Origin of the sequence: Thalassobacterium sedimentorum, assembly GCF_031127905.1 — a bacterium.
Classification (GTDB): Bacteria; Verrucomicrobiota; Verrucomicrobiia; order Opitutales; family Coraliomargaritaceae; genus Thalassobacterium; species Thalassobacterium sedimentorum.
The window spans coordinates 1-115,343 of the sequence record NZ_JARXIC010000009.1 but is presented as its reverse complement, the minus strand read 5'-3'; the positions used below and the strand labels follow the sequence as shown (position 1 = coordinate 115,343).

Annotated in this window: 101 protein-coding genes (1 of these 101 running past the window's edge); 58 read left to right on the top strand and 43 right to left on the bottom strand. The window is 49.5% G+C overall.

Going from position 1 to position 115,343, the window contains the following annotated elements; all coding sequences use genetic code 11:
- The 3 genes from QEH59_RS07400 to QEH59_RS07390 form a co-directional block, all read right to left on the bottom strand.
- Nucleotides 1-1,905 carry the 5' portion of an FAD-binding and (Fe-S)-binding domain-containing protein gene (locus QEH59_RS07400; RefSeq protein ID WP_308984728.1) on the bottom strand. 1,014 nt of this gene lie to the left of the window's left edge, so only the first 1,905 of its 2,919 coding nucleotides appear in the window; its start codon is at nt 1,903-1,905; its stop codon lies beyond the left edge, outside the window.
- Nucleotides 1,906-2,121: 216 nt separating this feature from the next.
- A complete protein-coding gene (locus QEH59_RS07395; RefSeq protein ID WP_308984727.1) occupies nt 2,122-2,604 on the bottom strand; it encodes an AP2 domain-containing protein in 483 nt (160 codons plus the stop codon).
- A 185-nt stretch (nt 2,605-2,789) separates the two neighbouring features.
- Entirely contained in the window at nt 2,790-5,120 is a 2,331-nt protein-coding gene (locus QEH59_RS07390) for an ATP-dependent DNA helicase (RefSeq protein WP_308984726.1), read from the bottom strand.
- 173 nt (nt 5,121-5,293) lie between these two features.
- Between QEH59_RS07390 and QEH59_RS07385 the strand changes: the two genes are divergently transcribed.
- The 8 genes from QEH59_RS07385 to QEH59_RS07350 all read left to right on the top strand — a co-directional run bounded on the left by QEH59_RS07385 (nt 5,294) and on the right by QEH59_RS07350 (nt 11,758).
- Entirely contained in the window at nt 5,294-6,229 is a 936-nt protein-coding gene (locus QEH59_RS07385; protein ID WP_308984725.1) for a UDP-glucuronic acid decarboxylase family protein, read from the top strand.
- 103 nt (nt 6,230-6,332) lie between these two features.
- The gene (gene rpmG / locus QEH59_RS07380; protein WP_154000792.1) at nt 6,333-6,503 is read left to right on the top strand and encodes a 50S ribosomal protein L33; all 171 of its coding nucleotides are present in this window, start codon (nt 6,333-6,335) and stop codon (nt 6,501-6,503) included.
- 191 nt (nt 6,504-6,694) lie between these two features.
- Nucleotides 6,695-7,165, top strand: a complete 471-nt coding sequence (locus QEH59_RS07375; protein WP_308984724.1) for a hypothetical protein — start codon at nt 6,695-6,697, stop codon at nt 7,163-7,165.
- A 24-nt stretch (nt 7,166-7,189) separates the two neighbouring features.
- Nucleotides 7,190-7,540, top strand: a complete 351-nt coding sequence (locus tag QEH59_RS07370) for an arsenate reductase family protein (protein ID WP_308984723.1) — start codon at nt 7,190-7,192, stop codon at nt 7,538-7,540.
- A 34-nt stretch (nt 7,541-7,574) separates the two neighbouring features.
- Nucleotides 7,575-8,228, top strand: a complete 654-nt coding sequence (locus QEH59_RS07365; RefSeq protein ID WP_308984722.1) for a MazG family protein — start codon at nt 7,575-7,577, stop codon at nt 8,226-8,228.
- Nucleotides 8,229-8,252: 24 nt separating this feature from the next.
- A complete protein-coding gene (locus QEH59_RS07360) occupies nt 8,253-8,963 on the top strand; it encodes a M48 family metallopeptidase (protein WP_308984721.1) in 711 nt (236 codons plus the stop codon).
- Between the two features lie 99 nt (nt 8,964-9,062).
- Entirely contained in the window at nt 9,063-9,884 is an 822-nt protein-coding gene (locus tag QEH59_RS07355; protein ID WP_308984720.1) for a hypothetical protein, read from the top strand.
- The gene (locus QEH59_RS07350; protein ID WP_308984719.1) at nt 9,881-11,758 is read left to right on the top strand and encodes an ATP-binding protein; all 1,878 of its coding nucleotides are present in this window, start codon (nt 9,881-9,883) and stop codon (nt 11,756-11,758) included. Before QEH59_RS07355 ends, QEH59_RS07350 begins: the two co-directional genes overlap by 4 nt.
- A gap of 37 nt (nt 11,759-11,795) precedes the next feature.
- Here QEH59_RS07350 and QEH59_RS07345 read toward each other — a convergent pair whose 3' ends face one another.
- The 4 genes from QEH59_RS07345 to QEH59_RS07330 all read right to left on the bottom strand — a co-directional run bounded on the left by QEH59_RS07345 (nt 11,796) and on the right by QEH59_RS07330 (nt 15,574).
- The gene (locus QEH59_RS07345) at nt 11,796-12,860 is read right to left on the bottom strand and encodes a tRNA dihydrouridine synthase (protein WP_308984718.1); all 1,065 of its coding nucleotides are present in this window, start codon (nt 12,858-12,860) and stop codon (nt 11,796-11,798) included.
- 7 nt (nt 12,861-12,867) lie between these two features.
- The gene (locus QEH59_RS07340; protein WP_308984717.1) at nt 12,868-13,311 is read right to left on the bottom strand and encodes a bifunctional nuclease family protein; all 444 of its coding nucleotides are present in this window, start codon (nt 13,309-13,311) and stop codon (nt 12,868-12,870) included.
- A 6-nt stretch (nt 13,312-13,317) separates the two neighbouring features.
- Nucleotides 13,318-14,682, bottom strand: coding sequence for a signal recognition particle protein (gene ffh, locus QEH59_RS07335; RefSeq protein WP_308984716.1), 1,365 nt, complete (start codon nt 14,680-14,682; stop codon nt 13,318-13,320).
- 142 nt (nt 14,683-14,824) lie between these two features.
- Nucleotides 14,825-15,574 (bottom strand): hypothetical protein, encoded by a 750-nt coding sequence (locus QEH59_RS07330; protein WP_308984715.1) that lies wholly within the window; start codon nt 15,572-15,574, stop codon nt 14,825-14,827.
- 191 nt (nt 15,575-15,765) lie between these two features.
- On the opposite strand from QEH59_RS07330, the gene QEH59_RS07325 reads away from it, so the two are divergent.
- On the top strand, nt 15,766-16,830 hold the full coding sequence (locus tag QEH59_RS07325; RefSeq protein ID WP_308984714.1) for a quinone-dependent dihydroorotate dehydrogenase: 1,065 nt from the start codon (nt 15,766-15,768) through the stop codon (nt 16,828-16,830).
- Nucleotides 16,831-16,873: 43 nt separating this feature from the next.
- Entirely contained in the window at nt 16,874-17,398 is a 525-nt protein-coding gene (locus QEH59_RS07320; protein WP_308984713.1) for an ecotin family protein, read from the top strand.
- Between the two features lie 122 nt (nt 17,399-17,520).
- On the opposite strand, the gene lpdA is transcribed toward QEH59_RS07320, so the two are convergent.
- The 5 genes from lpdA to QEH59_RS07295 form a co-directional block, all read right to left on the bottom strand.
- Entirely contained in the window at nt 17,521-18,927 is a 1,407-nt protein-coding gene (lpdA, locus tag QEH59_RS07315) for a dihydrolipoyl dehydrogenase (RefSeq protein ID WP_308984712.1), read from the bottom strand.
- 111 nt (nt 18,928-19,038) lie between these two features.
- The gene (gene odhB, locus QEH59_RS07310; RefSeq protein ID WP_308984711.1) at nt 19,039-20,304 is read right to left on the bottom strand and encodes a 2-oxoglutarate dehydrogenase complex dihydrolipoyllysine-residue succinyltransferase; all 1,266 of its coding nucleotides are present in this window, start codon (nt 20,302-20,304) and stop codon (nt 19,039-19,041) included.
- Nucleotides 20,305-20,363: 59 nt separating this feature from the next.
- Nucleotides 20,364-23,111, bottom strand: a complete 2,748-nt coding sequence (locus tag QEH59_RS07305; protein ID WP_308984710.1) for a 2-oxoglutarate dehydrogenase E1 component — start codon at nt 23,109-23,111, stop codon at nt 20,364-20,366.
- 157 nt (nt 23,112-23,268) lie between these two features.
- A complete protein-coding gene (locus tag QEH59_RS07300) occupies nt 23,269-23,625 on the bottom strand; it encodes a hypothetical protein (protein ID WP_308984709.1) in 357 nt (118 codons plus the stop codon).
- Nucleotides 23,626-23,653: 28 nt separating this feature from the next.
- Nucleotides 23,654-24,535, bottom strand: coding sequence for an amidohydrolase family protein (locus QEH59_RS07295; protein WP_308984708.1), 882 nt, complete (start codon nt 24,533-24,535; stop codon nt 23,654-23,656).
- 209 nt (nt 24,536-24,744) lie between these two features.
- On the opposite strand from QEH59_RS07295, the gene rpsU reads away from it, so the two are divergent.
- The 5 genes from rpsU to QEH59_RS07270 all read left to right on the top strand — a co-directional run bounded on the left by rpsU (nt 24,745) and on the right by QEH59_RS07270 (nt 29,312).
- A complete protein-coding gene (rpsU, locus tag QEH59_RS07290) occupies nt 24,745-24,945 on the top strand; it encodes a 30S ribosomal protein S21 (protein WP_155418485.1) in 201 nt (66 codons plus the stop codon).
- Between the two features lie 81 nt (nt 24,946-25,026).
- A complete protein-coding gene (locus tag QEH59_RS07285) occupies nt 25,027-25,980 on the top strand; it encodes a sugar phosphate isomerase/epimerase family protein (RefSeq protein ID WP_308984707.1) in 954 nt (317 codons plus the stop codon).
- A 217-nt stretch (nt 25,981-26,197) separates the two neighbouring features.
- On the top strand, nt 26,198-28,240 hold the full coding sequence (gene murQ, locus QEH59_RS07280) for an N-acetylmuramic acid 6-phosphate etherase (RefSeq protein WP_308984706.1): 2,043 nt from the start codon (nt 26,198-26,200) through the stop codon (nt 28,238-28,240).
- A gap of 235 nt (nt 28,241-28,475) precedes the next feature.
- The gene (locus QEH59_RS07275) at nt 28,476-28,907 is read left to right on the top strand and encodes an Hsp20/alpha crystallin family protein (RefSeq protein WP_308984705.1); all 432 of its coding nucleotides are present in this window, start codon (nt 28,476-28,478) and stop codon (nt 28,905-28,907) included.
- Between the two features lie 27 nt (nt 28,908-28,934).
- Nucleotides 28,935-29,312, top strand: coding sequence for an Hsp20/alpha crystallin family protein (locus QEH59_RS07270; protein WP_308984704.1), 378 nt, complete (start codon nt 28,935-28,937; stop codon nt 29,310-29,312).
- A gap of 90 nt (nt 29,313-29,402) precedes the next feature.
- On the opposite strand, the gene QEH59_RS07265 is transcribed toward QEH59_RS07270, so the two are convergent.
- The 4 genes from QEH59_RS07265 to QEH59_RS07250 all read right to left on the bottom strand — a co-directional run bounded on the left by QEH59_RS07265 (nt 29,403) and on the right by QEH59_RS07250 (nt 33,350).
- Nucleotides 29,403-30,218 (bottom strand): rhomboid family intramembrane serine protease, encoded by an 816-nt coding sequence (locus tag QEH59_RS07265; protein WP_308984703.1) that lies wholly within the window; start codon nt 30,216-30,218, stop codon nt 29,403-29,405.
- Nucleotides 30,219-30,230: 12 nt separating this feature from the next.
- Entirely contained in the window at nt 30,231-31,142 is a 912-nt protein-coding gene (locus tag QEH59_RS07260) for a C39 family peptidase (protein WP_308984702.1), read from the bottom strand.
- Nucleotides 31,143-31,242: 100 nt separating this feature from the next.
- The gene (locus QEH59_RS07255; RefSeq protein WP_308984701.1) at nt 31,243-32,145 is read right to left on the bottom strand and encodes a tetratricopeptide repeat protein; all 903 of its coding nucleotides are present in this window, start codon (nt 32,143-32,145) and stop codon (nt 31,243-31,245) included.
- Between the two features lie 77 nt (nt 32,146-32,222).
- Entirely contained in the window at nt 32,223-33,350 is a 1,128-nt protein-coding gene (locus QEH59_RS07250; RefSeq protein WP_308984700.1) for a glycosyltransferase family 4 protein, read from the bottom strand.
- A gap of 28 nt (nt 33,351-33,378) precedes the next feature.
- Between QEH59_RS07250 and QEH59_RS07245 the strand changes: the two genes are divergently transcribed.
- From QEH59_RS07245 to ispF, 5 genes are all read left to right on the top strand, one after another.
- Nucleotides 33,379-34,101, top strand: a complete 723-nt coding sequence (locus QEH59_RS07245; RefSeq protein WP_308984699.1) for an MBL fold metallo-hydrolase — start codon at nt 33,379-33,381, stop codon at nt 34,099-34,101.
- A complete protein-coding gene (ribD, locus tag QEH59_RS07240) occupies nt 34,101-35,219 on the top strand; it encodes a bifunctional diaminohydroxyphosphoribosylaminopyrimidine deaminase/5-amino-6-(5-phosphoribosylamino)uracil reductase RibD (RefSeq protein WP_308984698.1) in 1,119 nt (372 codons plus the stop codon). Before QEH59_RS07245 ends, ribD begins: the two co-directional genes overlap by 1 nt.
- Nucleotides 35,216-35,809 (top strand): RdgB/HAM1 family non-canonical purine NTP pyrophosphatase, encoded by a 594-nt coding sequence (rdgB, locus tag QEH59_RS07235; RefSeq protein WP_308984697.1) that lies wholly within the window; start codon nt 35,216-35,218, stop codon nt 35,807-35,809. Before ribD ends, rdgB begins: the two co-directional genes overlap by 4 nt.
- Nucleotides 35,810-35,930: 121 nt before the next feature.
- A complete protein-coding gene (ndk, locus tag QEH59_RS07230) occupies nt 35,931-36,335 on the top strand; it encodes a nucleoside-diphosphate kinase (protein ID WP_308950691.1) in 405 nt (134 codons plus the stop codon).
- Between the two features lie 3 nt (nt 36,336-36,338).
- Nucleotides 36,339-36,857, top strand: coding sequence for a 2-C-methyl-D-erythritol 2,4-cyclodiphosphate synthase (gene ispF, locus QEH59_RS07225; RefSeq protein WP_308984696.1), 519 nt, complete (start codon nt 36,339-36,341; stop codon nt 36,855-36,857).
- On the opposite strand, the gene QEH59_RS07220 is transcribed toward ispF, so the two are convergent.
- The 6 genes from QEH59_RS07220 to leuB all read right to left on the bottom strand — a co-directional run bounded on the left by QEH59_RS07220 (nt 36,854) and on the right by leuB (nt 43,101).
- Nucleotides 36,854-37,321, bottom strand: coding sequence for a superoxide dismutase [Ni] (locus QEH59_RS07220; RefSeq protein ID WP_308984695.1), 468 nt, complete (start codon nt 37,319-37,321; stop codon nt 36,854-36,856). The genes ispF and QEH59_RS07220 overlap by 4 nt on opposite strands.
- A 75-nt stretch (nt 37,322-37,396) precedes the next feature.
- Nucleotides 37,397-37,963 carry a cob(I)yrinic acid a,c-diamide adenosyltransferase gene (locus QEH59_RS07215; protein ID WP_308984694.1) on the bottom strand — a complete coding sequence of 189 codons (567 nt, stop codon included), beginning with the start codon at nt 37,961-37,963 and terminating at the stop codon, nt 37,397-37,399.
- A 200-nt stretch (nt 37,964-38,163) separates the two neighbouring features.
- Nucleotides 38,164-38,649, bottom strand: coding sequence for a GNAT family N-acetyltransferase (locus QEH59_RS07210; RefSeq protein ID WP_308984693.1), 486 nt, complete (start codon nt 38,647-38,649; stop codon nt 38,164-38,166).
- Between the two features lie 51 nt (nt 38,650-38,700).
- On the bottom strand, nt 38,701-41,517 hold the full coding sequence (gene alaS, locus QEH59_RS07205; RefSeq protein WP_308984692.1) for an alanine--tRNA ligase: 2,817 nt from the start codon (nt 41,515-41,517) through the stop codon (nt 38,701-38,703).
- 51 nt (nt 41,518-41,568) lie between these two features.
- A complete protein-coding gene (locus QEH59_RS07200; RefSeq protein ID WP_308984691.1) occupies nt 41,569-41,955 on the bottom strand; it encodes a GxxExxY protein in 387 nt (128 codons plus the stop codon).
- A gap of 45 nt (nt 41,956-42,000) precedes the next feature.
- On the bottom strand, nt 42,001-43,101 hold the full coding sequence (leuB, locus tag QEH59_RS07195) for a 3-isopropylmalate dehydrogenase (protein WP_308984690.1): 1,101 nt from the start codon (nt 43,099-43,101) through the stop codon (nt 42,001-42,003).
- 222 nt (nt 43,102-43,323) lie between these two features.
- Between leuB and QEH59_RS18975 the strand changes: the two genes are divergently transcribed.
- The 19 genes from QEH59_RS18975 to QEH59_RS07105 all read left to right on the top strand — a co-directional run bounded on the left by QEH59_RS18975 (nt 43,324) and on the right by QEH59_RS07105 (nt 62,352).
- Nucleotides 43,324-43,524 (top strand): hypothetical protein, encoded by a 201-nt coding sequence (locus tag QEH59_RS18975; RefSeq protein WP_425609236.1) that lies wholly within the window; start codon nt 43,324-43,326, stop codon nt 43,522-43,524.
- A gap of 102 nt (nt 43,525-43,626) precedes the next feature.
- The gene (locus tag QEH59_RS07190) at nt 43,627-43,965 is read left to right on the top strand and encodes a P-II family nitrogen regulator (protein WP_308984689.1); all 339 of its coding nucleotides are present in this window, start codon (nt 43,627-43,629) and stop codon (nt 43,963-43,965) included.
- A gap of 150 nt (nt 43,966-44,115) precedes the next feature.
- Nucleotides 44,116-45,219 carry a M20/M25/M40 family metallo-hydrolase gene (locus tag QEH59_RS07185; protein ID WP_308984688.1) on the top strand — a complete coding sequence of 368 codons (1,104 nt, stop codon included), beginning with the start codon at nt 44,116-44,118 and terminating at the stop codon, nt 45,217-45,219.
- 98 nt (nt 45,220-45,317) lie between these two features.
- Nucleotides 45,318-45,776 carry an ATP-dependent zinc protease family protein gene (locus QEH59_RS07180; RefSeq protein WP_308984687.1) on the top strand — a complete coding sequence of 153 codons (459 nt, stop codon included), beginning with the start codon at nt 45,318-45,320 and terminating at the stop codon, nt 45,774-45,776.
- A 94-nt stretch (nt 45,777-45,870) separates the two neighbouring features.
- Complete coding sequence (locus QEH59_RS07175; protein ID WP_308984686.1) at nt 45,871-47,064, top strand: RimK family alpha-L-glutamate ligase; 1,194 nt, start codon at nt 45,871-45,873, stop codon at nt 47,062-47,064.
- On the top strand, nt 47,065-48,123 hold the full coding sequence (locus QEH59_RS07170; RefSeq protein ID WP_308984685.1) for a succinylglutamate desuccinylase/aspartoacylase family protein: 1,059 nt from the start codon (nt 47,065-47,067) through the stop codon (nt 48,121-48,123).
- 118 nt (nt 48,124-48,241) lie between these two features.
- Nucleotides 48,242-50,239 carry a heavy metal translocating P-type ATPase gene (locus QEH59_RS07165; RefSeq protein ID WP_308984684.1) on the top strand — a complete coding sequence of 666 codons (1,998 nt, stop codon included), beginning with the start codon at nt 48,242-48,244 and terminating at the stop codon, nt 50,237-50,239.
- A 294-nt stretch (nt 50,240-50,533) separates the two neighbouring features.
- Complete coding sequence (locus QEH59_RS07160) at nt 50,534-50,761, top strand: hypothetical protein (protein ID WP_308984683.1); 228 nt, start codon at nt 50,534-50,536, stop codon at nt 50,759-50,761.
- A gap of 51 nt (nt 50,762-50,812) precedes the next feature.
- Complete coding sequence (locus QEH59_RS07155) at nt 50,813-51,466, top strand: cytochrome c3 family protein (protein WP_308984682.1); 654 nt, start codon at nt 50,813-50,815, stop codon at nt 51,464-51,466.
- A gap of 17 nt (nt 51,467-51,483) precedes the next feature.
- Entirely contained in the window at nt 51,484-54,873 is a 3,390-nt protein-coding gene (locus QEH59_RS07150; protein ID WP_308984681.1) for a TAT-variant-translocated molybdopterin oxidoreductase, read from the top strand.
- A 26-nt stretch (nt 54,874-54,899) separates the two neighbouring features.
- A complete protein-coding gene (gene nrfD, locus QEH59_RS07145; protein ID WP_308984680.1) occupies nt 54,900-56,399 on the top strand; it encodes an NrfD/PsrC family molybdoenzyme membrane anchor subunit in 1,500 nt (499 codons plus the stop codon).
- Nucleotides 56,399-56,929 carry a DUF3341 domain-containing protein gene (locus QEH59_RS07140; RefSeq protein ID WP_308984679.1) on the top strand — a complete coding sequence of 177 codons (531 nt, stop codon included), beginning with the start codon at nt 56,399-56,401 and terminating at the stop codon, nt 56,927-56,929. The genes nrfD and QEH59_RS07140 overlap by 1 nt, the downstream gene beginning before the upstream one ends.
- Before the next feature lie 9 nt (nt 56,930-56,938).
- Nucleotides 56,939-57,592 carry a c-type cytochrome gene (locus QEH59_RS07135; protein ID WP_308984678.1) on the top strand — a complete coding sequence of 218 codons (654 nt, stop codon included), beginning with the start codon at nt 56,939-56,941 and terminating at the stop codon, nt 57,590-57,592.
- A gap of 4 nt (nt 57,593-57,596) precedes the next feature.
- Nucleotides 57,597-58,868, top strand: coding sequence for a hypothetical protein (locus tag QEH59_RS07130; protein ID WP_308984677.1), 1,272 nt, complete (start codon nt 57,597-57,599; stop codon nt 58,866-58,868).
- A gap of 5 nt (nt 58,869-58,873) precedes the next feature.
- Nucleotides 58,874-59,161: a hypothetical protein gene (locus QEH59_RS07125; protein ID WP_308984676.1), complete on the top strand. Its 288-nt coding sequence runs from the start codon at nt 58,874-58,876 to the stop codon at nt 59,159-59,161.
- A gap of 9 nt (nt 59,162-59,170) precedes the next feature.
- Complete coding sequence (gene ccoS / locus QEH59_RS07120; protein ID WP_308984675.1) at nt 59,171-59,380, top strand: cbb3-type cytochrome oxidase assembly protein CcoS; 210 nt, start codon at nt 59,171-59,173, stop codon at nt 59,378-59,380.
- Nucleotides 59,381-59,480: 100 nt separating this feature from the next.
- Nucleotides 59,481-60,959 carry a cbb3-type cytochrome c oxidase subunit I gene (locus tag QEH59_RS07115; protein WP_308984674.1) on the top strand — a complete coding sequence of 493 codons (1,479 nt, stop codon included), beginning with the start codon at nt 59,481-59,483 and terminating at the stop codon, nt 60,957-60,959.
- Nucleotides 60,959-61,636, top strand: a complete 678-nt coding sequence (locus QEH59_RS07110; protein WP_308984673.1) for a cbb3-type cytochrome c oxidase subunit II — start codon at nt 60,959-60,961, stop codon at nt 61,634-61,636. The genes QEH59_RS07115 and QEH59_RS07110 overlap by 1 nt, the downstream gene beginning before the upstream one ends.
- A gap of 50 nt (nt 61,637-61,686) precedes the next feature.
- Entirely contained in the window at nt 61,687-62,352 is a 666-nt protein-coding gene (locus QEH59_RS07105) for a c-type cytochrome (RefSeq protein ID WP_308984672.1), read from the top strand.
- Nucleotides 62,353-62,414: 62 nt separating this feature from the next.
- On the opposite strand, the gene QEH59_RS07100 is transcribed toward QEH59_RS07105, so the two are convergent.
- The gene (locus QEH59_RS07100) at nt 62,415-64,589 is read right to left on the bottom strand and encodes a PAS domain-containing hybrid sensor histidine kinase/response regulator (protein ID WP_308984671.1); all 2,175 of its coding nucleotides are present in this window, start codon (nt 64,587-64,589) and stop codon (nt 62,415-62,417) included.
- 207 nt (nt 64,590-64,796) lie between these two features.
- On the opposite strand from QEH59_RS07100, the gene menD reads away from it, so the two are divergent.
- Nucleotides 64,797-66,569 (top strand): 2-succinyl-5-enolpyruvyl-6-hydroxy-3-cyclohexene-1-carboxylic-acid synthase, encoded by a 1,773-nt coding sequence (gene menD / locus QEH59_RS07095; protein WP_308984670.1) that lies wholly within the window; start codon nt 64,797-64,799, stop codon nt 66,567-66,569.
- 262 nt (nt 66,570-66,831) lie between these two features.
- Here menD and QEH59_RS07090 read toward each other — a convergent pair whose 3' ends face one another.
- The 7 genes from QEH59_RS07090 to QEH59_RS07060 form a co-directional block, all read right to left on the bottom strand.
- On the bottom strand, nt 66,832-67,548 hold the full coding sequence (locus QEH59_RS07090; RefSeq protein ID WP_308984669.1) for a hypothetical protein: 717 nt from the start codon (nt 67,546-67,548) through the stop codon (nt 66,832-66,834).
- Nucleotides 67,549-68,034: 486 nt separating this feature from the next.
- Entirely contained in the window at nt 68,035-68,502 is a 468-nt protein-coding gene (locus QEH59_RS07085; protein WP_308984668.1) for a hypothetical protein, read from the bottom strand.
- Between the two features lie 168 nt (nt 68,503-68,670).
- Complete coding sequence (locus QEH59_RS07080; protein ID WP_308984667.1) at nt 68,671-69,453, bottom strand: 3-ketoacyl-ACP reductase; 783 nt, start codon at nt 69,451-69,453, stop codon at nt 68,671-68,673.
- A 92-nt stretch (nt 69,454-69,545) separates the two neighbouring features.
- Nucleotides 69,546-70,697 carry a Gfo/Idh/MocA family protein gene (locus tag QEH59_RS07075; RefSeq protein WP_308984666.1) on the bottom strand — a complete coding sequence of 384 codons (1,152 nt, stop codon included), beginning with the start codon at nt 70,695-70,697 and terminating at the stop codon, nt 69,546-69,548.
- 61 nt (nt 70,698-70,758) lie between these two features.
- A complete protein-coding gene (locus QEH59_RS07070) occupies nt 70,759-71,574 on the bottom strand; it encodes a sugar phosphate isomerase/epimerase family protein (RefSeq protein WP_308984665.1) in 816 nt (271 codons plus the stop codon).
- A gap of 16 nt (nt 71,575-71,590) precedes the next feature.
- Nucleotides 71,591-72,361 (bottom strand): sugar phosphate isomerase/epimerase family protein, encoded by a 771-nt coding sequence (locus QEH59_RS07065; RefSeq protein ID WP_308984664.1) that lies wholly within the window; start codon nt 72,359-72,361, stop codon nt 71,591-71,593.
- A gap of 2 nt (nt 72,362-72,363) precedes the next feature.
- Complete coding sequence (locus QEH59_RS07060; protein WP_308984663.1) at nt 72,364-72,900, bottom strand: helix-turn-helix domain-containing protein; 537 nt, start codon at nt 72,898-72,900, stop codon at nt 72,364-72,366.
- Between the two features lie 129 nt (nt 72,901-73,029).
- On the opposite strand from QEH59_RS07060, the gene QEH59_RS07055 reads away from it, so the two are divergent.
- Together QEH59_RS07055 and QEH59_RS07050 are read left to right on the top strand one after the other, a co-directional pair.
- Entirely contained in the window at nt 73,030-74,046 is a 1,017-nt protein-coding gene (locus QEH59_RS07055; RefSeq protein ID WP_308984662.1) for a hydroxyacid dehydrogenase, read from the top strand.
- A 34-nt stretch (nt 74,047-74,080) separates the two neighbouring features.
- Nucleotides 74,081-76,186, top strand: coding sequence for an FAD-binding protein (locus tag QEH59_RS07050; RefSeq protein ID WP_308984661.1), 2,106 nt, complete (start codon nt 74,081-74,083; stop codon nt 76,184-76,186).
- Between the two features lie 5 nt (nt 76,187-76,191).
- Here the strand turns inward: QEH59_RS07050 and QEH59_RS07045 are convergent, their stop codons facing one another.
- Nucleotides 76,192-76,362, bottom strand: coding sequence for a hypothetical protein (locus QEH59_RS07045; RefSeq protein ID WP_308984660.1), 171 nt, complete (start codon nt 76,360-76,362; stop codon nt 76,192-76,194).
- A gap of 119 nt (nt 76,363-76,481) precedes the next feature.
- On the opposite strand from QEH59_RS07045, the gene QEH59_RS07040 reads away from it, so the two are divergent.
- The 6 genes from QEH59_RS07040 to bshA all read left to right on the top strand — a co-directional run bounded on the left by QEH59_RS07040 (nt 76,482) and on the right by bshA (nt 84,322).
- A complete protein-coding gene (locus QEH59_RS07040; RefSeq protein WP_308984659.1) occupies nt 76,482-77,336 on the top strand; it encodes a DUF2911 domain-containing protein in 855 nt (284 codons plus the stop codon).
- A gap of 98 nt (nt 77,337-77,434) precedes the next feature.
- On the top strand, nt 77,435-79,888 hold the full coding sequence (locus tag QEH59_RS07035; protein ID WP_308984658.1) for a PIG-L family deacetylase: 2,454 nt from the start codon (nt 77,435-77,437) through the stop codon (nt 79,886-79,888).
- A 109-nt stretch (nt 79,889-79,997) separates the two neighbouring features.
- Entirely contained in the window at nt 79,998-81,695 is a 1,698-nt protein-coding gene (locus tag QEH59_RS07030) for a sodium:solute symporter family protein (protein ID WP_308984657.1), read from the top strand.
- On the top strand, nt 81,692-82,462 hold the full coding sequence (locus QEH59_RS07025; RefSeq protein WP_308984656.1) for a hypothetical protein: 771 nt from the start codon (nt 81,692-81,694) through the stop codon (nt 82,460-82,462). The genes QEH59_RS07030 and QEH59_RS07025 overlap by 4 nt, the downstream gene beginning before the upstream one ends.
- Nucleotides 82,459-83,184: a PIG-L deacetylase family protein gene (locus QEH59_RS07020; RefSeq protein WP_308984655.1), complete on the top strand. Its 726-nt coding sequence runs from the start codon at nt 82,459-82,461 to the stop codon at nt 83,182-83,184. The genes QEH59_RS07025 and QEH59_RS07020 overlap by 4 nt, the downstream gene beginning before the upstream one ends.
- Nucleotide 83,185: 1 nt before the next feature.
- Nucleotides 83,186-84,322 (top strand): N-acetyl-alpha-D-glucosaminyl L-malate synthase BshA, encoded by a 1,137-nt coding sequence (gene bshA, locus QEH59_RS07015; RefSeq protein WP_308984654.1) that lies wholly within the window; start codon nt 83,186-83,188, stop codon nt 84,320-84,322.
- Nucleotides 84,323-85,067: 745 nt separating this feature from the next.
- On the opposite strand, the gene QEH59_RS07010 is transcribed toward bshA, so the two are convergent.
- The 3 genes from QEH59_RS07010 to QEH59_RS07000 form a co-directional block, all read right to left on the bottom strand.
- Nucleotides 85,068-85,301 carry a hypothetical protein gene (locus tag QEH59_RS07010; protein WP_308984653.1) on the bottom strand — a complete coding sequence of 78 codons (234 nt, stop codon included), beginning with the start codon at nt 85,299-85,301 and terminating at the stop codon, nt 85,068-85,070.
- Between the two features lie 64 nt (nt 85,302-85,365).
- Nucleotides 85,366-86,721 (bottom strand): sulfatase family protein, encoded by a 1,356-nt coding sequence (locus QEH59_RS07005; protein WP_308984652.1) that lies wholly within the window; start codon nt 86,719-86,721, stop codon nt 85,366-85,368.
- Nucleotides 86,722-86,752: 31 nt separating this feature from the next.
- The gene (locus tag QEH59_RS07000) at nt 86,753-88,456 is read right to left on the bottom strand and encodes an arylsulfatase (protein ID WP_308984651.1); all 1,704 of its coding nucleotides are present in this window, start codon (nt 88,454-88,456) and stop codon (nt 86,753-86,755) included.
- 101 nt (nt 88,457-88,557) lie between these two features.
- On the opposite strand from QEH59_RS07000, the gene QEH59_RS06995 reads away from it, so the two are divergent.
- The 9 genes from QEH59_RS06995 to QEH59_RS06955 all read left to right on the top strand — a co-directional run bounded on the left by QEH59_RS06995 (nt 88,558) and on the right by QEH59_RS06955 (nt 104,480).
- Complete coding sequence (locus QEH59_RS06995; RefSeq protein WP_308984650.1) at nt 88,558-89,610, top strand: LacI family DNA-binding transcriptional regulator; 1,053 nt, start codon at nt 88,558-88,560, stop codon at nt 89,608-89,610.
- Nucleotides 89,611-89,815: 205 nt separating this feature from the next.
- The gene (locus QEH59_RS06990) at nt 89,816-91,243 is read left to right on the top strand and encodes an MFS transporter (protein ID WP_308984649.1); all 1,428 of its coding nucleotides are present in this window, start codon (nt 89,816-89,818) and stop codon (nt 91,241-91,243) included.
- Nucleotides 91,244-91,261: 18 nt separating this feature from the next.
- Entirely contained in the window at nt 91,262-92,395 is a 1,134-nt protein-coding gene (locus QEH59_RS06985; RefSeq protein WP_308984648.1) for a Gfo/Idh/MocA family protein, read from the top strand.
- A 21-nt stretch (nt 92,396-92,416) separates the two neighbouring features.
- On the top strand, nt 92,417-95,935 hold the full coding sequence (locus tag QEH59_RS06980) for a hypothetical protein (RefSeq protein ID WP_308984647.1): 3,519 nt from the start codon (nt 92,417-92,419) through the stop codon (nt 95,933-95,935).
- A gap of 12 nt (nt 95,936-95,947) precedes the next feature.
- Nucleotides 95,948-96,784 carry a hypothetical protein gene (locus tag QEH59_RS06975; protein WP_308984646.1) on the top strand — a complete coding sequence of 279 codons (837 nt, stop codon included), beginning with the start codon at nt 95,948-95,950 and terminating at the stop codon, nt 96,782-96,784.
- Between the two features lie 38 nt (nt 96,785-96,822).
- A complete protein-coding gene (locus QEH59_RS06970) occupies nt 96,823-99,372 on the top strand; it encodes a hypothetical protein (protein WP_308984645.1) in 2,550 nt (849 codons plus the stop codon).
- 34 nt (nt 99,373-99,406) lie between these two features.
- A complete protein-coding gene (locus tag QEH59_RS06965; protein WP_308984644.1) occupies nt 99,407-100,861 on the top strand; it encodes a sulfatase family protein in 1,455 nt (484 codons plus the stop codon).
- A 261-nt stretch (nt 100,862-101,122) separates the two neighbouring features.
- Entirely contained in the window at nt 101,123-101,890 is a 768-nt protein-coding gene (locus QEH59_RS06960; RefSeq protein WP_308984643.1) for a hypothetical protein, read from the top strand.
- Nucleotides 101,891-102,053: 163 nt separating this feature from the next.
- Nucleotides 102,054-104,480, top strand: a complete 2,427-nt coding sequence (locus tag QEH59_RS06955) for a hypothetical protein (RefSeq protein WP_308984642.1) — start codon at nt 102,054-102,056, stop codon at nt 104,478-104,480.
- Nucleotides 104,481-104,488: 8 nt separating this feature from the next.
- Here the strand turns inward: QEH59_RS06955 and QEH59_RS06950 are convergent, their stop codons facing one another.
- From QEH59_RS06950 to QEH59_RS06940, 3 genes are all read right to left on the bottom strand, one after another.
- Complete coding sequence (locus tag QEH59_RS06950; RefSeq protein WP_308984641.1) at nt 104,489-106,276, bottom strand: right-handed parallel beta-helix repeat-containing protein; 1,788 nt, start codon at nt 106,274-106,276, stop codon at nt 104,489-104,491.
- Between the two features lie 5 nt (nt 106,277-106,281).
- Nucleotides 106,282-108,360, bottom strand: coding sequence for a hypothetical protein (locus QEH59_RS06945; protein ID WP_308984640.1), 2,079 nt, complete (start codon nt 108,358-108,360; stop codon nt 106,282-106,284).
- Between the two features lie 113 nt (nt 108,361-108,473).
- Entirely contained in the window at nt 108,474-110,693 is a 2,220-nt protein-coding gene (locus QEH59_RS06940) for a right-handed parallel beta-helix repeat-containing protein (protein WP_308984639.1), read from the bottom strand.
- Nucleotides 110,694-111,010: 317 nt separating this feature from the next.
- Between QEH59_RS06940 and QEH59_RS06935 the strand changes: the two genes are divergently transcribed.
- Nucleotides 111,011-111,778 carry a hypothetical protein gene (locus QEH59_RS06935; protein WP_308984638.1) on the top strand — a complete coding sequence of 256 codons (768 nt, stop codon included), beginning with the start codon at nt 111,011-111,013 and terminating at the stop codon, nt 111,776-111,778.
- 212 nt (nt 111,779-111,990) lie between these two features.
- Here the strand turns inward: QEH59_RS06935 and QEH59_RS06930 are convergent, their stop codons facing one another.
- From QEH59_RS06930 to QEH59_RS06905, 6 genes are all read right to left on the bottom strand, one after another.
- The gene (locus QEH59_RS06930) at nt 111,991-112,656 is read right to left on the bottom strand and encodes a prepilin-type N-terminal cleavage/methylation domain-containing protein (RefSeq protein ID WP_308984637.1); all 666 of its coding nucleotides are present in this window, start codon (nt 112,654-112,656) and stop codon (nt 111,991-111,993) included.
- Nucleotides 112,657-113,225: 569 nt separating this feature from the next.
- Nucleotides 113,226-113,465 carry a hypothetical protein gene (locus QEH59_RS06925; protein ID WP_308984636.1) on the bottom strand — a complete coding sequence of 80 codons (240 nt, stop codon included), beginning with the start codon at nt 113,463-113,465 and terminating at the stop codon, nt 113,226-113,228.
- A complete protein-coding gene (locus QEH59_RS06920; protein ID WP_308984635.1) occupies nt 113,462-113,785 on the bottom strand; it encodes a hypothetical protein in 324 nt (107 codons plus the stop codon). The genes QEH59_RS06925 and QEH59_RS06920 overlap by 4 nt, the downstream gene beginning before the upstream one ends.
- Before the next feature lie 299 nt (nt 113,786-114,084).
- Nucleotides 114,085-114,561 (bottom strand): hypothetical protein, encoded by a 477-nt coding sequence (locus tag QEH59_RS06915; RefSeq protein WP_308984634.1) that lies wholly within the window; start codon nt 114,559-114,561, stop codon nt 114,085-114,087.
- Nucleotides 114,562-114,634: 73 nt separating this feature from the next.
- Nucleotides 114,635-114,901 (bottom strand): Txe/YoeB family addiction module toxin, encoded by a 267-nt coding sequence (locus tag QEH59_RS06910; RefSeq protein ID WP_308984633.1) that lies wholly within the window; start codon nt 114,899-114,901, stop codon nt 114,635-114,637.
- Nucleotides 114,898-115,140, bottom strand: a complete 243-nt coding sequence (locus QEH59_RS06905; protein WP_308984632.1) for a type II toxin-antitoxin system Phd/YefM family antitoxin — start codon at nt 115,138-115,140, stop codon at nt 114,898-114,900. The genes QEH59_RS06910 and QEH59_RS06905 overlap by 4 nt, the downstream gene beginning before the upstream one ends.
- Nucleotides 115,141-115,343: the final 203 nt, after the last annotated feature.

Here is a 115,343-nt window from a genome sequence, read left to right as displayed (position 1 = left end):
ATTGGAGGGGCACTCCGACTTACAGCCTTTGCACGAAAGGCAGAGATCGAGCACCTCTTTGGCGGCGGCATTATCAAATGGTTTGAGCGGGTTGTCCGGATGTGTCAGTGCATGTCGCAGTATATTGGCACGGGCGCGGGTGGTTTCTTTTTCGTTGCCGGTGGCCATGTAGCTGGGGCACATCGTGCCACCAGCGAGAAAGCCTTTACGGCAGTCTCCGGAGCCATTGCAGTTTTCGGCTGCGCGCAAGACGCCCTGACTACTGGAAAAATCGAATATGGTTTCGTATTCCGGATTTGGCTTGTCCGGGCCATAGCGCAGGTCGACATCCATTGGCTTGGCATCGACGATTTTGCCAGGATTGAAGATATTATCAGGGTCGAAGGTGGCCTTGATCTCTTTCATCATCGCGTAGCATTCTTGGCCAACCATGAAGGGGATAAATTCGCCGCGCAGGCGCCCGTCACCGTGCTCACCGCTGAGTGAGCCTTGATACTTCTTGACCAGTGCGGCGACGTCTTCGGCGACGCTGCGGAAGGTTTTCAAGCCCTCGGTTGTTTTTAAATTGAAGAGTGGACGTGTGTGTAATTCGCCCGAACCCGCGTGCGCGTAGTAAACGCAGTCGCGGCCATGCTTCGTTTTCATCAATGTGTCGAACTCTGCGATGTAATCTGCCAGTTGAGATACATCGACGGCGGTATCTTCACAAACTTCGCGTGGTTTGGCGTCGCCGGGGATGTTACTGACGAGGCCCTGACCTGCCCGGCGCAGCTCCCAGACCTTGGCCTCATCGGCACCAGTGAGCACCGGAAATGCATAGCCCTTGCCTGTGGCTTTAATGTCGGCGATGACCTGTGCGACCACCAGATCCAGTTCGGCGGCGCTTTCACGGCGGAGGTCGACGACCAAAATCGCCCCCGGGTCGCCTTCCACGAAGAAGCGGTTCTTGAGCTGTTCTCGATTGCGCTTGGTGGCTTCGAGGATGTGACGATCGATTAATTCGACGCCGAAAGGTGTGTGGTTGAGCGCGGGCATGACGGAGCGCAGCGCTTGGTCGACATTCTCGAAATGAGCGCAAATGAGCGCACTGTGTTTGGGGGGCAGGGGATTGCAGTCGATTAAAAATTCGGTTCCGAAGAAGAGCGTGCCTTCCGAGCCGGCGATTAGTTTGCAGAGGTTGAAAGGCTTGTCGGAGCTTGGATCGAAGACATCGGCGTCCATTAGCAAGTCCAGTGCGTAGCCAGTGTTGCGACGTGGGATGCTGCGTTTGGGGAAATTTTCTGTAATTTGCGCACGTCGTTGCGGGACGCTGAGTAGATCGCGGCATTTGCGGTAAATGGAGGCTTCCAAGCTATCGCCTTGGCATTTGCTTTCAAATGTGGCGCGATCAATAGCTTTGAAGGTCACCCAGGAGCCATCGCTAAGATAGCCACTGGCGGCGAGCAAGTGTTCACGCGTCGAGCCGTAAGCCAGCGAGTTCGAGCCGCAGGAATTATTGCCCACCATGCCACCGATCATGGCACGATTGGCGGTGGAGGTTTCTGGTCCGAATAGCAGGCCGTGTGGCAGTAAGGCGTGGTTGAGCTCATTGCGCACAACGCCTGGTTGCACCCGTGCGGTGCGGGCAACCGGGTCGATTTCAAGGATTGCGTTTAAGTGTTTGCCTGCGTCTACGACAATGCCGGAGCCGACTACTTGGCCTGCCAGTGAGGTACCTGCAGTGCGCGGTATCAAGCTAAGCTTATTCTTGCGTGCGTATTGAATTAGCTGACGTATGTGTTCGCCTGTTTCAGGGAAGGCGACCGCATGGGGCAATTCTTGGTATTCGGATGCGTCTGTCGAAAATAGTGTACGTAAAATGTGATCCGTATGGTATCCGAAGGTAAAATGTTCAGTTGATTTCATATTCTATGCAGACGTTACACATGAATATTTAGTAATAATCCATACTCAAACATGATAAAATTTTGCTAGCTGCACTGTTGCGAATAGATCAAATCCAGGGTATTGCACAGGTGCGTGAAGCTGAGCCTTGATTATTCGCTTGTTTGTTCTGCAAAAAAAAAAGCGCAACCTATGTAGGTTGCGCTGAATTAAAATCAAGCGTTTGCGTGAGCTAATCTACGCTTGTTTACGCTTGCTCAATTGACGGTAGAAATTTGGACCGTGGATTTCACGCATCATGTTACGACGGTGCTCGACGGCGAGTTTGAAGGCTTTCTTTTCGCCGTATTTCTTGATTGAAAAAGAGGTGCATTTTTGAACACCTGGTTCCGGGCGCCAGCTAACGGAGTAGCATTCGTGTTTAGTGCCGTTGGGCCCGACCTTCGTCGTGCGCGAAACGCCTAGTTCACCAGTGGTGTTGCGTGAATCGGAGACCACGATGCGGCGTTGACGTGGCTTTTTGGGAATCGATTCTAACTCTTCATTGAGTTCATCACGATAGGTCTTTGCCAGTTTCTGAGCCTTGCCTTTGCCACCGCATTTGCGATCACTGAACAGTTTTGAGTAAGTTTTTCCGTTGCGGTATCCGCGAACGAACCAACCATGAGTGGAACCAGAGTCGATACGACTGATTCCTTTGTTTGCTTTTGAACGTGCCATTATATTTATTTTATGTGTGTGTGTGTGTGTAAGAAAACTAAACCAACTGTCGATGGAATGGTTTCCAACGGTTTAATTTACTTAGTGAATTCACAATTACAAACAAATTCACTTTTTGCAAATCACTGTTTGCAGTTTTACCAGAGAGTTAGTTCTTCGCGCTTAAATTAGGCTTATTGCCTAATTTAGGATTCTAACCATTTCAAGAGGGCTTCATCGCTCTTTATCATGTGTTCACTATGATATTCTGGGGCCAATTCATTCAAATAAGCAGTTTCTGCAAAACGTTTACAGTGCAGTAATACACGGGCAGATTGGCCTGGAGCGCGAACAATGCGGCCTAGTGCCTGATGAATGCGGCGCATGGCAGGGCGTATGTATATGTCGCGAAAGGCATCCTCCCGCGAGTACCCTTCATAGTGTTCGATACGGGTTTTCTGAATGAGGTTCACCTCTGGTAGAGCAGGGCCGACTATCATAATTTGACGCACACGCCCGCCGAGTTGATCGATTCCTTCTGCGAAGCTGCTGCCTAAAATCAGAAATAAGGCGTCGGCGGTTAATAGGCACTCGTCTATAAATGTGGATTGTTGCGAAAGGTCGCCACCGCGTGGTTGTCGCTGTGCACGCAACTCTGGTGCCAGTGCTTCGAGATAGGCTTGTACATTGATGGCGTACTGGTAGGAGGCGAAGAATACGACTATGGCTTCTCCTGCATGATGATGGCATAGTTGCGCAATGGTGCGAGCGGTGGTTTCGTAATAGCGTTCACGCGTGCGTAGGCGAGTATCCACGCGGCAGTCGATTGCGACATCATAGGCGCCGTCACGCCAGGGGGCATCTGCCTGAGCGATTGTCACTGATGCGGTTGCTAAGCCACAGCTTAAGCGAAAGTGATCGAAAGGAGCAAGCGTGGCTGACATCATTACAGTGCCTCCAAAAGGGCGAAGGCACTCAGCGATCCAGTCGCTGGCATTTAGGCAGGTGGCACACAAGGTGGCTGCTCGTGGGGCCCAATGAAGAAATTGATTGCCGGGAGTTGTGAAACTGTCGGCCAGCTTGGGGATCGACCAGATCAGTTGAATGGCAAATGACGCGGTGGCTTGGTAGTCGAAACTACTTAGCTTGAGCTGTTGGGTGAAGTCCTCGCAGAGGTCCTGCCCCATGTAAAGCTGATTGCCGGAGAGTGCTTGTTGCGGGTTTAAGCTGTCGAGCCAGCGACAGAGTTCATTTGCAGTGGCGATTAGGCGTCGTGGCGCGCCGTGTGCTCGAAGTTCCTCAATGGCAAACAATAGGTCGGCGCTACTGAGTTCGATACTGAGACTGTCTGCAGTGCGATCAGGGAGATTATGGGCTTCATCGACGATTAATAGAGTGCGCGCTGGATCGAAACTCAATGTCTGTAGGAACACAGACTGGCTCTTGGGGGAAAATACATAATTGCTGTCACCGATCCAAATTTCAGCGAAGGGGAGACAGGCTTTAGTTAATGTGTAGGGACAGATACCTGTCTCAGAGCCAATTTCTTTAGCGCGTGCTAGTGTGAGCGTGCCATCTTGAAATAACTCTGCGAAATTGATTTCGGCATCCTGCCAGATTGTGTCTATTTCGGCATTGCAAGGCTCGTCACCGGAGCAACGATGTCGTTCGCTATCGATCTGATGCTCACTACGATTACGCATTTGAATGAAACGTATTCCATGGCCGATCATTTGTTTTAGCTGTCGAATCGTTTCTAGTTGCCCTGTGGATTTGCTGCTTAAGTAGATGCAACGATCATAGAGGCCATCCTGCATGTGTTGGAGGGCATGTTGTAAGATTATTCCGGTTTTGCCAAAGCCAGTGGGAGCCTGAGTCAGTACCACACGTGCTTGTAGTGCGGCCTCATGCAGGGTGGTAAAAAGTTTCGCTTGCCCCGGACGCAGTGTGGTAAACGCAGATGTGATTTGTGAATTTCGCAGGCGCTGAAGACTGCTACGGCGTTCGTCTAAAAAGGGCAGTATTTGTTCTAACTGGTGAACGAATAGTCGATTCTCTTGGGCCTGTAATGGAACTGACTGTTGCGCTCCATTTTCAATATTGATGAATTGAACCTCGGCTGTGATTGCTTGTTCGCTGTAATCGGGCAGTACTTGCAGCATGGCTAAATAAATAGCGGCTTGAGCAAAATACTCTGGATAGTTTTTAATCAGTTGCTCATCGGAGGCTGGTAGGGCACTGCGGATCGTTTTGACTTCTCTGATGTGCCAGCCATCGGCCGTGGGGATCAGTTGGTCGATGCGACCAGTGAGCTGGAAGAGCCAATCGCGTTGTCGCCAGTCAGCGCTGACTGTGACTTCGAAGCGTGCCTTTGCATTGTCCGCATGTGTGAGTGCCTCTGCGCTTTTGTGCCATTGTTGCCCGACCGTTGCGCGCCAAGGGCTGTGGCCATGTCCACGTGATTCCGGTTGATTGCGAAATACGGCTAATTCACGCACGCTCAATCGCACGCTCCGTTGCATTGGATCGATCTGCATTAATTGCTTGAGTTGGGTTGTTTGTAGTTGCGGTGACTGTATTTGCCGTTGTGGAGAGTAGGAGCAACCACAGTAAAGTGCAGGACTTTACACTGAGTTGACTTTGGGGTTTTCATATTGCGGCTTTGGACTACTGTCGCTTTTTTTATAAATCACAACCTGTTTTAAATTTTATGCGTATACTCATTACCGGCGGTGCCGGATTCCTTGGTAGTCATTTATCGCAGCGCCTACTGAATGAAGGCCACGAAGTTATTTGTATGGATAATTTCTTTACCGGACGTAAGCGCAATATACTTCCTTTAATGGATCATTCAGATTTCGAGCTGATTCGTCATGATGTGACCGATCCCTTTAAGGTCGAGTGTGATCAAATTTATAATTTGGCCTGTCCGGCTTCGCCCGTTCATTATCAGTATAATGCGATTAAGACGATCAAGACCTCTGTGATGGGGGCCATAAACTGTCTGGGCTTGGGCAAGCGTGTTAATGCGCGTGTCTTTCAGGCATCGACTTCTGAAGTCTATGGCGACCCCTCTGTACATCCTCAAACCGAAGGCTACTGGGGGAATGTTAACCCCATCGGTATCCGTTCCTGTTATGACGAGGGCAAGCGTTGCGCAGAAACGCTCTTTATGGATTACCATCGTCAGAATGGGGTGGATGTCCGTATTGTTCGTATCTTTAACACTTATGGGCCCAATATGTGTCCCGACGATGGTCGGGTGGTCTCGAATTTTATCGTGCAAGCTTTGCAGGGGCGTGACATTACAGTATATGGAGCTGGTCAGCAGACGCGCTCATTTTGTTACTGTGATGATCTGATTGATGGTTTTGTGAAACTGATGAACCAGGACGAGGCAATTGGCCCGATCAATATGGGAAACCCCGGGGAGTTCACTATCCTGGAACTTGCTGAGAAGGTGATTCAAATGACTGGAAGTCAGTCTAAAATTATCCACGAAGCGCTGCCATCGGACGACCCAAAACAGCGACAGCCAGATATTACGCAGGCTCGCAAAGTGCTGGGCTGGGAGCCGAAGTATTCGCTTGAGGATGGCCTCAAACCGACTATCGAATACTTTGATCAACTACTCTCAGCAGAGTAGCGGCTGATTATTTGCGTGAAATAGCTGGAAAAAAGGGTTGCTTCGTGGAGAGAAGCACCTACTTTCCGCTGCTTTTTCCAAAACCATCAACAAAAGTTTAGCCATGCCCAGAGAGCACATCATCTTAGAATGCACCGAAGCCCGCGCCGAGGGGAAACCTGTTTCACGCTATATGTCCACACGTGACAAGAAGCAGCAGCCTGACCGTGTCGAAAAGAAGAAGTATAATAAGTTTCTTCGTCGCCACACTTTGCACCGCGAAATTAAAGGGTAATTCAATTACTTTTTATGGGGGCGTATCACATGCCTTGAATACAACCCGCCTGTAAAGGCGGGTTTTTTTGTGTGCGCCCGGCGACTTGGGAGCTGGGAGCTGAATGGAAAATTAGCCTAGCGATATTCGGATTGAATAGAATTGTTTATTGTGGCTGAATCTCAAGGCTGCTGTACCCGTTTCCTCTACCCATGAATAAAGCTAAATTTTTTCAATGTCTGCTCGCTACGCTTCGCGAAGAAGCGCTTCACGCTGTCAATGCTTCTAAAGATGCAGCCGAGTATGCGACGAATGAAGAATCACGTGCTGAGTCACAGTGGGATACGCAGGGGCTAGAGGCATCGTATCTGGCCGCTGGCCAGGCTTCGCAGGCGCGTCAGTGGGCAGATGCGATTGAGGAACTCCAGTCCGAGCGGGAGGATCTCCTGAAGCCAAATACTCAAATTGCCTTTGGCGCACTCTTTAGCTGTGATCTGGGAGAGTCTGTTGAGCACTTCTTCTTTGCAGGCACTGCGGGGGGGCAAACGATTTCGATGGATTCGTATGAGGTGACCGTGATTACCGCGCAGTCTCCTTTGGCTGGACGCTTACTGGGGCGCAAGGCGGGGGATACTTTTCGTTTGCCAAATGGTTCAGTCGGGCAGGTCTTGACGGTGGAGTGATTCTGTATCCATCCTCTGGGTGCTATGAAAATTTACACATATAAAAACTGTGGCACTTGCAAAAAAGCGATTCAGTGGTTGAAGGCTCAAGAGATTGCTTGCGAAGAATTGCCGATACGTGAGACGCCGCCCACTCGGGCAGAACTGGAGCAAATGCTAGGGTATCAAGCCGATGATTTACGTAAATTATTCAACACTGCGGGAGGTGATTATCGCGAGTTGAATATGAAGGATAAACTGCCTACAATGGCGACGGCTGAGGCAATTGAGATTCTTAGTCAGCGTGGCAATCTAGTGAAGCGCCCATTTCTTATCGGTGAGGGCTATGGTTTAGTCGGTTTTAAGGAGGCAGTTTGGGCTGATACGCTGCTCTAGCGTGGTTTGTTGCGAATTATATAAATTAAAGATGATGAGTGCCATAGAAGATTTAATTAAAACGGTCGCTGCCTTGCGTGAGCCCGAAACCGGGTGTCCGTGGGATATTGAGCAAGACCATCAATCCATTGCTGAATGTTTGATTGATGAGTGCTGTGAGTTGTTGCAGACGATTGATCGTTTGGATATGGACCACATGGAAGAAGAGTTGGGCGATGTTTTACTGCAGGTGGTGATGCACGCTCAAATGGCTCAAGAGGCTGGGCATTTTGATTTTGAGAGTGTTTGCCGTGAAGTGGATGCTAAATTAGTGCGACGTCACCCGCATGTGTTTGGCCAGGGAGATTTGAATTCCTCTGAAGCGGTTTTGGTGCAATGGGATCAAATTAAAGCGGGTGAGCGTAAGCGTGGGCCGGCTCAGCAGGGGAAATTTAAAGATCTGCCCCAGCAGCTGCCAGCATTGATGTTTGCAAAGGATGTGTACAAGCAGATTCAGAAACAAGCGATGCCGGCTGGCGGGGTCATTGATGAAGTGGCTATCGCACGCACAGCCGAAGATTTGGATGCAGCTCAGCTTGGGAAGCAATTATTTGAAATTGCGGCCGCCTGCCGTGGACGTGGGATTGACCCAGAGTCAGCCCTGCGTCGCTATACGCAAGAGGTGGTGGACACATTAGAGCAGATTTAGAGCTCGGAAGGTTTGTGATTCACTATGAATTTTGTGAATGCGAGTGGCCATTGTGTGCCGGTTGAAATACGTCGTCGTAAGGGGACGCGTCGCTTGCGACTGAGTTTAGGGCAGCAAAACCAGGTCGTGGCCTCCGTGCCCTGGCATGTCAGTCAGCGGGCAGTGGTTCAATTCATTGAGCAGCACAGAACTTGGCTGGATGCACAGTTGGCTCAGTTGCCGGCTTTGTGCTCGTTGAGCAGTTGGTTTCAGCGACATCCGCGGATTTCGGCCAGTGGAGATGTCTTCGCCCTGCGTATTGAAGATCGTGAGTGTAGGCAGCCAAATTATTGTTTTGAGCAGCAGGGGGCGGTCTTAGTTCTGCGTCTGCCGGTGATTCATGAGACTGCAATACGACAGTTGATACGTCGTTTCGCCAAAGATGCACTGACCTGTCGAGTCGCGTATCATGCCAAGCGGCTTGGACTGAACTACACTACGTTGTCTGTGCGGGATCAAGCCAGCCGTTGGGGGTCTTGCTCGGCCCGCCGGGGGATATCGCTTAACTGGCGGCTGATACTTTTAACACCGTCCTTACAAGACTATGTAATTCTGCATGAGTTGGCGCATCTTAGTGAAATGAATCACGGTCCGAATTTCTGGGCTTTGTTAGATCTGTATGATCCGCAACGAGTTCGACATGAAGCGGAGCTAGATGCCTGTGCCGCTGAATTGATGCGGGTCGCGCGCGCTTAAGGATGGTCCCATTTTTTTTGAAACTGTCACTTTACCTTGCACCATATCGGCTAGACCCTAGTTTCTGTGAATTGTACCAGCAGGCGTAAGCTTAATTACATGAATCCGACCGACTCCCAACGATTGTCATTTAGTGCGTTCATTATCGCATTCACTACTGGCGTCTTTGCATTTCTAGCGATAGCGACGGTTTTAATCGTCCTTGGGGTGTCGCATATGGAAGCCTATGTTTTTTCTGGGCTGGGTGGTTTCACCATTTCTTGTTTTGTGTGGATCGAACGTAGCTTGATTGCACAGGTAAAAGAGAAAGATCGCTTGTTGTCGCTCCAAATGGTATCGAATCTGGAAACTCAGAATCGATTGTATTCGCGATCTCTGGCTTGTTTTGTGCGTTTTGATGCAGGCACTTTAATTATAGATCAAGCCAGCCCCGGTTTTATCAAGATGTTGCGCATGCCGACGGATTCTGTGCTACGTGGCTTGCGCTTGGAAGAGGTGCTGGGGGTGAATCCGCTTAAGTTGGAATCCGTCGTGGATGCGATTAAACTGGGGGATTCCTCCGTCAAGCAGCCTAAAGTCGAGATGAAGAGTGCTGATGGTTTCTCAACACTGGCATTGATTAGCGGCGAGTATTTTCCTCAGGAGCATATTGTTGAAGCGGCATTTTTTGTGCCGCCGGTTAAAAATGCCGAGCGAGTCGCAGATCTGGAGGCGACACAAAAAGACCTGGATCGTTTCCGCAAAGGCATGTTCCGGCGAGAAACGCGTATTCTAGAATTAAAGGAAGAGGTTAATGTGATTTGTCGTGAAGCTGGAATGCCGCTGCGCTATCAAATCGATCACTCTTCCGATGATAGTGAACTCAAACTGCCAGTCTCTCAATACGATTTTTCCGGTTCTAGAAAGGGGGCAATTTCTTGAGTAAGCGTACACGTAGTATTTCTAGAATGGTCTATTTATACGCCGCCTTGCCCATTATTGCGGTAGTTATTGTGCTGGTGGGCTGGATGGCTTCGGATCGATTCACCAGTTATGTCGAGGAGCGTGGTCAGTTGATGGAAGAACTGAATGTCATGGTTTCCAATGTTAAATTCAATCCGATCGAGCACATCGATGAGATTGAGTTTATGCGTCAGGAAAGAAGCATTACGCATCAACAGGAGTTTTTCCGTAGCATGGCTCTTGCGCTGGCTATTTTGTTGTTTGGTGTCACGGTGCCGCTGCTGGCGACTCGTTATTTTGTGCAGCGTTTACAGGCAAATCTGGATTTGTTGAATGATCGACTGGCGAGTATTGGTACTGGGGCCTCGGCACTGATGCCTCAGACATTCGATTTTTTGGAGTTTGATCGACTTTCGGACACCTTGCGTCGAATTACACGTAACCATGGGGAGACGGAGCAACGCTGGAAACGAGCAGAGAAGGAGTTGATTTCTGCAAATTCGGATCTGATTGAGCAAGCTAATGAATTGAAGAAGGGGCGTAAAATTGCGCTTAGCATGATGGAGGATGCCGACAGCGCCAGAAAAGAGTTGGAGATGGCGAATCAGCGTTTGAATCAGGTTATTGAGCAGGCCAAGCAGTCGGCCCATGAGGCAGATAGTGCAAACCGCGCAAAGAGTGATTTCCTGGCAACGATGAGTCATGAGATTAGAACTCCGCTCAACGGTATTATTGGTTTTGTTGAAATGTTAAACGAAACTGAGCTGAACGAAGAGCAAGAGGATTATTTGGCTACTATAAAAAGTAGCAGTGAAGCGTTGATGTCCTTAATCAACGATGTGTTGGATTTCTCGAAAGTCGAGTCCGGCAACCTGGTACTTGAATCCAGAGATTTTGCAATTTTGCCTGTTATACGCGAATTGAGTTCGATGTTTTTTTCGCAAGCAACCGAAAAAGGCTTAAGCTTGGTCATCAATGTAGATGAGGATGTGCCACGTAAGATTCGTGGAGATGAGACACGTTTGCGGCAGATCTTAATTAATTTTCTATCAAACGCGATTAAGTTTACTGAGAAAGGCGAAGTGTCGCTCAGTATTTATACCCATAATATCGATTTCACGACGAATCGAGTGGATCTTGAGTTTGAGATACGTGATACGGGGATCGGTATGTCGCGCGATCAGATCGGCCAGTTGTTTAAGCCTTTTTCACAGGGTGATAGCTCTACGACTCGTAAATACGGTGGCACGGGTTTAGGCTTGGCCATTTGTAAGCGTCTGAGTGAGGCGATGGGAGGCAAGGTGTGGGCGACCAGTTTACCTGATGAAGGTTCTTGTTTTTTTAGTCGTGTGCAGTTTGAAATTGTATCATTGAAAGAGACACGTCCGCCGATACCGAATGTAAGTCAAGAACCAGTTGCACAGCCTGAGTCAGCCTCCGAGACGGTCAATATAATGGCTGAGCGTTTACCACTACGAATTGCAGTCGCAGAAGATAATCTGGCCAATCAACGTGTTATCATGATTATGCTCCGTCGTTTGGGCTGGGAGGCTGATTTCGTGGAGAATGGGGAGGAGCTGCTGGACTTACTACGCCAGCAGGACTATGATCTCATATTTATGGATTTACAAATGCCTAAGATGGATGGTTTAGAGGCCACCCGTTTCTTGCGTTTGGGAGAGGCTGGTGAGGCCGGGCGCACTATTAAGATTGTGGCATTGACGGCGAATGCGCTCTCTGGGGATGAGGCTCGTTGTCTCGAGAACGGCATGGATGCATATTTGAGCAAGCCTCTGCGCTTAAATACACTCAAGCAAACTATCGCGCGTCTTTTTGACTTACAAGAGGTCTAATAATGTTTAATAAGGTCTAATAGGTTGTGAGGCGCACTTAGAGTGTGCAGCCGCGCGAAGTTTCGCAATTGGGCCGAGCCACTAAGCCTTTGATCGGTTCGTCAGGAAATAGTTGTTCGCCGCGTCCGTTGTGAATCAAGTGTTTGTCGCAAATCGCGTCTAGCTCCGATTTGGTTCTTGCGCGTCGCATATCGTGAAGGAATTGACCATCTGTATCCACGCCCAGTCCCACGAAATTCAAGAACTTTTTCATGTGGTTAATATGGTGTGTACCTTCAAGATTTGGCAGGCTGGTGGCAACGATCAAGTCCTCAATATATTCTCGTACATCCTGCAGGGTGGGTTGAAAGATCGGTTGGCCGGCAAAGTGCTCACGGTGTTGGCGAAAGATCCAAGGGTTTCGAATGCATGAGCGGCCGATCATCACTCCGGCGCTACCTGTGTGATCAAGCACCCATTGGCCTTTGCTTACAGAGGTAATGTTTCCATTCGCGAGCACCGGACATGGTACACGTTCGACGGCGCGTTGAATGTATTCGTAGTGGACTTCACTGCGGTAGGCCTCCTTAACCGTGCGTGCGTGTAAGCTGAGTAGGTCAACATTATGCTTTTGGATCAGATCAAGGATTGTTTCAAAGTGTTGGTCGCTATCGAAACCGATGCGCATTTTCACTGTGAAGCGGCCGTTAATGGCAGCTCGCAAGCAACTGAGAACTTCGTCCACCTTGGAGGGCTCTCGTAATAGACCACCACCGACGTTTTTTTTGTAAACCTTAGGTGCAGGGCATCCCATATTCAAGTCAATGCCAGCTACAGGAAGCTGAGAGCTTTCAATTGCTGCGACGGTGCGTTGTAAGTCGGGTAAGCTTTCACCGATGAGCTGAGCGAAGACCGGCCGTCCTGTTTGATGATGGCAAATCGCATCAACAATGTGTGACTCCAGTGTGGAATGTCCATGTACGCGAAAATACTCTGTAAAGAGTAGGTCGGGCACTCCATATTTACCTAGAAGGCGCATGAAGGGAAGTGTCGTCACATCCTGCATGGGGGCAAGGGCTGTCCATGGCTGGCCTGGGACGAGAGCTGCGGGCAGTGGCGTCATGAGTGCGCTAAGAGTCTTGCTCTAGGATCTTTGCCAGTATCTCTGTCATATCATCCACGGAATCCATGACTGTGTGGGCTACATAGATGGGCTTGCCAGAGGCGAGTGCCATCACTATCGAATCACTCGGGCGTGCATCCAGCTCGATGATTTTATGCCCTAACTCATTTTCCATGGACACTATGAGACGTGCAAAGAAGGTGCCTTCGTCGACATGGTTAATGACGACGCGCTCCACTTCCGCACCGAGGCCATCCAGTAAGGTGAGCATTAAGTCGTGCGTGAGTGGGCGTTCCGCTTTGGCCCCATCCACTGCGCGCTGAATGGCTTCGCCGATACCTTGATCGACGTAAATGACGAAGATCTTATCGTCGTTACCAAGAAAGATGGCGCAACCGTTGGTGGTTGGCATCACACCTTTAACAAGAACTGGAACAACTTGGTTATCCATGTGAATCTATATACCCGGTAAGTTCGTTGGCAGGCCTCCGGAGTCCTCACCCATTTGCGCTTTCATCGCTTTCATCATTTTGCGCCCTTTACCGCCGCGCATCATTTTCATCATTTTCTGCATCTGGGTAAACTGTTTGAGTAGTGCATTCACGTCTCTTACTTGCACTCCGGATCCATTGGCGATTCGTTTTAAGCGGCTTCCTCGCAGCAGTCGGGGTTGGCGGCGCTCTTGTACGGTCATTGAAAGTATGATTGCTTCCGTGCGTGCCATCTTCTTTTCCTCTTCATCTCCAATTTCAACCCCGTTCATACCAGGCATCATTCCCACCAATGAGCCCAGTGAGCCCATTTTTTTGACCTGTTGCATCTGAGATAAAAAGTCTTCTAGGTTGAAGTCCGCCTTGCGCATTTTCTCTGCCATGCGTTCGGCTTCATCCTGATCGATGGTCTCCTGAGCCTTTTCCACTAGGGAGACAACGTCGCCCATGCCAAGGATTCGAGAAGCCATGCGATCCGGGTGGAAGACATCAAATTCGTCTGATTTCTCACCGGTGCCCATGAACTTGATGGGCACATTTGAGATCGATTTCATCGAGAGTGCCGCGCCGCCGCGGGCATCGCCATCGAGCTTGGTCAGTATGATACCGGTGCATCCGACCGCTTCATGGAAGTGTTTGGCTACGTTGACTGCCTCTTGGCCCAGTGCGGCATCAGCCACTAGCAAAATTTCATCGGGCAGCACCTCTGCTTTGAGCAATTTGATCTCTTCGATCAAATTTTCGTCGATCTGTAGGCGACCTGCGGTATCGAAAATGATTAGATTGGCTTCTGCTTGCTTGGCAGCCTCCAGGCCTTGTTTGCCGATTTTGACTACGTCTTTTTCGTCGCGATCACCGTAGAAGACGCAGTCTTCATTCTTAGCCAGAGTTTCGAGTTGATCGATGGCGGCTGGGCGATACACATCGCAGGCGACTAGAGCCGGGCGATAATCGCGTTTTTTCGCTAGATAGCGTGCCAGTTTACCACTACTGGTAGTTTTACCAGAACCATGTAGGCCCACCATCATAATACGTAGTGGTTTTTTGTCTTCTAGTTCAGTTGCCCCTTCACCAAGTAATTTAACCAGTTCATCGTGAATAATCTTAATGACCTGTTGTCCTGGTGTGACGGACTTGAGAACTTCTTGCCCGACGCACTGTTCCTTTACTGTGGCCACAAATTCACGGGCGACCTTGAAGTGCACATCGGCGGAGAGTAGCGCCTGGCGCACTTCTTTGAGTGCGTCAGCCATATTTTCTTCGCTTAGCTTGCCAACACCTCGTAAATTGCGGAGTGCACTGCCTAGTTTATCTGTTAAATTTTCTAACATAGTCTTTTGAGTCGCTATTGCCTAATTCGAGGCCTCCTCGCTGGCAACGGAAATTTTTTTTGGATACGCTTTCTAAAGAGTCATAAAAAAGCCCCGTCCATTGAGTTGGGACGAGGCTTTGACTTGAAATCGGGTGGAACGCTTATTTGTTCTTGCGGCTCTCCTCTTCGGGGGTTTCGTCCGGTGGAGCGGTGGTTTCTTCGTAATCTTCCTCTTCCTCTTCCTCTTCGTCCCACTTCATCGTGTCGTCTTCTTCGATCTTTTCGTCGACTTCAGTGCCAGCGTCAACATCGGCGAGATCTTTTTCCAATTCCTCGTCTTCTGTCTTGGGCTTGGCGTCTTCGTCGTCGTCGAGCTCAAAGCCCTCAGGTACATATTCTAAGATTGCGGTGAGTTCGGTAAAGAAGTGAGAGGCACGGCCTTCCATAAAATCTGCATTCTGCGCTTCACGTATTTCCTCTTCCAATTCCTCAACTGTGAGGTTTTGGGAAAAATCGATGAGATCGTTGAGCATTTTTACCCGAAGCTTGGTGATGTGATCGAGTAAATCAGCATAGGGGCCTTTTTCTTCGTCCAGGACATCGGGAAGGGCGAATAGAGGGTCTTCGCTCTCAAGCACACTGTCTTGAACGCGTTTAAGGAGTACGGTCTTGTCTTCTTCTACATTATCGATGCCAAAGGAGTAAAAGGCGTCGTCGACCAGTTCATTCTGTAGTCCGTAGTCACTGAGCGGCTCAAGCAAGTCGATTATGTGCTGGAATTGGCGAGGGTCGATAATTCCTAGACCATCGACATCCCAATGGACTGGATCGCTGATTTCGCTGATCCACCAGTTCATATCTTCGCCCAGGCGGGCCTTGCACCAAGTGAGTTTAGTAGTAGGTTTCGACATACAGTTTGGAGACGCTTTTTGTAATTCTTAGAGATGGGGCTACAGTGAGTTCAGTAGCGATCCATATAGGGGTTAAAGACTCGTTTTCTTCTTTGTAAAGTGCTTAGTCAGAATTTTTTTCAAAGTGTCTTTTTCATTGTTTTGCGTAAAGTGGCTGTTAGGTTCTCAGATTCTGCATAAGACAGACCGTTATGGGATTTATTTACGAAAATTTAGTGCGTCCGGCTTTATTCAAAATGGAGCCAGAGCAAGCACACGACCGCGGTCGCACCGCATTAATGACGATGGGCGCTTTGCCAACATTGTGTAATTTGGTGCGTCGATATAACCAGGTGCGTGAAGACAAGCCGGTGAAGCTTTTTGGCTTGGAGTTTCCAAACCGAGTGGGACTGGCTGCTGGGATGGATAAGGACGGAGAGTTTCCGCGTGCGATCGAGGCCTTGGGCTTTGGGCATGCAGAGGTGGGGACAGTCACACCCGAAGGCCAGCCGGGCAATCCGCGTCCACGACTGTTCCGCTATCCAGAGCAAAAGTCTCTGATTAATCGGATGGGATTTAATAATAAGGGATCGGCGGTCATGTTGCAGGCGCTCTCTAAAAACTATCCTAAGGGAAAGCGCGGCATTCCTGTTGGAGTGAATATCGGTAAGGCGAAAACCACTCCGCTCGACCAAGCGGTGGATGATTATGTGGCCAGTTTTCGCACCTTGGCGGATCAGGCGGATTATTTCACTATTAACATCAGTAGTCCCAATACACAGGGCCTGCGCGACCTGCAGGGAGCCACCTATTTACGGGAGCTCTTGCAAGTGATACGTCATGAGAATCTGGCCCATGCTAAGAAACTCGGACGTGAGCCGCACCCACTGTTGCTAAAAATTGCTCCGGATCTGACTTTTAAGGAAATTGACGAGATTGTGGGGGTATTACTTGAGCTTAGCTACGATGGCATTATTGCGACCAATACCACGATCCAGCGTCCGGATGGATTTACGAGTAAGGAAACGGGGGGCTTAAGCGGGGGTGCTTTTATTCGTCGTCATTCCAATGAAGTGATTAACTATATTTATAAGTCGACCGAGGGTAAGTTGCCTATCGTTGGAGTCGGGGGAATTGACTCCGTAGAGTCCGCTGGAGAGAAAATCGATGCTGGCGCCTCGATGATACAAATTTATACGGGCTGGGTTTATAAGGGGCCTTTCTTCGCCCGGGAATTGGCGCGTGCGCTCAAGTCTAAAGGAGAGGATTGGATTTAGGAGAGATTGGATCCAGACTTTTATAGATAACTTATTACGCATCATGAGAATTTATTTATTCATCTCTTTAGTGACCTTGCTGGTATTTGGAGTGGGCTGTGCGAGCTTGCCTTCGGGAGAGGGGCCAGATGATGTTGCGCTTTCAAATACAGGCAATGACAGCGATTTAGAGGCCTTCCCTGTGGCAGAGGCAGGCTATCAGCGACATGTGTTTCGCTTGCCAGAATTAGAGGATGAGTCTTCACATATGGTGACTCTAGTTATTGGGAAAAGGGTACTCACTGATACCGTAAATAATTACAGAATACTGGGCAGCCTTGAGCCAGTTACAGTCGAAGGCTGGGGGTATACTTATTATCAATTGGAATCGCAGGGGCAGATGATGGGCACTTTAATGGCCGTCCATCCATCGGCCCCCAAGCTGGAGCGCTTCATTGAAGTTAATACTCAGATGCAGCCGATTCGTTATAATAGTAAACTCCCCGTAGTAGTGATTGTGCCCGATGGTTTTGATGTGAAATACCGCGTGTGGACTGCCGGAGACCTGCAGGCCGCGCCACAGGGATAAGCGGAGTCGCAGCGAGCGTGGTCATCGCCGGACGCTGGTTTTTAGACACACAACTGAGTTATTCGGATGGACCGTTTGAGTCCGTCCGAATACGACGCTGTTCGGGGCGAACGCGACGAAATTTAGGCACTATGGATTGCGTTGCCATCGACGGCAAGTGCGGCTTCTTTTAATGCTTCACTCATAGTGGGGTGGGCATGAATTGTGCGCCCAAGGTCTTCTGCGCTGCCACCATATTCCATGTGCGTTACGGCGGCGGCAATTAATTCGGAGGCACCTTTACCTATGATCTGTACACCCAGGATACGATCGGTTTTCTTGCAGGCAGTGACTTTGACAAAGCCGTCGGTGCCGTCGCTGGCGATCGCACGACCGTTGCCTGCAAAGTTGAATTTACCAGATTTGAATTCGATGCCTTTTTCCTTCGCTGCGGCTTCTGTTAGACCAACACTGGCGAGTTCTGGTTCGGTATAGATGACATTGGGAATGACGTCGTAATTGACATGACCTGCTTGACCGGCAATACGCTCTACGCAGGCAACAGCTTCTTCTTCGGCCTTGTGCGCAAGCATTGGACCTGGAATAACATCGCCAATGGCGTAGATGCCGTCGGCTGAAGTCTTGTAATGTTCATTGACTGGAATACGCTCCTTGTCGTCAGTTTCGATTCCTACGGTAGCAAGCCCCAGGCGATCTGTGTAAGGCTTGCGTCCGACGGCGACAAGGATCTTGTCTGCCTCGAATTCAATCGCTTTGCCGTCTTTTTCGGCTGTGAGCAAGTGTTTACCTTTAGACTTCTTTAGACCTGTGACCTTTGTCTTTAAGTGGAAATTGAGGCCTTGTTTCTTGAAAAGACGTTCAGCCATCTTGGAGACGTCTTTATCAAAAGTTGGAGCAATGTTAGGCAAGAATTCTATGACCTCGACCTGCGCCCCCAAACGCGCCCAGACTGAGCCTAGCTCAAGCCCAATCGCACCCGCGCCCACGACGGCAAGTTTTTCGGGGACTGAGTCGAAGGCAATGGCCTGATCGCTACTGACTACGGTCTCGCCATCAAATTTTAAGAAGGGGAGTTCAATTGTGGAGGAGCCGGTTGCGATGATTATATGCTTACCAGTTAATACGGTTTCATCATTCTTTTCCTTGATACGTACTTTGCTGTCACCAGCCAACATGCCAAGGCCATTAAACACCTTGATTTTGTTGGATTTCATCAAGAACTCGACGCCACCACATAATTGGGCCACGGTTTTGTCCTTTTTGGCCATCAACTGATCAATGTCGATGGAGAGGTTCGTTAAATCGATGCCGTGGTCTGCAGCACCATGGCCGGCGAAGTGGTACATCTCAGTGGAATGAAGGAGGGCCTTGCTCGGAATACAGCCAACGTTCAGGCAAGTGCCACCGAGCTTTTTATCTTTTTCAACAATTGCAGTTTTCAAGCCAAGTTGCGCACCACGAATGGCGGCGACATAGCCGCCGGGGCCGGAGCCAATGACGATTAGATCGAATGTGTTTTCTGAGGACATGTCTGGAGAGTCGACCAGTTTTCTATCTACTGGTTTTCGGTTTTATTATGTTGGAACTAAATAACTGAAAAATGGAGTATTGAACAGGCGCTTGTTCTTTGGGCTGTGGTATTAAATGCCGAAAAGTAAGCGAGCAGGATCTTCGATGGCTTCTTTGACTTTGACCAAGAAGGTGACTGCTTCCTTACCATCGATGAGGCGGTGATCGTAGCTGAGTGCTAGGTACATCATGGGGCGTGCAACGATTTCGCCATTGATGACGACTGCTCGCTCGGTGATGTTGTGTAAGCCAAGAATTGCTGGCTGCGGATGATTGACAATGGGAGTGCTTAGCATCGATCCATAAATTCCACCGTTGGAGATGGTGAATACGCCGCCCTCAAGGTCGCTCATTTGAATCTTACCCGCGCGGGCTGCTTTGGCATAGGCCATGATATCGCCCTCGATTTCTGCAAAGCCTTTTTGGTCGCAGTCGCGAAGAACTGGAACCATTAGTCCCTTGTCCGTGCCAACGGCGACACCGATATCGTAGTAATGTTGCGTGACGACTTCATTACCCTCGATCCGTGCGTTGACTTCTGGCACTGCTTGCAATGCGTGTGTGACCGCTTTAGTAAAGAATGACATGAAGCCTAACTTGAGACCGTGACGTTCGACGAACTTTTCTTGATGCTGCTTGCGCAGTTTCATGACTGCACTCATGTCAACTTCGTTAAAAGTCGTCAACATAGCGGCTTCTTGAGTCGCTGCGACGAGTCGTTGAGCAATCTTGCGGCGCAGTGGTGACATCTTTTTGCGGGTTTCGCGCTGATCGCTACTGGAAGTGGAAGCCGTTGCCGTGGATGCAGCCGATGCTGCTTTCTGTGGGCTTGCTGGAGCTGCAGCCGGTGCATTGGCAGCCTCTAGAATGTCATTTTTAGTGACTCGACCATCTTTGCCGGAACCGGACAGCTGAGTGGTGTCGATGCCAGTTTCTTCGGCGGCTTTACGAGCGGCCGGTGACAATGGTTTGGGCTCGGATTGCTGCTTGGCGGCTTCAGGTGCTTTCGTAGCTTTGGGTTGAGCGCTTGCAGCTGCTTCCGCCTGAGCGGCTGGAGCCTCGTTTACAGTCTCATTGCTGTCTGTATTCTTGGGGGCTGTCGCTGATTCATCAATGGTGGCGACGACCTGCCCAATATCAACTTCATCTTCGACATCTGCCTTGATGGAGATGACGCCCGCGACTTCAGCACTGCCTTCAGAGGTGATTTTGTCGGTTTCCAGTTCGTAGAGCACTTGGTCTTTTTCGACGTAGTCGCCGTCTTTAACATGCCATGCTGCTAAGATGCCTGAGCTGATGGATTCGCCCATCGCGGGAATTTTTACTTCGGTAGCCATTGTATTGAATTACGAATTTGAAATTGAGGATTATAAAGAGGAGAAATTCACTTGGATAGTTAAAGCGAGAAGGCTTTTTCGATGAGTTTCTTTTGTTCGTGCCGGTGCATTGCCAGAGAGCCCACGGCAGGGCTGGCTGACTCTTTGCGCCCTGCATAGGCGGGAAGTTTGCCGATGCTTTCCATTAAGCGAGGTGCGATAAAGCTCCAACCACCCATATTCTTGGGTTCTTCCTGACTCCAAACAATACTTTTTGCTTTGGGATAGTTTGCTACGATACGCTCGAGTAAATCTGTGTTGAGTGGATAGAATTGTTCGATGCGAATGATGGCCGTATCTTTGATCGATTGTTCATTACGATATGCGGTCAGGTCGTAGTAGAGTTTACCGGAGCAGAATATAAGGCGCTTCGCTGTTTTGCGGTTAACTGTCTCGTCATCGAGAATGGACCAAAACTCGTTGTCGGTGAAGTTTTCGACCAGCGATACGCAGTCTTTATGCCGTAGTAAACTTTTGGGCGACATGATGATCAGCGGCTTTTTGAACTCACGTTTCATTTGCCGGCGCAATAGGTGGAAATACTGTGCGGGTGTCGTGACGTTACAAACCTGAATATTGTTTTCTGCGCAGGCTTGCAGAAAGCGTTCGAGACGGGCTGAAGAGTGCTCGGGACCTTGTCCTTCATAACCGTGTGGCAGGAGCATCACTAGTCCGCTGAGGCGCCCCCATTTGGATTCGCTGCAGGTGATAAACTGGTCAATAATAACCTGTGCGCCATTGACGAAGTCACCGAACTGCGCCTCCCAAATGCAAAGCATTTGGGGGTAGTCGAGTGAGTAGCCGTAGTCGAATCCGAGCACGGCTGCTTCGGAGAGTAGTGAGTTATGCACGCAAAACTGTGCTTGGCCTTCTTGTAGGTCGAGCAGCGGAACGTATTTTTCGCGTGTTTGATTATCGTAGAGCACAGAGTGTCGATGACTAAAAGTGCCACGTTCGCAGTCTTGGCCGCTTAGGCGTACTGGGGTGCCGTCGATTAGCAAGCTGCCGAAGGCCAGTGCTTCGCCCATGCCCCAATCGATACCAGTGTTTTCCTTAAAGGCTTTCAGTTTAGTATTGAGCTGGCGGACAATTTTCTTATTTGCACTGAAGCCTGCGGGCACGTGTGCCAGTTGCTCCGCAATCATTTCCAGCTGTTCTTTCGCTACCCGGGTGTCGAAACCCTTGAAATTGTAGGGTGGCTGCTTTTTTGCGTTGGATTCTGAGAAAGGATCAATGGCCTCGTCTTCCCTTGCTTTGGCAGTTTCAAATGCACTTTCGAGTTTCTTCTGATATTCCGTTTCGATGGATTTGATTTCGTCTTCGGTAAATTCACCGCTGGCGACCAGTCGCTGTGCCAATGCGCGACCTATGAGTGGCATTTCAGAAATGGTTTTGTAGAGGAGTGGCTGTGTGAAGGCTGGTTCGTCGGACTCATTGTGCCCGTGCTTGCGCCAGCAATACATGTCGATCACGACATCACAGCCAAAAGTCTGTCGATAATCGAAGGCGGCTTCGACGGCAGCGACGACCGCGAGGGGGTCGTTGCCATTTACGTGGAAAATTGGTGCTTCTACGATCTTGGCGACATCAGTACAGTAGCGACTGGAACGCGCCTCCGATGGATCAGTGGTAAATCCGATCTGGTTGTTAATGACGAAGTGAATCGTGCCGCCAGTGCGGTAACCCTTGAGTTGAGAGAAATTGAATACTTCGGCAACGATTCCTTGACCTGCGATGGCTGCGTCACCGTGAATGAGAATCGGCAGCACGCGTTTACGGTCTAAGTCCTCGCGTATGCGCTGGCGCGCACGGGCCTTGCCTTCGACGACCGGGTTGACTGCTTCCAAGTGGCTCGGATTGGCTGCGAGCCGAATCTCCACTTCGTGTCCATCCGTAGTCTTACGCATGGTTTCGAATCCGAGGTGGTATTTGACGTCGCCGTCACCATGGATGGTGTCGGGCACGTAGTTTTCTGAAAATTCACGGAAGATATACTCAAATGATTTTCCGAGGAAATTGGCCAAGACGTTGAGACGGCCGCGGTGTGCCATGCCCATCACAATTTCGTCGACACCATTCTTACTGCAACGCTCTAAGACACTTTCGAGGCAGGCGATCAATGTTTCGCCACCTTCCAGGGAGAAACGCTTTTGGCCGACATAGCGGGTTTGTAGGAAATTCTCGAAGTCCTCCGCATGCATGATCGTACTCAATATACGATGTTTTTCTTCCTTACTAAACCGAGGGATAAAGCACTCAGGTTCGATACGTGCCTGTATCCAACGACGCTTAGGCGTCTCTTGAATATGAATGTACTCTGCTCCGATTTTGTGACAGTAGGTCTTCTCCAGGCGCTCGATCAGCTCGCGCAATGTCATTTCGGTGCCACCCAGATAATTGCCGGTATGAAAGACGCGATCGAGGTCGGATTCGGTGAACCCTAGTCGTTCTAAGGTGAGACGTGGGTTCGTGGGCGCTTCCTTAGTCAGCGGGTTGAAAGCGGCGATGGTATGTCCGATTGACCGATACGCATAAATTAGCCCGATGGCGCGCGCCTGTCGAGTGGCATCGCTATCCGCTTGGGTGGGGGAGACATTATTGATGTCGCATCCTTGGCCGCCGAGCGCGTGATCTTCACTTGCTAGCTCGAATCCTTCAAAAAAGGCGCGCCATTCCGCGTCTAGAGATTCAGGGCTCGTGCGCCAGAGGTCGTAATTTTCGTCGATCAAATCGGCATTCCAGCGATTCGCGATAGTTGAGTGCTTCATGGAGTTTTCAGGTGTGCAGTTGTGAGTTCCACGATTACGTCACACTTATTAGCAATACAAATCTTTATGCAATTAATGCGGTGTTATTCGATTTGCTAATTTGAGGATGTCGATTTAGATGCTAGTTGAATAGAGTTTGCCTTGATGTGAAGGCTTTTTAGTTGTCGAAATTGTAAGTTTTCTCTAGCGCTGCTTCATTGATTGCAAGGCGATCTTTAACGATGGGCACGGTGAATAAAATGGTGGGTTTGTCGTCGCCGCGCCCGGTGTAAGTGATCTGTCCGAGCCATGGGCTGTTTTTCTCGGTGAATGAGTATCCTTTGCTTTGGAGGTCCTTGCCGAGAGATTGCATTCTGGAGCGGCTCATTCCGCTGCCTGCGAAATCAAGTACGAGATGTCCATGATCCCCTTTGTCTTGATTGATTTGGCAATCGACTTCAGGGGTATGTTTCTGGACCGTCACTAAGAGCTTGGCAATTTTTTCAATTCGATGTCGTAGGCTTCTTGGCTTCATGGTGAAGGATTATAGAAATTATTATAGCTTAATCAAGCTTCAGCATACGCTTGCAATTGTCGCCTAGTAACTTGGCCAGTTCGACTGCATTTAAGCCGGCACTTTCTCGGATGTGCTCAATATAACGTATCATTTCGGGTGTCTTTTGGCTTTGTGGGTAGAGCCTGAGTGGGTAGTCCGAGCCGAAGAGTAATTTATCGATGCCGACAAGTTCGATCATCTGTCTGAATACGCGCATCTCATACAGTAAGGGGCTGGCAGCGGTGTCATAGTAAACATTACGCAGTCGCTTTCTTAGTCTAGGGTTTTGCTCGAAAAATGCGAGCCCGCCGCCCCAGTGTGCGAGAATTAGTTTTAGGGCTGGAGTTGCTTCCGCCATGCGTACGAATTCTTGCAGTGGCGTTGGGATGGAGCCCGGGTGGTCGTGGCCCGCTGTTTCTGTTGCATGGCAGTTGATCGGCCAATCGTTGTCGACGCACCAATTTGCCATCGCTTGCCAATGCGGGTTTGCAGCATCGAATTTCTGTACGCCGAGGTGCAGTTCGCCGACTCCACGGAAGCCCAAGGCCTTTGCAGTTTCCAGTTGGTCGATGACGTTGCTGTTGGGGGTGATTGCAGCGAAAGCGATTAAACGTTCCGGGGCTGCTTGTATCCATTCTGCTATGGCGGCATTGTGCCAGCGGCAGGTGGATTCGTGTTCCCAGTACCAAGCCAGTAGCACGGCTTTGTCCACACCTGCAGAATCCATCGTGGTGAGCATGCTGTCGAGGTTACTCCAGCCCTGGATGCTGGGACGGTCCGTTGGGGCGACTAGGTTCGCCCAGTGGAGTTCGTTATGCGTCAGCGCCCATTTGCGTGGATTCGTCACAATTTCTATGGGGTATGCATGTGTATGGCAATCGATGATCATGGGGGTGGCAGTTTGATTGGTTGCTGGCGGCTAGTCTAGGAGTTATTCGGATTACTGGGCCAGTATATCAGGTCTTCGTGGGTGGCGATCTATTGGCGCGTCTAGGCTGATGCTGTGTTTGTGGTGATGTGAATAACTCAAAAAAGGTATTGACGAAGCCGCTGCTGAAGCCATTTTCACCCCTTTTCCATTAACCAGACCATAAATTTATGTCACTTGAAGTAAAAGTCCGCAAAGGCGAGCCCATGGAACGTGCGCTCCGCCGCCTTAAAAAACGCCTCGATCGTGAGGGTGTTATCCGCGATGTGCGCGCTAAGCGTTATTTCGTGAAGCCTGCCCAAGCAAAGCGCCGCAAGAAGAAGGAGTTGGATTTCAACAATATGCTACGCGTTCGTTATTCGAATATGTAGTTTCTGGATTGCGAGCGCGGTGCGCTGGCGTCTTTATTAGGTCCCGGCTCGTATAGCACGCGTCGGGACTTTTTTATTACTATGGCTGACATTTCTGACCGTCTTTCCTTGTCTACATGCTGGTGCTCTGCGCGGCATAACGATGGTTATGAGATGGTTGAAGAGATGCTCAGCTTAGGTTTTAAGCGGATTGAGTTGAGCCATGGCGTGCGCTTGTCACTGGTGGCTGGCATTCTTCGGGCTGTGGAGGAGGGGATTGTTGAAATTTCCTCCGTTCATAATTTTTGTCCATTGCCGGGGAGTGTACAGCATGCTGCGCCCAATCTTTATCAACCCTCGGCTTTGGATTCGCGTGAGCAGAGTTTGTGGCACCGTTATTCGATTCAAACCTTGGACTTTGCCCGTAAAGTGGGTGCGGACCGAGTTGTCATGCATTCGGGGCGAGTTTCTTTTTTCTTTGCTTCTGCCGAGGCTCGACTGGATCGATGGGTAGATGCATCTGAGATTTCGGCGCATGAATTGAGCGAAAGTCCGGAGTTTGTTCAACGCCGTGATAAGGCGATGAAGGCCATTCGTCGGGTGGCTAAGAAAGCCATTCCTAGGATTCGGGAAAATTACCTTCAGCTGTTGCCTGAGGTGAAGCAGCGTGGTTTAAAGCTGTGCTTGGAAAATAGAGAGAGCATGGAAGAGATGCCAATAGATGCCGATTATGATGACTTTCTAGCGAGCTTGGATGAACCCGAGCATGCCGCATACTGGCATGATACGGGGCATGCTCAAATTAAGCATCAATTGGGCTTAATTGATCATCGAGCACATTTAGAGAAAATGTCACCACGGCTTGCAGGCTTTCATTTGCATGATGTCAGCGAATCCGGTCGCGATCATCAGGTGCCGGGGACGGGGACGATTGATTTTAAGATGATTTCAGAATTTGTGCGGCCTGAGCACACCTTGGTATTAGAGTTGAGCCCCCGACTGAAGCTTGATCAGGTGCTTGCTTCGCGCGATTATATACTCGAAGCATTGGGCTAGTGGATTATGGGGCCCCACGGTATTACCGTTAATCATCTAGCGCCAGGAGTCATTGGAACAGATCGCAATCTTCCTCGGCTAGCTGATGACGCATATAGAGCCCAGGTGCTTGGTCGAATACCCGGCCGGGCATAATGGGAAACCGGAGGACTGTGCCGCATGATCTGGACATTACGGACTACGATGCTCTGAATGGCACTTATTTTATAATATTTAGATGAGACGTTTAGGTTCGAGTAAAGAAGTTGCAGAGGTAGGTGTGCCAGTTGTCGATACTTGTTTTGACTCTGAAATTTTTGTCGCGCTTGACGGAGGTGGTACCAAAACCGAGGCGGTGGCTTTTCGAGCGGATGGTCATGTGCTGGCACATATTCTCTTGAGTGCCCCTTTAAATCCAAATGACGCAGCGGGAGAAGTCTCTGAGGTGCTTGCTGAGGTTTATCGGGAACTCGTGACGCATATTTCTGTAGACTCGGTGGTGGCTGTCTCAGTTGCCTTTGCGGGGGGATCGAATCCGATGCGTCAGGAATGCGTTGCTCGAATTATTGGCCAACTTTTTGTAACTGCAAAGACTGTGCAAGTGATGCATGATGGCATCGCTGCCTTGTGGAGTGGTGTGGAGCAATTGCCGGGACTGGTTTTAATTGCTGGCACTGGGTCGATTGCCTATGGTGTTGATGCTGCAGGATCTGAGTTTCGTGTCGGTGGCTGGGGCTATTTAATTGGTGATGAAGGCGGAGCTTACGACCTTGGTCGACGTGCTTTGCAGGCTGTTATGGCTGAGAATGATGGTGTGGGCGCGGCAACCATTTTGACGGAGCGTATCTTGAGCAAGTGGAATGTGGCGACGGCTGCTGAACTGATCCCTGTTGTTTATGATGATGGCAAGTGTCGCATCGCGGCTTTAGCTGAGCTAGTGTGTGGGGCTGCGAATGAGGGGGATGCGGTTGCGAATGAAATCGTGTTTGCAGTCGCTCTTTCAGCTGCTGAACTGCTCCGGGATGCGATTGGGCTTGCTGTTAAAAAGTATGCCCTCGCAACGCCTCTTTCTGTTGTGTGCGTGGGTGGGTTATGGCGCTCCTTGGAAATCAAAAATGCCTTTACTACTCATTTGTCAGCGATGAATCTGGTGCAGAGTGTGAATTTGATTCACCCGAGTTTGCCGCCGATATTTGGTGGGGCGCGCTATTTAATGCATACTTGTGAAAGAGGTGTGCATACTGACTTTACTGAGAATTTTAGTCAAACTTTTGCAAATGTTTCGCAGCGCACTAGTCGTTCTGCGGTAGAGGCCTGTCGTGTCGAAACCAGTGAGCCGCCGACTCCGTCACAGCAGGGGCAGGGACTCGACCTGTCTGTGCTTGGAACTGAAGGGGGGAATCCCGCGATGAGCGATCTGGATACCTTGGATTCTCTGAGAATTGTGAAGTTGATCGCGGCCTCGAATCAGGAGGCAGTTGCCGCTGTTTCCGGGGCAGCTGCAAGTATTGCGTCCGCAATCGAAGCAATGTATCCGCGTTTAGCGGATGGAGGGCGGCTATTCTATGTCGGCGCAGGAACCAGTGGTCGCCTTGGAGTGCTTGATGCCTCGGAATGCCCCCCCACATTTGGAGTCCCGTTTGAGAAGGTGCAAGGCGTGATCGCAGGTGGCACGTCGGCGTTGCTGTATCCATCTGAGGGGGCAGAAGATGATGAAGCCCAGGGAGGGCGCGACTTGCAGGAACGTGCTGTCACAGAAAAAGATGTGGTGGTCGCCATTGCGGCCAGTGGTCGGACACCGTTTTGTATTGGTGCTTTGAAGATTGCTAGAGAAGTCGGTGCTTTGACCATCTCGATATCCTGTAATCAGTCCGCGCTATTAAGTGAATGGGCCGATTTTCCTATTGAAGTGGCAACCGGAGCTGAAATAATTGCTGGCTCTACGCGAATGAAAGCCGGTACTGCTCAAAAAGTAATTTTAAATATGCTGAGCACTATTGCCATGATTCGATTGGGCAAAGTCTATGGCGGCCAGATGGTGGATATGATTCCATCCAACCAGAAACTTAAGGTGCGAGCACGTCGCATCGTAATGCTGGCAGCTGGTTTGAAGAGTGAGGCGGCTGCAGCTAACTTGCTTGATCGGGCGGATGGTAATATGAAAGTCGCTATTGTAATGGCTCATACGGCTGTGAGCCTCAATACGGCAAAGCGACTGCTCCATGAGAGTGGTGGACATGTCAGAGCTGCGGTTAGTGCCGTTACAAACCAATTTACTTGATTGGGAATGTGCTGGGCTGAGCGCATCTGAACTTCAAAATGCATGTGTCGTTGTGACGCTATGTTTCAGTGTGAATATTTAGTGATAGGTGACTGTGACTTAATGTCTCTATTTTGATTTGCGGTCTATTCTGTATCTTTCTTTATGTCAGTGTGTTGCGTGTTATTTAATGTCTGGCATTTGTCCTGCAAATAAGAAATCCACGTTAAATTCAACAGAAAGGAAAAATAGAACTATGAAATTAATACGTTACGCATACCCACAATCACAGGCAACGAGTGCCTTCAATCGTTTATTTGATCTAGGTGCGCCCACTTTGGGGCGGATCGGTTCATTTATGGATGATTTTTGGGCCTCAGACGCTGGATTGAATCAACCCGCTGTGGATCTATATGAAGACGAGCAACATTATTTCGCTCGCTTCGAATTGCCCGGCGTGAACAAAGAAAAAATTGATCTTGAACTAGAGAATGCAGTGCTGACCTTACGGAGTCAGGAACACAGCCAAGAAGAAAAACAACTTCTGCACGCTCAGTTCGAGCGATCGATATCGATTCCTGATGGTGTCGATTTGGAGCAGGTTTCAGCGGCAATGAAGGACGGTATTCTGACCGTAACCATGCCAAAGTTAGAAGCCCGCAAGCCACGACAAATCAGTGTCAATTAACATGTTAAAGGAAGGAAAATATATATTATGAGCACACAATTAGATACCATTCAAAAACCGGCTAAAAAAGCGACTGAGCGTAATTGGCAGCGTCCACATTATGATGTGAGTGAAAATGAGGATGCGTTTAACGTACGCGTTAGTCTGCCTGGCGTTAACCGTGATGGAGTCGACATTTCGCTTGAGGATGACACACTTACGGTGGTAGGCACTCGCATTCAGGATGTACCGGAGGCTTGGCGCCCTTTACGCCGTGAAATTCACGAAGGCGACTATCGTCTCTGTTTACGGCTCAACGTGTCAGTCAACGAAGCCAATATTCAGGCTAAGGTTGAAAATGGCATCCTTGAACTGAGCCTGCCCAAGGCGGACGAAGTGAAGCCACGCAAAATTCAAATTAGTTAGCGTATCGTTGTCGAGTGAATCGATCGGGCGGTGACGATAGTTGCCGTCCGATTTTTTTTAGCTGTTTAGGGCATGCGTTAGCAGGTGTGATTATTCGGATGAGGTGCTCTCACGGCAGATGTTGCAGATACAGACCATATCGTTATCAACGGACTTGTATCGAAAGTCACGCTCAGGGTGTGTTTTTTCATTCGCATCACACTGAACACAGCTGTGTAGGGGAGCGTCGAGAGTTTGACGGCGTTCTGACTCGAATTTTGCTCTGCGTTGGCGACTTGTGAGGGAGTCGCGTAGGTTGCCTTTAAAAAAGATTAGATAGCTCAGATAGGGAGCGATGAAGGCGATACGATGTCCGATAGTCGGCATTGCCAGTAAGCTAATACATGCAAAACCGACTAGGATCCATGCCATCCATTTAACTTTAACCGGGATGACGAACATGACTAAGAACTGAATATTGGGATTCAAGGTCGCGAAGGCCAGAAAGAGGCTGTAATAGAGAAACCTAGGGGCGATGTAGATGGTGCCTGTCGGTGCGATCAACTGTCCTAGAAAAGCTCCTGCAGTCGCAAACAGTACACAGGTGAGTAAAAAGAGATTTAATCGGAAAATACCCCATTGTGCCTCCAGTGCTTGACTCATCATCCATAAAATATACCAGAAAAAGGCCAAAAATATTGCTTGGAAGGGACTCGCTGGAACGTAGGGCGGTGTGATGAGGAATGAGAATAGTCGCCACCACTCGCCAGCATAAACGGCCTTGGGGATCAGTAAGAGTGCTTCGAATTCAACACGACCTGTAAGCATCGCTGCATAGATTATGAGCTGCGCGACGATCAGTGACATCACGACATTTGGTACCGCGAGGAACCCTAGGTGCTTTTCCAGCTTATCCAACTTCTTCATAGGCGGCTACCCTTACAAGCTTGGCTGGGGATGCAACTCGATCATGGGCAATTCCCAAATTTTTTCGTTACTGTCAGTTGTTTGAAAGGCGGTCACCCAATTGCGGGTGAGTTTGCCGAGGGTCATTAGCTCAGCATTTTGCCAACCGTGACGATCGATGCGATTGACTTGAAAGCGGGCACCGCCTTCGGGAGGACGTGTGACGAATAGATAGGCCTCAGTGACTCCTTTATTGCTGTAAGGTATCAGAACAGCTGGGTTGCGTTCAAAGGCCAGTTCGAGTATCATGCGCCCATCGTCGCGTGCAGTATCACGGGCAAAGCGTTGATCCCCGCGTGCATCTCGCCGGCTGCACCAGACTAATTCATGCGGCAGTTGCTTGTGCTCGAGTCGTTGGCTGAGCTGCCAGAAATTACCTTCAAATTTTGGTATGCTATATTTGAGCGCACTAATGAATGCGTCTGTAGCGACTGGGGCTGCTGCAGGCGCTGCGATGACTACGATGCCGTATGCGTCGATTGCGATTTGGTCGTATGATTGCTCGAATTCATTGCCCCAGGGATTGTGCAAACTGAGTTCCTGTTTGCGATCATCGTACCCGACTATGACGCAGCCGTGTCCCATTGGACCGAAGACGTTCGGGCGAAATGAAATGTAGATTGGGCCAGTTTGGCTGAGTGCTTGTCGGATTTTTGGGAGCACAGTTTGCGTAAATTCAACTTCGTTGGTCCAATGGAGTGTGTGTCCGCTGAAGCCGAGTTTTTCCATCGCTAATAACATATCACTTGGGTATGTGCCTTGGTTACTGGCTGACATTTCTGAAGACAGTTTGGCGACTTGGTCTTGATCGGTATCAATGCCGTGAAATCGTGCGATCATTGCGGCAGAGGCCGGCACGCAATAGTTGCCTTTTTGCACAATCATAGGCACTTTCTTGAGCTGCAACTTCTCTGGGAATGTCGTCGCGAACGCTGTTAGTTGGACGATGATGAATAGGGGTAGGAGCCTCACCGGGAGCATGCGACTATTGAGCTTCTGTGTCAGCCTTGGGGGCTAGAAGTGCCACGTTATCTTGTAGGTTTAATGCGCGTGCGAGTGTGTATTCGAAGACACGTGCATCGCCGTTTCGAGCTACCCAGTCTAAATGGGCTTTTGCGAGGTGGCTTTGTTGCTTGGCTCTAAGTTTGAGGCCAATGTAAGTATGTGCTTCGGTTTCCTGAGCACTGTCGCCGACAAAACTGATGAGTTCACCTGCATCGATCGTGTCTGTTAAGTAATCGACGACTGGGGCTGGCCAGCGATTGTGCGGTTTATTGCGTGCGGCATATTTGAGTGATGCGTGCGCGTTGGATAGATCCCCTGTTTCCAAATAAGCAAAGTAGGCAATCAGCTGTGGATAAACTGAATTTTCGCTTTTTCTGTTATACATCAAAGTGGCTGTCTTGGCAGACATGGCCGCACTGGAGAAATCTCCGCGGCACATTTGTGTCCATGCCAGCGTTTCATAAAAGAAACCGTTGATTGGTTGCTCAGCTGTGGCTTGTTTGAAGGATTGAAGTGCAGTGTCAAAGTCTTCCATGTTGAACGCTGCGAGTCCGCGTCCATTCCAAGCGAATGCGTGCCTAGGATAGCTTTGTACAATACTGTCGTAAGATTCAAATGCTTCGGCATGTCGTTCCAGTTCGGCTAAAATCATGGCTTGTCCCAAGCGAGCGGAGAGGTCGTCCTGATTCTGGCTTAATGCTTGTTGGAAATTCTCGAGTGCCTGCTCTGTATCCCCTACATCCAGTAGCTTGTAAGCATCGGATACTAGAGGATTCTGATTCAGCACCGGATCGTAGCTTGGGCTTTTTTGCGCAGTCAGCGTCAGCGTCAAAATGCAGAATAAGAACGCTAAGCAGCTGGACTGTAAATTAGAGAGAATCATTCTTTGAAGGATTGGCATTGTGCTACAGACTAGATTCAGTTGCCTTTGGCACAATGTCAATTTGTGGCAAAGTTTTTTTACCTATTAGCTGCGTTCTCTAATAATTTGGCGAATTGATCTATGGTATATGACCATGGATAGTTCGCGGCAGTGGCCCGTGCGGCTGCTTGAATAAGAGATCCATTCGAGTGCTGTTGAACAATGGTTTCAGCGCTGCGAATGAAGGCCTGGCGATCTCCTAATGGTACTAAATGTCCATTGGACCCGGACTGGATGAACTGTTTGCCGGCAGCGTAATCATAGGTGATGACCGCGAGTCCGCTGGCCATAGCTTCGATCACGACGTTGCCGAAGGTTTCGCTGGTGCTGGCAAAGATAAAGATGTCGGCGGAGGCGTAATGGCGTGCGAGGTCCTCATCATAACGCATGCCTGCAAAGTGCACCTCGGGCCACTGGCGTTCCAATTTCTTGCGCACGGGCCCATCGCCCACGACCACCATCTTGAGCTCGGGGCAATGCTTGCGTGCGGCTGCCCATGCTTCGAGTGTGAGCGGAATGTCCTTTTCGGCGGCGACTCGGCCCACATAGAGCGCAACCGGGCTGTGGGCTGCGGCGCCCCAGCTGCGACGCAGTTCGGGGTCGCGCTTGTCGGGGCTAAACAGCACGGTGTCTGCGCCACGGCCTAGCATTTGCAGGCGTTGGACGCCGTCTTTTTCCAGGCGTTGGATGAGACTGGGGTCGGGCACGGTGGTGAGGGCACACTGATTGTGAAACCAGCGCAGGTAGGCCATCATCCAGCGCGCAGCAAAGGCGGCTCCGTAATCGGCGCAGTAATCCTGGAAGTTGGTATGAAAGGTCGAGCTGACGGGGATGCGTAACTTGCGGGCCGAGCGCAGCGAGGAGAAGCCCAGCGGCCCTTCGGTGGCGACGTGCACGATGTCAGGTTTGTCTGCTTCAAATAGGCGTTCGAGCTCACCTGGGCGAGGCAGGCCGAGTTTGAGGCCCGCGTAGTTGGGAATCGGGATGCCAAAGACTTCGTGCACCTGTAAGGAGGCGTGCTCGGCGGGTGGGGCCTCTTGATGGCGCGGCTTGATCAGTGTGATGCGATGCCCTTTGGCGAGTAGACCACGCACGAGGCGCTGATTCGTCATTGCCACGCCGTTGACCTCCGGCGGGTAGGTTTCCGTAACAAGTGCAATATGCATAGGGCGCGCAACCTAGAGGCCCAGAATCATGGCGCAAGTGCGGCATTGTGACAATCTGGTGACCGCTCAATACTTACGGATTGAAACCGGCGCCGTGGCCTGCATCGTCAGCCGCATCATGATTATCGAATTTCAAGAACTCCCTCCGATTGGCACCAATGCCTTTGCCCTGATTGAGCCATCGCTGCAGCAATGTGTGATTATCGATGCGCCTGCCGATGCGTATGCGTGGGCGCAGCAAGTGGCGGATAAGCATGGCTGCAAAATTGTTGCCCTCATTTTGACGCATGGGCACTGGGATCATATTTTGGATGGGCATCAGTTCGCCGCGGCGGGCGTGCCTACCTATGGACATGCGGACGATCGCGAGATGTTTGCTGCGCCGTCCAAAATGGCCAGCTACGCGATCCCCGGGCTGGAGTTGAAGGAAGTGCCGATTGACCATTGGATTCAAGGCGGCGATCAGCTCGAGCTGCTAGGCACACAGATGGAGATTCGTCATGTGCCGGGGCACTGCCCTGGCAATGTCTTGGTCTACATCGCCAGCGAAAAAGCCGCCATCGTGGGGGATGTCATCTTTGCAGGCAGCGTGGGACGCTATGACCTGCCGGGCGGGGATTTCTCGGTATTGGAAAAATCGATTAAGACTCAGGTCTATACTTTGCCAGATGAGACCACTCTCTATCCGGGCCACGGTCCGGCGACTTCGGTGATTCAGGAAAAGGCAAGTAATCCTTACGTGAAAGGGTAATGTCGGATCCGCTCAAAGATGAACGCTTTATGCGGCGGGCGCTGGAACTGGCGCAGCGAGCATGGGGACAGACGCACCCGAACCCGATGGTGGGCGCTGTCATCGTCGAAGACGGCGAGATCGTGGCTGAAGGTTGGCACCATGCGGCCGGGCAAGCGCATGCCGAGATTGAGGCGATCCGGGCCTTGGGGCGCAAACCTGCGGACGGGGCGAAGATCTATGTGACACTTGAGCCCTGCAGCACTTGCGGGCGCACGGGCGCGTGCACGGATGCGATTATCGCGGCCGGATTCGCAGCTGTGGTGGTGGGCGCGCAGGACCCGAATCCAGCTCATGCCGGGCGTGGCTTGGCGATTCTTCGCGAGGCCGGCATCACTGTGACTTCGGGCGTATTGGCGCAGGAGTGCGCCGACTTGAATCTTATTTTCAATCATTGGATCACGCAGAATACGCCGCTAATCGCCGCCAAAATGGCGCTCACCTTAGATGGAAAATTTGCGGCCGCTTCCGGGCATTCGCGTTGGGTGACTGGTGAGTTGGCACGGGCGGACGTCATGCGTTGGCGTCGTTACTTCCCCGCGATCGCGGTGGGAGCGAATACCGTGTTGCACGACAACCCGAGCCTGACCTCGCGCATCGGCGAGCAAGTCTGGTGTCCGCAGCGCTTCGTTTTTGATCGTAGTCTAAAGACGCTGGAGCCGGCGCAATTGCCACAGATATATTCGGATGCTTATGCGTTCAATACGGTGCTGCTGTGTGCCGAATCGGCTGCGACCGAGCTGCAGGCACGAGCGGCTCGTCATGACATAGAAGTCTGGATTTTGCCAGAGGTGGAAGGGCAGCTCGATTGGCAGGCCTTTCGGGCGCGTTGCCTCGAGGCCGAGATCTATGGTGTCTATGTGGAAGTCGGGCCCAGGCTCGCCACGCGGGTGATTGAGTCGGCCTTGGTGGACTACTTATTTATTTACCAAGCCCCCAAACTGCTCGCAGATGCGGCAGCGCCTGGCTTGGGCTCGCTGCGCAATACGCAGCACATGCACCAAGCCTGGACGCTGCAAGCATTGCGGCGTGCACAGTTTGGAGAGGATCATTTAACCCGAGGATTTCTACAAAAATGAAGCAATTAATAGTCGCCACAGGTAACGCGCACAAAGTCGAAGAGTTCGATGGTCTCTTGGCTGACTGCGGTTTCGAAGTTCACTCTGCCAAAGTTTGCGGCGGCATGCCCGAAGTCGTCGAGGACGGCGGTAGCTTTGCAGCCAATGCACGGATCAAAGCGCTGGCACTACGCGCGCAAGCGCCTGCCGATGCATGGATCGTGTCTGACGATTCAGGGCTTGAAGTCGATGCGCTCGACGGAGCGCCCGGCATCTATTCCGCGCGCTATGCAGGGGAGGGGGCCAATGATTTGGATAACTTGAATAAGTTGCTGACCGAGTTAGCTAAGCACGCAGAAGCCACGCGCAGTGCACGCTTCCGTTGTGTGCTTTGCTTGATCGATCCCGAGGGGCGTGAGCAATACTTCGACGGCGCCTGCGAGGGGCACATTGCGAGCGAGCCGAGCGGTAAGCAAGGCTTTGGCTATGATCCCGTGTTTGTGCCGCAAGGTTTCACCGAGTCCTTTGCTGAGCTCGGGGAAGCGACCAAGAGTCAACTCAGCCACCGGGCACTCGCCGTTCAAGCGCTCAGGGAAAGTGTGCAAGGATGAATGATTGATTCCGAGATCAGAAGCTTCACGACTTTGGCTATATTACAGTAAAACTTACAGGGTTTTGTCTTGTCAAAGAGGGCAGTCTACTGCATCCCAATTCCCCCACTACTAAAACCTTATGGAAGAAACACTTATCATTCTTAAACCTGACTGCATGAAAAACCGTGTCGCAGGTGAAGTTATCTCACGCTTTGAAAAGGCCGGTTTCGAAATCGTTGCCTCGAAAGTTATGCAATTAGATGGTCCCATCTTGCGTGAGCACTATGCACACGTGGCCGACAAGCCTTTCTTTCCTGAGATCGAAGAATTCATGAGTAGTCGCCCGGTCATGCCTATGATTCTTCGTGGCGAAGACGTGATTGCAAAGGTCCGTGATTTGCTCGGTCCTACAAACTCTCAAGAAGCGGCTAAGGGCACCATTCGCGGGGATCTTGGCACTGACATGATGCAAAACGTCGTGCACGCATCGGACAGTCCCGAAGCGGCTGCAGATGAGAAAAAACGCTTTTTCCCAGAGCTCTAAACAGTGAAGGTTAAAACAGGGATCGGTCTCGACAGCCATCGATTCGTCGAAGGCGAGTCGGACCGTCCCTTTATTTTAGGAGGGCTCCAGTTTGAGGATGCCCCGGCACTGGCTGGCAATAGCGATGCCGATGTCATTTTGCACGCGGTGACCGATGCGATTAGCGGAGTCACCGGGCGCACGGTGATTGGTGCTGTGGCCGATGCCATGTGCAAGCAGGGCATTACCGACAGCAAGGCTTACCTCGCAGTGGCCCTGGAAGACCTCGCAAAGATGGGGGGCGGCGCTTGGCAGATTAGTCATCTGTCTGTGGCCGTGGAATGTTTGCGCCCGAAGATTGACCCTAAAGTGCCCGCTTTGCGTGCCTCTTTGGCCAGCCTACTGGCAATTGAAGTCGAGGATGTATGTATCACCGCCACCACTGGCGAGGGACTCAACGACTGCGGCCGAGGCTTGGGGATGCACGTGTCTGCAGTGCTGACAGTGGTGCAGGCCCCCAGCGAAGGAGCGGCTGGCGTTTAATGCGTGTGATGTTCGTGGTCGTGGTCGAGGTAAAGCTCTTTAAAGGCGGCTAATTTTTTTGCGAGTGTTTCCACTGGTTCAGCTTCAACGCTTTGCTTGGATTTCATTGAATACACTATAATGTGGTGAAGCACTTCCAGCTTATCTGTGTAGTGGTCTGCGTCTGCTTTGATGCGTTGTGCTAGAAAGTAGTTTGCTGTTTCATCTATAATCTTTTGAGCGTGACTTTCTTTGTTGTTCGTCCAGCGAATCAATTGCTGTTGATCTTGCGCAGTGAGAGTATCCTTGGCTGCGATTTCGCGAATGCTCTTACTGGCTTTTGCGATGGTTTCAATGTGCTGTTCCAGCTCACCAAACTTCATCTCATCTCCATATATTCCGCAGGGCACTTGGCAGTGTGCACTGAGTGAAGCTGTGGAGAAAAGGGAAGCTAGGGCGATAGTTAGTATATAGAGATTTTTCATAGGCGACACTCTTACTTCAATCAGGAAAAATGCAAACTAGGGTTTCTATTTATTACGGATTTATACAATTTGGAATTATGAGTCAGTGTGTTCTCGGCCCAATAGCCACAGCAGGTCAGCGAGCCGGTTTAGATACTGCACTAATTCCAGTCTCACCGTCGCGCCAGATTCCTTCAGGGCCACCACGCCGCGTTCGGCCCGGCGGCATGTGGTGCGGGCACTGTCGAAAAATGCGTCTGCTAGAGTATCGCCTGGAAAACTCCATCCCTTGAATTGTATGTCTTTTTCTTTTTCCGTCACCAGGTCGGTGAGATGGTCAATCATTGCCTTACTGATTGCCTGGTCGCCATATTTTTCAAGGTAGCGGGCCTGGTCGGCGTCGTCGGTGGCGAGCTCACCCATGTAGTTGATGAGTTGCTTTTGAACCGAGAGTAATAGCTCTTTTGTTGCGGGTTGATCCGAGTGCGCGCGGCAGAGGCCGATGGCGGAGGTCAGTTCATCGATGCGCCCGTAGGTCATTACTCGCGGATGAGTTTTAGGCACCCGCTTATTAAAAAGTAGGGCCGTTGTGCCGTCGTCGCCTCGTTTGGTTGCTATGCTCATATGAATTATAACAGTAACTGTTGGGGTAGAATTAGACATACCCCTCGTTTAGAGTGACGATTTCATTTTAGAGCAGCGCAATCAAGTGAAGTCTCGGATATTTATTGAAGCAGTAGTGATTCTTTTGGCATGGAGGGAACGGCTTCAGCGCTTTGCGTCGGATTGGCTTGGGCGATGTGGAACGGCTGAAGCCGTGACGCTTACCTTTGGGATGCGTTTTCTTTGTAGGAGTGAGCGTTCTAGTCGTGCTGGAGATCTCGGTACATGATATGTGCATCGACGTAGCCGTGTTGGGGATGACGGAAGGCTTTGGGCGTGGTGCCAATGATGCGGAAGCCGAGCTTTTTCCAGAGCGCGACTGCGGGCGCATTGGTGGCGACGACGATGTTGAATTGCATGGCTTTGAAGCCGCGGGCTCTGGCTAGCTCGAGTGAGTGTTGACCGAGCTTTTTTCCGATCCCTTTCCCGTGATGATCGGGGTGCACCATGTATGAACCATTGGCGATGTGGTTGCCCAATCCCATTTGGTTTTCTTTGATGATGTAGCTGCCTACGATCTGCTCATTCTCGGTCGCCACGATGGGCCGATACTTCATCCAGTGCTTCTGAAAAAGTGCTTGGTCGGCGTCTTGCGGGAATACATAGCTGTCGGCCGATGCGATGACTTGCTGGAAGATTTCCCAGATGCCGGCTGCATCGCTTTGTTCTGATAAGCGAATGTCCATGCTGCGACTTGGTTCGAATGGTGGTTCTTTCCGGACGCCCCGGGGCGTGAATTATGCGCCCAGTGCTTCCTTTGCTTTCGTAGCCAATTCTTCGGCTTTGTCGCGCTCGGGGGCGGCGCCGCGGGCCATGTCGGGCTTGCCGCCGCCTTTACCGCCGGCGATGGGCGCGAGGCTTTGGATCAGCTTGCCGGCCATCAGGCCGTTGTCCTTAGCGCTGCTGCCACAGAGGGCGCCGAGGTAGAGTTTCTCGCCGTCGTCGACGATCAGGAAGGCGGCTTGCGCAAATTGCTGCGACTTCAGCCCATTGAGCAACTCTTGCAGCAGTGCGGCGGGGCCTTCGGTGGCAATGACGAGATTACCGGAAAGGTCGAGCTCGCTCAGCATGGCGTGGGCGGCCTTGGCCGCGCCGGCGGTTTGCGCTTTTTTGAGCGCTTTGTCGGCTTCCACGGTGGCGGCTTTGAGCCCTTGCAGGTGTGCCAGTAGATCTTTGAAGACTTGGTTCTTTTGCTCGAAGGTGCCCTTATCCAGCATGCCAGTCATGATGTGCGGAAACTGTGGGAAGTGGACCGGCTCGGCGTCGAGTGCGCTGAGTTGCTCGTTGAGCGCATTCAGGCGGCTGCGTAGCTCTTTCTTTTCTTCGGCGGATTTCTCGACCACGCTGCGGGTCCAATCGTAGGCGGCGATGCCGCAAACGGCTTCGATGCGGCGAATGCCGGAGGCGATGGCGCCCTCGGATTTGATTTTAAATAAGCCGATGTCCTTGGTGTTGCGCACGTGGGTGCCGCCACAGAGTTCCATTGAGTAGCCGTCCAATTGCTGAGGCTGGCCACCGATTTGTACGACCCGCACTTTGTCGCCATATTTGTCGCCAAAGAATTGTTGGATGTCGGAGCGGCCCTTGACGTCGTCGTGGGGCACTTCGATCCAGCTGACGGGTTCGCCGGCTTCGATGTGAGCGTTGACTTTGGATTCGATCTGATCGATCTGCTCGGGCGTGAGTGCGCCGGAGTTAAAGTCGAAGCGCAGGCGGTTGCGGCTGACCATCGAACCTTGCTGTGCGGCATCGCTGGAAACGATCTCGTGCAAGGCCCAGTGCAGTAAGTGAGTGGCTGTGTGGTGTGCTTCGATCGGGCGGCGGCGGTTGGGATCGATGCTGAGGGTGACTTGGTCGCCCACGGCGATCTTGGCATCCACGGGCAGGCTGTGGGCGCGTGCGGCGCTGAGCTGTTGTACCGCGCTGACGGGATATTCGGCATCGCCTAGCGTGAGGGTGCCCTGGTCGCCGAGTTGTCCGCCCATTTCTGCGTAGAAGGGGGTGCGGTCGGTGATCACGAGCAGGGCGTCTTCTTGTGTGTGGATTTCCAGCACAGTGGCGGTGCTGCTATCTTCTTCGAAGCCGGTAAATTCGGTGCTGGCCTCGGTGGCGATGTCCGCGGCGCGCACGAGTTGTTGGGTGCGGGCTTTGCGGCCGAGTTCGCGTTGCTGCTCCATCAATTTCTCGAAGGTGTCCATGTCGACTTTGAGCGCGCGCTCGGCGCAGAGCAATTGAGTCAGGTCGATCGGGAAGCCGAAGGTGTCGTAGAGTTTGAAGGCGAACTCGCCACTCAGTTGTCCTTTTAGGCCGTCGACTTCCTCTTCAAACATGGCCAAGCCACGGTCCAGAGTTTCGTTGAAGCTGGCTTCTTCGCGCTGTAGATTTTCTTTGATCGCTGCGGCGCGGTTTTTGAGTTCGGGAAAGACGCCTGCCATTTCATCGACCAAGGTGTCGACCAGTTCGGGCAGGAAGGTTTGTGCACTGGAGAAGCCGAGGGTGCGGCCGTAGCGCACCGCGCGGCGCAGGATGCGACGCAACACATAGTTGCGCCCAGTGTTGCCGAGTAGAATGCCATCGGCCAGGGAAAATGCGAGCGTGCGGATGTGGTCGGCGATCACGCGGAAAGCGATGGCTTCCTTCATCTCGGTGGAGAGTTGTGATTTGTCACTCTCGACCGATTCAGGATAGATGTCGGCGTAGGTCTTGCCGCTGAGTGCTTCCAGCTTGCGGAAGATCGGTTGGAAGACGTCGGTCGCGTAGTTGCTGGGCTTTTGAGAGAAGTCTGTAAAGCCCTTGGTGTTTTGGATCAGCGAGCAGGCGCGCTCGAAGCCCATGCCGGTGTCGACATGCTTGGCGGGCAGATCGCGGAAGCTGCCGTCGGCCTCCGCATTGTATTGGATGAAGACTAGGTTCCAGATCTCAATGCAGAGGTCGGAGTCCATATTGACCAGTTTGCCTTCGCTGTCGCCGTTGGGGGTGAGGTCCACGTGCAGCTCGGAGCAAGGACCGCAGGGGCCGGTCTCGCCCATCATCCAGAAGTTATCCTTCACGTTGCCGTTGATGATGTGCTTCTTGGGATCGAGGCCTTTTTTCTCGAAGAGAGCGGCCCAGAAATCGTAGGCTTCCTGATCGAAACTGGAAGGGTCGCCTTCGGAGGGCGCATAGACGGTGGCGTAGAGGCGGCTGGCCGGCACGCCCCAGACATCGACGATTAATTCCCAGCCCCATTCGATCGCTTCCTTTTTGAAATAGTTGCCAAAGGACCAATTGCCCAGCATCTCGAAGAAGGTGTGGTGATAGGTATCGTAGCCCACATCTTCCAGGTCGTTATGCTTACCGCCGGCGCGGATGCACTTCTGGGTGTCCGCTGCGCGAGCGGGTGAGTAGGGCGCCTTTTCCGTGCCGAGGAAGTAGGGCACGAACTGATTCATACCCGCATTGGTAAACAACAAGCCCGGCGACTGCGGCATCAAGGAAGCAGACGGCACGATGGTGTGCTGTTTCGAGGCAAAGAAGTCCATAAAGGACTGACGGATTTCGGCGGATGATTTCATGGGAAATGGGAACGTTTGTTTTTGCCGCAGATGGACGCGGATAAACGCAGATTATTTTCTAGCTACACGTAGCCATTCTAGTTTGGCGTGCTTGAAGTTGATGATGAGCCCCACTTTGAGCCCTGTGATTTTTAGATAATTGAGCATTTGGCCACGCTCATGCTCGGTGATTTTTTCAATGGTCTTCGTGTCGACGACGATCTTGTCATAGACGATCAGGTCTGGTATATATTTGCCTACAGAGACCGTCTTGTAGCTGACCTTGTGTTCTGGCTGTTGATTTAACGGGATATTTCTGAGCCCAAACTCAACAACCAGTGAGTTTTCGTAGATCTTTTCGTGTAATCCGTGACCGATCTCATTGAGCACCTCAAAGGCACAACCGATGATCGCATGAGTTTCCTCTTTGTTGAGGAAATCCTGATTATCTGCGTTCATCGGCGTGCATCTGCGGTTAAAATTAGTGTCGCGCGCGGGCTTCTTTTACAGGTTAGCTAATACGGCTGCGCCCATTTCCTTCGTGCCGACGGATTCCAAACCGAAGGCGATATCGCCGGTGCGGATGCCGCCGGTGACGGCTTTCTCGACTGCGGCTTCGATCGCGGCGGCGGCTTCGTTTTCGCCGAAGCTGTAGCGTAGCATCAGTGCTGCGGAGAGGATCTGCGCGCAGGGGTTGGCGATGCCTTGACCGGCGATGTCGGGTGCGGTGCCGCCGGAGGGCTCGTAGAGTCCGAAGGGGAAGCCGAGGCTGTTCTGCTCCGCGCCGAGGCTGGCGGATGCGAGCATGCCGAGGGAACCACAAATTACACCCATCTCATCGGAGAGGATGTCGCCGAACATGTTTTCGGTGAAGAGCACGTCGAACTGATTCGGGTCGCGCGCAAGTTGCATCGCGGCGTTGTCGACATACATGTGGCTGAGCTTGATCTCTGGTGCGTGCTTGGCGAAATATTCAGTCACCACCTTGCGCCACAGCACGGAGGTTTCCAACACGTTGGCTTTGTCCACCGAGCAGACGCTGCCGCCGCGGGCTTTGGCGGTGTCGATCGCGACTTGAGCGATGCGCTCGATCTCGCTGGTCTTGTAAACCATGGTGTCGATCGCTTGCTCTTCGCCGTTTTCTAAAGTAGTGGTGGACTTGGGCTGACCGAAATAGATGCCGCCGGTCAATTCACGAATGCAGACGATGTCGATGCCGTTGGGGATGCGCTCTTTTTTCAGTGGAGAGGCATCGGTCAGTTGTGGGTAGAGTAGGCCGGGACGCACGTTGGCGTAGAGAGAGAAGGCCTTACGAATCGGCAGCAGGGCCGCGCGCTCGGGTTGCTCCTTGGGCGGCAAGCTTTCCCACTTGGGGCCACCGACCGAACCGAACAAGATCGCTTCGGAGTTCTCGCACACAGTCTTGGTGCTGTCGGGGAAGGCGACGCCATGGTTGTCGATGGCGATACCACCGATGTCGGCATGCTCATAATCCAGCGCAAAGCCGAACTTTTCGCCCGCGTTTTTGAGGACGTCGAGTGCGACTTCCATGACTTCAGGGCCGATACCATCACCGGGGAGAACTGCAAATTTCAGTGTTTTCATAAGATTTGGAAAAAGCGGAGTAATTTGTCCGAGCGCTGTTGTGCTTCAAGACTTTTCGCAGATTTGCCCTATCTTCGCCGCCAGATCAGGATGTTGTGGCCCCTTTTGTTCGGAATGCTCAGGCGCACACCTCTTGCTGTTGCGTGAGTATCGCGTGCGATCAATCAAGGGATGATCGCCTTGCCACCATCACAGCTGGGCTGATCGTTGGATGTTTTCGCGGTGCATCGCGTCGGTGGTATTCTGGGCACCAGTTTGGTGGTGGTCTTTGGTACGACAGCTTTGGGTGGTTTCGGCGAATTTGAGATGCTGCCGCAGCTGGAGATTCAGTTTACTGCACTCGCTGTCGTTATACTTTGGTCTGCAGTTGCTACTTTTTTATCATTGTGCTGTTCTGTAAGTTTACCACAGGCTTGCGTGTGACTGTAGAAGTTGACCATACTGGTCTTGATCAATCAGAGGATGGCGAGACCGCTTATCAATTCGAATAATAGTAAACACTCAATTTAAACAAAGGAAAGTAATATGAAACTCATTAAAGCAATCGTAAAGCCCTTCAAACTCGAGGATGTAAAGGAAGCCTTGGCGGAGGTCGGTGTGACTGGTTTGACCGTAAGTGAGGTTAAAGGGTTTGGCCGACAAAAAGGACATACTGAAATCTACCGTGGCAGTGAGTACACCGTCGATTTTTTGCCTAAGACCCTGATTGAAACTGTCGTCGAAGACGATGTTGTGGAACCAGCAGTTGCAGCCATTGTGAAGACTGCCAAGACTGGAAAAATTGGTGACGGCAAGGTTTTCGTGATTCCGGTAGAGAGTGCAATTCGCATTCGCACTGAAGAAACGGACGGGGAAGCGCTGTAGCTATAGATATATTTGAGCATTTAAGCTCATTGTACCTTCCAGTGCGCGCAGTGTATTACTGCGGCATTATTAGGGAGGACTCTTATGTGAGGCCGCCTTTTTTATGCTAAATGATTTTGCTATCCGAACATGATGCGTAAGAGTAGTGGCATGCCTAAAAAGAAAACAGCTAAGAAATCCGTCTCCAAGAACAGTAAAGCTTACGAAGCTCCTGAATTCTTGGTTGATCTCTTAAATGCTCGCTCTCCCACGGGGGCGGAATACGAAGCACAAGCGGTGCTCGATCGATATGTCGAAAACGAAGTCGCTACTTACCGCCGCGACACCATGGGCAATCGCTTTGCTACAGTAAATCCGGATGGGGACCCTAAGCTACTGTTTGCCGGACACATTGATGAACTGGGGCTGATCATTACATATATTAATGATGAAGGATTTCTATATTTCGACACTCTTGGAGGTCATGACAAATCGATGATTTCCGGGCGTCGGGTATCTATTTTGACTAAGAATGGTATTGTTAAGGGGGTTACAGGCAAGCGGGCCATCCACTTGATGAGCCCAGAGGATCGTAAGAAAGTGCCAGAAACGCATGAAATTTGGATTGATATTGCGGTCAACTCGCGTGCAGAGGCAGAGAAAGTGGTCGGTATTGGCGACACCGCAGTCTATGATCAGAGTTTTGAGTTGATTCGTGGAAGCGTTGGTGTGGCCCGCGCCTTCGATGATAAGGCGGGTGCCTATGCAGTGATGGAAGCTGTGCGACGTCTGACCAAGGAGAAGTTGGCGGCACGTGTGACTGCGGCCGCCACTACTCAGGAGGAAATTGGCACCCGTGGTGCCATGACTGCAGCATTTTCCGAAAACCCGGATTTTGCAATTGCAGTGGACGTGGGGCACGCGACGGATTCGCCTGATTGCGATCATCGTAAGTATGGTAGTTTTAAGCAAGGTGGCGGCCCCATCGTTTGCCGCGGTCCTAATATTAATCCTATTATATTTGATATCATCATAGGTGCTGCGGAGAAGAATAAGATCCCATATCAAGTGGAAGCAGATCCACGCCCGACTGGCACTGATGCGCGTGCGATTCAGGTGGCACAGTCTGGAATCGCTACTGGTTTGCTTTCGATTCCGCTGCGTTATATGCACACTCCCAGCGAAATGGTGGATCTCGAGGATATAGAACATACGGTGCAACTGCTGGTAGCTGTCGCTAAATCGCTGAATAAAGGTGAACGTGGCATTTGGTAGTTGTTCTTTAGGTTTGGGCGCCACTAGTGGCGCCCGACGAGTTCAGACCAAATCTCTGTTGGGAGGTGAAGCGGCCTGCTGTAACGCGAAAATCTGTTATGAGCGCAAAGAAACTTAAAATTATTGGCTGGAAGGAGACAGTTGATCTGCCTGATTGGGGGATCGAGTCTATCATCGCCAAAAGTGATACAGGTGCGAGGCGTTCAGCGCTCGATGTATGCAGAGTCGTTGAGCTGCCTGATAATCAGCTGCAGTTTGATATCGTTTTAGATCGTAAAGACCGTTCGCGCACCAAGACAGTGGTTGCGCCTATTGACCATCAGACACATGTTCGTTCGAGTAATGGAGAGGAGCATGAGCGCTACTTTGTGCGTACTAATGTAGTGATTCACGGTCGGCAGAAAGAGGTCGAGTTCAGTCTTGTTTCGCGTGAAAGCATGGTCTGCCGCATACTTTTGGGAAGAAAAGCACTGGAAGGTGATTTTCTAGTCGATTCTTCCCAAAAACACGTCACACGTCCACGCAGAAAAGTCCGTGATTTGGACGAGTCGACTTAACATTTAAATACTTAGCGGTTGTCCTTCGCTGCTAGATTTCAGCATTCGATACAATGCCGGCGTTATGGGACAGTCGTTGCTAGCCATCTATATTATGAATATCGCAATCCTCTCTCGTGGGCCCAAGCTCTATAGCACGAAGCGTCTGCGTGAAGCCGCACTTGCGCGTGGGCACAAAGTGCGTATTTTTGATACGCTTAAATTTGGCCTCTACTTGCGGCAGGGCGAGCCGGATGTCACGTATGCGGGTAAGCCGATTAGCCACTATGATGCGATTATTCCACGTATTGGTACTTCGGTCACTTTTTATGGTACGGCTGTGGTGCGGCAATTTGAGCAAATGGGTACCTTCTGCTTGAATACAGCTGATTCTATTCTTGCTTCACGTGATAAACTTTCCTCGATGCAGGCGCTCAGTCGTCATGATATCGGGATTGCTGAAACCGCTTTTGTTAGAAATCAAAGAGATATCTTGCAGGCGATTCAGGAGATGGGGGGGGCTCCGGTGGTGATTAAATTACTTTCCGGGACACAGGGGGTCGGGGTGATTTTGGCCGAGTCCAACAAGGTGGCTGAAGCTATCATTGAGACCCTTTCCAGCGTGCAACAAAATGTGTTGGTTCAGAAATTTGTTTCCGAATCGAAGGGGCGTGACATACGAGCCTTTGTGGTGGGAGACCGGGTTGTGGGAGCGATGCGGCGCACAGCCGTGGGGCAGGAGTTTCGCAGTAATGTCCACCGTGGCGGTAAGACTGAAATTGTAAAACTCGACGAGGCCTACGAGCGCACAGCAGTGCGTGCGGCGCAGATCCTTAATCTAAAGGTCGCGGGGGTGGATATGTTGGAAGGTAAGGATGGTCCCGTGATTATGGAAGTGAATTCCTCGCCGGGCTTGGAAGGAATCGAAGGCGCGACAGGGCTCGACATCGCGGGGGAGATTATTCAGTTCACCGAAGAACAGATAAAATTTGGTAATTTCAATATCCGTGAACGTCTGTCACTGACGAAGGGATATACCGTGACCGAATTTAACGTGGCTCCTAATGCGCCGATTGTGGGACAAACGATTGAGTCGAGTGGTTTACGCGAGCGTGATATCGTGGTGCTGCGTTTGACACGTGGTGGTGAGCAGATTGCCAATCCGCGTAAAGAACGTGAGATCATGGAAGGGGATAGTCTGCTTTGCTATGGCAGTCAGATTGCGCTGAGCACTTTTCTGCCTGAGCGTTTGGCTAAGAAAAAACGTCGTAAGTTGAAGAAGATACCTGCGGAAGGAGAGGGGGCTTAGATGCCGCGTTCTAAAGTATTTTCGATCGCGGGTGATCGTATTCGATTGGGAGAGTCCAAGGATGTTCGCCTCGAAATCTCAGAAACCTATACGGGAGATAAAATTTGCATTCCGTTGCGTGTGATGCGGGCAAAAAAAAACGGCCCGACTATTTTTATCACAGCTGCGATTCATGGCGATGAGGTTAACGGTACGGGCATCATCCATGATTTTCTTTTCGGTGAAACCGTTGATTTGACATGTGGAACTTTGGTCCTGGCTCCTGTTGTGAATGTGTTTGGCTTTGAGACGCATGAACGTTACCTGCCCGATCGGCGTGATTTGAATCGATCTTTTCCCGGTTCGAAAAAAGGGAGCTTAGCTGGTCGCATTGCCAACACTTTAATGACTGAGCTTGTGGATAAGTGTGATTACGGAATCGACTTACACACTGCTGCGTCACAACGCACAAACTTTCCAAATATACGGGCCGATTTGACGAATACGGATGCGCGACGATTGGCGGAGGCTTTTGGCTGCGTTATGGTGGTGGATGGTAAGGGCCCGTTGGGGTCTTTTCGACGCGAGTCCACACGTCGTGGGTGTCCGACTATTATTTTAGAAGCTGGAGAGCCCTGTAAGGTGGAGCCCAGTGTTTTGCAAATTGGGACTCAAGGTATACGTAATGTGCTTTCGAGTTTGGGGATGATCGAAGAGCCGCAGATACGACCACCATTCTTGGCAAAGGTGCGCAAGATGCAGTGGGTGCGAGCGACCGTGGGAGGCATTTTGAAATTTCATGTCAGTCCCGGTGATTTCGTTGAAGCTGATCAAGCTGTGGCAACGACCTATAGTATTATGGGGGTAGAGCAAAACGTATTAATTTCGCCTAATAATGGCATCGTTTTGGGCATGGCTACCATGCCAGCGGTAAAGCCAGGTGAGCCGATTTGTAATATTGCTACCTTAACTGCACAGCAATTGAAGCGGTATCGTACTAAATTGGAGAAGGCTAAGGCAGATCCTCATGCTCAAGCTCAAACCGACCTCGCAACCAGCATGGATGTGGTCGACGCTTAGCTTGGGATTCGTAGCTGTGCTGGTTTTCACGTATTGATAGATCAGTGACTTTAGCAATGGCTTTATCGCTTTTTCGCCTTGCGACTTGAGCTTCTCACACATGGGGTGAGTGTACGCTATGTCATTGAATCCAGAGTCCACATCATCGAAACCTACGATTGTTTGTCGTCGTGAAGATGATTGTGACGATCTGGATCTGAAGCTCTCTCGCGCTTGGTTGCGGATTGCGATTGCAGGTGTGTTTGCGGGGCAGGGAATGGTGTTTTCTTTGGCTTTGAATATGACGCCGCCTCCTTATGCATCAGTTGCATATTGGATTTTGCATGGGGGCTTAATCTTTTCCGCGCTAGTGGTGATGGCCTTTCTTGGGGGGCCGCTGTTCGTATCTACATTTGGCATGATACGTCGACGACATCTTTCGATCGAAGGGCTCTTTACGGTGAGTTTGTTAGGAGCCTTTGTGGGCTCTGTTGTGGGCTCGATTTCGGGGCGAGGTTCGGTGTATTATGAGATCGTAGCGATCGTCATTGCGATTTATACCTTTGGCCGAATGTTAGGCGAGCGTTCGCACTCTCAATTGAGATTGGAGAGTGCGCGATTGCGCGAGCGCTTTGATGAGGCGCTTGTTCAGTTGGAAGAAGGCGGTTGGGAGCTGCGGCCGGTCGCGCAGGTTGCGCCAGGAGCTCGTGTGCGTGTGGTCCCCGGGGCGGCGTTTACCCTTGATGGTATTATTTGCAGTGGTGTGGGGTATGTGCAAGAAACGGCATTGACGGGTGAGCCCTTGCCAGTGGTGCGGCGTGTCGGTGATCGGGTGCGTGCTGGGACTTGGGCGGTAGATAGTAGCTTCGAAGTGCTTGTCGCGCGCGGCAAGGGGGTCCGTGAGTTGGATGGGATCTTGCAGGCGGTGGAAGCGGCGGATGGGCGACCGTCGGATTTACAGACCCAGGCTAATGATTTGATTCGAGTATTTTTACCTGTGGTGGTGGGTGTGAGTTTGGCGACCGCAATTGTATGGAGCTGTATGGGATTGTGGATGGATGCAATCCTTAACAGCATGACAGTGCTGTTGGTGGCATGCCCCTGTGCATTAGGTTTGGCCACTCCAGTGGCAATTTCCCAAGGGCTCTTTCGATTGGCGCAATTAGGTCTGGTTAGTCGCGACGGTGCATTTATTGATGCGCTCGCTCGCACTCAGAGGATTTTCTTTGATAAAACTGGAACTCTGAGTGAATCGACCTTGCGAGTGGCTGAACTGTGGTTAGCCCCGAATTTACCGATTGAAAAAGAACGCTTGCTAGCATCAGTGCTGGAGGTTGAGTCAAGTTTGAAGCATCCTGTGGCGCGGGCTTTAGTGAATTATCTTGATGCGCAAAGTTCTAAGGTAGCTGTGAAGACTGCAGGCTTACGTACGTTGGCGGGGCAGGGGATTGCTTTTGAACTTGATTGGACGCCATCACCTCTGGCGATCCGTGTGGGGGAGGCTAATCTGGCAAAGTCTGATGCGTGCATTGAGGCGGTTGTGGGTCAGTTGCACGAGACCGGGGGGCGTCGGGTGTTTGTTTACGTTGGCGAGCAGGTCGTGGCTTGCTTTGTATTACAGGAACAGATCCGTGACGGGGTGAAGCAGCTCTGGCAGCAATTACAGGACCTGCAAATCAGCGCGCAGGTTTTAACGGGCGATCCATTGCCGGAGCTGTTATTGCCGGATTCTGTGGTGATTCAATCGGGTCTGAGTTCTGCAGATAAGGAGAAGTGTGTTGGTGAGGCCAAGCAATCGGGGCAGTATCCATTGTTCGTTGGTGATGGTATCAATGATGCCGTTGCCATGGCGCAGGCCGAGGGCTCGATTGCGATGCACTCGGGCACTGGGCTTGCTCGATCCGTGGCAATGGCGCAGCTGACTGGAGATCAGCTTGAGATTATTCCGCAGGCGATTCGGATCGCACGCGATATTCATCGGCGCTTACGAGGGAATTTGATCTATGCGGTGGCTTATAATCTCGTTGGGATTATCTTGGCAGCAGGTGGCCTGTTACATCCTGTTGCGGCAGCATTGATTATGCTGGTTTCCAGCTTTTGGGTAACGACTCGTGCTTTGAGGAAATATGCTGTCTAGCTGGCAGTGAAACTTTCTGTCAACAGGGTAACTTATCGGAGGTATGCAGTTCACTTATTTTGCTCCAAATGTTCCTTTCGCGAATCTCATTAGTTTGCTCATGTTTTAGGTCTGATGAATTTCAAGAATGCCTAGTTTATGCGGGCTGGCGGCTATTTATGGGGGTTTATTATTGAGACTGATACTCAGTCGCTACAGCGTTGGGCGAATTATGTTCCATTGTTTTATCATCTCTTGTAAAAAACGGTTGCCATGCCAATTAGCGGCACTTTTAACAGTCCTTTTTTACGACGCATGGACAGCGAACCTACCACTAACCGAAAAGATTTTCTCAAACGCACAGGCTTGGCAATTGCCGGGGCTTGGGCTGTTGCGTCGATTGCCCGCTTCAGTGGCGGTGATCGCAGCAATCGAATGAAAACAGCCTCAAAGGGCGCAACAACTGAATCTGCTGGTTTGCCTCAGTCGAGTGCGATGGCGCGGGTTCGTACAGCTAAGGGAGCTGTAGCGCGTAAGGCCTAGTCCTGTTTTATGTAAGCGGCTAGCTTCACCGAATTTTACTACTTAAAAGCAATGGCGAATGTATTTCCAAAGTGGGTCAACACGATCCCGATTAAAGTAATTGTTGCAATTATCCTGATCAAGACGGCGGTCGTGTTAGGCGTGACGTATTACGCAACACCTAAATACACACGTGTGGGCTATGCCCCTGTGCAACCGGTCGCTTTTAGCCATGCCTTGCATGCTGGCCAACTGGAAATTGACTGTCGCTACTGTCACACATATGTGGACCGTTCCGAGCACTCCAATGTTCCAGCTAGTAATGTGTGTATGACCTGCCACAGCATGGTGCGTAAGGACGATCCCATGTTAGCTCCGGTTAAGGAGAGTTATGAGTCGGGTGAGCCCATTCCATGGGTGCGCGTGCATAAAACGCCAGATTATGTTTACTTTAATCACTCGGTACACGTAAATCGTGGCATTAGCTGTGTGGAATGTCATGGGCGTGTGGATGAGATGGAAATCGTGCAGCATGAAAAGTCATTCAGCATGACATTTTGTTTGGATTGTCACCGTAATCCGGAGGAGTCCATTCGCCCAACTGAGGAAGTCTATAATCTGGATTGGGAGCGCCCTGATACTGAAGACTTTAAACAGGAAGCTGTTGGCTTCGTTCACGACTGGAAGGTCAATCCGCCGCAAAGCTGCTCTGGCTGCCACCGTTAATCGATTTTATTTGAGCTATGAATCACTCTGAATTTTCAGGTCCTCGCTATTGGAAGAGCCTAGATGATCTCGCAGAAACACCCGCCTTCACGGAATGGGTGGAGCGCGAGTTCCCTGCCGGTGCCTCCGAAATGGAAGGTGTCAATCGCCGTCAATTTATGAAGGTTATGGCCGCGTCCTTCGGTCTGGCTGGCCTGGGCATGGCCGGTTGCCGTCGTCCTGAGCAGACGATACTGCCCTATTCCAAGCAACCGGAGAATTTGATTCCCGGTGTGCCGGTTTATTATACTTCTTCGCAACCGGGCGCACGTGATAATGTGCCTGTGATCGTGGAGACTCAGGCCGGACGTCCTACCAAGGTCGAAGGTAACCCTAGTTACCAACCTTATGGAGGCGCGACTTCTGTCTACACTCAAGCCAGCATACTGGATCTTTACGATCCGGATCGTGCCACCAAGAGCAGTTTGAGTGAAAGTGCTGTGCGTGACCGTCTCGCTGCGATTCATCAAGTGCATACGGCTGACGCAGGAAAGGGCTTGGTATTTTTAGCTGAACCAAGTACATCACCCAGCCGTGCCGCATTGGTTGCACAGATCAAGAAAACTTTTCCTCAGGCGACTTGGACTGAGTATACTGCCATTGATCAAAGTACTTCGGAGCAGGCTGCTCAGGCAGTGTTCGGTCAAACACTGCGCTCGATCCCGGAGTTTAGCAAAGCTAAGCGTGTGCTATCATTGGATGCAGATTTCCTATTAAATGCCGATGCGTCCATCGGTTTGGCTCGCGACTTTGTCAAAACGCGCAAGGTAAAGAATTCGAAGGATGCGACCAAAATGAGCCGCCTTTATGCGGTCGAAAGTTCTTTAACATCGACCGGTTCGATGGCTGATCACCGTTTACGTTTGAGCAGTAGCCAAATGGGCGCTTTTATTGCTCAGGTGGCTGATGCCTTGGGTGTGCGCCTTCCTGCGAGTGCTAAAAAAGCTGCGACTTCACTTCATGTTGATGCGAAGTGGATCGAAGAGTGTGCCTCTGACTTGGCGGCCAATAAAGGTCATGCGATCGTTGTGGCAGGGGAGCATTTATCACAATCAGTGCATGCGATCGTGATTGCGATTAATGAAAAGCTGGCGGCTCCTGTTAAATATGTATCTGTGGCCGAGCCAGAAGCTGGCATCACTGATGCGGTTACGCGTTTGAGTCAGGGCGATGTTCAGACCTTGATCATTCTTGGTGGAAATCCTGTTTATAGTGCACCCGTTGATCTTGATTGGGCTGCGGCCCAAACGAAGGCGACAGAAAGCATTTATTTTGGTAGCGAAAAGAATGAGACTGCGAAGGCAGCCAACTTGGTGATCGCTGCATCCCACTATCTAGAAAGTTGGGGAGATGGTCGCACTTTTGATGGCACCTTCGTGCCTGTGCAGCCGATGATTGAGCCATTATTTCCGACCTTTAATGAGTTGGAAGTCTTGGCGCGTCTTGTGGGTGCATCGACGACGGATCCGTATTCCATCGTGCAAGCCACATTTAAGCTACAGGGTGGTCGTGACTTTAATAAATTTCTCAGTGATGGTGTGCTCGATGGTTCTGCTTTTACGGCTGTCAAGACTGGCAATGCGGATCTCACTTCGGCTGTACTTGCTGCGGATCTCGAAGCGCCTGAACTCAATGCTTCGAAGTTGGACGTTCGCTTCGCTGCTAGTTCACATGCGGGCGACGGTCGTTACGCCAACAATGGCTGGATGATGGAATGTCCGGATCCAATGACCAAGTTAACTTGGGACAATGCGATTTTGATCAGTCCACGCCTTGCCAAGGAGTTGGAAGAGAAGGATGGAATTCAAATTTTCCCAAGCAAGAAGCCCATGAATAAGGACAGTGAGTTCTTTGAGGGCGCAAAGGGAATGCTGCAAAGCAATAAGGCCGAATTCAAGCGTGGCAAAGAGCAAGCGGTCGTTGCTGAGCTCACACTGAATGGCCGCATGGTTAAGGGGCCGATTCACGTCGTGCCGGGGATGGCCAACTACACGGTCGTTTTGCCACTCGGCTTAGGTCGTGAAGTGGTGGGCCGCGTCGGTGCTGGTGTTGGTTTTAATGCCTACGCTGTGCGTTCTTCGGATGCACTCGGAGTTGCTACGGGAGCTGCTTTGCAACTTACTTCGGAAGTCTTGCCGTTGGCGAATACGCAAGAACACTGGTCAATGGAAGGTCGCGCTATTATTCGCGAGGGCAACGCTGACTATTATAAAAAGAATCCAGAATTTGCCAACAAAATGGGCGTCGAGTCGCATGCGCCTGCCAATTACGGCAAGGATGCAGACAAATCGCTACAAGAGAAGTCCACTGCACAATTTCGGGGGAATTCTGCTTATGAGCACCCCAGTTTTGCAGAGCCTGCGCCGAATGTTAAAGTCTGGCAGGGTGAAGAAGCACGTAAGGCCTATCCGAATATTCAGCAGTGGGGGATGGCGATTGATCTGAATAGTTGCACTGGCTGCACCGCCTGTGTTGTTGCCTGCCAAAGTGAGAATAACATTCCCATTGTCGGCAAGGATCAGGTGCTTCGTGGCCGTGAAATGCATTGGATGCGTATCGATCGTTATTTCTCAGCAGAGAAATATGATCAAACCGAGGTGCCCGAAGATGTGCAGGTCTCTTTTATGAGCGTAATGTGTCAGCACTGTGAAAATGCTCCGTGTGAGCAGGTTTGCCCCGTCAATGCTACGGTGCATGATACGCAAGGCCTGAACACGATGGCCTATAATCGCTGTGTAGGTACTCGCTACTGCGCGAATAACTGCCCTTATAAAGTGCGTCGTTTTAACTTCTTTGATTGGAACAAGCGTCAGATCGGCGAAGTTTACAAGGGACCACTCGGTCCAGTCGATGAGCCTGAACTGCAAAAAATGCAAAAGAATCCAAATGTCACTGTGCGTATGCGTGGTGTCATGGAGAAGTGCACTTTCTGTACTCAGCGTATTGAGGCTGCTAAGATTGATCAAAAGCGTATCGCTGGTGCCAGTGGAAATGTCAATGTCGCTGACGGCACCATCAAGACCGCTTGCCAACAAGTCTGCCCGACTGATGCCATTACTTTTGGTGACATATCGGATGCGAATTCGGAGGTCTCTAAGATGAAGGCGAGTGATCGTAATTACTCGGTTCTTGGTTATCTTAATGCACGCCCACGCACCACCTATTTGGCGCGTTTACGTAATCCGAATCCAAAGATGCCGGATGCTTATAAAAAGCCTTATGCTTACGCTCAATACGACGAACGTTATGGCCACGGCAGTCACGATGCGCATGGTGCTGCACATGATTCACATGGTGACGCACATAATTCACATGGTGCCGACGATCACTCCTCACACAAACATGAAGCCGCTCCAGCTGCTCACTAATTTCTAACACTTGCGAACCGATTCAAATGGCTACGACTACTCAAGATAGTTCAATGGATGCTACACAGGCCGCTTTGTTGGCCAAAGTGCAGCCTGCCGAACTCCAAGAACAGCCCCTTGTCACGAACAACCGTGACTTCAACTGGGTAACTGACAAGATTTGCCGCATCGTCGAAACAAAGACCCCCACATGGTGGTGGATTTGCATGGCGGTCGCGCTCATGACTGCGTCCTTCACCGGCCTCGGCTTGCTTTGGCTCGTCAGCTCCGGTGTCGGAGTCTGGGGCTTGGCCAATCCGATTAACTGGGGCTGGGCGATTGTTAATTTCGTTTTCTGGATCGGTATCGGCCACGCCGGAACGCTGATCTCGGCGGTGCTGTGTTTGTTGAAACAAGGCTGGCGGACCTCGATTAATCGAGCTGCGGAAGCGATGACTATTTTCGCTGTGGTTTGTGCGGGTATTTTCCCACTCTTCCACGTGGGACGCGTTTGGTTTGCTTGGTGGTTGTTTCCGATTCCTAATTCAAATGGTATCTGGCCTCAGTTCCGCTCACCACTGGAGTGGGACGTGTTTGCGGTCTCCACATACGGCACCGTCTCTGTGCTCTTCTGGTATATGGGGATGATCCCTGACTTGAGCGTGCTGCGTGACCGTGCAGTACAACGGCTCAAAAAGAATGCCTACGAAGGTGCCGGGGCGCTGGCTAAGGGCATGGATATTTTCCGTAAGAATTTCTATGCAATCTTTGCTATGGGGTGGCGTAACGCTGGTAATCACTGGCGCAATTACGAAATGGCTTACTTGATCCTTGCAGGTATTTCCACACCACTGGTGCTTTCTGTGCACACAATCGTTTCCTTCGACTTTGCCCTAGCGGTTTTGCCAGGTTGGCATACGACCATCTTTCCGCCTTACTTCGTAGCTGGCGCGATTTTCTCTGGTTTCGGCATGGTGCTGACCTTGATGCTCCCTCTGCGTGCACTTTATGGCATGCACGATTTGATCACACAGCGTCACATTGACAACATGTGTAAGATCTGTTTGGGCACTGGTTCAATCGTTGGTTATGCCTATATTATGGAGTTCTTCATCGCTTGGTATGGAGCCAACCCTTATGAGAGCTTCGCATTTATCAATCGTGCCTTCGGTCAATACTGGTGGGCCTACGTGATGATGTTTAGCTGCAACGTATTTACGCCACAGTTGTTTTGGTTCAAGAAGGTGCGTCAAAACTGGGCTTTGGTTTGGGTCATGTCGATCTTCATTAACGTTGGTATGTGGTTCGAACGTTTCGTAATTACCGTTACATCGCTGGCCAATGACTTCCTGCCTTCTAGCTGGGGTTACTACTCGCCAACAATGGTCGATATCCTGACTTTCTTTGGCACTTTTGGCCTCTTCAGCGTCCTTTTCCTTCTTTTCCTACGCTTCCTCCCACTCATGCCGATTGCGGAAGTTAAATTCGTGATGCCTGCGGCGGACCCACATGGTCACCACGGCGACGAGAAAGGAGACCATCACTAATGTCTGAATCATACGGAATCATCGCGAGCTTTCCCAATACACCAGCTTTCTTCCATGCGGCAGAAAAGGTGCGGGATGCCGGTTATAAAAAATGGGACACGTATTCATCGTTCCCGGTTCATGGTATGCCTGCCGCACAAGGACAGCCGCGCTCTAAAGTGCCTGTGTTTACCTTTTGCGGAGGTGTCAGTGGCTTCTCTTTAGGCCTTTCTATTGTTTGGTTTATGAATGCCTTTAACTATCCACTTATTGTAGGTGGACAGCCATTCTTTAGTCCCGTCTTTCCATTTCCAATTATGTATGAGCTGACAATCTTGCTCTCCGCATTCGGAACTTTGGGCGGTATGTTTATCACTAACCTGCTACCGCAGCATTATAACTCACTTTTTAATAGCGACAAATTTCTAGAAGTCTCCGGCGACCGTCTCGTCATCGCAATTGAAGCTCGCGATGGTCAGTACGATCCCGTCGCAACACGCCGGTTTCTTGAGGAGATTGGTGGAACCGATATTGAGGAGGTCTCAGCCTAGGACATCATCATGCGTATTTTCTTAGCCATTTATGTTTTTGCGATCATCGCAGCGGTATCGATTCTCGGTTTCCGCGGCTCGGTCAGCACAAAGCCACCACTGGAGGTCTTTCCTGATATGGATCGCCAGGCACGTTATAAACCACAGGCAGAAAATGAATTTTTTGCCGATGGTCGTAATGATCGTCCAGTGCCTGCAGGCACTGTTGCTCGCGGTGACTACTTCAATCACGTTGAAGTATTCTCTTCGGATTTTGAAGATACACGCCTGGGCGATGCAGTGTTCAATCAAGGTAAGAATGCTGATGGTTCATGGGTTGAAACAATTCCTCTGGAGGTCAGCTACGAACTCATTCAACAGGGACAGGAGAAATATGATATCTTCTGTTCGGCCTGCCACGGAGCTGCTGGCGATGGTAACGGAGTCACTAAGCCCTACGGTGTGCTTGCCGCAAATTATCACGACGACCGCTTACGTGAGGCAGAAGATGGATATATTTTCGATGTCATCACGAATGGTAAGGGGCTAATGCTTCCTTTTAATGATCGCATCACACCGGAAGAACGCTGGGCTATCGTCCTCTACGTTCGCGCTCTACAGCTTTCGCAGAATGCGAATGCCGAGGAGTTGACAGCCGTACAACGCACAGAGTTGGGATTTTAATAATATGAGTTCGGATACAACTAACTCCAAAGGTAATAACGTAGGGCTGATTGCTCTAGTTGTCGGCATTGTCGGCATTGTTATTGCACTCTTCGGTTTCAAGCAGGGGTGGGACAACGGCGACGTGCGTCCTATCATGAGCTGGCTCATCGGCATCGGCTTTTGGCTTTCAATCGCCATTGGCATGCTCTTTTTGACACAAATTTGGTATGTCTTTCATGCTCGCTGGCCCACGATCATACGCCGTCAGTGTGAGCACGGGATGGCGGCATTCCCTTATTTATTGGTCCTGTTCTTACCTCTATTGGCTATACCATTTTTGCACGAAAACCCAGGTTTGCTCTGGAAATGGATGGATGGACATAATGCCTTGCCTGGACATGGCACTGTTGGCGAAGATCCGCTGTATCAGTGGAAGTCGCCATTCTTGAATATCCCGTTCTTCGCGATTCGTGCCGTCGGTATCTTCGGTGTCTTTATTTTAGTATCCGGATTATTGCGCCGTTGGTCTTTCAATACGGATACCACGGGCGATGTCAATAATCTGCACAATGCACGCCGTCTCTCATCGCTCGGCCTCTTCTTGACGTCGATCGCGATGACACTTGGTGCCATCGACTGGTTCAAATCACTCGAATACCACTGGTTCTCAACAATGTATGGTGTGTGGTTCTTTGCGGCCAGCATGCGCGCAGCGATCAGCGCATTGTTAATCCTCTGTGTCATTTTAGCTGCAAAGGGATATCTCAAGGGGATTCTAAAGCAAGCGCACCGTTATGATCTCGGTTGCTTGATGCTGACCTTTACCATTTTCTGGACCTATATCAGTTTCTCGCAGTATTTTCTGATCTATAGTGCGAATATTCCTGAAGAAACCTTCTGGTATAACATTCGTGAAATGAACTTTGACGGCACGCGCAATAGCTGGTGGTGGGTGAGCATGGGCTTGATCTTTGGGCACTTCCTGACGCCTTTCTTATGCTTGCTTTGGTATAAAACCAAGGTCGTTGTCTGGCGCACAGTGCTTGTCGCATGTTGGATTCTAGCATTCCATGTTCTCGATCTCTACTGGAATATTGTTCCAGGCAAGATGGTGACTCCGGATCATGGCCCGGGTTATTTGGTGCGCCAGTTCTCTATCTCTCCTTACGATATTGCTGCACTCATCGGTATCGGTGGCATCTGCATCTTTGCGATGTGCCGCAGTATGAAAAAGGCAGAGCCGATTCCTGTTCGTGACCCGAACATTCTTACATCACTTAACTACACCGAGTAATCACGATGTCTGCAACTAAAGTATCTAAGGGCAATACATTGCTTTCCTTTCTCGGAAGTCTGGGAGCAATCCTGATTTTCGTTCTCATTTTGTTTGTGGCCTATTTGCCGAATCGTCCAGAGCCTGTAAATACACAGGTGAGTTTGGATCGTCAGGCTAAGGCGGATGAAGCACGGGCAGCGGGCTTGCAAAAGCTGAATGGCTATGAGGTGATTAACGCCCAAGCTGGTACGGCTCGCATTCCAATTGCTGAAGCAATGAAATTGACCGTTTCAGCTTATCAATCTAAATAATCCACTGGTATGGATGTCGATAACTACACCGAGCTGCTTCCACTGATCACTCTTGGAGTTATCTTCTTTATCATTGCTGTGAGCGCGCTCTATTGGAGCGCTAAAAAGGGGCAACTTCGTAATTTCGACGCACAAGCCAAAACCATATTCACCGATGAGGAGCCGGAAGGAGAAATTTCCGATTCCTTTCCTAGTAAGCAAAAGAACAAGAACAATTAGGAATTTATTTATCGAATTAGGATGTTTGCTAATTCGGCTTAATCATTCGATCTCTTTAATTACCATTCCTAGTTTCTAACTTTTAATTTTTAATTCTCACATGAGCGTGTCTCAGTCTAATTCTTCAAGCGAAAGCCCGTATTCTTCAAATAGTGAAGCTGTACGGGCAGAGCTCAGCGAGATCGATGCTTCGATTCGCTCGGCCTCGCTATTTTTTGTTATCTCGGCTATCTCATGGCTGATGATTGGCACTGTCTTTGCATTGCTGGCTGCCTTTAAAGCACACGAGCCTGACTTTGCCAGTGCCTTCGAATTCCTGACCTTTGGCCGTGTGCGTTCTGCACACTTGAATGCGATGGCACTGGGGTGGGGAAATAATGTCATTTTCGCTGTAGGGCTCTGGATTATGGCCCGTTTGTGCCGGGCGCCTATCCATCACAAGGGGATGCTGCTGATTGCGGGCATCTTTTGGAATATTGGTCTGACCGTCGGTATTTTCGGTATTCTTAAGGGGGATATTACCTCCGTTGAGTGGTTGGAAATTCCGCATTACGCGACTCCATTGCTTGCCATTTCCTATGCGCTGATTGGAGTCTGGGGGATCTTGGCCTTTCGCTTCCGTAAGGGGGATCACGTGTATGTTTCGCAGTGGTATATCTTAGCGGCACTTTTTTGGTTTCCATGGCTTTATGTGATCGCACAGATCATGATTATTTGGTTTCCCGCACGAGGTGTGGTACAGTCGGTGACTAATTGGTGGTTTGCACACAACGTACTAGGGCTTTGGTTGACGCCGATGGCTCTTGGAACAGCTTACTATTTAATACCTAAGGTTTTGGGGCGTCCGATTTATTCCTATTACCTTTCAGTACTTGGTTTTTGGGCGCTGGCTATATTCTACAATTGGGCAGGGGTGCACCACTTGATTGGCGGACCTATTCCTGTCTGGCTTATTTCGGCAGGTATTGTGGCATCGGTTATGATGGTAATTCCCGTGATTGTGGTGGGTATTAATCATCACATGTCGGTGGTCGGCTTACATAAGGAGGTCTGGCGTAGCCCCACCTTACGCTTTATTGTCTTCGGAGCTATCTCCTACACTTTGGTCAGTTTGACTGGTTCGGCCATGGCACTTCGCTCTGTGAATGAAGTGACACACTTTACACACTTTACGGTCGGGCACTCTCACCATGGTGTCTATGCATTCTTTACAATGATTATGTTTGGCGGTGTGTATTATATGCTGCCACGTATGCTCAAGCGTGAATGGCCTTCCGCCATGTTGATTAAAATTCACTTTTGGGCTTGTGCTCTTGGTATTACCGTAATGGTGATTGCCTTACAAACCGGGGGCTGGATTCAAGGTCTTGAAATGAATAATGCGGAAATTGCTTTTCTTGATACCGTTAAAAATACGATTCCCTGGCTGAAAGCACGTTCGATATCCGGCGTCATGCTCACAATTGGCCATATTGCTTTTGCTACCAATGTTGCTTGGATGTTGTTTGCTGCTGGTGCGGTGCGCGCTAAGCAAGGTCCGACACTTCTGGATGATACGCAGAAGGGAGGCATTGTTTAATGAAAAACTTACCACTACTTTTTTGCGGTATCTTCTTTGCGTTGGCCTTTTCTTTTACCGGGCTAATTCTAAGTAGTCATATTCAACTCGGTAGTCTGACTCGGACGACTGAAACACTCGTGCCTTCAGACAATGATCCAACAGTCATGGTTATGCCGGAAGGAGAAACCCTGTATCCTGCGATGCCAGGTGGCATTGAGCAGCAAGGCAAAGATGTCTATATATCAATGGGGTGTATCTATTGCCATACGCAGCAGATTCGTCGTGCTGATTTCGGTGCTGATATCGACCGTGGCTGGGGGCCACGCCAAACTGTGGCACGTGATTATATCACTCAAGATCGTGTTCTTTTGGGCACTATGCGTGCCGGACCGGATTTGGCGAATGTCGGCGGACGCATTTTTCAACAAGGCGGACGTGATTGGCACCATCTTCACCTATATAATCCACAAATTACTTCTGAAGGCTCAACTATGCCTCCCTTTGCATTTTTGTATGAGCTGCGCGAGGTCGATGGTGCTCCTTCATCGGATGCACTTAAGTTCCCACCAGATTCTGAATTTGCACCCGATGCTGGTTATGAAGTCATTCCAACACGTCGTGCGAAAGCGCTGGTTGAATACCTATTGAGCCTCAAAATCAATTATAGTCTCCCTGAGGCACCGATCATCGAATAATGAGCGAGCACCCACAAAATTCCGCTTCCAACTCTAACAGTCGTGAGTCTATGGAGAAAGCTGCTATGCAGGATGAGCACATGCAAGATGTGCATGCGCAGCTCTTGCGTGAGAAAGAAGAGCCGCACGAAGGTTTCTCTCCGGTTCCTATTTTTCTAATGTTTGTCTTCGCAGCACTCTGCTTTTGGGGAGGCGTCTACTTAGTCGAATACTCGGGGGACTTTCAGGCAAATGCGTTTTCACCTGATTTCGATCCGAATGCGAGCGCTCCCAAGCCGGTTGAAATTTCTCTTTTTGATCGCGGGGCAAAGGTCTTCCGTAATCAATGTGTGGCCTGTCACCAAGCCGAGGGCACTGGAGTACCAGGTGTCTATCCTCCTTTGGCTGGCTCGAGCTGGGTGACTGGACATCCAGAAGTTGTCTCACGTATTTTGATCAACGGTTTGAATGGTAAGATCGAAGTGGCTGGTAATACCTATAATGGTAATATGCCTGCATTTGGCCCCTCAGGACTTGCGCTTAGTGAAAAAGACCTCGCAGGTGTGATCACCTTTATTCGTCAATCCTGGGGGAATGATGCTTCTGAAGTCTCGGTGCAAATGATAGCTGATTATACCGCAAGCTACAGTGCTCGTTCAACTCCATGGACTGCAGTTGATGTCAAAGAAGGGCTCGGGCCTGTGCCCACAGCTGAGCCAGCTGTGGAAGGTGAATAAGAAGAAAACGCAGGCGAAGTTCTGAATGTTCTTTAAGTGGTAGAATCATCCGGGATCTAAACTCATTTAAGCTGCTCGTTCAGTGTTTGAAAGAGTTGTTGTGCATGGATTGGTTTACTGATGTATGCATTCATTCCAGCGTTGTAACATGCTTCTTCCACTGTGTGACTAACGTTTGCGGTAACCGCTACGATTGGGGCTGTCTGATTGGGGCCTGTGTGGGCACGTATCCATTCGCAGGCTTCAATACCTCCCATCACAGGCATGGATAAATCCATTAGTACCAAGTCAAATCTTTCCTGCTGGCAGAGTGTGATCGCTTCTTGACCATTGGTTGCTGTGATCGCTTCGCCCTTGTAGGATTGAATGAGGGCTTGGGCGACGAGTCGATTGTCGTTCTGATCATCCACCACCAATATTCTTGTGGGCTGAGTGAACTGATTTTTACTTTTGGACACGATTTCCGCTGGCGGTGCCTTACCCGAAACTGAGGGGATGATTTTCATCGGTAAACTCACAGTAAAGGTAGAACCTGCACCGATGCTGCTTTTCACGTGAATGTTTCCATTCAGTAGCCGGATGAGCTTATCGCAAATGGCTAAGCCCAAACCAATGCCTTCGTGTTTACGTGAATATGAAGTGTCAGCCTGACTAAAGGGATCAAAGAGCTTTTTTTGCTGAGATTCTGTAATACCTATACCTGTGTCTTCGACGGCGAGTCTAAAGATCGGAATTGGCGCTGAGTGGATAGATAACCTCAAGATGATGTGGCCATGCTTTGTGTATTTAATAGAGTTATTTAAGAGATTCTCTAATACGCGGCGCAGCATTTGTATGTCGATTTCAACTGTTACATGTCTATCAATACTGTCAGGCGGATCGATTGCAAATCGAAGCTCCAAGTGGCGTGCGCTGGGTTGGAGTTCTTTAACAAGTGTTTCGCAGAATTCTACGAGTTGAAATGTTTCTAACTTAGGCTCGATGCGATCACTAATAATCCGCATATAGTGCAGGATGTCGTCAATCAATGCCAGTTGTCGGTGAGCAGAATTAATGATCGTTTTTAGATAGCTTCTTTCTGGTTCGGAATGGCAGGTTTCCAATAAGATATCAGCAAAACCCAATATCGGATTGAGTGGTGTGCGCATTTCATGGCTCATGACCGCTAGAAACTCACTTTTAGCCTTACTCGCGGCCTCGGCTTCATCCTTAGCTTGTACTAACTCAATCTCTGTCTGTTTGCGCTGGGTGATGTCTTCATAGGTGCCTAAGATGCCGATGATGTCACCGTGTTGATCGCGTAGAGGTACTTTAGAGGTGAGTAGCCAGCTGGGGGAACCGCCTGGAGGCTCGAGCGGTTCTTCGTAGGCGATTTTTCCGATGCCCGTAAGCATGACTTCGCGATCATCTTCGCGAAAGCGTGTGGCTTCAGTTGTTTCAAAGAAGTCATAGTCGCTCTTCCCGATTAGGTCGTTTGGAGTTTCCTGTCCTAGATCTTCAGCGAGTAATTGATTGCAGCCTAAGAACAGACTGTGTCGATCTTTCCAAAAGACACGGGCTGGAATGGTGTCGAGCACATGACGCAACATGCGTTGCGATTCGTTGAGTGCGATTTCTGCCTTCTTTTGCACTGTGATGTCCATGTGGGTCCCACTCATTCTGAGTGCTTCGCCGTTCTCTGTCCATTCGAGCACCTTGCCGCGTGCATTGATCCAACGCCATTCACCATTTTTATGGCGCTGCCTAAATTGTGTGTCGTAGTATTGAGCTTCCCCGCGAATATGTTTGATGCGCATCGCTTCAGATGCCTGTAAGTCGTCTGGGTGTACTGTAGTCTCCCAGGTTGAAATTCCAATGGGTTTGAGTTCTTCGAGGGTGTACCCTATAATACCGGCCCAGCGTTCATTTAATACTAATTCACCCGTTTGAAGGTTCCAATCCCATGTGCCTGCTTCTGTACCTTCGATGATACTTTGATTGCGCAGATACTCTTCATTTTTGCTCTGTGCGATCGTTGCATTTAAAGCGTCCAGTTCTTTATGTAGGCGCTTGTTGGACAGATAGACTGCCACAAAAATGAATGGAAAGCTAACAGCAGAGAGCTGGATGAATGTACTTAGTAGGTGATGCTTAAGAGTATGTTCAGGGTAGAGGGTGTCTGCTAGAACCAAAAAAACATTAACGAGACAAATCGCACTTAATGGGACTAGTAGATAACGTCTAGATGTGAAATTCATGCGTGTGATTGGACGTGTCGGGGCAGACACTGAAATAGGAGTGCATTTTCACCATGAAGATCTACGAATTGTCTGATTGTTTCCAAACTGCTCCCCTTAGTTTATTATCTGTAAGTTAGGCAGTTACTGAGCGATGGCAACGTCAAATCCCTATCGCAGCGATGGCGCTTTTAAGGTGACATCTGAAGTTTATGAAGAAAATATGTTATGATGTTGTTGCCTGAAACTGAACCATTTGATGTCATCGCTCGCTCTAATGTGAATTCTGCCTGGGGGGCACTGACGGTCGAAGTCCTAGCTCGTTTGGGAGTTCAGACGATCGTGACATCGCCGGGGTCGCGCTCCACTCCTTTGACAATTGCTGCTGCTCGTAATGCGCGAATAGAAGCGCTCACGGTACTTGATGAACGTTCGGCAGCTTTTTATGCCTTAGGCTTGGCGAAACGATCGCGGCGACCTGTTGCTTTGGTATGTACTTCTGGATCGGCAGCAGTGAATTATTGGCCAGCGGTTTTGGAGGCGTCAATGAGTGGCACTCCACTCTTATTGCTTACTGCGGATCGACCGCCTGAGCTGCGTGATTGTAGCTCTGGTCAAAGCATTGATCAATTGAAGCTTTACGGTAATCATGTGCGTCATTTCTCTGAATTGGCCTTGCCGGAATCTACGCCGGCAATGCTCGCTTATTTGCGACAGACTTTGGTGCATGCTGTGAGTATTTCTTTAGGTGCCAATGCTGGACCGGTACACCTGAATGTTCCCTTTCGCGACCCTCTGGCTCCATCTTTGGAAGCAGGACCGCCTGTTGTGGATGCGGCGACTCTGGCAGAAGCCGCGACTGTATCGACGCGTCCTTGCGAGGCCGTTTTAACGGGCGGGGGCATCGATCTGGTCGCTATTGAGCGTTTAAGCAGTCACAGTCGTGGCCTCATTATTGTCGGAGCAGAAAATCCTCGCTGTAGTGATGAGGCGTTTGCAGATGCGGTGGCCATGATTTCTGCTAAATTAGGCTGGCCAGTTTTAGCAGATGTGCTGAATCCTTTACGTAACCACGCGAGCCAAAACTCAGCGCTCATTACACGTTACGATACTTTTTTGAGACACTTGTCGGATGAAGAATCGTTACGACCTTCTGCGATACTCCAGATTGGTAGCTTACCCACTAGCAAAGTGTTACGGGCATGGCTGGGTTCACTTGATACGGCATCCTTTTTACTGACATCACGACCGATCAATACAGATCCTTTGCATCGGAGGGCTACGCCACTTTATGGGGAAACACATCTGCTGGCTGAACAGTTACAAGATCAACGCAGTGATCCTACATGGGCAAAACAGTGGTCGAGCCTGGAGCTGAAAACTTCACGGGCGCTCGATGAGAAGATGACTGCCCTTGATAGTCTTTTCGAGGGAAAAGTTGCTTGGTTGCTTTCCCGTTATTTACCATTTAAAACAAATGTCTTTTTGGCGAGCAGTATGAGTGTACGCTACGCAGAATATTTTTGGATGGCAGGGGACCGGGGCTGCGCTGTGTTTTGTAATCGAGGAGCGAATGGTATCGATGGTACTTTGAGCACAGCTCTGGGGGTAGCGCATGCAGGCGAATCTGCTGTTTTGTTAACAGGGGACCTGGCTTTTCTACACGATACTAATGGTCTGATGGCTGCCAGCCAACTGAGGGGAGGGCTCACAGTTGTGCTTGTTAATAACAATGGTGGTGGTATTTTTGAGCATTTACCAGTTGCTCAAATGGACGCAGCGTTTGAGTCATACTTTGCGACTCCACAGAACGTTGATTTTGCTCAGTTGTGTGCTGCTTATGGGGTGCGCTACGAGAGAATTATCGATTGGGCTCATTTTACTGATGCACTGAGTTCAGCTTTTGTGTCAGGGATACGTGTATTGGAGCTACAAAGTGATCGAAAAGCAGATCGTCATAAATTACTCGAATTACTGGCCATTCCAGTAGAGGTATCTTAAGTAATATAAATGTATTTTCTCTGACGATCAAGTCTATGAAACTATTGGTCACATGGACTGGAAGAAATGAATGATTTGTCCGAAAATCCTGAATATGTATTTAGACCTCAAGAGTTGCTGGAACTCCTTGAAGCGACTATGGATGCCATGGGAGATCCAATCGACTCGTAAGCAGTCTAATTATATTAAGCCGTCAATCAAGCTAGAGTAGCATTAAATAATCTAGGTCTGACCTGATGCGATAAGAGCCGTAATGTTTCCATTAATGGGGACTTGTTGAGGTGTGCGTGGGTATGAAGGGGATGAGTGTGGTTAACTGATTGATCAAGAGTTCGTGCTGATCCGGTGTGTCGGGAATGAACCACTGGCCGTCGGATTTGGCGACTAATCGACCGTGGGAAAACTGTCCCCAATTTGCGATGCTGATTTTACCAGAAGTGTCGCCTCGTATCACGAGCACTGCGTGATGAGACATCAATGTACCTGTTTGACTGTCTTTAGGGCGTACGGAAAGGATGCCTGCTCTGTAGTTGCGGCTGAGTTCAATAAAATCACGAATAGTTAGTGGCGCCTGTTTATATTCAAAATGTATTCGGACCGGGGCGCGACTGTGACTGGATTGAACAATTTCGTCGATCGCCAGTACTTGTTCCAGGGTATTGGTGCCAGTTGTGGGGCTGCGAGCTTGGCCTTGTAATTCTGCAATTCTTCGATCGATTTCTTGAAATTTTAATTGCTTATAGCGTGCTGGATCTGAGTGTCGAATGGACTCCTGAATCAGGCCGAATTTTGTGTACCAAATGTAGAGATTTAGTAAGGCCGTGGGGCCGCACCCGCTTGCCGGCTCTGGGTAATGGCTTTGGTTTTCTGAGAGAAAATAACGGCGAATATCACCATTTACTATACATTCGTTACCTAGCATGCCAACACGATAAAAATCATAGCGTTTGTTCTCGGGATTCCATTTTTTTTCTGCCACATAGAAAGGAAATTCAACAGTACTCTTTTGTTTGAATTGAGTGTGTTGGTAGCTGGAATAAGAGAATGCGCTAGGTGGTTGAGGAGTATCTGTAGTGTCTATATGCTGGGCAGTGACTGTGGAAGGCACACTTGGAAATGTGAAATTTGGAGAAGCAGTTCGGTTAGAGCTAATCAAATGTGAGGTGCTGATTGTATTCGATTCCGGTGGCTGTTTTTTAGTGGTTAGCGTATTACTGTAGCTGTTGGTAGGCTGTGTGTGGCGGGGCAGGGGCGATATTGAGGGAGTATCGGGTTCTGGGATGCAAAGTGAGCCTAGGGCTACCAGACTGAGTAGAATTAGTGCATAGATGATTGGCGTTTTGGGCTGCTTGGGCTTACAGTTGGGGCACTGTGATTGTTTTGCTGGAAAGCTCCGATTGCAATGCTGGCAATGCTTCTGTATACGAGTTTCAAGGGGCATTGTGGATCGAGTGCTCAGGCTGAATTATCGTACTGGGCCCGCAATGGTGACGGGATCGGTTAACATGAGTGCGATTGATATGGCGTAGAGTAGCAGGCCAATAAATAGCAGCGTTCCGCCTATTGTGTAAGCGGTTGTTTTACGGTTGCGCCGGTAGATCGCTTTTTCGAGTGCATGCTCTTTATCTTCACTTGCCAGGGTCGTGATCCACTGTACGCGCATAACACGTCGAAAGACCCAAGCTGCACTGCAGAGTGAGAGAAGCAGCCCTGCTATAAGAAAGCACTGCGCAGCGAAGCTGCTACCAGCAATTAAGCGACCGGAAAAACCAGTTACAGTCACTACCATACCTGCCAGACTCATTAAGACCTGTGCGCGAGTGTAAACTATATTGAGCTGTGATTCGGCTACTTTGAGAGCAGCCATCAGATCACCTTGGCACAGCTCTAGAATTGTTGCGGCTTCATTCTTGATTGCAGAGGATTGGTGCATGATGGAGAGATGTTTAACGAATAGCTGGATAAAAAGCACGCAAACAATCAATCTACAAATTGCACTTGCAGTATGCGATAAAGCAGAAAAGCCGTCTCTCGTGATGTGAGAGACGGCTTGTTTTAGATTTTGATAATGCCTGAGACTACGAAGACGGCTCTTTAGTCACTATAATCGTGGCATTGTTAGGCCTCCGTCGACCATGATCACCTGTCCTGTTGAGTAGGGGAAGTCTCCACTCGCGAGTGAACCGACTGCTTTACCGATATCTTGCGGAAAGCCCCAACGTTTGGTTACGCAAAGACCATCTTCAATGAGGGCATCATATTTACCGGTGACACCACTGGTCATATCGGTCTTAATCACACCTGGTCGAATTTCATAAACAGGAATACCAAACTCCCCGAGACGAGCGGCAAACAGTTGTGACATCATCGCAATGCCTGCTTTCGATACACAATATTCTCCCCGGTTGACAGAGACGACTGTAGCCGATATAGAACCTACGTTTATGATACTGAAGAATTCGTCCGCATTCGCGGCTTTTTGTTCGATCATCCAGTTGGCTGCAGCCTGGCTTAAGAAGTAAGGTCCTTTGACATTGGTACCGACGACATGATCGAAGCTCTCTTCACTCGCTTCGAGGATATCCTTTCGCTCTTTGGGCGCAACGCCTGCATTGTTGACCAGGATATTGAGCTTGCCGAAGTTCGTCTTTATCTTGTCGAGCATGGCAGCGCGTGCATCGGCGGATCCAATGTCGCCCTGACAATAGACGACCTCTGCGCCGAGTGCTTTAAGTTCGGCGATGGGTTCAGCAAGTGCCGATTCATCACGCATACCGTTGATGGCGATGTTAAAGCCTAATTTAGCGAGCTGTGAAGCACAGCCGAAGCCTATGCCGCGAGAGCCGCCAGTGATGAACGCGACTGGTTTGTTTGTAGTTGTCATAGTCTAATTAAGTTAGCCGTTTTTGAGTTTGCCAGTTCACTGCGATTCAGGACCTTAGCCTTGCATACAGAAACTAATGAACGTATTTTGGCTTAGGCTTTTAGTTCTGGTAAATCGATCCACTTGCGCTTGTCCGAGCTTTCGATGCCGAGTTCGGCAAGTTGAACTCCCTTGGCGCCTTCGAGCAGATCCCAGCGGAAAGGCTCGTCCAGAACTACGTGACGTAAGAATAGCTCCCATTGGATCTTGAATGCATTGTCGTATTCTTCTTGCTCAGGCACTTTTTGCCAACCTTCGAAGAAATCGATGGGATTTTTGACATCTGGATTCCAGATGGGGCGTGGAGTGTTGCCGTAGTGTTGAGTCCATACGTCGCGTAGTCCGACGATTGCGGAGCCCTTAGTGCCGTCGACTTGCATCGTGAGCAGATCGTCACGGCGCACGCGAACGTTCCAGGAGGAGTTGAAGTGACAGACGACACCATTTTCGAGTTCAAAAGTGGAGTAAGCTGAATCGTCAGCTGTGCACTTGTATGGCTTGCCTGCTTCGTCGACACGCTCTGGGATGTGAGTGGCTGCGAGACATGACACGCTCTTTACTTTACCGAACAGGTTATCGATTACGTAGCGCCAGTGGCAGAGCATATCGACGATCATGCCACCTCCATCTTCTTTGCGGTAGTTCCATGAAGGGCGCTGAGCGGGAATCGAGTGACCTTCAAATACCCAATAGCCGAATTCGCCGCGCACTGAGAGGATTTCGCCGAAGAAATCATTATCAACTAAGCGTTGGAATTTTTGCATGCCTGGCAGCCAGAGCTTGTCTTGCACAACGCCGTTTTTGACGCCTGCATCGCGGCAGATCTTATAAAGTTCGTAAGCATCTTCGGTTTTGATGGCGGTTGGCTTTTCACAATAGACGTGCTTGCCTGCTGCTGCGGCGGCCTTGACGGCAGCGAAGCGACGCAGCGTGGTTTGTGCATCGAAATAGATCGGATAAGCTGGGTCCGTCATGACGCTATCGAGGTCAGTTGTGTATTTTTCAACGCTGGTCTTGGCGATCAGATCCTTGAGCTTGGTTTCATTGCGACCGACTAGAATCGGGTCAGGCATGATGCACTCAGTTGGGCTGATTTTGACGCCGCCTTGTTTAATGATTGCGTCGATGGAACGAAGCAAATGCTGGTTGGTACCCATGCGTCCAGTGACGCCGTTCATGATTATGCCGATTTTGTGTGTTTTCATAGATTGTATATTGAGGTTTGGTTTGAAGGGTTTGTAGGAGGTGACTTGTCACGCCCTATGGTTAAACGTGTTGCTGGTAAGCTTGAATGATCTTCTGTAGGTAAGCGTCTTGATCCGTTGCCCAGTGGCGGGTTGAAAATACTTCGACTTCGATCCAGTCGGCAAAGCCGGTCGCGCTTTCGACGAGCTGGCGTATGCCGCGATTATCGATGCAACCTTCACCCATTAGGCCACGATCGTTTAGCATGTCGGCCGTTGGCGTCATCCAATCGCAAACGTGGAATCCGATGATGCGCTTACCTGCTCGTTTCACTTCTTGTTCTAAAGTGGGATCCCACCAAATGTGATACACATCGGCTGCGATACCTACCCATTCATCTCCGATTTGATCCAGAATATCGTTACATTGACCGATTGTATTGACTGCACTGCGGCAGTCGGCGTACATGGGGTGTAAGGGTTCTATGGATAATTTGACGCCGACTTGGCTGGCATGCTCTGTGAGGGAGGCAATTCCTTCAGTAATGTGGCGCCGGTTTTCGGATAGGCTGAGCTCTGGTTTAGCACCACAGACAAGTACGACCTGTGGGGCGCCGACAGCAGCAGCTTCGTCTAGTGCTTTGATGTTATCGTCAAAGGCGGCCTGTTTCTCTGCCGTATTAATATATGGGTAAAAACCACTGCGCACTAGGGACACGGCTTTGAGGCCGTGGTCGTCGAGTATCTTTTTGGACTCAGTCAGTGGGCGGCCCTCGAGCCATTGACGCCACAGGCCTAGGCCGGGGACGCCTGCGGCAGCATATTTGGCACAAGCTGTGGGGAGGTCCCATGGCTTGGTTGTCATCGTGTGGATGGCGAGACGTGATAGATCGTTCATATGTCGGTGCCTTGATTCAGGGGATATCATTGTGCTTAAGTAAGCTGTGAAGTACTTGGGCGTCTTCTAGGAATTGCTCAGTAGAATCATCTTTGACGAATTCTATAATAATAAACCGCTCACCCGCTAAGTTGCGGATTGGCTCTAGATACGCCTGCCATTGCTGGGTACCATCAAGGAGTGGACGACGATCTTGCCAGCCTGCGGGACCCCAGTTGAAACAGTGTACATGTGATAGGTGGGGCAGGACGGCATCGCGCTCGATTAAATCGTTTCGGAATTCACCCCCTGTACGGGGTTGCCAGTAAAGTTTTAGTTCTGGTAGCCCGACCTCATTCAATAGTTGAAGTGCGGATGCTTGTGTATCGGTCAAAGTGCCTCCGTGATATTCAAGGGCGATAGTTATATTGAGTTCACGCGCTGCGATAACGGCACGTCGTAGATATTCGGAAACCTCTTCACGGTCTTCGGCGCTTGCGTCGGCGGAGCCCTTTTGTCCTGCCCAAACTCTTATGATCGGAGCGCCTAACGTATCCGCGGTTTCCAAAACATTACTGAATGGTTCTGATTCATGATTACAACGATAGTAAGAACCATAAGAGCAAAGCTTGAGGCCAGCGGCTTCAGTTCGTTTTTTTACAGATAGTGCGAGGTCCAAGTCGCCGGGAGGGACGTGTACATCGCCCCCCCATTCTATGCCGTCGATTCCTGCCTTTTGGCATAGTGCAATGATTTCATCAACGCTGAGTTGACGAAAGGTAATTGAACAAAGTCCTGAGTAGAGCATGATTAGAAACGGTGTGTTTTTTCGAGGTGTAGGATTGTCATTTCACTGTCTTGTAGGATCTCATAACTGTGCGGTAGTGCCGCATCAAATTTGAGTGCTTGCCCAGGCTTAAGTGTATGTTGCTCGCGAGGGAGTTTTATGGTAATGCTCCCAGCATGCAGCCAACAAATCTCAAACTCGTCGCCGTGTGCTTCGGGCTTGGACAGTTCGCCACCTGCTTTCGCTTTTGCCTGAAAACAATCGATTCCTTTGAAACCAACTTTTTCAAAGTCAAAAGGGCCAGAAGTGTAAGTCTCTGCATCTTTACGATGTGCGGAGCAGGATTCGGCTAGGTTGAGTAAGTCCGTAGCAGATAAACCAAACACACGAGCTAGGCGATAGAGTGTGTCCAACTCGATCATGTTTTGATTACGTTCCAGCTTCGATAGGCCTGCGATCGAGACGCCAGATTTTTGTGAGACGTCGTCTAGAGTCATGCCAGCTCGCTTACGTAAGTCGCGAACTACTGAAAAATCTAATGTAAGATCGTTGGGGTTCATTTTTAGGCTTTTTTATTGCTTTGGGGGTAAAATATGCCAATTAATTTATCTTGCAAGTAAAAATGTGAGGTGCTGCTTTATTGAGATTGTTTTAGGCTGAGTCCTCTGTTTTTAATACTCTTAACAATTATGATTAGTCTATCGAACAAGCCTCGCTCACTTTTTTTGATCGCTGAGCAATCTTTTAAAGCCATTTACAATGCAGATGCGTTGAATGCAGTTACGACGCTAACAAATAATGATGGGCAGATATATGCAGCGGAGGATATTATGGCTACTCCGCAGGCATTTGCTGATGTTGAAATTATTTTTTCTGGTTGGGGCTCACCAGTGTTAGATGGAGCGCTTTTGGATGCTTTGCCTGCATTGAAGGCCTTTTTTTATGGTGCGGGTAGTGTGCGTAACTTTGTGACAGACGCATTTTGGGAGCGTAATATCCTATTGACGAGTGCTTATAAGGCTAACGCGGTTCCTGTGGCCGATTTTACCATGGCTTCGGTTATATTTGCATTGAAGCGGGCATGGACGCGCTGTCAGCGCCTCAAAGAGGGAATTGCTCCTGATTATCGCAGGGACGTGCATGGCGTCTATCATGGTTCTCGAGTCGGTGTTATTTCACTAGGAGCGATTGGACAACTTGTGTGTCAGCGTCTGAAGGATTTAGAATTAGATGTTTTTGCTTATGATCCTTTTGCAAATGCCCAATTGTTTGAAAGTTTACAGGTCACGCGGATAGATCGTTTGGAAGATCTTTTCGCAAGTTGTGATGTGGTGAGTTTGCATGCGCCTTGGTTGCCACAGACTGAAAATTTAGTGACTGGTCCAATGTTAGAATCAATGCCTGAGCGAGGAACATTTATTAATACCTCGCGTGGTGCCATTGTGGATGAGCCTGCTATGTTGCAGGTGTTACGAACACGCCCCGATCTGTTTGCTGTTTTGGATGTGGTGCAAGATGAGAAAACCTATCATACGAATCCACTGGGGGCCTTAGCGAATGTATTTATTACTCCTCATGTGGCAGGGTCACAAGGTAATGAGTGTCACCGTATGGGTGCACTTGCAGTTGAAGAGTGTCGTCGCTATCTGAGTGGAGAACCGCAGGTAACTGCGCTAACCCGTGAAAGTGCTGAACGTTTAGCCTAAAGTATTTGATTCATCCAATCCCTATTTGATTATTATGACTACTGATTTTGAAACGACCCCAGTCGATGGCATCGCATCCATCCCGCAGAATATCTTAGACCGTTTAACTCGTGTCGACATGCCTTCGGTCAGGGGGATTGATGCCTCGAATACTTGCCTTGAGATTAATACTGTCTCGATTCCCACTTATCAGTGCGAAGCTCTTGTGCTTGGCAGTGGGGCTGCAGGCATGCGTGCAGCAGTGGAGTTACATCGACGTGGCGTGGATGTTTTGGTGGCAAGCACAGGTCTATTCGCTGGTACTTCGGCTTGCTCCGGTTCGGATAAGCAGACCCTATATACTGCGAGCACAGATTATAAAGGAGATAACTTTATACAGTACGCGCAAAGTCTCTGCAGTGGAGGTGCAATGGATTTTTCTACCGCCTATGTGGAGGCAATCGGGTCAAATGATGCAGTGGGGGGGCTACAATTTATGGGCTTGCCTTTGCCGCACGATGATCAGGGTGCCATTTTACGTTATCAAACAGATCATGATGAAGCCGGGCGTGCCACCAGTTGTGGTCCTCGCACTTCGAAGTTGATGGTTAAAGTGCTATTTGATGAGGCTTTGACGCTTGGTGTGCGTATCTTGCCGAGTACCAGTGGAATTCGTATAGTTAAAGAAACTGTTGATGGCGAGGAGCGGGTGTGTGGTGTGATTGCTTTGCATCGTGAAGAATCACGAAATGACTTTGGCTTAATTTTTATTCAATGCGAAGATTTGATTATTGCTACCGGAGGTCCGGGAGAGCTGTACCGTGATAGTGTATATCCTCATCATTGCCATGGTGGACTTGGGTTGGCTTTGGAAGCCGGTATTGAGCTTTGCAATGTCACCGAAAGTCAGTTTGGTATTGGTACGCCGCGCACGACTTTCCCCTGGAATCTCTCGGGCACCTATGTGCAGGTCATGCCGCGTGTTTATTCGGTGGATCATGACGGCAAGGAAGTTAACTTCTTAAAGCGTTACTATCGCAGCACTCGTGAAATGGTCTCAAATACATTTCGTAAGGGTTATCAGTGGCCTTTTCATTCCACTCGCATGCTAGATTATGGTTCGAGCTTGTTTGACTTGGCGGTCTACCTTGAGTGTCAGGCTGGTCGTAAGGTTTATCTGGATTTCTTGCGCAATCCGGAACCAGTTAACGAGGGAGAAAGCTTTAGTTTAGAGGATCTCGATCCAGATGTGCGTAGTTATTTAGAAAATAATGAGGCGCTATATAATTTGCCAATTGATCGTTTACGCCGAATGAATCCGCTTGCGATCGAACTCTACCGCATGCATGGCACCGACCTGTGTCGAGAACCTTTGGAATTTGCGATGAACAATCAGCATATGAATGGCGGTATCTTGATCAATGATTGGGGGCAGACCAGTTTAGCTGGTTGCTATGCGATTGGTGAAGCTGCAGGAAGTCATGGGGTGACGCGACCTGGCGGAGCTGCGTTGAATTCAGGTCAAGTCTTTGGAAAACGTGTGGCTGTTGCTATTAAACGTTCACGTTTGGATAAGTCCGCCTTTGAAGCTAATCAAACGACGATATTACAGCAGATTTGTGAGACACTTGATGATGCGAATGCCTTTGTCGCGAGTGCGAATGCCAGTGCTCGTACCCCAAAAGATATTAAGGCAGAAGTTCAGGCCCGAATGAGTGACGCCGCTGGGATCATTTGCTCGCCAGATAATGTTGCTGAAGCCTTAGTTGCAGCACGAAAGCTACGGCGTGAGGTGGAGGCCCAAGGACTCCAAGTCAGTTCTCCATCTTTGGTAGGACAGGCCTTTCGCTGGAGGCATATGGTTTGGGTGTCAGAGGCAGTTTTGACTGCACTTGACTATTACATACAAAATGGTGGTGGTAGTCGTGGGGCACGGGCAATTTGCTCCCCCGAGGGGACGCGTTGCCCAGATGCGAGCCATGAAGACCTGAGTCGTTTTCGCTTCGTAGAGGAACAGGCCAAAGACCGGGAAGAAAAACTGATTGTCAGCCGTGAAGGTGAGAATATTCGCGTTCATGCTTTACCCGTTGATCTGACCCCGGAAGTGAAGCGCGAGTTCTTCGAGAAAGGTTGGGGGCCATATTTAATCAAGGAAGGTTGATTTTATTAGTATGTCATGTGCCTGTAGGCGCTTTCCCAGATCTTAGAAGCTGGATCGAGGGGTGTAAATTCCTTCGTTTGTTGGGCTTCCTCCGGCGGTAATGCGGATATACGAGGTGAAGCGCTTGCCAAGCGGGCGTCTTTGAGTTGCTTGAAGCCCTTCGATACTTTTTTCATGCAACATGCGGGCTAGTAGATTCGCTCTTGGAATGATTACAGGTCTGATATTGGTGTTTTTAGCCAAAAAAATAAAAAACCTGGGAACAAAAGAGCCACTCAATTCTCGTAGACGGTCTATGCTAATACCAAAAACCTTCTCGATCTTCGCAGCTGCTAGTGTGTTCGGTGCAGTCAGTAGCTTTGCTCAAATTAAATCACCGGCGCCTAGCCCTTATTCAGAATTAAAGCAAGTTTTTGGTGTGACGGAATTTACGGTCGAATATTCACGGCCTGGAGTCAAGGGGCGTGAGATTTATGGCGAGCTCGTGCCTTATGGCAAAATTTGGCGCACGGGAGCCAATGCACCCACTAAGATCGCCTTTGACTCGGAAGTGAGTTTCGAAGGGACGACTGTGCCCGCGGGGGAGTATGTCTTGTTCACGATTCCTGCAGAGGACGAATGGACTGTCATCGTCTATGGAGATGCGAAGGTCGGCAGCGTGGCTGGCTACGATTCTAAAAATGATGTCGCGCGAGTGACGGTTGAACCGATCGAGCTGTCGGATGCAGTTGAGAACTTCACCATTGGTTTTGACGACCTAGCCGACGAGTCGGCGACCTTGTTCCTCGATTGGGATGATGTGCGTGTGCCCGTTAAAGTGACGGTGGATACCACTGAATTGACTGCTGCATCGATTCAATCGGCGATGAGCGACATTGATAGTTGGAGCGCTCGTAACTACGCAGACGCAGCAGAGTTTTATCACAAGACTGGCAAAAATACTGAATTGGCCCTCCAGTGGATGGAAAAAGCAGTTTCGATGAGCCCGAACGCTTTCTGGTGGCAATACGGCTATGCCAAGATGCTCGCCGATCACGGTCAGACGCAGCAGGCAATCTCTGTTTCAGAGAAGTCGCTAAAAGCTGCGAAGGCTGCCGATAATGCGGCTTACATCGCTCGCAACGAAGCGCTGCTCGCTAAAATTCGCTAGTCATCTTCTCTCTTCTATAAGTACCCGCCTCGATGAATCGAGGCGGGTCTTCTTTTTATACCGTTATGCGGATCCTCCACTCCCTCCTTGTTTTTCTTATGCTGAGTCAATTTGTTGCAGCCGTGCCTCGGCCTATTGAACCACTTGCGAGTGGTGACTTGCAATTGAGTCTGCAAAAACTGGCGACACTCGGCAGTGTGCTCTATGTCGCTGCCCACCCGGACGATGAGAACACCAAGTTGATTGCCTACTTGGCGAATGGGGAGCGGGTCGATACCACCTACCTGTCACTGACACGTGGGGATGGTGGCCAGAATTTGATTGGAGGAGATTTAGGGGAGAAGCTGGGCTTGATTCGCACTCAAGAACTCTTGGCGGCGCGCCGAGTTGACGGTGGACAACAACGCTTCAGTCGCGCGATTGATTTCGGCTATTCCAAGACACCGGAGGAAACGCTCGCGATCTGGGATAAAAATGCGGCTCTAGCGGATACCGTTTGGGCGATTCGTTCACTTCGGCCCGATGTCATTATTACCCGCTTTTCGTTGGAAGCGGGCTACACACACGGTCATCACACTGCGTCGGCTTTGTTAGCTAAAGAAGCGTTTACTGCCGCGGCGGACCCGACGCGCTTTCCTGAGCACTTGGAATTCGTCGAGCCATGGGCGGCCAAGCGCTTGCTGTGGAATACCTCGAAGTGGTTTTACCAACGGCGGGGGATTGAATTTGAAACCAAAGGCATCTTTTCTGTCGAAACGAGCGGCTACAATCAACTGCTCGGTAAGGCCTACAGCGAAATTGCGGCCCACAGTCGCAGTTGTCACATGAGCCAAGGCTTCGGTGCCACTCCAGTGCTGGGGGAGTCGCAGGAATATTTTAAGACGCTTGCCGGCACCGATCCTGACGGGAGCTTGTTTTCGGATATCGACATCACTTGGGGGCGTGTGCCGAACTCAGGTAAAGTGGCCACTGCGATTCAACAGGCGATCGCCGACTTTGATCCCTTGAATCCTGAGCGCGTGGTGCCGCACTTAATCGAAGCACACCGTGAGTTGAGTGCATTGCCTGCGAGTTTTTGGCAGGCAAAGAAACTGCAAGATTTAGAACGTGTCCTCGCGGCCTGCCTCGCACTGGATGTCGAGAGCATCGCCACGCAAGCTTCCGCCGTGCCTGGTGCAGTGGTGTCGCTCAAGCTGAATGCCATCCAGCGCGGATCGCTGTCGGTGAGCATCGCCTTTGCCGCGTCCGAAGCAGGCCTGGCTACGGCCACCAGCTATGACTTGGTCAGTAATCAATTGCTAACGACTTCGGAAAACATCCGGATCGCAGAGGATGCGCCCATTTCTCAGCCTTATTGGCTACGAGCCGCAGCGGACAAGGGGAGTTATACCGTGGATGAAATCAGTCAGATCGGTGATCCAGAAAATGCGCCTGCCTTGCCGATGTATTTGCAAGTTACCGTCGCGGGGGAATCCATCACTTTTACAATTCCCACCACTTACAACTTCAACGACCCGATCCATGGTGAGAGTAAGCTTCCCTTTACGGTGACCCCTCCCGTCATGGTGAACCTTGAAGAAAGCACCCACATTCTCGGCCAGAGTGAGCCGCGCGACTTCAGTGCGCGTGTGATTGCGCGCAGTGAAATTCCTGCTGGCACGTTGCACTTTGAAGTCAGCCAGGGCTGGCGTGTGGAGCCTGCGAGTATTTCGTTTTCGGCCGAAGCGGGCGAAGAACTGTTGTTGAGCGCTCAGTTGATTCCACCAACTGAGGCCGGCGAAACCATTTTACGCGCGTCGGTCGAAGTCGATGGTCGCTCCTATACGCGCGGTTACGAAGCTTTAGATTATCAGCACATTCCGCAGCAGACACTGTTTCCCGTGGCGGAAGCACGCGCGGTCTTACTTGATGTGAAGACTGCAGGCCATCGGATTGGCTACATCCCCGGCGCGGGAGATACCATTCCCGAGGCACTGCAACGTATCGGCTATACGGTGGATACTTTGGTCGAAGCCGACATGAACCACGCGACCTTGTCTGACTACGACGCGATTGTCTTTGGTATTCGCGCTTTGAATACCAACGACCGAGTCGGATTTTACATGCCCGCGCTGTTTGAATATGCCAAACAGGGCGGGGTAGTGGTGCTGCAGTATAACACCAACCGTGGCTTGAAGACCATGGACTATGCGCCGTATCCTTTTACCATTACCCGCGATCGGGTGACAGATGAGACCGCAGAAATGCGCTTTCTAGCGCCGAAGCATCCTGTGATGCACTTTCCCAACACGATTACAGCAGCCGATTTTGACGGCTGGGTGCAAGAACGGGGGCTTTACTTTGCCGACGACTGGGACGCGGCTTACACACCTATTTTCTCGGCCAATGATGCGGGCGAATCTCCACTGGATGGTGGCTTGCTGATCGCGCAAACAGGCGAGGGCTACTTTGTTTACAGCGGGCTCTCTTGGTTCCGTCAATTTCCCGCAGGTGTGCCAGGCGCTTACCGGCTCTTTGCCAATTTGATGTCTCTGGGGCAAGTTTCTGAATAATGAGTAAAACGACGAAAAAACAGATTAACTGGCCCAAGGTCTATATCGCCACCCTTGCTTGGTTAGTAGTTCTCATCTTGCTCATGCGCTTCTTAACGAAGGCCTATTCATGAGCTCAGCAGACTGGATTGTTCTTTTCGCCACCGTTCTAGGCATCGTGGGTTACGGGCTATGGACGGCGCGCCGTCATCAAAGTGCCAACGATTATTTGCGCGGTGGTGCGGATCTGAAGTGGAGCACGATCGGACTGTCTGTAATGGCCACACAGGCCTCGGCGATCACCTTTCTATCGACACCAGGGCAGGGCTATGAAGGCGGTCTGGCCTTTGTACAGAATTACCTTGGACTGCCTATCGCGATGATCTTGATCTGCGCGGTCTTTATTCCGATTTACCACCGCCTACAGGTCACCACCGCCTATGAGTTTTTGGGGCAGCGCTTTGACCAAAAAACACGCTTATTGGCGGCCGGACTCTTTTTGGTGCAGCGTGGCTTAGCGGCAGGCATTACCATCTACGCACCCGCGATTATTGTATCGAGTGTCTTTTACTGGCCACTCGGCCCCACGATTTTGGTAACGGGCATATTGGTCATTCTCTATACTGTCACCGGAGGCACGCGCACCGTCAGCCTGACGCAGAAGTATCAAATGCTGATCATCCTGATCGGTATGACGATTGCCTTCGGTTATGTGGTCAATGGCCTGCCGGAGAACGTCTCTTTCGGCGATGCGCTCTATATCGCCGGCATGCACGAGCGCTTGGAAGCGATTAGCTTTTCCTTCGATCCCAGTCAGCGTTATACGATTTGGACAGGTCTCATTGGGGGCACTTTTCTAGCGCTGTCTTACTTTGGCACCGATCAATCACAAGTGCAGCGCTATCTGGCCGGGAGTTCAGTCACCGCGAGTCGTTGGGGACTGATTTTTAATGCGGTATTGAAGATCCCGATGCAGTTCTCGATTCTATTGTTGGGGGTGCTACTATTCGTGTTTTATCAATTCCAACAGCCCCCGATCTTTTATAACGTAGCGACCATCGAGCAAGTTGCCCCCGAAGTGCTGGCGCCGATTGAGTCACAGTTTCAAAGCGCATTTGAGACACGTGGCACTTTCCTAGAGACCGCTTTGAGTGAGCGCCACGCTACTGGAGCTGCGCGTCCGGAAACACGTGCAGCCATTCTGCAACAAACTGAATTGATGGAGCTGCAACGCGGCGCGTTTAAGCAAGCCGTGAGCACGGCGAATCCGGATGCAGACACGCAGGATGCGGATTATATTTTCCTACACTTCGTATTGGATAATTTACCAGCGGGGCTGGTGGGGCTGCTGGTTGCGGTGATCTTTCTCGCGGCCATGTCGTCGACCGCATCCGAGCTCAATGCGCTGGCTTCCACCACTATGATTGATGGCTACAAAACACTGGTGCACCAAGTAGGATCGGACGCTCACTACGTCTGGGTGGCTCGTATTCTGACGCTCGTTTGGGGCCTCGTGGCAGTCAGCTTCGCGATGACTCTCACCTTGTTCGATAACTTGATCGAAGCAGTCAACATCATCGGCTCTTTGTTTTACGGCACCATTCTCGGCATCTTTCTGGTCGCTTTCTTCCTCAAGCGCATTCGTGGGCATGCCGCCTTTATTGGTGGTGTGTGCGTCGAGACGATCGTGTTGTTTCTCTATTTTTCACCCGTGGATATTGGGTATCTGTGGTTTAACTTAATCGGCTGCATTCTAGCTGTGGTGATCGCCTTGTTGGTGCAGAGCCTGCTCAATATTCGCCCTAATAAGTCTATTCAATCATTATGAGTCAGGAACCTGTTATTTGTTTTGGTCAGCAGCCTTGTGGTTTTTTACCGCGACGCTTTCTCTTTGCCAAGTTTCAGACCGCGCGGCGCCTGCAAGCAGAGCTGGGCGGGCGCATCGTGTTCTTCTATCATGATAGCGATCATGACCCACGCGAGACCCAGACTGTGGTCAAGGATTTGACGACATGCGCAACGCAGCGTTTCAACTTTACCTTCGCCAATAAAATTCAGAAGAAGTATTCCCCGCTCTATGCCAAGCGAGTCGATCGCGCATGGCAGGCCAGCCTCGCGCGTCAGTTGCCTAAGTATTTGAAATCTGAATACGTGCCCGCCTTTGAAGCAATCCAGGCAGACAACGTGGCGGACTTTTGCTTAGAAATGTATCAAGCATTGGGATTACTCGCAGGCATTGAAGTGATGCGTTCCAGTGATCCCAGTTTTCGAGAGCAGGGCTGTGAGATCGAGGACTATTTTGTCGATGTCACCTATGAGAATGAACTCGTGCGTGCACGCTATGACGCGGCGCATGGCTTACGTCTGCATCGGGGTGGCAATTCTTACATTGATTTACCCGCACAAGAATGGCAGCGCGCTCAGGTGAGTCCTAGCCGTGATACGCGACTGCGTTGGATGCAATCTGTGATTAAATGCACGCACTATGTTGCAGGAGCGGGGGAGATGAACTATCTCGATACCTCGGAAGCACCTGAAATTGAATTTATTAAGCGCGACGAAATTTCCGACTCCAGTGACGCCTACCTACCATGAGCCAACAAGCACCAGCACTTAAACTACTCGCGATCGGAGCGCACCCCGATGACCTCGAATTCGGGATGGGCGCGGTCTTACTCAAGGAATTTGCCCAAGGCACTGAAATCGCGATGGTGGTCACTTCCAAGGGAGAAGCGGGCAGCGCGGGCACGCCGGTGATCCGTGAAGCCGAAACACGCGCGGCGGCAAAGATGCTGGGCGCGTCGGAGCGACTGAGCTTTTTAGATTTCGGCGGGGACGGCCTACAAACCGCATCACCTGAAAATAGTGTGCAATTGGCGCGTATCATTCGCGAGTTTCGCCCAGATATCATTTGTGCGCCCTCGCTGAGCACCAACCAACATCCCGATCATTGCGCGGTCGGCAACGCGGCCCGCAATGCTTGCCGTCTCGCTCGCTACGGTGGCTTGGCCGCACTTGCAGGCTTGCCGTCGCACTCGGTGTCTTCGCTTTGGTTTTACTCCATTACCGCGCACGAGGACAACCCACTCTCGACAGCCACTTTGATCGATGTCTCTGAGATGGCCGAGTCATGGCAGCAATTGATGGCCTGTCATGCGTCACAAGTCAGTCAGCGTGCTTATATTGAGCTACAACTCTCGCGTGCCCAACAGCTCGGATCGATGGCTGGTTGCAAGTATGCGATGGCGCTCTGGCCAAATGATCCTCCCGTGATTCAGACGCTGGGGCAGTTGCAACGCACCGCGCGTGCATTCTAATATGGAGTCACGACTTAAAATTGGCATGGTCTGCTACCCGAGCATCGGGGGCAGTGGCATTGTGGCTACGGAACTCGGTATGTTGCTGGCGGCTGCGGGGCACGAAATACATTTTATCAGCTACGAGCGTCCTGTGCGTTTAAAGTGCGGTGAGAACCTGTTCTATCATCCAGTGGTGGTGAATGAGTATTCACTTTTCAAATACCCCGATTACACACTGCCCCTGTCGGTGCGTATCATGGAGGTGTGTGCCGAGCATCAGCTGGATGTGCTGCACGTGCATTACGCCGTGCCACATGCCACCGGCGCACTGCTGGCCAAGCAAATGTTGGGGCCTGATAAAAAGTGCCCCGTCATTCTCACCACCTTACACGGAACCGATACTAACTTGCTGGGCAAGGACCCTCACTATCGGCCGATCATTAAGTATTCGATCGAAAATTCCGATGGCGTCTCGACGGTGTCGGAAAGTTTAAAAGTGCAGACGATCGAAACATTTGGGATTCAGCATTCGATCAAGGTGATTCCGAACTTTTATGCTCCAGCTACGGTGAAGCCATCGAGAGAGGAAGTTCGGCAAGAGCTTCAGGTAACTGAAGCGGAGCACTTGCTCTTGCACATGTCGAATGCGCGCCCTGGCAAGCGCGTGATTGATGTATTGAAAGCCGTCGCTCGCTTAAATAATCGCAGTCGAGTGAAGTTGCTCATACTCGCTGGCGGCGATTTTGAACCCTACGAAGCCGAAGTCATGCGTCTAGATTTACAAGATCGTGTGATCGTGATTAAGGACGTCAAAGATATCGAACCCTACCTGAACGCTTGCGATCTAGGCCTGTATGCCTCTGAGGCCGAGAGCTTCGGGCTCAGTATTTTAGAGACACTCGCGCATGGTAAACCCGTGGTGGCCACCGATGTCGGCGGCATTCCCGAAGTGGTGCAAGACGGGCGCACCGGATTGCTGGTGCCGCCTCACAGTCCCGAAGCGCTCGCAGACGCGATTGATCAGTTGATCGATCACCCTGAGCAAATGACCGCGATGGGGCAGGCCGCTGCGGAGGATGCTAAAGCACGTTTCGCGCCGCCCGTTATTCGCGATCAGTATCTACGTTGCTATCGCGATTTGCTCGCAAGTTTGTAGCTGAGATCGAAACCGCTTCGCGGACTTCTTATTCGCGGTCAAGAGCTTTCACTCTGTAGATGTTGCAAGTTTTTGAGTGATCTGGCTTGGACAGAGGGCATTATGCTCCTGTCAAAATTTGAGCAGACTTGACGTGGAAATGTTCAATAACTCTATTCCTCTTATTAAGAGATATATGTATCATTCCTAAATGCGTTTGTCTCATCTTTTGGTAAAAGCTGTCCTAGTTATTTTTCTTTCATTGATGAGTTATCCTCCTATTTAAGCACAACGTATTTTGTGTATCGGTGATTCGCTCACGTATGGGCAAGGCGATGACGGTATCACATGACCGTGTGTCCTTTCGGAATTGTCGGGTGCTGTGACAGTTAATCGAGGCCAACGTAGTTGGATTCCTCGTCACTTAATGTATGCCTTATTTATTGGAGGATGATCGTTGTCTGAGTGGAGAGACTTTACGGCAGTATCCGACTTGCGGAGAGGGGCCTCTTTAGGTAATCTACACGCTTCCAATTGACTAATACCAATTCTAGGGAAGTTTGATTCTATCAGGAATTATATTGGTAACGCAGGTCCGTCTCGAATGGCACTGCTGAAGAAAAAACTAGCTGTGTTCGTGAATCGGTAGGGCGGTTTTGCCAAAACCGCCGTTCGTAGTGTTCGTGAATAGGTAGGGTGGTTGTGCCAAAACCGCCGTTCGCCATCTGAGAACGCCTGCTCATGACGATTCATGCGGACTAGCACTCTAATTTGCAAGACGTCGCTTTGGGCGAAAATGCCCTACCAAATATTTCGCAACTTCCGAAGGATCAGGTGCATGCATCGTTTGTTGCGTAGGCGACAAAGTCTTGGTTTGCATCCGCGGCATTTCGCTCGCTTCGGCCAATATTTGCGCCCACTCATCCCCACTGCGAATCAGGCGACCTTTACGATCGGAATTTGCCGAATCGATGCATAACTTTGTCTCGATTGATTCCATTCTCACACAATATCACAGCTACGGCCATTGGACCCCGTTCTTTAGGTTTGAGGGTTTTGAACGGTTAGTGCTCGAGGTTTTGGGAGGTTTCAGTCACTGTGTTGCCATCGGGGTTGAAGTGATGCTGTGGTGTGACGATCATTCTATCGTTTTTCGGAAGCACTCCTTCAAATAGCGGATCCCCTGTATCTCGCATCCATTGCCTTAGAGCCTCTTCCATTTCATTTTTAATCGCTTTATATTGAGGAGCGGCGGCCAGATTGTTGGCTTCCTGTGGGTCGTAGCAAAGATCGAAGAGAAATTCTTTCGGTTCTTCACGCTCTTTTAAGTCGCGGTTATACAAATAGGTTTTAGAAATTGAATTGTCGATATTGGGTAGCACCGTTTGATTGTAATCTGTATAGCGGCGAATGTACTTCCAACGGTTCGTTCTGACTGCGCGGCCTGGTTCCTCGGCGGCATGATAATTGACTTCCGCAAAGATCGCCTGTCTCGCTTGGCTATTGTCGCCATGAAGCAATGGCAGGAAGGATTGTCCTTCCAGCCACGTTGGTTTAGGTAAGTTTAACAGATTGCAAATGCTTGGAAATAGGTCGACTTGAGAAACCATTTCATCAATGACTTTGCCGCCGGAAAAGCCGTGCGGTCCGCGCATGATAAGCATGACGCCGATACCATGGTCCGTCAGGCGACATTTCATGTGAGGAAAGGCTGGTCCGTGATCTGTGGTGCAAATGACCAAGGTATTGTCTCGGTATCCATATCGGTCGATTGCAGAGAGAACCTGACCGAAAGATTCATCGGTGCCACGCACGCTAGTGAGATAACGAGAGTAATCGTGGCGGGATTCCGGGGTGTCTGGCAGGACCGCTGGTGGCATCACATAACGTTCATCGGTAGGAGGGTGCTTGCTCGGGAAATCGCCGTCATTGCCTGTTCGATGCGGTGGGAAAAGTCCCACGTCTAAAAAGAAGGGACGTTTATGTTGGCGGGCTAGAAAATCTTCAGCGGCCGCCACTGGGGTGTCAAAAGAGCCGTCCAGTGTTAAAATTTCGTCATAACCTGCGTCTTCTGGTTCTGCATAAGGAGCCAAGGCAATGTGTTGGATGCCGCTGAGTGCAGTAAAATACCCGTGCTCTTTCAGGAAATTGATTAATGTTTGCTTGTAGTCGTTTAGAGTCCAGCCGCGATGCGCGAGGCCAAACATGCCGGCAGCATGTGCCGATTGCCCTGTTAATAAGCAGGCTCTGGATGGGGAACAGGTTGGATTGCCGCAGTAGGCTTTTCTGAAAATTACGCCTTCTTCAGCTAATTTTTGTATATGCGGTGTTTGTGCTGCATATCCATAAGGTTCACAATACCTTCCAGTATCGTGGCTATGTAGATAAAGAATGTTCAAAGGCTTTATTTGATTTTTCATTGTAGGAGTGATTTCGCATTATGGACTTACATTATGATGATAGTTCAATGTAGCAGGCACATTGGAAGCGCTGGAGGTATGATTCCGAGTCATTGCTGTGCTTCTCTATCCAACTTTCTATACGAATGTAACCTTCGTGGATAACTTGTTTATCAAATTGAATCCAGCCGTCAGGTTCGATTTTGTCGGCAGTCAAAATGGTATCGTTGATTGACAAAAAAACGAGTCCTCTGTCGGGCTTTTGCTTAAAGCGAACACGGATGTTGTATTGCTGTTCCTTGAGGTTCTTTACCTGCCAGTAGCCGCGTAAGTCGGTTCGGTCCCAGTCTTCTCCTGTGACTAGTCGCCAATCATTCGTTGTGAGTAGGGTGCTGCGTTCGACGCTGCTGCCAATGTGGATGGCTTGGCTGTCAAAAGTGCCGACTCCTCGAGTTCCGGCGACATCAAAGAGCCACTTTAGGTAATCCTTTCGCATGGATTTGGCTTGTTCTGGGAATTCGTTGGCGATGTCGTGTGTCTCGCACGGGTCGTTTTTGAGATCGTAGAGTTCTCCCGACGAGTTTTCGTTGGGTGTGTAGTATTTGAAGCGGTCGCCGATGACAGCCGCGTTACGATGTGGGATGGGCACGTCGCCTCGGTGCCATTGCATGTAAACTTTGCGATCTGCGGGCGGGGGTGGAGTTTCGGAATCGTCTGTGAGAACTCCTCGAAGAGAGACTCCGTCAATGCTGGGACAGTTTGTGGATTCTGCGATATTGCAGAAATCCATTACAGTTGGGAGGATGTCCACGGGGCTAGTTATTCGTGTGACTGCCTGCTGCTTTATTAATCCGGCGGGATAGCGGATGAAGTTGGGTACTTTGACACCGCCTTGATAGAGGCTGCCTTTGCGGTCGCGGAGCCCTGCATTCCAACGTATTCGATTGTCGGCGCCGTCAGCACTGGAGCAAGGTCCGTGATCGCTTGTGAAGATTAAGATACTGTTTTCGGTAAGGCCGTGCCTTTCAAGATGAGCCATGAGCCGACCGATATTGTAGTCAATGTTTTCTATCATGCCGTAGATTTTGGCATGCTTGGGGTCGATATCCATTTTGAGATATTTCTCCGACCATTCATTGGCTACGATCAGAGGTGTGTGCGGGGTATTGGTGGCGATGTAGGTAAAGAAGGGTTGATCCTTATTTTTATCAATGAATCGAATTGCTTCATCAATGAAAATATCTGCGCAATACCCGCGATAGGGCTTCGGTTCACCATTACTGTAGAGGATTGGATCGAAATAGGAGTCTTTCTGCCAGCGTGCATTATTGAGCGGGTGATCTCCGGGTTGGCCTATGCCACCTGCGTTGTGCATAACTGTAGTATCGAAGCCCATGTCTATGGCTCGTGAGGGGTAACAGTCTCCCAGATGCCATTTCCCGAAAGCACCACATTGGTAACCGGATTTAGAGAGTGCGTGCGCTATCGTGCGTTCATTTGGATCAATGTTTGAGCGTCCGCAGTAAGTGTCGATCACGCGTGTTCGCAAGTGATAACGGCCTGTCAATAGGCTGGCTCGTGCTGGTGAACACAGGGGGCCACTGCAATAATGCTCTAGGCGTGCGCTTTGAGCATGTAGTCGATCCAGATTCGGAGTGTGTACGTAAGGATTGTCGTGGCAACAAAGGTCTCCCCAGGCTAAATCGTCTGCAATAAATAGTATGACATTCGGACGTGAACGTGTGTGTGTGTGCATATTCGGAGCTAGTTGTTTTGGGTGCTCGCTCTAAGCCTAGTTATTATTTTATTGTAGGAAATTCTTGAAAATTAATGAAAATGTGCATATTTCTGTTGGTGATGTCTAATAAAAAAAGAAAAACTAAATCGATTGTCGACGTTGCTGAAAGGGCAGGAGTTTCAGTGACAACAGTTTCCAGGGTTTTGAATGGTCAAGGTAAGGTGCACGGTGACACTCGTGCTCGTGTGCTGGATGCTGCTAAGGATTTGGAATTTAGCTTGTCTCGTGGGCGTCCGGGACCACGGCTTCGTTCTGCTGGTGCGGAGGGGGTTATTAAGTTTTTGCATTTTATTGATCCCGACATTGAGGTTCTGGAGCAGAATTATACATTATTGCCAATTAAAGAAGGAGTCTCTCGCGCTGCAGCAGATGCGGGGATTCGGGTCTCTTATGATATTTTGAGCACTAAGGCGGAAGGTCTACCTGCTTTGAGTTCTGGGGGGAGGGATGTGGTCGGCGTCCTTTGGCTCGGTGGAGAGCCCTCTGTGGCTGTGCAGGATGAGTTGCGCAAATATACTTGTTGTCGTATGATGACGGCTCGCGAGTCATCTTTGTGGTGTGATGAAGTGCGTCCTGATCATCGTGAGGTTGGTGCTATGGCGGCTCGGCACTTGTTAGAGAATGGTCATGTCAATATTGCGATGTTAATGTTTAGTCCTAACGATCGAGTAAATTATTTTCGAGAGGAGGGTTTTCGCCACGAAATGTCCGAACGTCCAGATGTGCGTTGGACGCTGACTAAAACCTTGAATGACGAAATCTCATCGGGGCGGAATGAGAACTATTCAGTTATAGGTAATTGGATTCAGGAGAGCTTTATTGATTGTTCGAATCCGCCGACGGCTTTATTTGTTGATAGCGATGAAACTTTACGGTCTGTCTATTTTCGCCTATCGGAATTGGGGATTATTCCGGGGCGTGAGTTGGAGATTGTGAGCTGTAATAATTTGCGACGTATTCGAGAGAGTTTGCCAATCGAATTTACTTCGATCGACGTGCACTTCGAGTCAGTTGGCAGGATGAGTGTTGCTCAATTACTTTGGCGTTGTGAGAATCGTGATGACCTGGCGCGAAGTCGCACATTAATAATGCCGAGCTTGAATTCCAGATAGCTTGCTTAGTGGTCTGTGGTGGCGGTACCGTAGGGCAGATTTGTGCTCTATGGATCATTTGGCTCATCTGTGTGTGTGTTAATTTTCAATAATTAACAATTAATTGCTGTTAGTTTTTCATTGACAGGTTTTTCTGTGTCCTTTCTTTGGGGGGAGAGTAGAGTTTGAGTTATGCTCTGCCGTTACTTTGCCCTCCCCCAATATTATGTCATTGTTGAGTAAAAATTCCACCGCGGATGTGGATCGGATCCCCATTATTGAAAAGTTATCCTTTGGTTTGCGTGCTTTTGCCCAACAGTTGGGGAATAATGGGATGAATATGTTCGCATTTCCTGCTTACGGTATTATCTTAGGTTTGGACCCTGCGGTTATTGGACTCGTTTTTGCATTGATGCGTTTGTATGATGGGGTAACCGATCCTTTGGTTGGATGGCTTTCAGATAATACGCGCAGTCGGTGGGGGCGTCGTCGACCTTGGATTTTTGTTGGAGCCATTATGGGAGGACTTATGTTTATGCTGCTGTGGCAGGCGCGCCCAGATTGGTCCGAGACAGCAAAGACAATATATTTCATCGGCTTTAGTCTTCTTTTCTATACGGGATTCACCATGGTAACAGTGCCTACCGATGCGTTAGCATGGGAGCTTACGCCCGACTATGCTGAGCGGACTCGTCTCATGACTTGGTTTTCGGTCATGATTAAGGTTACATTGTTTGTGTTACCTTGGATGTTCTCACTCACTCAAATGGACATTTGGGAGAATGAAGCGCAGGGGCTTCGAGTGGTCGGGATTTTCTTCGGTTTCGGCTTTATTCTCTGTGGGATTATGCCGGCAATCTTTTGCAAAGAGCGTTATCAGAGGATCGCAAAGGAGGAAGGACGGCAGACATTCATTGAATCGCTTAAACTCTCGTTCTCTAATAAGACTTATCTATTGGTTTGTAGCTTTACCTTAAGTTGTGTTTTTGCGGGGACGGTCTATATGCTTTTCGGAACTCATTTGGGTGTCTATTACCTTTTCGGTGGTGATAAATTGCAAGGAGCGGCTTTTTTTGGTTGGATCGGTAGCTTGGGCTCTATCTTGGGCTTGATTACGGTTCTGGCAATTAGTCGTTTTTTTGTTGAGTCGGATAAAAAACGAGTCGCGATATTTGGTGTTGGTTCAGCGCTTGTTGGGTGGTTGCTTGCTATTTTTCTGATTTCACCGGCTTGGCCTTGGTTGACGCTAATACCTGTAGCGTTGAATGCAGTCGGAGTCGGTACTTTCTGGCTGCTGCTTGGATCGATTATGGCCGATGTTGCCGATGCTGACGAGCATGTGAATGGTTTTAGGCGAGAGGGCTCGCTCGCGGCAGTAAATGCTTTCTTATCTAAGGCAGCTGGCACATTGGGAGCCTTGTTAGGAGGCTTCGCTCTCAGCGCGTCTGGCTTTGATGCGGATTTATTGATACAGTCGCCAATGACGTTGATTACGATGAAATGGATCTATGTTGGCTTTCCAATTGTTGGCTACGGAGTAGCCATGTTGTTATTGATGCAATATCCTCTTACAAAGGAACGAATGCTTGCGATTCGAGCGGACCTCGAGGCTCGACGAGGAGCGGCGCGCGATAGCGCTAAAAATCGCGATTGAGAAGACATCATAAAGGATATGAATAAAAAGACACAATGTTACCGGATTGGTGTGCTTGGTTTGGGAGAAGGCAGGAGTATTTTGTCTGCGGCGCTTTTGAGTGATCGTTGGGAAGTTGCCTGTATTTGTGATTTGGATGCGGAGCTTTGTCGGCAACGTCAGCAAGAGTTCAGCATCGCAGAGTATACGACATCGTATGCTGAGATGTTACAGCGTGAGGATATCGATGTGATCGGTATATTTACACCCGATCCGATGCATACCGAACATATCCTGATGGCTTTTTCGGCTGGAAAACATGTGGTTTGCACCAAGCCACTTGTTGATAATCTCGAACGAGGTTGCGAGCTTTTGGCCGCTCAACGTGGAAGCGGTAAGCAACTGTTGGTTGGGAACAGTACTCGATTTTTCCATACCTTACAGCGGCAACGACGAGACTTCGAGCGCGGTGCGAACGGGCAGCTTGTTTCCTGCGAAGCGCATTATAACGGTGACAAGCGAAAGGGGTCAGCAGGAGCGCGTGGAAAAAACGGAGAAGTTAATTGGCTCTATTCTGGCCTGGGGCATCCTGTTGACTTGGTTTATTGGTATCTGGGGGAGATTGAAGAGGTCTACGGTTATGGATTGCTCAGTCAGGCTGGAGCACGTCTTGGATCTAAAGTTCCAGATTGTTTTCATTTTGTGCTTAAAAGTAAGGCTGGGGTATTGGGTCGAGTTACAGGGATGTATGGCACTCCACTTGCGCATCCAAAAGCTTCGCCAACGACCGAATGTATGCTGCGTGGCAATGACGGTATCAGCACGGCTACATTTCCTCGGTTTGATTATTTTACTGCTTTTGATGGGCAGGAGCCTACCTGCGAAACTCATGTTGATAGTTCAGGATATTATTTTCGCTGGGGCGGCTCAAAATATCATGCAGGTGAGTTTCAAAATTACCTGGAGCACTTCGCCTACAGCTTGGATTCCGATTCGCCACCTGAGCCAAGTCTAGTCAACGGGCTTTACGTCGTGGCGATTTTAGAAGCGATGGAGCGTTCATTGAACGGGGGAATACCTGTGCGCGTAGATCAAATACTAAAGGATCGAGGCTTAGAGGAGATTATCGATGATCGCATGACTTGTGACGAACTCTGTCAGGTGACTACATAGGAAATGATTTTAAAAAAAACAATGTTAGCTAAATACGATGAGGAGACACTCGGGAAACAGGGGTTTGCATTGGTTATCTCGTTATTACTCATGTCCTTCGTTTTGATCTTGCTCTTGACTTTATCGGTTCAAGTGCAGGTGGAGACTAGACTGAGCTCGTCAGATCAACAGTTGCTCCGAGCTCGGCAGAATGCATTGCTAGGACTGTACGTTGCCTTGGGCGAATTACAATCGCTCAGCGGTGTCGATCAGAGAGTTACAGCTCGTGCCGCGCTTGACGATAGTGATGCGTCTACAGCTTTAGTCGAAGGCATTGAGCATCCTAATTGGATCGGGGTGTGGGATGCATCGGTTGACGTGAATTTTTTGAATTCCTTACCTGCGTCCACAGATGCGTATTACGATTATTCAAATCGTGCCGATCAGCGATTCCTGGGGTGGCTGGTCTCTGGTGAAAACCCTGACCCTAGAACAGGCATTTCGGGGGATAACGCGGTTACTATTTTTGGAGCTAATTTTACTGGAATTGCTCAGAGTCATGAGGTTATAGTGGAGAGCCTTGAGATTGAGGGCCGCAACGGTTTGACGGGGCGGACTGCGTGGTGGTTGAGCGATGAGGGTATTAAGGCGGATGCTTCGCTCTATGATCCGGCGCGGGATTCAGGAGCGACCGAAGCTCGCCAGCGTGCCAGCTTCATGGTCAGTCAAAGAAACGCGATCGAAGCGATGGGCACGGCAGGAGATATTTTCAATAATTTCGGAAATGTTGGTCCGGATATTGAGTGTTTGCGACATATCAATGAGTTGAGCCTGGTCGATGAGCTCTCAGGATCATCGGAGGATATTCAAAACGCGCTTGATTTACTAGCACATGATATGACGATGGAGAGCCATGGTTTATTGACTGATACCTTACGAGGTGGCTTCAAGACGGATTTAAGCGTCTTACTGCGCGAGGCAGATTCCACCAATTTTGATCCGTCAATTTATGAAATTGCCTCGTATTCGAGGGGAGATGGTCGCCATGCTTTGGCGGAGTATCCGACGGGTTCTAGCTCACATCCGACTCCGAATGCGCCGACTTGGGAGCAGCTTATTGATTACTATCAATTGGGTGACCGTATTTCTGACTCGGTTGAACTTCGTGGGCATTCGGCCGATGGATCTGGCATCTTCCCAGTTATTACTCGATATGTACTGAACCTACAGCCGCTTTTTGAACGTAACTCAGGAGGGGATCGTTTTCTACTTTTTCCTGCTCCAATAGTGGTTCTTTGGAACCCCTATAGCGTGCCCGTGCAGATACCCTCGAACGCATATGTAGATCTGTTAATTAAAGATGAAGGTTTTTTCCTCGGAAGCCTGTGGCGTAAGGGCTTGAAGTCCTCGGGTAGTATTGCAGGTGTTCTCGATGAGTTGTTGGGGCCGAATCCGATTATTAACGATATGGGAGTCTCGCTGGATCAACAGGTTGGCGGAGGTGACCTGATGGAATTGCCTGGGCTGACTCGGCTAGTAGACCCTTTAGATTCGAATGAAGGCTATACTGGATACTCCTTCCGCTTACCTTCGGTCGAAATGGCACCTGGGCAGGTGCTCGCTTTTGGGATTCACAATGACGAAGAAGCTTACGATGGACGCAATGAGTTGGAGCTTGGAGCGTTTCCGATTGATCCTAAGGCAGCCAAATTTGATACTGGGCTGCGTGCGAGCTCGACATGGACTCAAGTTGTGGACGAGGCTTCTGCAAAGCCTTATCTAGCTTCAGGCAACGACCCGAGTGACGCTTACGATTATTTCGAAGCCGGAAGCTTTCAAATAAATATGGATCTCGGGAAAAATGATTCAGCTAAAAGAAACCCCTTCAGGGTCGCAGTGGGGCTGAGGTTGAATAGTGACCCTTCAGATCTGTATGACCAAGACGATTACGTCTCGCTTAGTTACGACATCATCGCATCAAATCCGAACCAAAACCGTTACGATGGGCCGAGTTCAATACAGCGGCATGATATCTTTACGATCGGTGGTACTGGTATTGATGATGTGAGCTACATGTTTCCTAATGCATTTTCGGTCGATGTCGTTTTGGGAAGTGGGTTTGAATATGTTGATAACGTCATGCAGAGTTCAAACGCTGGATTCTTTATTCGAAATCGATGGAATGTCGGTCAAAACTTTCGTGCTCCTTTCAGTGGTCCTAGTTCCATCGATCCAGCAACTGGAGGTAATTCTTCATTTGGGGCAATCGGTAGCTATCGCCATTATGACTTGGCAGGTTCTATTGATATGCATGTTCCGGAGATCTCCCTTACATTCTCGGGAGAAGGCGCATTTTTCGGGTCGGGGATCGATGTTACCGGTCAGTCATCGCTTTCTTATTTTGATGTCCCACAGCGATCTGTTGGCGTATTGTCGCTTGGAGCTTTACAGCATCTTCCAGTTGCTGAATACAGTTCTAGCCATAGTTATGGTATTAGTAATGGGATTGCTAATCCGCGGGTAGCAGATACTGGAAGTCTGTATCCTAGCGCCAGTTCTTTTTCAGACACAAGGGGAGGCGAGCTGCTGCCGCTCGACCAGAGCTTTCTTCTTAATCAATCGGTCTGGGATGCATATTACTTTTCCGGTCATACTCGAGAGTTGGTTGCCGCTGACCTCGTTACATCTGAAGGTCCGTTGTATAATAGTCGTTATCGTTACAGCTCAGAAGCTACAGGAACAGGCCTGAATCATCCTCGGTTCGCAGCTCAGAATTTTTTTGTGAACGGCGCTTTTAATATCAACAGTACGTCAGTTGAGGCATGGAAGGCGATTCTTTCAGGGGCGAATGGGTTGAGCTTCAATCCTGTCACTGGTAGTCATAGCGGTAGCTTAACTTTTCCGTTTTCACGTATGGCGCAGCCGATCGCTGGAGCCAGTGACGAATGGAAAGGATATCGCGAGCTGAGCAGCGGGGAAATTGACCGTCTGGCGGAAACAATTGTTGAACAAGTCAAAGAGCGGGGGCCCTTCTTGTCTCTTAGTGATTTCGTGAATCGCCGCTTAGTCGGAGGTAACGTAGAAGCTGGCCTGCGAAGTGCATTGGAAGTTGCGATCGACAAAGCTGGTATAAATACGGTTTTGGAAAGTACTAGTGGCAGTTTTAGTTTGAGTGATGTTCCGACTAGTATTCGACCAGGCAGTGACTTTATTGAAGATGTAAGCGAAGGTTCTTTTTATGAAGGGATCGCAGGTTGGCTCACTCAGGGAGACATACTTCAGCAGATTGCTCCCTTTATCTCGCCTCGCTCTGACACATTTACTATTCGTGGATATGGAAGTGCTATTGATCCCACAACTAATGAGGTCGACTCGGAGGTCATTTGCGAAGCAGTGGTACAGCGAAAGCCTCAATACGTGGACGATTCCGACAATCCCGAGGATCGGCTTCTCAGTTTTAATTCCGTAAATGGCGAGTATCAAAGAAACAGTCTCGATCCGATTAATGAGCGTTTTGGGCGTAAATACGAAATTATCTCCTTTCGTTGGGTTCAGCCTTAATCTCTTTTGTGTATGATGTTGCTCAATCTGAAATTGAATATGCGTAGTTTGACTATTTTGGCCTTGGCCTTTGTCCTTTCCATTGCAACGGCTCAAATTGAGGAAGAAGATTACGTTCAGCTTAGTTTTAGAACCTTTGGATGGGGGATGGAGGCCGATCTAGTCTCCCCATTAGTGAATGAGGTGATCCAGGTGCCCTGGTCATCTTTTTCTGAACAGATACGCTATAGCGGTCCTCCTTTGATGACCTTGTACCAAGATACTACGGCGCTGCTGGACTCCGAAGGTTTGATGCTAACTCGCGAACGACGGGAGCAGGTTGTGTCACAGCAGCAAACCGGCGATAAACCAGTCGATATCATCCCAGTGGCACAGGTGCCACTGCCAAAAGCTGGAGGCAAGCTACTACTTGTGTTTGTGCCAAATCCGCAGTCGAATAAGCCGCTTTATCGTGTCATCGTTATGGATGACTCACTGGCCGAGTTTGATGAACCGAATGTGCATTTCTATAATATGACTGATACCGAGTTAGTTGTTCGAGTGGGCTCGGAAGCGAAGACGATTGCTTCTCGGCAGCAGGCAGTCTGGCCTACTGAGATTGGAGGTACTCAGGCTTCAATTGCGATCGCTGTACGTAATCCGGAAACACGGGTTATTTATTCATCACGCTTCCGCCTGCGTGAAGGACGACGAGCAGTTTTCTTCGCTAGACGAGTGGGCGAAATGGAGATCGATGGGGTGAATGTTCCGAAAATCAATGTCCTGCCTAGGTTTGAGGACATTGGTGAGAAGCAGGAACAGTTGTTAATTCTGGAAGCGCCGGACGAAATGGCGGACGGTGTGGATTGAAACGAATTTTTAAATTAATGAATTTATATTACAATACTATGAAACAAAAACGAACAAATTCGATGATTTCTATTTGTCGTATCTTACTGTTGGTAGCTTGCTTACTGCCTTTTATTGCGGAGGCGGGCCCTGTGGCTTTTAGTGGAAAAGTTGTTATTGATGGTGCCGAGGAGGAGAAAGTTATTTTGGATAACGGCGAGCATGTACTGGCAGCAAATATTCGAGGTGGCTTACCGCTTCCCGTGATCGAAGGAGTGCCGTTTGAGCAGTTGAGCTTTACAAATATTGCATCGGGATCAGGGGTGGAAATACGGCTCATCGATATGGGCGGTGCAGTCACTTATAATGATTCGGAAACGGTCGCCAGCTACTTTTCAGATAGGACAGATCTCCTGTCTATGATGAGTACTGGCTATAAGTCTGAATATTATAAAAATGGATTACGACTTGAAATGAGCGGTTTAAAGCCCGGGATGACATACCAACTTCAAGGATTTTTTTGGGATTCAGGCCCGAACACGTCATTTTATCTGTGTGATGGGAAATACCCAGAAAATCGAAGTCGTCCAATTATGTCCACCGAGCCTGCGAAAGGCTATTACTGGACAGCGCTGTGGACTGCAAATTCAGAGACTAAGACGATTGAACTGAGACCTAGTAGGCGCAGTCGCGCGACTTTGGCTGGATTGTCTTTGAGTATTGTTCCGGATCGCAATGGTGAAAATTTTAAGACAACTTTACCGCAGGGGAATTGTTCAGATGGCGGGCCAGGTATGTGTTGTATTAATGTGACGCCTCAGATGCGCGAACGGCTGGATGCTGCGATCGCAAATCATCCATGGGAATATGATCCTAACATGCATTTGCTCATCGGTGCGAATCGCTGGAACGGCCCTGCGACGAATATGCCTTTGGGGGAGCCTGTGCATCTTACGATGTGGAGTGCGGAGTATGCGCTTGCATTACTTGATTCGCTACAACCGGAACATATTCAGCGAGCGTATCTAGTTCTTGATGCGGTGTTAGATTATCAGGACGTAGATCCCGCAAGCCCGACTTGTGGGCTTTGGCCTTATTTTACGGAGGAGCCTCTTATCGAAATGCCTTATCCGGATTATAATTGGGCAGATTTTATCGGGATTACACTGCTCGATATTCGGCATGAGCATAGTTCGCTCATTGAGCCGGATCTTTTGGTTCGGATCGATCAGGCGATTGAGCGTGCCGCACGTCTTGTGATGCATCGGGACGTGACCGCGTCATATACAAATGTCGCTACGATGAGCTCGTATTTTCTCTTGGCTTCAGGGGAATTGGCAAATGATGAGGAACTCTTCAATAAAGGCTTGGAGAAGCTTCGCGCATTGCATCAATATCAGCAAGTGCACGGAGGCTTTGGCGAATACAATACGCCGAATTATAGTATTGTGACTTTGGATGCATTAAGGCGTCTCATCTGTAATATAGAGAACCAAGAAGCCGTGGCGCTTGCTGGAGATCTCTATGACTATGCCTGGAGTGAATTATCGAGCTTTTACCATGCGCCAACCAATCAATTGAGTGGCCCGCATAGCCGTTCGAGTAATTTCCTGAATGAGCGCCGACGTGAGGTCATTCGGATCGCTACTGGAATTCAGGATGAGCCCAGCCCCTATCCGAATGAATACAATGTTCATGAGATCAAGTTCATACGCCGTAATCATAGTTGTCCAGAGCCTTACCGAGCTGCCTTTAAGGAATTAGATGCCCCGCGTGAGGTATCTCGAGTCCTTCTTAAAACCAAATACCCGATCATTGCCGGCTTGCAGGATAAACCAGTGCCAGAGGGGATCGAGTCGCAACTGCCGCTAGATGAATACGAAATTCGTGCCTCTACGTATCTACATCCTCTGTTCGCGCTGGGAACCGCGAACCGTTCAGTGCTTGGGCACCAGCGTCGTCCTATTATCGCCCATTTTGGTAGTTCTGAAGATCCCCTTTCACTTACAGTGCATTGCATGAAGGATGGCCGGGTTTTTCATGCGGCACAGTTCTTTTCGTTGCATGACAAAGGCTCCGCTTTGGGCGTTATTACTTTTGCGACAAACGGAGGCGATAAGCACATACATGTTGATCGCTTGGACGAGGGGAAATTCTCCGCGGAACGACTTTCCTTGCAATTCAAAGTCTCAGCAATGCGAAGTGACTCGGATAATCTTCGCCGTGTTGTCGAATCCTTGACCCGTGGAGATGATTCTGTCCAATTCTCTCTGGGGGATTTGGAAGTGAGCATCAAGAAGCTCCTTTCAATATTTGGCGAAACAAAAACGAGTTTGATAGTTGAGGAAAGTAATAATAGCTTGCTAATCGATTTTGAATTTTACGATGGCGAGACGCGCGATTTTGATCTTACAGAGATCGAGTCAGCTGTCTTTGCTTTCGCCGTGAATTTATCTACAGATGAAGCGGAGGCTCCGACAGCACAAGTTCACGTCGAGGGCGATCAATTGAAAGCATTCCTTGGTCGTCAAAATCTAGTCACTCCGATCAAACCAGCAGTCGGCCAACTTCTTCGCGGAAATACCTTTTTCGAGACAGATGTTAAGTAGAACTTAAGCTTACAGATTAAATTATTATAAATGTATGAAGCAATTTAAACCTCTATCTCTAGTGACCGTCATCGGAACGGCTTTGTTGTTGTCCTGCGTCGCTGCACTTGCTCAAAACGCGGATGTGAGCAATTCCGAAGCTCGTAAACCGAATATTATTTTCCTCCTCGCTGATGATTTGGGGTGGGGGGATTTGAGCTGCTACGGGCACCCTGAGCTCAAGACCCCGAATATCGATCAGTTAGCGGCAGGTGGAAAACTCTTTACGAATTTCTATGCGATGTCTTCCGTTTGTTCTCCGAGTCGGGCAGCCTTTCTGACGGGGCAGTTTCCAGTTCGTAATCGAGTGTATGGTCATTTCTCTGCCCCCGAGGAGAATGCGGAGCGAGGGATGCCAAATTGGCTGGATCCCTCGGCGCCTAGTTATGCACGCCAGTTACAAAAGGCTGGCTACGCTACAGCGCATTTTGGGAAATGGCATTTGTCTCTCCCTTCGGGTGTAGGTGCTCCAGCACCTACCGAATACGGCTTTAATCTTTCAAAAGCATATTTAGCCTCAGGCCCACAGCTTCCTGTTGCGCGCGAGGAGAATCCATATTTTCGAGCGCAATCGACTGAAGCCATTGTCGACGAGACCATTGAATTTATTCGAGCCAATCAGGGTCGGCCCTTCTATGTGAGCGCTTGGACTTTGACGCCGCATACAGTTCTAAATCCTACTGATGAGCAAATGGCACCGTTCATCGATGAATTTGCGCCGGATCCAGAGCATATCTCTCACGTAGGGGCAAAGGTTGTTTATTACGCAACAGTTAATGATTTGGATATTCAGGTTGGGCGACTGGTGGCTGCGCTGGAAGATCTGGGACTCGAAAAGGATACACTGATCGTTTTTTCCAGCGACAACGGTCCGGAAACAATGTGGATCGGAGGAGCATCGCACAGTGGTATTGGGAGCACTGGTCCTTTTCGAGGACGTAAACGAAGCCTTTATGAAGGGGGAATTCGCATGCCCTTTATTGTTTCCTGGCCCGGAACGATTGCTCCAGGGCAAGTGGATCGTGAGTCTGTGCTTGCTGCTGTGGATCTGATGCCTACCTTTTGTGCCCTTGCTGGGGTTGAAGTTCCATCGGGGCCTGCGGCTCCCGACGGCGAAAATGTGTTACCTGCCTTGCTCTCCGGGCCGATGGAGCGTAGCACTCCCTTGTTTTGGGAATTTCACTACGAAGTCGACTTCGGCCACGTTATCCATAAAAGCCCATACACGGCGCTACGGGTCGGTGATTGGAAGTTTCTCTCGAATCCTGGGGGAGGGCGTGTCGAACTCTACGATATCCCCAATGATCCGACCGAGCTTAATAATCTAGCGGCTTATGAACGCGGAGTGACTAAGGAGATGCAGCAGCAACTGAAGCACTTGCGCGCTGAAATGCCTCAGGTATCCATTGAAGCAGCGGCCGGGACGGACCATTACCCCTGGCCGGAATGATGGGGCAGCCAATAATGTTTTGCTCTTTTTGCCTCTGCGAAGATTTTATACGCTAGGTTTCCTTCGGTTTATCCCTGTGTTGGGGAGAATCTATTCTATACAGTAAAATAATATATCAAAATTGCGCCAATTTAATTACCATTAATTTTCATGTAAAATTATAGGGAATTAAATTGACATGGTGGTGAATCTTACTGGTATATGGTTAATCGTCTTTACGATTACTTCTTGTTCTTAATCACAATTAAAATCCCAATAGATATGATTCCCCTTAAAAATCTCGCCTTTTGTGCTTTTCTAGCTCTACTTCCCGCCGTTGTCTCCGCGCAAAGTTTCTCTGATAATTTCACTGGAACCGATGGTGATTCTCTCGGTTCGGCATGGAATCAAGGCAATGCCGCAAACCTAGAAATTCAAGGTAACCAAGCAGTACCCGTACTGCCTGATGGTGTCAGTTCATTTGATCCGTCGGTTTTTGGCTTAGATCCTTCAGTTGCTAGTATTGAAGATCCCACGGACTTCTCCATCTCAGTCGATTTTACAACTACAGGCGGTTCTTTGGTCGGTATCTGGTTTCAGGGCAGAGATGATGTCGCATCGAATGACCAGTCCGATGCTTCTGGGTATGCGATCCGCTTCCGTTCGACTGACGGATATTTACAAGCCATTAATTTTAATGGTGGAACAGCTGTGACTGCATATTATTGGAATTCGACTGTAACTCCTAATACGACTCTTTTCAACGAAACGGATGTTTTTCGCATGACGGTGTCTTCTGGGTTGTTGGCGAATGACGTTGATGTGATTGTTGAGAGCATCACTAGTAATGTAACTGTAGTCGCAGCGACGATGACTCGTTCGAATAAAAATACTGGAGGTAGTGTCGGTGATGCCTTCGGACTCTATGTTGGCAGTGTTGCTGGTGTTACTTTTGACAATTTTACAGCCACTGTTCCAGAGCCTCAAAACTATGCTTTGTGCATTGGTGGGGGTATGGCATTGCTTGTATTAGCACGTCGCCGTCGCTAGTTGATTAGTCGAAACTTTATTGTTCAATTCATTTGAAGATCCTCGTCGTGTGTCAGTTCGGCGAGGATCTTTTAATTTAAGTTAGTAAGATATTTTTATGCTTTTTGGTTTACTTTGTCGGGTGCGGGACTCTGTCCAACTTTTATTAAAATTAATTGTTTCCATGAAAAATAATTTTATACGAAATCTGTCGATGCAGATATCTTGCGGATTGCGTTGTATTGCGTTTTCTTGCCTTGTATGTGGTGCGATTGTTCAAGGCGGGGAGTTTGTCTTCCAAGGGCCATATCCAGTTGAGAATGATAACGAGGGGAGTTCGCTACTGAAGGACGGGATCCCTGTTCTAGCGGGCAATGTCAGGGGAGGGCTGCCGCTACCCGTAGTGAGCGGCATCACCTTTGAGCAACTTTCTTTTGGGAATCCGATTTCAGCGAATGGGGTGACTGCCGAGCTCATTGATCTTGGCGCTTCGATTGACTACAGTTCGATGGATAAAGCCGAGGCCCAATACGATGAAAATGTAGACTTGGCTCGATTGATGGGCGTGGGATATAAGTCGAAGTATTATGGCAACGGGCTGGTATTAAATTTCTCAGGTCTAACGGTCGGAAAGATATATCAACTTCAAGGATTGTATTGGGATTGGGCTACGAGTTTTTACTTGAATGATCCTGATGCGCTGAATTCAGGGCGATCAAAGAAATTTGAGTCGCAGGAAGCTCAAGCGGGCTACTATTGGACGACTAGCTGGAAGGCTGATGCGTCGAGTCAGTCCATACAAATCTTGCCTGGTCGTAGCAGTCGTTCGACGCTTGCTGCCATCTCCCTCTTGGAAGTTTCGGACTTGCCGTCTAAAGAAGTTGAGCTTGTCACTTGGGATGTTCTGAATGTTGGCGATCTATCATGGTCTGAAGAATTGGGATTATGGGGACGTCCCCTTAATGGCAAAGCCAAGGAGGCAGAGGAAACTCAAATGGTGCATGAATCTCGGCTTGCATCGGGATCCTTGTTATTGGCTGCACGTTATGGTTTGCTGGCGGATGCACGGATCGAACGTGTTTTGAGGGCACTATTGGATTTGCAAGAGGCGGGAACGGGCCGAATGAAGTTTAGGTATGAGGACCCTGCGCCCACAGACTCAAATATTCCATTCTTTGTGGCGCGGAATTTGATTTTGCTACGGCATATGCATAAAGAGGCGATGACAACTGGTGCGCTTGATGTTTTGGATACGTTACTCGAAAATTTTTACCCATTGTTTTATGCTGAAGCTCAAAAAGACTCAGCTTTTTATCCAAACAAATATTTAGGCGATCTGGTGGGAGCGCGTTTGATTCAGGAAATTTATGGACAGCCGGATTACGAAATCGAAGTAATTGAGCAGCGCATGCTTGGAGCTGCAGATTACTGGAGAGAGGAAGGATGGGGATGGGGTGAACATATGAGTGATACATATGCAGGTGTGTGCTTAGATTTGATCTCGCTTTATTTGCTTCTGTCAGAAGAGCGTGAAAGTGATGTATACGCGACTTACCTAGATTTGATGGAGGAACTGTTGGTCATTGAAAGCCAATTCGGTGATGGCCCACGTGTCCCTGCGCTTCGAAGTTATTCATTTACCGCAAGAGGTAGCCGCAAAACATATATGGAGCGTATCGAAGCTTGGAATCAGGCAACGGGAGAGATTACTAATCCTTTCTGGAGAGAGAGCGCACTGATTCAGACATTCTACTACGATTTAGACTGGCATTCTGAATTTGAGGAGGTGCTGCCGGAGTTTGGTCAGTCGACGATGTTACGCATCCCTTGTTTTGATGATACTGAAGCGACTGCATTTTTAGCCGATGATGTTAGATTGGGTGCCATGAGTCACTTTCCCATTATGCCCGAGGCCGAGCATATTTCTTGGGGCTTGGCATGGCAAAGTTTTCCAGTTGCGCTATGGAAGCCATCCGGTGATTGGGCCTTCCTGCAATGGGAGGTCGAGGAAGCTGGCGAAGCGAAGGCCCATCCCGCGAACACAAGGTCTGGTGCACGTGCTTTGACTAATCAGGTGAACCCGCCCTTACTCGGGCAAACGTATTCTTTGCAGCGTGGAGGGAATCTTTTGGTCGTCAGGATGATGCCGGCCATTTCAGCATCATGGGGGCGTGTCTCTGATCGTTTTAAAATGCTAGATATTACCGCTGATGCCTACAAGGAGGCAAATGGAGCGCGTTTCCAGCAGATTCTTTTGGAATATCCGGAGCGTAGTATTGGCTTGGCTAGTTTTTCGATGGTGGAAGACTGCTACCCGGTCTTGGAAGAATTGGGTAAGGAGAGCTATTGGGGATATAATTTTCCAGTTGAAGTTCAACCGAGGAATGAGCGAAATCATGTAATTATTAATATTTGGGGATTCTCTTTGGACGGGGAAATCGTGCAGGAACCTGTTCTGACTAAGCTCGATGACTATGGAAAAGTGACGCGTAGTGAAATGGAAGAAGTCACTCGCTTGGTATGGCAATGGCCCGAAACTGATTGGGATGTGATCATTGACCCCATGTCAGATAATGTGCTTAGGTTCTCTGGGAGTACAGATCTTAAATAAGACTGATTTCAGTGTGAGCGGTACTGTTTTTTTATACCAGCCTCGTCGATGATCGCCTGTGCTGCTTCGGATGCTTGATTCTCAAAGAAATTGTCCTTCCAAGTGTGCCATTCGTGTTTACTTTCGTTAAAGCGTAGCGCACTACCTGCAGTTTGATAGACAACGTTTTGTTCGAATAAGAAGCCGCTGCTGGATTGATCCATGAAAAAACCGTTGTTGGGCCATCCGATTGCCTCGGGGCGGCGTTCTACGTCGTGGATATGATTGCCTCTGAAGGTTGTTTGCGGCTGGACGCCGAGTGTGTATATTGCACCTCCGTCTGCGAGTTGCTTCATCACGTTGTGGATATGATTGTTTTCGACCAGGCAGTTAGTTTGAGTTGACGATTTAGGACTCCAACGAAAGCCGATCGTTACCCCTGTGTAAGGCATGTCATGGATGTGATTGTGTGCGATCCGGGTGTTCGCCGTAAAAGCAACGAATATGCCGCAACTACCACGGCTATCCTGACCGCATTGCCTGATGTGGCAATTGGAGACTTCATTGCCGGTCGGCGCGTCTGAAGGATCCGCCCAATCAGATTCGAGCCTACCACCGAGAACGCCCTCGAGTTCACCTTTCCCCCGCCAACCAATCATAATGCCATTGCCGCCGATGTCTTCAATCTGACAACCGAGGATAGAGTTGTTATGCGCCCCGGGCCCAAGCCCGATTGCGGAGGAATTAAAATGAGCAAAGCGGCAGCGTTCGAACTGAATGCCCTCCGCCCAAGAACATTCGATCGCTACGGGGTGTACATAGATTCGCTCATCAATCGTGGTGCCATAATGAGCCGCCTGAATTTCGTTGTATCCGATGTCTGGCAGCGGAAAGTCGGTATCCTCAAACTGAATGCCTTGAAAATGAATGTTACGCACTGGGCTGTCTTTTGTGCCTTCAATAACGATGAGACGTTCCAAATGCGGTGCCACGGCGATCGTATTCGACCGAGTTTCGCCCTGCCTGGGAATGTAGTGTAGGGTCCCACTAGTGCTGTCGAGAAACCATTCCCCAGGCTTATCTAAGCCAGCTAGCGTATGTTCGATGTAACTGTATCTTTCTGGAACGGTGGTGGTGTGGGGACCGTGTCCGATCCAACCCATGGGAGTCGCTGTCGTCACATGCTGATTGTCTGAGGCAATGACCCGTCCGCGGCTGATTGACCAGTGCTGGAAAACGACCAGTTCTGCATTCTGTTCAGATAGGCTTGCTGAGGGCAGGGACTGATTAAAGCTAAAGGTCTTCACGTCTTCGCTTACCGTTTCGATACTTAGATCACCATCTGTATTCGGCCAGCGTGCCCGAGTGGCGCGTTGGTCATTGACTACCAGTTGACGGAAGAACCATTTGCCAGCTTTCACCCTGGGCAGATCTGCGCTCCACCTCCCAGTCTTGTCTGCTTTCCAGTTTGTTACCTGACGACCACCACTCAGTATGACTGTATCCTGCTTATGAGCTGTATATGTGATCGAAAATACTTCGGTGCCAGAATCCTCTGGGCTAAAGATTAATGGCTCTGATAGCTCATAAACTCCTTGGTGGAGGCTTATTATAATATTCTGTCGGAGGCCCTTGGCAATTTCCTTACGAACTTGAGCCTTGGCACGGCTCACGGTTTTAAAAGGTTGATCTATAGTTCCAATTGATTCATCGTCACCTAATTGCGCTACATGAAATTCCAAAGCAGAGGCTGGTAAGCCACAAAATAATCCGGCAAAGCTGAGGAGTGTAGCGAAATGCGCTATTCTTGAAGGCATTATAGTTATCTATTGAAGCTTTGTAGAAAGAAGCATTTATCTTTTTGTAGAAGAGACTCGGCTAGAATTCCTTTATAAACTTTTTGTTCTGTGTCTTGGGATTCGAGAGTTGTGGTATAATCGATGCCCGCGGTCATCGGATTCCATTCGGAAAAATCTGTTGTCCAGTATAAGGCATATTGGACATCCGTAGCATTGTTTCGAACTACGAACTGAAAGCTTTCTCCGTTGAAATTGATACCTCCAGTTGGAGCTGAATGGCTGGGGTTGAAGCCCTGGGCATAATTTAAATAATTGGATTTTCCGTCTAAATTCTCATCTGCTTCCATTAATAAGTAAGGAAATAGAGTTTGAAAGCTACGTTCTGCGTAGAAACTGACTACAGTTATGCTGAGCGGTAAAAGCTCCATCGTGAAACTATTTCCACTAATACTGACTCCCTCCGCAGAGTTTGTATAGGAAGCAACTAAGGAGTGGGGGGAATCTGCTGAATAAGACCTCACGGAGTAGTTCTCGGGGAGATTCATGCCATTAACAGTAACGTCTATGGGCTGTCGATTGCTGTCTTTATTTAAGAAGAACAGATTGATGCGGTCATTGGCTGAATTTAGTGAGGCGTATGTGCGAAGCCTGGAAATGGATGTTTGAGACTGAACCATTTCATCTAAGGTGTATTCATTTACGAATCGTGAAATCTCTGCTCGCATTGATAGGGTGGCATCATTTTTTAGGAGAGTATAACTTTCTTCATTTGAAAGACCTCCATTTTGGTAATTCCATGGATCAGATGTTCCCCAGTAGTAGGAATACACGGCATTCTCGGCGTGCACCTGTTGCATCAATAGCTCAAACCAGCAGAGTGCTTTAAGAAAGTTATTGACAGTGTTTCCTTCGAGCAGAGCGGCCGATCCGTAAGCATTGGTTTCAGTTATTAGAATGGGCATATTGTTGTATTCGCGACTCACAGTCACTGCGTTGTCGATCGCTGGGATCATATTGCCTGTGAAGTCGCGCCATTTTTCGTAGGTATCGATATCCAAACTCCAGATGTATTGGTGTGCACTTAGAAAATCGACGTTGTTTGGATTCGCATCAGTCACCGCACGCATGTAGTTCATGTCTGAAAGGATCCCCGGCCCCGTTAGTATGTCGGGATTGATAGCTTTCATCGCATCAACCATTTGATGGTAAGCTGTGACATATTCTGTGCGGCTGAGCAGATTCGAGTGGTGGTCGATTTCGTTGCCAATTTGCCAATAAGCAACTTCGTAGTTTTTGTCTTTAGCGTACTGCACCCAAGCGGCAGCTGTATCTATCAGGTGTGATAGACTCGGTCCATTACTATATTTATGGGAAAGCATATTAACGACAACCAGCGGCTTAATTCCTAATTCCGTGCAGATGGACATGTATTCATCGAAGTCCATGGCATTGATGAATGTGTCGTCGTTAGATGTGGCCCAGCTCCAGCCTGCTGGGGGCTGAGAGGTAGAGGCGATGATAGGGTGAAGTCCAGCATGAGGATTTCCTGCATCAATATCGTGCCAGAGGTAATTGTCTGATAGGTGACCGTAGGGAAAACGGAGCGACCCAGTTCGCATCCGTTCCAGTGAAGGCTTAATGTCTTGTCGTTCGGAGGAGTCTGTAAGCCAGCATGTGACTGCGGAGGCAAAGCCATCGGAGATTGAGTGCTTTAGGCTCGTGTTGGTATTGATCAATACCTTATTGTTGCCGGCAGCGTAGACTGCTACGTTGATACTGATTGTGGCGCTTCCTTGAGCGTTTCTAACAGTTATAAGATGGTCTGTTGGATGGGCAGTGACGGTCGGAGTGCCCCACATACTGCCTTCGTTCAGACTCGTGTCGGTGACAAAGGTAATGCCCGCAGGTAGGGGAGGGGTTATGGAAATTGAGGTGGCTTCAGCGCCATCGTATTGGAAAAAATTGTAGGGGATAGTATCACCCTGTGTGTACACTAAAAATTCTCCCTGGCTATAGCGCAGATTTGAGGGAGCTTGGGCATAAGACTGTGTCATGCATAGCAACCATAGGATGAGCAGTTTGATTGTATTTTGAGTTTTCAAGATAATTAATCAGCAAGATTTAGTTGATATATGTGTTGCTGGTAAAAGACCGCTGTGGTTCTGATGACGGAGCGAATGAACACATTCGATTACATTTCATAGGGCATAAGATATTATTGTCTACCGATGCTTTCGAAGGGGATTGGCTCAAATCCAGGTATTTTCTGATAGACAATAGAGTTGCTCTTCAGACCGAAATTCATGGTTTCAGCATTTACGAAGCCAGGGGCGGTTTCAGTTTTAAAATTATCTCGTATATTGGTGTATTCCTGCACTCGGTCTTCTGCGAAGTCGACTTCTCCTCGCACCCATATAAATGTTTTCTCTGAATTGATAAAAACATTCTTTGTTGATTGATTGTATTTGGGATGTCGAGGTTCGTCATCTATGATATTGGTCATATTGGGGTATTTATCGTAGGGTGCTTTATCCCATGGAACAGCAGGCCCACCTTGGCTGGTTATATCATCTCTTCTTGGGTCGAATTTTAGCCCATAGGAATGATTCTTCCAGTGTTTCTGTTGCCAACTCATGAATCCAGATGTAGCTATTATGATTGGTTTATTGGATATATCGATGAAGATGTTATTGCTAATATTGTGATCGCGTCCGCCGTTGACCATTACACCGGTTGGCATGTTTTTGAACACATTGCCAAAGACGGAGCAGCCTGAATAAAGGTCGTCAAAATAGATGCCATGAATCAGGTATGGATGACCGCCTTCAACACCGTTAATATCGTGTATGAAGTTATGCCTTATAATTGTTCCACGTGCTGTTAGGTCTCGGCCTGAGTATATTGCTCCCATGTCCTGAGATTCATTTACGACGTCGTATATTTCATTAAACTGTATGACATGGTCGTTGCCAGCGAATATTAATCCAGCATGTGGGCCATTGTGTATTGTATTGTGAGATGCGCGATTACCTACGCCACTAATTTTTATTGCTGGCTTATATGTTTTAGCTTGTTGTCCGAAATTATGTATGTGGCAGTTTTCAATATAATGACCAGCCGGTTCCAATGTGTGTCTGTCGCCGCCTTTTATGTGTATGCCGTCAGCAGCTAAATCGTATACGTGGCAGTTAACGACTCCGTGTGCCTTACCTCCTTCAATTGATATTGCTGTCTTTCCTAGTTTGCTGATTGTGCTGTTTTTGATGAGGCAATTACTTCCTCCGCTGATACTAAATGCGCTGTTTCTAGAAGTTCCGATATTGATTCCAGAAAAGGTTACGTTTGAGACGTCTGTCAGTTGTATCATTGGCTGCTCTAGCAAAGATATGGTGACTTCTCCATCCTTCGCGCCTTCTGGGGGATAAAAGTACAAAGTGCTGTTCTCTCGGTTTAGATACCACTCTCCAGGCATATCGATTTCTTCCAAGAGGTTGTATACATAGAAGCGTTGTTCTTCGCGAATACCATAGGCGCTCGGTTGTACGCTGGAAATTTCACGAGTTTGAGTGTCAATATTTTTGATCTTCACGCTTTGGTCTGACCAGTCCCAATACCAATACCCAAACATCCAAGCATCTTCGGCCTGTGCCCATTGTTGCATACGATCGTTATTGAGTATGAATTTAAATCCTAGCGGAGGGTTCTCTCTTTCTGCAGGAGGAATATAGGTGGCCAGTACGCTTTTATTCTCAGAAAATTTCATGTCATCCATCCAGTGTCTAGGTACGGATCCGTTTTGAGTGACTTGGTCAACCTTTGCGAAGTCATGGTTGGGCCATCTGGCTATTTGCATTGACAGTTTGTTGTAATACAGTTGTGGCGTTGGTGTGCCGTCTTTGTAAGGAGTAACTGCATTTAGGAAGCCTGTGCTGTGGCCGAATTGTGACATCTTGCCAAGTTTGCTAATGCCTCGTTGCTCAAGGTTTATGCTCAGCACTTTTCCTTGGGCTGTTTCTGGTAAACGTGAGAGGGTTGTAGGCGAAGTGACCACTTCGAAATCTCGTAACGGAATGCGTGTGCCGCCGATAAGATTCACTTCTTCGTCTTTATAGGCTGCGTAGGTTATTGGGTACTGTTGCGTTCCGGAGTCATTTATATTAAACTCCACAGTTTTTTCCAAAAAATAGTCCCCTTCGCGAATGTAGATCTCGATGGGGCCATTTAATGCATGGTTTTTTCGTTGTTCACGTATCGCCTTTTTTGCTGCTTCTAGTGAGGTGAATGGGTATTCGAAGGATCCATCAGAAGAACCTGACGATTGATTCGATATGTAATAGGTTGTGGCCGTTTTTTCTGCTGCGTGGCTAAGCGCCGGCAATGAGCTTGTGGCTAGCCATAGCAGTAAAGGGATGCGAATTCGATAGAGTTTATTCATGCTTTTTCATTGATACCATTTTTGGTACATTTCGATTATGATTTATTAGCGTACATCACGTTTATTACATTGTGGGGTAGCGATGGACGGTTTGATGTGCTAGTTCACTTGTCCTCTCTGCATTATTTACATTGGTGTTTCAATGATGTGCGTCAATTGATATTTTGATCGGTTAATTTTTTAATGTAACAATATTGATCAATTTTTTTTGACGTGATTTATGTAGTGCTTTTTGTTTGTGTGTGTGTGCTTATTATATCAGCAATAAACAATGAAGAGTTTTCTTTGCTTGTCTAACGTCTAATGCTTGGTGGTCTATGATTGATGAACGATTTGTTTCTTTGGGTGCTGAACTTTCTGATTGGAGGGGCTATCGGTGCTGGAATTTTGAATTTGAAGGTTTGCAAATGCGAGTCGTGTTGCCTCGAGATCCTGCACGTGGGCGGCCTTGGTTTTGGCGACCTGAGTTTTTTAATCAATTTGCGGAAACGGATGAGCTTTTGATTGAGTGCGGTTGGGTAATGGTTTTTCTGGACCTGCCAGATCATTACGGGTGTCCTGTCGCGGTTGATATATTTACTCGGATGTATGATTTTGTAACTGCTTTCTTGGGGCTCGCTGAGAGGATGGCCATTGTGGCGCTAAGTCGAGCCGGCCTGTCCGCATATAATTTTTCCTCTGTTAACTCTAGTAAGGTTTGCGCGATTTATGCCGATAATCCAGTTTGTGATTTTCGCAGCTGGCCTGGCGGTGCGGGTGCTGGAGTTGGGAGCCCTGAGGACTGGAATAAGCTAATTGACAGATACCAAATGTCTGACTCGGTGGCACGGTGCTTTGAACGTCAACCCCTGTCTCGTGCTGTCTTGGAGCCTATTGTTGCAGCTGGTATTCCAGTGCTTCATGTGTGCGGCGACGCAGATGAGATTGTGCCTTATGAGGAGAATTCTGCTCGTCTTGGGCGGCGCTTTTCGGCTCTTGGGGGGCGTTACGAAGAAATTGTTGTGGCTGGCCGTGGGCATCATCCGCACGGGTTGAAGGATCCTAGTCCTGTTGTTGAATTCTTTACGCGTGCCTTCGCGGATTAGGGCGTATGGCGATTCCTTAGGACCCATTTGATCGAATGGAATGCTGAAGAAGTTTGATGGGGGTTCTTCTATGTGCTCATTGATGTTGAAGTTGCCATTCTTGCCATCTTGAACTGGAGTGCCACTATTCTGGTCATTTCCATTGGGGCCAATGTAGAATGTAGCTGCGCTGGATGTGGTGGCGCTTAGTAGTGATGTGAATGCGACTCTATTTATCTTAATGCCGGATCGATCTGCTCTGGGAGTATCGATGCTGGGGGGATTGCTTCCACGTGATAATCAGCGTAGAGCACATTGGCTTTGTCATTGTGCCGAGCTCCAATGTTTTGTTGGTAGGGCCAAATGTTGACATCGAAGTAGGGCCTGGTTTGGGGGACTTGATTGTCGGCGGCGTTGTCTGCGCTCAGTATTGTATCGCCGGGGTGTATGAGATTGACTGGTTTGATGGATTCGTAGAGTGGATTTTGCTCTGGGAGACCCCAGCCCATGACAACGGCATTTAACCCGTAGTCTCGGTAGGTGCTAGTTGATTCAGAACTCGGGCAATTGAAAATGTGGTTAGCATCCCATTTTGTGAACTCGTCAGCTGGGAAGTCTTCCTCGTCGTAGCCTGCTTTGGTCGCAATAGCTCCGCGCTGTGAGAACGCTGAGTAGCTGCCTTCAACTGCAAAGGGAAATGCGTTTTTCTCGGCGACGATAAGGCCTATCGTTTGTCCTATTGATCTTAGATTGCTCGCGCATTTCGTGGTATTTGCCGACTCACGGACCTTGCTGATTGTTGGTATTAATATTGCGGATAATATCGCAATAATGCCGATCACACTAAGTAATTCAATCAGGGTAAAAGCTGACTTTTTTGAGTTTGCTTGGGTATTCATTGGGGGGTGGGTGTTGGCTGTACTTCGATAGTGTCAGCTCGCTTGGAATTTTCGTGTGAAAATGTAATTTAGAAATGCTTTAGTCAAGCGAAATTGGTGAGTCGTTAATGCTACATTAAAAGATTGCATGTAGGGTATCTTCTGTTTTGCTTGTCTGCACGAGCTTTTATTGCTTGCTTTATGTCTTTATTAAGAGGGAATGAGTCATTCATTGATTTTGTTTTATTGTATTGCTGCAAATTGATCATTTATATGTTGGGATGTCATTTACGCTCATTTTCGTAGCTCTATTTGCTTATTTATAGAGTGTTTCTGTATGTTTTGACTGCGATTAATGATCGCTGAATCGAGAGAAATTTTAGCATGGTTAAGAAAACAGATAATATTGCTGATATTGCAACGGGGGCTTCCTTGCTGGAGTGGTTTACACGCTCCTGTAGTCGTCAAGAAGTGTGGTCGTCCTGATTGCTCATAGTGGGTAGTTTTTCGAGGACATCGGTCATATAGGCGAGCGGGTCGCCGCCATGGTGCACGCAGGAAACGATGATCGAGTAGATGATCGCGCTGCGTTACCCGGCTTCGGGTGAGCCGAGGAACAGGAAGTTCTTTTTGCCCTTAGCGTTGTTCCACTTGCGCTCGAAGCCCTCCAGCAAGGCAGTCGCATGTTTATGTTCAGCGCGATGTAGGCAATCAGCTGCGCGGAAGCGTAGCCGCCTTCGATCATCCGCTCCGGAGCCGGAGCCAGATACGGCGGCAGGTTCCGGTCCAGCTTGTGGCGGAACTTTGGGCGGATGTATTTGCGCTTTCATAGCAGAGGCGGAGTGATCCGCACTTCAAAAGTCTCTTCGGTGATTCCGATACGTTCATCGAGTTCAGGATTGGCGCGGACCTCGTCCGGTAAAATCTCGATGGTCTCTTTGACCGGCAGATCCGCGAAGCGCTCGGCAGAAGGCTCACGCTTGGACGCTTTGAGGCGTTCGTAGCGAATCGTTTCCTTCTTTACCTCAGGCGCTTTGCAAAGACCTACACGCCACTGCCGTCCCAGCCACGCTACCAGCGTGCCGTAGCGGATGCCTTCCCGGCGGCTGAACGCTTCCTGCGTCAGACCGCTCGCGTCGTAGCGCTCCAATACCTCCGCCACTCTTTCTCACTGCGAATCCGGCACCCCTTGCGGTCCGACTCCGCAGAATCCATGCATAACTCAGTCTCGATTGATTCCATGTCAAAAAAATACCACGATTACTAAATCTGCAAGCAAGGCACTTCGTCGGACGCCTACACAAAATTCACATTATTTGTGTATCGTTGACCTTCATGGATTCCTTCAATCTTCTTCTCTGGGATTTTTTAACCGCTGAGATCGCCGAGCCCGCTGAGTAGTAGGGGAGTTCCTTTCCTCTGCGCTCTCCGCGTGCTCTGCGGTTAAAACTACGTCTGATCAGCTTCCATTCTCACGTCGCTAAAACTTCCATAGAGGACAATAAGCTCCAAGTGCTGGTCAATGAAGGAAAGTAATTCTTCCTGCGGCAGCAGGAACTCTTCGCTATAAAGATATTGAGTTGTTCCGTTTCGGTCTCTGGTAATTGGTGCAACCCCAATAGCTCTTGAAAAGGAGAGATTCTCTTCTTCATCGAAGCTGAAGAGAGTGATGCTTGTGGGTTGCTCCAACTGTGTCGAAAAATTCAGTCTGAAACCATCGGTGGTTAATTCTAAATTCGCTCCTGCAGATAATCCCGAAGTGCGTAGATACTCACTATCATCGGGGATGAATGGGATGATATCCTCTTCGAGTTGTGCAGGCCACCGGGCAGCATCCTCAGGACTCGTTCCGCTCCAACTCATCGACACCGCGTGTGCAGTTGTAGAAACAAGAAGTGCCAAGGCGATTGAGATTTTATTTTTCATTCTCTTCTCGACATCAAAGGTAGGTATGGAGTGAGGCACGAACGGAATTGTCCTATCCTGCCTGGTTGGCAATTCAATCGCCATAGTGCGTCCATATTCGTAAAATCTTTACGACCTTTTCTTCTTCGTAAACCTGATAGACCAGTCTGTGTTGAATGTTGATTCGCCTTGAATAAGCGCCTGAAAGATCGCCGACCAATGGTTCGTATTCTGGTGGTTTCCTGAACGGGTCTTCCTTCAACAGATCAATCAGCTCAATAGCTTTCCATTTTAAGTTACTACGAGAGATTTTTTTCGCATCCTTCTGAGCCTGCTTGGCGTATACGATACGATAATTCACCACTCAATCGTCTCACTGCAGTCCTCAATTTTTTCCTTCATTCCTTTTTTGATGGAATTCACCATCCCGGGAATTGAACTCAGATGTAACGTCTCAGAAATGGCTTTCCAGTCATCCTCTGAAACAAGCACAGCATTGCCGCGCTTACCTGTTATCTGAATGGGGATGTGTGAATCGTTTGCTTCGTCGATAAGCTTGTAGAGCTTATTCCGAGCGGTGGTTGCGGTAATCGTAGTCATGACTGAAAGCGTGCGTAATTGCGTGCGTTTGTCAATTCCTCATTTTTGCCATCGTCGAGCGTAGTCACAGATGAGCGCCAGCGAAATCTATTGAGTCGCTCGACTGGATGAACAAAGCCGCTACGCGGCGCGTGTGTATTTTAAGGTTTTCTAGAGTTAAAGGTGGGAGCCGAGCGGTCAGGCTCAGCTCCCTATGTCTAACA

Excerpts from the sequence above, each read along its gene's own strand:
- QEH59_RS07395 (WP_308984727.1), bottom strand. The coding sequence starts at position 2,604 with ATGGCACGTTCAAAAGCAAACAAAGGAATCAGTCGTATCGACTCTGGT.
- QEH59_RS07390 (WP_308984726.1), bottom strand. The coding sequence starts at position 5,120 with ATGCAGATCGATCCAATGCAACGGAGCGTGCGATTGAGCGTGCGTGAA.
- QEH59_RS07385 (WP_308984725.1), top strand. The coding sequence starts at position 5,294 with ATGCGTATACTCATTACCGGCGGTGCCGGATTCCTTGGTAGTCATTTA.
- rpmG (WP_154000792.1), top strand. The coding sequence starts at position 6,333 with ATGCCCAGAGAGCACATCATCTTAGAATGCACCGAAGCCCGCGCCGAG.
- QEH59_RS07375 (WP_308984724.1), top strand. The coding sequence starts at position 6,695 with ATGAATAAAGCTAAATTTTTTCAATGTCTGCTCGCTACGCTTCGCGAA.
- QEH59_RS07370 (WP_308984723.1), top strand. The coding sequence starts at position 7,190 with ATGAAAATTTACACATATAAAAACTGTGGCACTTGCAAAAAAGCGATT.
- QEH59_RS07365 (WP_308984722.1), top strand. The coding sequence starts at position 7,575 with ATGAGTGCCATAGAAGATTTAATTAAAACGGTCGCTGCCTTGCGTGAG.
- QEH59_RS07360 (WP_308984721.1), top strand. The coding sequence starts at position 8,253 with ATGAATTTTGTGAATGCGAGTGGCCATTGTGTGCCGGTTGAAATACGT.
- QEH59_RS07355 (WP_308984720.1), top strand. The coding sequence starts at position 9,063 with ATGAATCCGACCGACTCCCAACGATTGTCATTTAGTGCGTTCATTATC.
- QEH59_RS07345 (WP_308984718.1), bottom strand. The coding sequence starts at position 12,860 with ATGACGCCACTGCCCGCAGCTCTCGTCCCAGGCCAGCCATGGACAGCC.
- QEH59_RS07340 (WP_308984717.1), bottom strand. The coding sequence starts at position 13,311 with ATGGATAACCAAGTTGTTCCAGTTCTTGTTAAAGGTGTGATGCCAACC.
- ffh (WP_308984716.1), bottom strand. The coding sequence starts at position 14,682 with ATGTTAGAAAATTTAACAGATAAACTAGGCAGTGCACTCCGCAATTTA.
- QEH59_RS07330 (WP_308984715.1), bottom strand. The coding sequence starts at position 15,574 with ATGTCGAAACCTACTACTAAACTCACTTGGTGCAAGGCCCGCCTGGGC.
- QEH59_RS07325 (WP_308984714.1), top strand. The coding sequence starts at position 15,766 with ATGGGATTTATTTACGAAAATTTAGTGCGTCCGGCTTTATTCAAAATG.
- QEH59_RS07320 (WP_308984713.1), top strand. The coding sequence starts at position 16,874 with ATGAGAATTTATTTATTCATCTCTTTAGTGACCTTGCTGGTATTTGGA.
- lpdA (WP_308984712.1), bottom strand. The coding sequence starts at position 18,927 with ATGTCCTCAGAAAACACATTCGATCTAATCGTCATTGGCTCCGGCCCC.
- odhB (WP_308984711.1), bottom strand. The coding sequence starts at position 20,304 with ATGGCTACCGAAGTAAAAATTCCCGCGATGGGCGAATCCATCAGCTCA.
- QEH59_RS07305 (WP_308984710.1), bottom strand. The coding sequence starts at position 23,111 with ATGAAGCACTCAACTATCGCGAATCGCTGGAATGCCGATTTGATCGAC.
- QEH59_RS07300 (WP_308984709.1), bottom strand. The coding sequence starts at position 23,625 with ATGAAGCCAAGAAGCCTACGACATCGAATTGAAAAAATTGCCAAGCTC.
- QEH59_RS07295 (WP_308984708.1), bottom strand. The coding sequence starts at position 24,535 with ATGATCATCGATTGCCATACACATGCATACCCCATAGAAATTGTGACG.
- rpsU (WP_155418485.1), top strand. The coding sequence starts at position 24,745 with ATGTCACTTGAAGTAAAAGTCCGCAAAGGCGAGCCCATGGAACGTGCG.
- QEH59_RS07285 (WP_308984707.1), top strand. The coding sequence starts at position 25,027 with ATGGCTGACATTTCTGACCGTCTTTCCTTGTCTACATGCTGGTGCTCT.
- murQ (WP_308984706.1), top strand. The coding sequence starts at position 26,198 with ATGAGACGTTTAGGTTCGAGTAAAGAAGTTGCAGAGGTAGGTGTGCCA.
- QEH59_RS07275 (WP_308984705.1), top strand. The coding sequence starts at position 28,476 with ATGAAATTAATACGTTACGCATACCCACAATCACAGGCAACGAGTGCC.
- QEH59_RS07270 (WP_308984704.1), top strand. The coding sequence starts at position 28,935 with ATGAGCACACAATTAGATACCATTCAAAAACCGGCTAAAAAAGCGACT.
- QEH59_RS07265 (WP_308984703.1), bottom strand. The coding sequence starts at position 30,218 with ATGAAGAAGTTGGATAAGCTGGAAAAGCACCTAGGGTTCCTCGCGGTA.
- QEH59_RS07260 (WP_308984702.1), bottom strand. The coding sequence starts at position 31,142 with ATGATTGTGCAAAAAGGCAACTATTGCGTGCCGGCCTCTGCCGCAATG.
- QEH59_RS07255 (WP_308984701.1), bottom strand. The coding sequence starts at position 32,145 with ATGATTCTCTCTAATTTACAGTCCAGCTGCTTAGCGTTCTTATTCTGC.
- QEH59_RS07250 (WP_308984700.1), bottom strand. The coding sequence starts at position 33,350 with ATGCATATTGCACTTGTTACGGAAACCTACCCGCCGGAGGTCAACGGC.
- QEH59_RS07245 (WP_308984699.1), top strand. The coding sequence starts at position 33,379 with ATGGCGCAAGTGCGGCATTGTGACAATCTGGTGACCGCTCAATACTTA.
- ribD (WP_308984698.1), top strand. The coding sequence starts at position 34,101 with ATGTCGGATCCGCTCAAAGATGAACGCTTTATGCGGCGGGCGCTGGAA.
- rdgB (WP_308984697.1), top strand. The coding sequence starts at position 35,216 with ATGAAGCAATTAATAGTCGCCACAGGTAACGCGCACAAAGTCGAAGAG.
- ndk (WP_308950691.1), top strand. The coding sequence starts at position 35,931 with ATGGAAGAAACACTTATCATTCTTAAACCTGACTGCATGAAAAACCGT.
- QEH59_RS07220 (WP_308984695.1), bottom strand. The coding sequence starts at position 37,321 with ATGAAAAATCTCTATATACTAACTATCGCCCTAGCTTCCCTTTTCTCC.
- QEH59_RS07215 (WP_308984694.1), bottom strand. The coding sequence starts at position 37,963 with ATGTCTAATTCTACCCCAACAGTTACTGTTATAATTCATATGAGCATA.
- QEH59_RS07210 (WP_308984693.1), bottom strand. The coding sequence starts at position 38,649 with ATGGACATTCGCTTATCAGAACAAAGCGATGCAGCCGGCATCTGGGAA.
- alaS (WP_308984692.1), bottom strand. The coding sequence starts at position 41,517 with ATGAAATCATCCGCCGAAATCCGTCAGTCCTTTATGGACTTCTTTGCC.
- QEH59_RS07200 (WP_308984691.1), bottom strand. The coding sequence starts at position 41,955 with ATGAACGCAGATAATCAGGATTTCCTCAACAAAGAGGAAACTCATGCG.
- leuB (WP_308984690.1), bottom strand. The coding sequence starts at position 43,101 with ATGAAAACACTGAAATTTGCAGTTCTCCCCGGTGATGGTATCGGCCCT.
- QEH59_RS07190 (WP_308984689.1), top strand. The coding sequence starts at position 43,627 with ATGAAACTCATTAAAGCAATCGTAAAGCCCTTCAAACTCGAGGATGTA.
- QEH59_RS07185 (WP_308984688.1), top strand. The coding sequence starts at position 44,116 with ATGCCTAAAAAGAAAACAGCTAAGAAATCCGTCTCCAAGAACAGTAAA.
- QEH59_RS07180 (WP_308984687.1), top strand. The coding sequence starts at position 45,318 with ATGAGCGCAAAGAAACTTAAAATTATTGGCTGGAAGGAGACAGTTGAT.
- QEH59_RS07175 (WP_308984686.1), top strand. The coding sequence starts at position 45,871 with ATGAATATCGCAATCCTCTCTCGTGGGCCCAAGCTCTATAGCACGAAG.
- QEH59_RS07170 (WP_308984685.1), top strand. The coding sequence starts at position 47,065 with ATGCCGCGTTCTAAAGTATTTTCGATCGCGGGTGATCGTATTCGATTG.
- QEH59_RS07165 (WP_308984684.1), top strand. The coding sequence starts at position 48,242 with ATGTCATTGAATCCAGAGTCCACATCATCGAAACCTACGATTGTTTGT.
- QEH59_RS07160 (WP_308984683.1), top strand. The coding sequence starts at position 50,534 with ATGGACAGCGAACCTACCACTAACCGAAAAGATTTTCTCAAACGCACA.
- QEH59_RS07155 (WP_308984682.1), top strand. The coding sequence starts at position 50,813 with ATGGCGAATGTATTTCCAAAGTGGGTCAACACGATCCCGATTAAAGTA.
- QEH59_RS07150 (WP_308984681.1), top strand. The coding sequence starts at position 51,484 with ATGAATCACTCTGAATTTTCAGGTCCTCGCTATTGGAAGAGCCTAGAT.
- nrfD (WP_308984680.1), top strand. The coding sequence starts at position 54,900 with ATGGCTACGACTACTCAAGATAGTTCAATGGATGCTACACAGGCCGCT.
- QEH59_RS07140 (WP_308984679.1), top strand. The coding sequence starts at position 56,399 with ATGTCTGAATCATACGGAATCATCGCGAGCTTTCCCAATACACCAGCT.
- QEH59_RS07135 (WP_308984678.1), top strand. The coding sequence starts at position 56,939 with ATGCGTATTTTCTTAGCCATTTATGTTTTTGCGATCATCGCAGCGGTA.
- QEH59_RS07130 (WP_308984677.1), top strand. The coding sequence starts at position 57,597 with ATGAGTTCGGATACAACTAACTCCAAAGGTAATAACGTAGGGCTGATT.
- QEH59_RS07125 (WP_308984676.1), top strand. The coding sequence starts at position 58,874 with ATGTCTGCAACTAAAGTATCTAAGGGCAATACATTGCTTTCCTTTCTC.
- ccoS (WP_308984675.1), top strand. The coding sequence starts at position 59,171 with ATGGATGTCGATAACTACACCGAGCTGCTTCCACTGATCACTCTTGGA.
- QEH59_RS07115 (WP_308984674.1), top strand. The coding sequence starts at position 59,481 with ATGAGCGTGTCTCAGTCTAATTCTTCAAGCGAAAGCCCGTATTCTTCA.
- QEH59_RS07110 (WP_308984673.1), top strand. The coding sequence starts at position 60,959 with ATGAAAAACTTACCACTACTTTTTTGCGGTATCTTCTTTGCGTTGGCC.
- QEH59_RS07105 (WP_308984672.1), top strand. The coding sequence starts at position 61,687 with ATGGAGAAAGCTGCTATGCAGGATGAGCACATGCAAGATGTGCATGCG.
- QEH59_RS07100 (WP_308984671.1), bottom strand. The coding sequence starts at position 64,589 with ATGAATTTCACATCTAGACGTTATCTACTAGTCCCATTAAGTGCGATT.
- menD (WP_308984670.1), top strand. The coding sequence starts at position 64,797 with ATGATGTTGTTGCCTGAAACTGAACCATTTGATGTCATCGCTCGCTCT.
- QEH59_RS07085 (WP_308984668.1), bottom strand. The coding sequence starts at position 68,502 with ATGCACCAATCCTCTGCAATCAAGAATGAAGCCGCAACAATTCTAGAG.
- QEH59_RS07080 (WP_308984667.1), bottom strand. The coding sequence starts at position 69,453 with ATGACAACTACAAACAAACCAGTCGCGTTCATCACTGGCGGCTCTCGC.
- QEH59_RS07075 (WP_308984666.1), bottom strand. The coding sequence starts at position 70,697 with ATGAAAACACACAAAATCGGCATAATCATGAACGGCGTCACTGGACGC.
- QEH59_RS07070 (WP_308984665.1), bottom strand. The coding sequence starts at position 71,574 with ATGAACGATCTATCACGTCTCGCCATCCACACGATGACAACCAAGCCA.
- QEH59_RS07065 (WP_308984664.1), bottom strand. The coding sequence starts at position 72,361 with ATGCTCTACTCAGGACTTTGTTCAATTACCTTTCGTCAACTCAGCGTT.
- QEH59_RS07060 (WP_308984663.1), bottom strand. The coding sequence starts at position 72,900 with ATGAACCCCAACGATCTTACATTAGATTTTTCAGTAGTTCGCGACTTA.
- QEH59_RS07055 (WP_308984662.1), top strand. The coding sequence starts at position 73,030 with ATGATTAGTCTATCGAACAAGCCTCGCTCACTTTTTTTGATCGCTGAG.
- QEH59_RS07050 (WP_308984661.1), top strand. The coding sequence starts at position 74,081 with ATGACTACTGATTTTGAAACGACCCCAGTCGATGGCATCGCATCCATC.
- QEH59_RS07045 (WP_308984660.1), bottom strand. The coding sequence starts at position 76,362 with ATGAAAAAAGTATCGAAGGGCTTCAAGCAACTCAAAGACGCCCGCTTG.
- QEH59_RS07040 (WP_308984659.1), top strand. The coding sequence starts at position 76,482 with ATGCTAATACCAAAAACCTTCTCGATCTTCGCAGCTGCTAGTGTGTTC.
- QEH59_RS07035 (WP_308984658.1), top strand. The coding sequence starts at position 77,435 with ATGCTGAGTCAATTTGTTGCAGCCGTGCCTCGGCCTATTGAACCACTT.
- QEH59_RS07030 (WP_308984657.1), top strand. The coding sequence starts at position 79,998 with ATGAGCTCAGCAGACTGGATTGTTCTTTTCGCCACCGTTCTAGGCATC.
- QEH59_RS07025 (WP_308984656.1), top strand. The coding sequence starts at position 81,692 with ATGAGTCAGGAACCTGTTATTTGTTTTGGTCAGCAGCCTTGTGGTTTT.
- QEH59_RS07020 (WP_308984655.1), top strand. The coding sequence starts at position 82,459 with ATGAGCCAACAAGCACCAGCACTTAAACTACTCGCGATCGGAGCGCAC.
- bshA (WP_308984654.1), top strand. The coding sequence starts at position 83,186 with ATGGAGTCACGACTTAAAATTGGCATGGTCTGCTACCCGAGCATCGGG.
- QEH59_RS07010 (WP_308984653.1), bottom strand. The coding sequence starts at position 85,301 with ATGGAATCAATCGAGACAAAGTTATGCATCGATTCGGCAAATTCCGAT.
- QEH59_RS07005 (WP_308984652.1), bottom strand. The coding sequence starts at position 86,721 with ATGAAAAATCAAATAAAGCCTTTGAACATTCTTTATCTACATAGCCAC.
- QEH59_RS07000 (WP_308984651.1), bottom strand. The coding sequence starts at position 88,456 with ATGCACACACACACACGTTCACGTCCGAATGTCATACTATTTATTGCA.
- QEH59_RS06995 (WP_308984650.1), top strand. The coding sequence starts at position 88,558 with ATGTCTAATAAAAAAAGAAAAACTAAATCGATTGTCGACGTTGCTGAA.
- QEH59_RS06990 (WP_308984649.1), top strand. The coding sequence starts at position 89,816 with ATGTCATTGTTGAGTAAAAATTCCACCGCGGATGTGGATCGGATCCCC.
- QEH59_RS06985 (WP_308984648.1), top strand. The coding sequence starts at position 91,262 with ATGAATAAAAAGACACAATGTTACCGGATTGGTGTGCTTGGTTTGGGA.
- QEH59_RS06980 (WP_308984647.1), top strand. The coding sequence starts at position 92,417 with ATGTTAGCTAAATACGATGAGGAGACACTCGGGAAACAGGGGTTTGCA.
- QEH59_RS06975 (WP_308984646.1), top strand. The coding sequence starts at position 95,948 with ATGATGTTGCTCAATCTGAAATTGAATATGCGTAGTTTGACTATTTTG.
- QEH59_RS06970 (WP_308984645.1), top strand. The coding sequence starts at position 96,823 with ATGAAACAAAAACGAACAAATTCGATGATTTCTATTTGTCGTATCTTA.
- QEH59_RS06965 (WP_308984644.1), top strand. The coding sequence starts at position 99,407 with ATGAAGCAATTTAAACCTCTATCTCTAGTGACCGTCATCGGAACGGCT.
- QEH59_RS06960 (WP_308984643.1), top strand. The coding sequence starts at position 101,123 with ATGATTCCCCTTAAAAATCTCGCCTTTTGTGCTTTTCTAGCTCTACTT.
- QEH59_RS06955 (WP_308984642.1), top strand. The coding sequence starts at position 102,054 with ATGAAAAATAATTTTATACGAAATCTGTCGATGCAGATATCTTGCGGA.
- QEH59_RS06950 (WP_308984641.1), bottom strand. The coding sequence starts at position 106,276 with ATGCCTTCAAGAATAGCGCATTTCGCTACACTCCTCAGCTTTGCCGGA.
- QEH59_RS06940 (WP_308984639.1), bottom strand. The coding sequence starts at position 110,693 with ATGAATAAACTCTATCGAATTCGCATCCCTTTACTGCTATGGCTAGCC.
- QEH59_RS06935 (WP_308984638.1), top strand. The coding sequence starts at position 111,011 with ATGATTGATGAACGATTTGTTTCTTTGGGTGCTGAACTTTCTGATTGG.
- QEH59_RS06930 (WP_308984637.1), bottom strand. The coding sequence starts at position 112,656 with ATGAATACCCAAGCAAACTCAAAAAAGTCAGCTTTTACCCTGATTGAA.
- QEH59_RS06925 (WP_308984636.1), bottom strand. The coding sequence starts at position 113,465 with ATGAAAGCGCAAATACATCCGCCCAAAGTTCCGCCACAAGCTGGACCG.
- QEH59_RS06915 (WP_308984634.1), bottom strand. The coding sequence starts at position 114,561 with ATGAAAAATAAAATCTCAATCGCCTTGGCACTTCTTGTTTCTACAACT.
- QEH59_RS06905 (WP_308984632.1), bottom strand. The coding sequence starts at position 115,140 with ATGACTACGATTACCGCAACCACCGCTCGGAATAAGCTCTACAAGCTT.